At 65.4% G+C, this 102,120-nt stretch carries 95 protein-coding genes and 2 tRNA genes (1 of these 97 running past the window's edge); 38 read left to right on the top strand and 59 right to left on the bottom strand.

Annotated elements, in window-relative coordinates; translation table 11 throughout:
- The 3 genes from BM337_RS07520 to BM337_RS07510 form a co-directional block, all read right to left on the bottom strand.
- Positions 1-2,286: DUF7827 domain-containing protein (locus tag BM337_RS07520; RefSeq protein WP_143117654.1), on the bottom strand; the 2,286-nt coding region annotated here is incomplete at its 3' end.
- Between the two features lie 269 nt (positions 2,287-2,555).
- Positions 2,556-3,311 (bottom strand): VOC family protein, encoded by a 756-nt coding sequence (locus tag BM337_RS07515; RefSeq protein WP_089815450.1) that lies wholly within the window; start codon positions 3,309-3,311, stop codon positions 2,556-2,558.
- A gap of 146 nt (positions 3,312-3,457) precedes the next feature.
- The gene (locus BM337_RS07510; protein WP_089815448.1) at positions 3,458-4,567 is read right to left on the bottom strand and encodes an OBG GTPase family GTP-binding protein; all 1,110 of its coding nucleotides are present in this window, start codon (positions 4,565-4,567) and stop codon (positions 3,458-3,460) included.
- A 291-nt stretch (positions 4,568-4,858) separates the two neighbouring features.
- Between BM337_RS07510 and BM337_RS07505 the strand changes: the two genes are divergently transcribed.
- Complete coding sequence (locus BM337_RS07505) at positions 4,859-5,059, top strand: VNG_1110C family protein (protein WP_089815446.1); 201 nt, start codon at positions 4,859-4,861, stop codon at positions 5,057-5,059.
- A 102-nt stretch (positions 5,060-5,161) separates the two neighbouring features.
- Here BM337_RS07505 and mvaD read toward each other — a convergent pair whose 3' ends face one another.
- Positions 5,162-6,142 carry a phosphomevalonate decarboxylase MvaD gene (gene mvaD, locus BM337_RS07500; RefSeq protein WP_089815444.1) on the bottom strand — a complete coding sequence of 327 codons (981 nt, stop codon included), beginning with the start codon at positions 6,140-6,142 and terminating at the stop codon, positions 5,162-5,164.
- 160 nt (positions 6,143-6,302) lie between these two features.
- Here mvaD and BM337_RS07495 point away from each other — a divergent pair, with 160 nt between their 5' ends.
- Together BM337_RS07495 and BM337_RS07490 are read left to right on the top strand one after the other, a co-directional pair.
- Entirely contained in the window at positions 6,303-6,857 is a 555-nt protein-coding gene (locus BM337_RS07495) for a GrpB family protein (RefSeq protein WP_177227251.1), read from the top strand.
- A 97-nt stretch (positions 6,858-6,954) separates the two neighbouring features.
- Positions 6,955-7,386 (top strand): plastocyanin/azurin family copper-binding protein, encoded by a 432-nt coding sequence (locus BM337_RS07490; RefSeq protein ID WP_089815441.1) that lies wholly within the window; start codon positions 6,955-6,957, stop codon positions 7,384-7,386.
- A gap of 47 nt (positions 7,387-7,433) precedes the next feature.
- Here the strand turns inward: BM337_RS07490 and BM337_RS07485 are convergent, their stop codons facing one another.
- Positions 7,434-8,267 (bottom strand): QueT transporter family protein, encoded by an 834-nt coding sequence (locus BM337_RS07485; protein WP_245778619.1) that lies wholly within the window; start codon positions 8,265-8,267, stop codon positions 7,434-7,436.
- Between the two features lie 114 nt (positions 8,268-8,381).
- Entirely contained in the window at positions 8,382-9,596 is a 1,215-nt protein-coding gene (locus BM337_RS07480) for a low temperature requirement protein A (RefSeq protein ID WP_177227249.1), read from the bottom strand.
- Positions 9,597-9,785: 189 nt separating this feature from the next.
- On the opposite strand from BM337_RS07480, the gene BM337_RS21040 reads away from it, so the two are divergent.
- Complete coding sequence (locus BM337_RS21040; RefSeq protein WP_177227247.1) at positions 9,786-9,986, top strand: hypothetical protein; 201 nt, start codon at positions 9,786-9,788, stop codon at positions 9,984-9,986.
- An 81-nt stretch (positions 9,987-10,067) separates the two neighbouring features.
- Here the strand turns inward: BM337_RS21040 and BM337_RS07475 are convergent, their stop codons facing one another.
- From BM337_RS07475 to BM337_RS07455, 5 genes are all read right to left on the bottom strand, one after another.
- Positions 10,068-11,294: an MFS transporter gene (locus BM337_RS07475; RefSeq protein WP_089815619.1), complete on the bottom strand. Its 1,227-nt coding sequence runs from the start codon at positions 11,292-11,294 to the stop codon at positions 10,068-10,070.
- 186 nt (positions 11,295-11,480) lie between these two features.
- Entirely contained in the window at positions 11,481-12,143 is a 663-nt protein-coding gene (locus BM337_RS07470; protein ID WP_089815438.1) for a 30S ribosomal protein S3ae, read from the bottom strand.
- Complete coding sequence (locus BM337_RS07465) at positions 12,140-12,376, bottom strand: KEOPS complex subunit Pcc1 (RefSeq protein ID WP_089815436.1); 237 nt, start codon at positions 12,374-12,376, stop codon at positions 12,140-12,142. Before BM337_RS07465 ends, BM337_RS07470 begins: the two co-directional genes overlap by 4 nt.
- Complete coding sequence (locus tag BM337_RS07460) at positions 12,373-13,515, bottom strand: hypothetical protein (RefSeq protein WP_089815434.1); 1,143 nt, start codon at positions 13,513-13,515, stop codon at positions 12,373-12,375. Before BM337_RS07460 ends, BM337_RS07465 begins: the two co-directional genes overlap by 4 nt.
- Positions 13,516-13,980, bottom strand: coding sequence for a 30S ribosomal protein S15 (locus tag BM337_RS07455; RefSeq protein ID WP_089815431.1), 465 nt, complete (start codon positions 13,978-13,980; stop codon positions 13,516-13,518).
- Between the two features lie 412 nt (positions 13,981-14,392).
- Here BM337_RS07455 and BM337_RS07450 point away from each other — a divergent pair, with 412 nt between their 5' ends.
- Together BM337_RS07450 and BM337_RS07445 are read left to right on the top strand one after the other, a co-directional pair.
- The gene (locus tag BM337_RS07450; protein ID WP_143117652.1) at positions 14,393-16,171 is read left to right on the top strand and encodes a DUF7289 family protein; all 1,779 of its coding nucleotides are present in this window, start codon (positions 14,393-14,395) and stop codon (positions 16,169-16,171) included.
- A 239-nt stretch (positions 16,172-16,410) separates the two neighbouring features.
- A complete protein-coding gene (locus BM337_RS07445) occupies positions 16,411-18,204 on the top strand; it encodes a DUF7289 family protein (RefSeq protein ID WP_089815427.1) in 1,794 nt (597 codons plus the stop codon).
- A 35-nt stretch (positions 18,205-18,239) separates the two neighbouring features.
- Here BM337_RS07445 and BM337_RS21035 read toward each other — a convergent pair whose 3' ends face one another.
- From BM337_RS21035 to BM337_RS07420, 5 genes are read right to left on the bottom strand one after another with little or no spacing between them, the layout of a single operon-like run.
- Positions 18,240-18,998 carry a DUF7289 family protein gene (locus BM337_RS21035; RefSeq protein WP_089815425.1) on the bottom strand — a complete coding sequence of 253 codons (759 nt, stop codon included), beginning with the start codon at positions 18,996-18,998 and terminating at the stop codon, positions 18,240-18,242.
- The gene (locus BM337_RS07435; RefSeq protein ID WP_089815423.1) at positions 18,991-19,431 is read right to left on the bottom strand and encodes a DUF7266 family protein; all 441 of its coding nucleotides are present in this window, start codon (positions 19,429-19,431) and stop codon (positions 18,991-18,993) included. The genes BM337_RS21035 and BM337_RS07435 overlap by 8 nt, the downstream gene beginning before the upstream one ends.
- The gene (locus BM337_RS07430) at positions 19,428-20,444 is read right to left on the bottom strand and encodes a DUF7261 family protein (RefSeq protein WP_089815421.1); all 1,017 of its coding nucleotides are present in this window, start codon (positions 20,442-20,444) and stop codon (positions 19,428-19,430) included. Before BM337_RS07430 ends, BM337_RS07435 begins: the two co-directional genes overlap by 4 nt.
- On the bottom strand, positions 20,432-21,016 hold the full coding sequence (locus BM337_RS07425; RefSeq protein ID WP_089815419.1) for a DUF7288 family protein: 585 nt from the start codon (positions 21,014-21,016) through the stop codon (positions 20,432-20,434). The genes BM337_RS07430 and BM337_RS07425 overlap by 13 nt, the downstream gene beginning before the upstream one ends.
- Before the next feature lies 1 nt (position 21,017).
- Positions 21,018-21,599 (bottom strand): DUF7287 family protein, encoded by a 582-nt coding sequence (locus tag BM337_RS07420; protein ID WP_089815417.1) that lies wholly within the window; start codon positions 21,597-21,599, stop codon positions 21,018-21,020.
- Between the two features lie 178 nt (positions 21,600-21,777).
- Between BM337_RS07420 and BM337_RS07415 the strand changes: the two genes are divergently transcribed.
- Positions 21,778-21,849, top strand: a tRNA-Ala gene (locus BM337_RS07415).
- A gap of 334 nt (positions 21,850-22,183) precedes the next feature.
- Entirely contained in the window at positions 22,184-25,942 is a 3,759-nt protein-coding gene (locus BM337_RS07410; RefSeq protein ID WP_089815415.1) for a DUF7289 family protein, read from the top strand.
- Positions 25,943-26,395: 453 nt separating this feature from the next.
- On the opposite strand, the gene BM337_RS07405 is transcribed toward BM337_RS07410, so the two are convergent.
- The 9 genes from BM337_RS07405 to BM337_RS07365 form a co-directional block, all read right to left on the bottom strand.
- On the bottom strand, positions 26,396-27,175 hold the full coding sequence (locus BM337_RS07405) for a DUF7289 family protein (protein WP_089815413.1): 780 nt from the start codon (positions 27,173-27,175) through the stop codon (positions 26,396-26,398).
- 2 nt (positions 27,176-27,177) lie between these two features.
- Positions 27,178-27,627, bottom strand: coding sequence for a DUF7266 family protein (locus BM337_RS07400; protein ID WP_089815411.1), 450 nt, complete (start codon positions 27,625-27,627; stop codon positions 27,178-27,180).
- Positions 27,624-28,511, bottom strand: coding sequence for a DUF7261 family protein (locus BM337_RS07395; RefSeq protein ID WP_089815410.1), 888 nt, complete (start codon positions 28,509-28,511; stop codon positions 27,624-27,626). The genes BM337_RS07400 and BM337_RS07395 overlap by 4 nt, the downstream gene beginning before the upstream one ends.
- Entirely contained in the window at positions 28,505-29,083 is a 579-nt protein-coding gene (locus BM337_RS07390) for a DUF7288 family protein (protein ID WP_089815408.1), read from the bottom strand. Before BM337_RS07390 ends, BM337_RS07395 begins: the two co-directional genes overlap by 7 nt.
- 1 nt (position 29,084) lies before the next feature.
- Positions 29,085-29,615, bottom strand: coding sequence for a DUF7287 family protein (locus tag BM337_RS07385; protein ID WP_089815406.1), 531 nt, complete (start codon positions 29,613-29,615; stop codon positions 29,085-29,087).
- Positions 29,616-29,687: 72 nt separating this feature from the next.
- Positions 29,688-31,712, bottom strand: a complete 2,025-nt coding sequence (locus BM337_RS07380) for a type II secretion system F family protein (protein WP_089815404.1) — start codon at positions 31,710-31,712, stop codon at positions 29,688-29,690.
- Positions 31,709-34,240, bottom strand: a complete 2,532-nt coding sequence (locus BM337_RS07375) for a type II/IV secretion system ATPase subunit (RefSeq protein ID WP_089815403.1) — start codon at positions 34,238-34,240, stop codon at positions 31,709-31,711. Before BM337_RS07375 ends, BM337_RS07380 begins: the two co-directional genes overlap by 4 nt.
- Positions 34,241-34,308: 68 nt before the next feature.
- Positions 34,309-35,454, bottom strand: a complete 1,146-nt coding sequence (locus BM337_RS07370) for a pyridoxal phosphate-dependent aminotransferase (RefSeq protein ID WP_089815401.1) — start codon at positions 35,452-35,454, stop codon at positions 34,309-34,311.
- The gene (locus tag BM337_RS07365; RefSeq protein WP_089815398.1) at positions 35,451-35,945 is read right to left on the bottom strand and encodes an Lrp/AsnC family transcriptional regulator; all 495 of its coding nucleotides are present in this window, start codon (positions 35,943-35,945) and stop codon (positions 35,451-35,453) included. The genes BM337_RS07370 and BM337_RS07365 overlap by 4 nt, the downstream gene beginning before the upstream one ends.
- 121 nt (positions 35,946-36,066) lie before the next feature.
- Between BM337_RS07365 and BM337_RS07360 the strand changes: the two genes are divergently transcribed.
- From BM337_RS07360 to BM337_RS07345, 4 genes are all read left to right on the top strand, one after another.
- On the top strand, positions 36,067-36,426 hold the full coding sequence (locus BM337_RS07360; protein WP_245778618.1) for a hypothetical protein: 360 nt from the start codon (positions 36,067-36,069) through the stop codon (positions 36,424-36,426).
- Positions 36,427-36,501: 75 nt separating this feature from the next.
- Positions 36,502-38,097, top strand: coding sequence for an ATP-binding protein (locus tag BM337_RS07355; RefSeq protein ID WP_089815396.1), 1,596 nt, complete (start codon positions 36,502-36,504; stop codon positions 38,095-38,097).
- A 93-nt stretch (positions 38,098-38,190) separates the two neighbouring features.
- Positions 38,191-38,784 carry a thioredoxin family protein gene (locus BM337_RS07350; protein WP_089815394.1) on the top strand — a complete coding sequence of 198 codons (594 nt, stop codon included), beginning with the start codon at positions 38,191-38,193 and terminating at the stop codon, positions 38,782-38,784.
- A gap of 147 nt (positions 38,785-38,931) precedes the next feature.
- Positions 38,932-39,909: a mechanosensitive ion channel family protein gene (locus BM337_RS07345; protein WP_089815392.1), complete on the top strand. Its 978-nt coding sequence runs from the start codon at positions 38,932-38,934 to the stop codon at positions 39,907-39,909.
- 24 nt (positions 39,910-39,933) lie between these two features.
- Here BM337_RS07345 and BM337_RS07340 read toward each other — a convergent pair whose 3' ends face one another.
- On the bottom strand, positions 39,934-40,653 hold the full coding sequence (locus tag BM337_RS07340) for a helix-turn-helix domain-containing protein (RefSeq protein ID WP_089815390.1): 720 nt from the start codon (positions 40,651-40,653) through the stop codon (positions 39,934-39,936).
- A 235-nt stretch (positions 40,654-40,888) separates the two neighbouring features.
- Between BM337_RS07340 and BM337_RS07335 the strand changes: the two genes are divergently transcribed.
- The 11 genes from BM337_RS07335 to BM337_RS07285 all read left to right on the top strand — a co-directional run bounded on the left by BM337_RS07335 (position 40,889) and on the right by BM337_RS07285 (position 54,546).
- Positions 40,889-42,952, top strand: coding sequence for a right-handed parallel beta-helix repeat-containing protein (locus tag BM337_RS07335; protein ID WP_143117651.1), 2,064 nt, complete (start codon positions 40,889-40,891; stop codon positions 42,950-42,952).
- 71 nt (positions 42,953-43,023) lie between these two features.
- Positions 43,024-43,686: an O-methyltransferase gene (locus BM337_RS07330; protein WP_089815386.1), complete on the top strand. Its 663-nt coding sequence runs from the start codon at positions 43,024-43,026 to the stop codon at positions 43,684-43,686.
- Positions 43,687-43,788: 102 nt separating this feature from the next.
- Positions 43,789-44,391 (top strand): chemotaxis protein CheC, encoded by a 603-nt coding sequence (locus BM337_RS07325; RefSeq protein WP_089815384.1) that lies wholly within the window; start codon positions 43,789-43,791, stop codon positions 44,389-44,391.
- A 103-nt stretch (positions 44,392-44,494) separates the two neighbouring features.
- Complete coding sequence (locus BM337_RS07320; protein ID WP_089815382.1) at positions 44,495-45,649, top strand: acyl-CoA dehydrogenase family protein; 1,155 nt, start codon at positions 44,495-44,497, stop codon at positions 45,647-45,649.
- Positions 45,650-45,992: 343 nt separating this feature from the next.
- A complete protein-coding gene (locus tag BM337_RS07315; RefSeq protein WP_089815378.1) occupies positions 45,993-47,894 on the top strand; it encodes a 2-oxoacid:acceptor oxidoreductase subunit alpha in 1,902 nt (633 codons plus the stop codon).
- Positions 47,895-47,896: 2 nt separating this feature from the next.
- Entirely contained in the window at positions 47,897-48,835 is a 939-nt protein-coding gene (locus tag BM337_RS07310; RefSeq protein ID WP_089815376.1) for a 2-oxoacid:ferredoxin oxidoreductase subunit beta, read from the top strand.
- A gap of 53 nt (positions 48,836-48,888) precedes the next feature.
- A complete protein-coding gene (gene lrpA1, locus BM337_RS07305; protein WP_089815374.1) occupies positions 48,889-49,317 on the top strand; it encodes an HTH-type transcriptional regulator LrpA1 in 429 nt (142 codons plus the stop codon).
- A gap of 77 nt (positions 49,318-49,394) precedes the next feature.
- Positions 49,395-50,882 (top strand): DHH family phosphoesterase, encoded by a 1,488-nt coding sequence (locus BM337_RS07300; RefSeq protein ID WP_089815373.1) that lies wholly within the window; start codon positions 49,395-49,397, stop codon positions 50,880-50,882.
- 179 nt (positions 50,883-51,061) lie between these two features.
- Complete coding sequence (locus BM337_RS07295; RefSeq protein WP_089815371.1) at positions 51,062-51,928, top strand: CBS pair associated ParBc domain-containing protein; 867 nt, start codon at positions 51,062-51,064, stop codon at positions 51,926-51,928.
- 53 nt (positions 51,929-51,981) lie between these two features.
- Complete coding sequence (locus tag BM337_RS07290; RefSeq protein ID WP_089815368.1) at positions 51,982-53,685, top strand: acyl-CoA mutase large subunit family protein; 1,704 nt, start codon at positions 51,982-51,984, stop codon at positions 53,683-53,685.
- A gap of 60 nt (positions 53,686-53,745) precedes the next feature.
- Positions 53,746-54,546: a DUF7847 domain-containing protein gene (locus tag BM337_RS07285; protein WP_089815367.1), complete on the top strand. Its 801-nt coding sequence runs from the start codon at positions 53,746-53,748 to the stop codon at positions 54,544-54,546.
- A gap of 110 nt (positions 54,547-54,656) precedes the next feature.
- On the opposite strand, the gene BM337_RS07280 is transcribed toward BM337_RS07285, so the two are convergent.
- The 4 genes from BM337_RS07280 to BM337_RS07265 form a co-directional block, all read right to left on the bottom strand.
- The gene (locus BM337_RS07280) at positions 54,657-54,917 is read right to left on the bottom strand and encodes a DUF7520 family protein (protein ID WP_089815365.1); all 261 of its coding nucleotides are present in this window, start codon (positions 54,915-54,917) and stop codon (positions 54,657-54,659) included.
- Between the two features lie 470 nt (positions 54,918-55,387).
- A complete protein-coding gene (locus BM337_RS07275) occupies positions 55,388-57,154 on the bottom strand; it encodes a cbb3-type cytochrome c oxidase subunit I (RefSeq protein ID WP_089815363.1) in 1,767 nt (588 codons plus the stop codon).
- A 147-nt stretch (positions 57,155-57,301) separates the two neighbouring features.
- Positions 57,302-57,559: a DUF6684 family protein gene (locus BM337_RS07270; protein ID WP_089815361.1), complete on the bottom strand. Its 258-nt coding sequence runs from the start codon at positions 57,557-57,559 to the stop codon at positions 57,302-57,304.
- A 91-nt stretch (positions 57,560-57,650) separates the two neighbouring features.
- Positions 57,651-58,046 carry a DUF7541 family protein gene (locus tag BM337_RS07265; RefSeq protein ID WP_089815357.1) on the bottom strand — a complete coding sequence of 132 codons (396 nt, stop codon included), beginning with the start codon at positions 58,044-58,046 and terminating at the stop codon, positions 57,651-57,653.
- A gap of 256 nt (positions 58,047-58,302) precedes the next feature.
- Between BM337_RS07265 and BM337_RS07260 the strand changes: the two genes are divergently transcribed.
- The gene (locus tag BM337_RS07260) at positions 58,303-60,882 is read left to right on the top strand and encodes a DUF7527 domain-containing protein (RefSeq protein WP_089815356.1); all 2,580 of its coding nucleotides are present in this window, start codon (positions 58,303-58,305) and stop codon (positions 60,880-60,882) included.
- A 48-nt stretch (positions 60,883-60,930) separates the two neighbouring features.
- Here the strand turns inward: BM337_RS07260 and BM337_RS07255 are convergent, their stop codons facing one another.
- Complete coding sequence (locus BM337_RS07255) at positions 60,931-61,236, bottom strand: hypothetical protein (protein ID WP_089815353.1); 306 nt, start codon at positions 61,234-61,236, stop codon at positions 60,931-60,933.
- 174 nt (positions 61,237-61,410) lie between these two features.
- Here BM337_RS07255 and BM337_RS07250 point away from each other — a divergent pair, with 174 nt between their 5' ends.
- A complete protein-coding gene (locus BM337_RS07250) occupies positions 61,411-62,772 on the top strand; it encodes an adenylosuccinate synthase (RefSeq protein ID WP_089815351.1) in 1,362 nt (453 codons plus the stop codon).
- Between the two features lie 103 nt (positions 62,773-62,875).
- On the opposite strand, the gene BM337_RS07245 is transcribed toward BM337_RS07250, so the two are convergent.
- Entirely contained in the window at positions 62,876-64,141 is a 1,266-nt protein-coding gene (locus BM337_RS07245) for a sensor histidine kinase (protein WP_089815348.1), read from the bottom strand.
- Between the two features lie 312 nt (positions 64,142-64,453).
- Between BM337_RS07245 and BM337_RS07240 the strand changes: the two genes are divergently transcribed.
- A complete protein-coding gene (locus BM337_RS07240; RefSeq protein WP_089815345.1) occupies positions 64,454-64,648 on the top strand; it encodes a methytransferase partner Trm112 in 195 nt (64 codons plus the stop codon).
- A gap of 106 nt (positions 64,649-64,754) precedes the next feature.
- The gene (locus BM337_RS07235; protein WP_089815343.1) at positions 64,755-65,315 is read left to right on the top strand and encodes a DUF7524 family protein; all 561 of its coding nucleotides are present in this window, start codon (positions 64,755-64,757) and stop codon (positions 65,313-65,315) included.
- Positions 65,316-65,338: 23 nt separating this feature from the next.
- Here the strand turns inward: BM337_RS07235 and BM337_RS07230 are convergent, their stop codons facing one another.
- Positions 65,339-66,484 carry a DR2241 family protein gene (locus BM337_RS07230; protein ID WP_089815342.1) on the bottom strand — a complete coding sequence of 382 codons (1,146 nt, stop codon included), beginning with the start codon at positions 66,482-66,484 and terminating at the stop codon, positions 65,339-65,341.
- Between the two features lie 2 nt (positions 66,485-66,486).
- Positions 66,487-67,362 carry a CbiX/SirB N-terminal domain-containing protein gene (locus BM337_RS07225; RefSeq protein WP_089815340.1) on the bottom strand — a complete coding sequence of 292 codons (876 nt, stop codon included), beginning with the start codon at positions 67,360-67,362 and terminating at the stop codon, positions 66,487-66,489.
- A gap of 416 nt (positions 67,363-67,778) precedes the next feature.
- Here BM337_RS07225 and BM337_RS07220 point away from each other — a divergent pair, with 416 nt between their 5' ends.
- Entirely contained in the window at positions 67,779-68,261 is a 483-nt protein-coding gene (locus tag BM337_RS07220) for a DUF7523 family protein (protein ID WP_089815338.1), read from the top strand.
- 6 nt (positions 68,262-68,267) lie between these two features.
- Here the strand turns inward: BM337_RS07220 and BM337_RS07215 are convergent, their stop codons facing one another.
- Entirely contained in the window at positions 68,268-69,449 is a 1,182-nt protein-coding gene (locus BM337_RS07215) for an outer membrane protein assembly factor BamB family protein (RefSeq protein ID WP_177227241.1), read from the bottom strand.
- A 129-nt stretch (positions 69,450-69,578) separates the two neighbouring features.
- Between BM337_RS07215 and cysS the strand changes: the two genes are divergently transcribed.
- The 3 genes from cysS (at position 69,579) to corA (ending at position 72,926) form a co-directional block, all read left to right on the top strand.
- Complete coding sequence (gene cysS, locus BM337_RS07210; RefSeq protein ID WP_089815334.1) at positions 69,579-71,066, top strand: cysteine--tRNA ligase; 1,488 nt, start codon at positions 69,579-69,581, stop codon at positions 71,064-71,066.
- A gap of 111 nt (positions 71,067-71,177) precedes the next feature.
- The gene (locus BM337_RS07205; RefSeq protein WP_089815332.1) at positions 71,178-71,813 is read left to right on the top strand and encodes a DUF6517 family protein; all 636 of its coding nucleotides are present in this window, start codon (positions 71,178-71,180) and stop codon (positions 71,811-71,813) included.
- Positions 71,814-71,942: 129 nt separating this feature from the next.
- Positions 71,943-72,926 carry a magnesium/cobalt transporter CorA gene (corA, locus tag BM337_RS07200; RefSeq protein WP_089815615.1) on the top strand — a complete coding sequence of 328 codons (984 nt, stop codon included), beginning with the start codon at positions 71,943-71,945 and terminating at the stop codon, positions 72,924-72,926.
- 301 nt (positions 72,927-73,227) lie between these two features.
- On the opposite strand, the gene BM337_RS07195 is transcribed toward corA, so the two are convergent.
- From BM337_RS07195 to BM337_RS07175, 5 genes are all read right to left on the bottom strand, one after another.
- Positions 73,228-74,460, bottom strand: a complete 1,233-nt coding sequence (locus tag BM337_RS07195) for a tripartite tricarboxylate transporter permease (RefSeq protein ID WP_089815330.1) — start codon at positions 74,458-74,460, stop codon at positions 73,228-73,230.
- Positions 74,461-74,575: 115 nt separating this feature from the next.
- Positions 74,576-74,920, bottom strand: coding sequence for a 50S ribosomal protein P1 (gene rpl12p / locus BM337_RS07190; protein ID WP_089815328.1), 345 nt, complete (start codon positions 74,918-74,920; stop codon positions 74,576-74,578).
- Positions 74,921-74,938: 18 nt separating this feature from the next.
- Positions 74,939-75,994: a 50S ribosomal protein L10 gene (locus BM337_RS07185; protein WP_089815326.1), complete on the bottom strand. Its 1,056-nt coding sequence runs from the start codon at positions 75,992-75,994 to the stop codon at positions 74,939-74,941.
- A gap of 1 nt (position 75,995) precedes the next feature.
- Complete coding sequence (locus BM337_RS07180) at positions 75,996-76,634, bottom strand: 50S ribosomal protein L1 (RefSeq protein ID WP_089815323.1); 639 nt, start codon at positions 76,632-76,634, stop codon at positions 75,996-75,998.
- A gap of 206 nt (positions 76,635-76,840) precedes the next feature.
- Entirely contained in the window at positions 76,841-77,329 is a 489-nt protein-coding gene (locus BM337_RS07175; protein WP_089815321.1) for a 50S ribosomal protein L11, read from the bottom strand.
- A 140-nt stretch (positions 77,330-77,469) separates the two neighbouring features.
- Between BM337_RS07175 and BM337_RS07170 the strand changes: the two genes are divergently transcribed.
- On the top strand, positions 77,470-78,690 hold the full coding sequence (locus BM337_RS07170; protein ID WP_089815318.1) for an NAD(P)/FAD-dependent oxidoreductase: 1,221 nt from the start codon (positions 77,470-77,472) through the stop codon (positions 78,688-78,690).
- A gap of 24 nt (positions 78,691-78,714) precedes the next feature.
- Here the strand turns inward: BM337_RS07170 and BM337_RS07165 are convergent, their stop codons facing one another.
- Both BM337_RS07165 and BM337_RS07160 read right to left on the bottom strand, forming a co-directional pair.
- A complete protein-coding gene (locus tag BM337_RS07165) occupies positions 78,715-79,893 on the bottom strand; it encodes a chemotaxis protein CheW (protein ID WP_089815316.1) in 1,179 nt (392 codons plus the stop codon).
- Between the two features lie 10 nt (positions 79,894-79,903).
- A complete protein-coding gene (locus BM337_RS07160; protein ID WP_089815314.1) occupies positions 79,904-80,806 on the bottom strand; it encodes a ParA family protein in 903 nt (300 codons plus the stop codon).
- 174 nt (positions 80,807-80,980) lie between these two features.
- On the opposite strand from BM337_RS07160, the gene BM337_RS07155 reads away from it, so the two are divergent.
- Positions 80,981-81,463 (top strand): FlaD/FlaE family flagellar protein, encoded by a 483-nt coding sequence (locus tag BM337_RS07155; protein ID WP_089815312.1) that lies wholly within the window; start codon positions 80,981-80,983, stop codon positions 81,461-81,463.
- Positions 81,464-81,884: 421 nt separating this feature from the next.
- Complete coding sequence (locus tag BM337_RS07150) at positions 81,885-83,006, top strand: actin-like salactin (protein ID WP_089815310.1); 1,122 nt, start codon at positions 81,885-81,887, stop codon at positions 83,004-83,006.
- Here BM337_RS07150 and BM337_RS07145 read toward each other — a convergent pair.
- Complete coding sequence (locus BM337_RS07145; protein ID WP_089815308.1) at positions 83,003-83,182, bottom strand: hypothetical protein; 180 nt, start codon at positions 83,180-83,182, stop codon at positions 83,003-83,005. The genes BM337_RS07150 and BM337_RS07145 overlap by 4 nt on opposite strands.
- A gap of 198 nt (positions 83,183-83,380) precedes the next feature.
- Between BM337_RS07145 and BM337_RS07140 the strand changes: the two genes are divergently transcribed.
- Entirely contained in the window at positions 83,381-84,928 is a 1,548-nt protein-coding gene (locus BM337_RS07140; protein WP_089815305.1) for a coiled-coil domain-containing protein, read from the top strand.
- 16 nt (positions 84,929-84,944) lie between these two features.
- On the opposite strand, the gene BM337_RS07135 is transcribed toward BM337_RS07140, so the two are convergent.
- Positions 84,945-85,163 (bottom strand): DUF7996 family protein, encoded by a 219-nt coding sequence (locus tag BM337_RS07135; RefSeq protein WP_089815302.1) that lies wholly within the window; start codon positions 85,161-85,163, stop codon positions 84,945-84,947.
- Between the two features lie 694 nt (positions 85,164-85,857).
- Between BM337_RS07135 and BM337_RS07130 the strand changes: the two genes are divergently transcribed.
- Together BM337_RS07130 and BM337_RS07125 are read left to right on the top strand one after the other, a co-directional pair.
- Entirely contained in the window at positions 85,858-86,631 is a 774-nt protein-coding gene (locus BM337_RS07130) for a hypothetical protein (RefSeq protein WP_089815300.1), read from the top strand.
- Positions 86,632-86,760: 129 nt separating this feature from the next.
- Entirely contained in the window at positions 86,761-88,032 is a 1,272-nt protein-coding gene (locus BM337_RS07125) for an endonuclease/exonuclease/phosphatase family protein (protein WP_089815298.1), read from the top strand.
- Positions 88,033-88,865: 833 nt separating this feature from the next.
- Here the strand turns inward: BM337_RS07125 and BM337_RS07120 are convergent.
- Together BM337_RS07120 and BM337_RS07115 are read right to left on the bottom strand one after the other, a co-directional pair.
- Positions 88,866-88,940 (bottom strand) — tRNA-Val (locus BM337_RS07120).
- Positions 88,941-89,080: 140 nt separating this feature from the next.
- The gene (locus BM337_RS07115) at positions 89,081-89,344 is read right to left on the bottom strand and encodes a DUF7553 family protein (protein WP_089815296.1); all 264 of its coding nucleotides are present in this window, start codon (positions 89,342-89,344) and stop codon (positions 89,081-89,083) included.
- 264 nt (positions 89,345-89,608) lie between these two features.
- Between BM337_RS07115 and BM337_RS07110 the strand changes: the two genes are divergently transcribed.
- The gene (locus tag BM337_RS07110) at positions 89,609-90,556 is read left to right on the top strand and encodes an MBL fold metallo-hydrolase (RefSeq protein WP_089815294.1); all 948 of its coding nucleotides are present in this window, start codon (positions 89,609-89,611) and stop codon (positions 90,554-90,556) included.
- Here BM337_RS07110 and BM337_RS07105 read toward each other — a convergent pair.
- The 13 genes from BM337_RS07105 to purE form a co-directional block, all read right to left on the bottom strand.
- Positions 90,553-92,067 (bottom strand): NADH-quinone oxidoreductase subunit N, encoded by a 1,515-nt coding sequence (locus BM337_RS07105; RefSeq protein WP_245778617.1) that lies wholly within the window; start codon positions 92,065-92,067, stop codon positions 90,553-90,555. The genes BM337_RS07110 and BM337_RS07105 overlap by 4 nt on opposite strands.
- Positions 92,067-93,605, bottom strand: a complete 1,539-nt coding sequence (locus BM337_RS07100; protein ID WP_089815611.1) for a complex I subunit 4 family protein — start codon at positions 93,603-93,605, stop codon at positions 92,067-92,069. The genes BM337_RS07105 and BM337_RS07100 overlap by 1 nt, the downstream gene beginning before the upstream one ends.
- A gap of 3 nt (positions 93,606-93,608) precedes the next feature.
- Positions 93,609-95,651, bottom strand: a complete 2,043-nt coding sequence (gene nuoL, locus BM337_RS07095; RefSeq protein WP_089815292.1) for an NADH-quinone oxidoreductase subunit L — start codon at positions 95,649-95,651, stop codon at positions 93,609-93,611.
- 1 nt (position 95,652) lies between these two features.
- Entirely contained in the window at positions 95,653-95,955 is a 303-nt protein-coding gene (nuoK, locus tag BM337_RS07090; protein ID WP_089815290.1) for an NADH-quinone oxidoreductase subunit NuoK, read from the bottom strand.
- Positions 95,952-96,350: a proton-conducting membrane transporter gene (locus BM337_RS07085; RefSeq protein WP_089815288.1), complete on the bottom strand. Its 399-nt coding sequence runs from the start codon at positions 96,348-96,350 to the stop codon at positions 95,952-95,954. The genes nuoK and BM337_RS07085 overlap by 4 nt, the downstream gene beginning before the upstream one ends.
- The gene (locus BM337_RS07080) at positions 96,347-96,619 is read right to left on the bottom strand and encodes an NADH-quinone oxidoreductase subunit J (RefSeq protein ID WP_089815285.1); all 273 of its coding nucleotides are present in this window, start codon (positions 96,617-96,619) and stop codon (positions 96,347-96,349) included. Before BM337_RS07080 ends, BM337_RS07085 begins: the two co-directional genes overlap by 4 nt.
- Before the next feature lie 269 nt (positions 96,620-96,888).
- Positions 96,889-97,350, bottom strand: coding sequence for a NuoI/complex I 23 kDa subunit family protein (locus BM337_RS07075; protein WP_089815283.1), 462 nt, complete (start codon positions 97,348-97,350; stop codon positions 96,889-96,891).
- Between the two features lie 52 nt (positions 97,351-97,402).
- A complete protein-coding gene (locus BM337_RS07070; RefSeq protein ID WP_089815280.1) occupies positions 97,403-98,458 on the bottom strand; it encodes a complex I subunit 1/NuoH family protein in 1,056 nt (351 codons plus the stop codon).
- Positions 98,458-100,137 (bottom strand): NADH-quinone oxidoreductase subunit D, encoded by a 1,680-nt coding sequence (locus BM337_RS07065; RefSeq protein ID WP_089815277.1) that lies wholly within the window; start codon positions 100,135-100,137, stop codon positions 98,458-98,460. The genes BM337_RS07070 and BM337_RS07065 overlap by 1 nt, the downstream gene beginning before the upstream one ends.
- Positions 100,134-100,823, bottom strand: coding sequence for an NADH-quinone oxidoreductase subunit B (locus tag BM337_RS07060; protein WP_089815275.1), 690 nt, complete (start codon positions 100,821-100,823; stop codon positions 100,134-100,136). The genes BM337_RS07065 and BM337_RS07060 overlap by 4 nt, the downstream gene beginning before the upstream one ends.
- The gene (locus BM337_RS07055; RefSeq protein WP_089815273.1) at positions 100,820-101,233 is read right to left on the bottom strand and encodes an NADH-quinone oxidoreductase subunit A; all 414 of its coding nucleotides are present in this window, start codon (positions 101,231-101,233) and stop codon (positions 100,820-100,822) included. Before BM337_RS07055 ends, BM337_RS07060 begins: the two co-directional genes overlap by 4 nt.
- An 84-nt stretch (positions 101,234-101,317) precedes the next feature.
- A complete protein-coding gene (locus BM337_RS07050) occupies positions 101,318-101,710 on the bottom strand; it encodes a DUF7344 domain-containing protein (RefSeq protein ID WP_177227238.1) in 393 nt (130 codons plus the stop codon).
- A 126-nt stretch (positions 101,711-101,836) separates the two neighbouring features.
- Positions 101,837-102,120 carry the 3' portion of a 5-(carboxyamino)imidazole ribonucleotide mutase gene (gene purE / locus BM337_RS07045; RefSeq protein WP_089815270.1) on the bottom strand. 367 nt of this gene lie beyond the right edge of the window, so only the last 284 of its 651 coding nucleotides appear in the window; the start codon falls outside the window, past its right edge — the gene reads right to left on this strand; it ends in the stop codon at positions 101,837-101,839.

The following is a 102,120-nucleotide window of genomic DNA, read 5'->3' as shown; positions in this document are numbered from 1 at the left end:
CGGCTCTTCGGTGGCCGTCTCAGTCGTCTCAGTCGGCGTTGCCGTCTCAGTTTCCTCGGAGACCTGCGCAACGACCTGACCGTCCTCGTCGAAGTTCTCGCTCAGGTGGTCGAGCGTGATGGTCAGGTTCGTACCTTCGCTGAGGTCGCTGAAGTCAGCGTTCGCCTCGAACGTTCCGTCGGGCTGGACTTCCGCGTCTGGCCGCGTCAGGAACGGGCTCGTCGAGTCGTCGGACTCGATGCTGAGGGTCAGCTCGCTACCGGGCGCCCAGTTGGTCGTCCCGGAGACGGTCTGATTGTCAGCGGCTTCGACGAGAACGAGGTCGTCCTCGTTCAGGTCGAAGTTGGTCTCGCCAGCGACGACGTCGAAGTTCGAGGAGACCGTCTCGTCTTCGTCGTCATCGTGGAAGTTGAGTACGTTGTCGTCGTTGTCGCTGTCACCGGCATTCTTGTCGTAGACCGAGAACTCTGCCGTGTACTCAGTGTCCTGCTCGAAGTCGAAGGCATCGTCACCGTTAGCCTTGTTCTCCGTGTTGATGGCGACGTAGTACGTGTTGTTGTCTGCGTCAGCAACAACTCCGTACTCCTCGTCCATGTCCGCAGAGGTCCAGTCTATCGAGTTGGCGTTCGAGTTCGCACCGGGATTCGCCTCCTCGACCAGCAGGTTCGTTGCTCCTGCATCGGCGCTAAGGAAAGGAGTCTTGGTTTCGCCCAGGCTCTCGTAGTAGCCCTCGAGGCCAGAGGCCTCAATCTGGACGACTACGTAGTCCTGCTGTGCGATCTCGTCGGCCTGGGTGACGTTGCTACCCATGCCCGCGTTGATCGCGTCAGCGTCGCTCCACTTGTCGAAGGCCTCGGGAGCCGTCATGATCGTCACGTTGTCGGTCGAACGGTCCTGCAGCGAGAGCGCACCGACTTCGTCAGCGCCACTGCCGTCGTTGTGACCGGCGGTGACGTTCATGTCGTATTCCGTGGCGTCGAGAAGCTTGTCACCAGCGTCGAGATAGCTATCGTCACCTTCCGTAATACCGTCACCGTCCGTATCGTAGTCGGTGTGGGAGAACTCCCCGCCCTGCTCGATGGAGGAGGTCACAACAGTGTCGTCACCCTCGGCGTTGAGGGTCACATCACTGGAGCCCTGCGCACCGGCAGTGTAGGAGTTAAATTGAACAGTAACCTCACCGTCGTCGTCCTCGTCAGTCACGTGAGCGGTGATCCAGTAGTTCTGGTCGGCGCTACCGATGGTGATCGTACCCTTGTCGGTGTTAGACATCTCCAGGGTGATGTCGGCGACGTCACCGACCTGGTCCTGGGGAACGTCGTTCGCGAACACGACGTCACCATCTGCAGCGTCGCTCACGTTGATCGACGCGCTGGAGGATGCTTCCGTGTCCGTCACTTCGAAGTTGAAGGTGTACTCGCCGGTGTTGACACCGGAGAAGTTCGTCCGGTAATCACCGGAGTTGACGCTGTTGAGCGTCAGCGTATCACCGTCAACATTGTAGTCAGAGAAGTCACCGTTCCGGGTGATGCCATCGGAGGTCTCGTAATTAGTGAAGATATTTCGAAGTTCTTCACCGTCAAGACCATCCGCAGTGACGTTCACCGCGTGGGTACCTCGGTTGGTGTCGATGGTGAGTTCGACGTCCTCGTCCTCATCAGTGACGTCCGCATCTTCGAAGCTCGCATCGAAGGTCTGCGTCGTCACCGAAAAGGTGCCACTGGAGCCAGATCCAATCTGGCCGTTACTGACTGCGACACCAGATTCGGAATCGGTTGCACCGTCTGCCTTGATGGTATAGGTGCCATCGAGACCATCAGTGCTGAAGGTAGTGTAGCCCTCGTCGTTGATGACGAGAGTTTTCTCGAACTCGTCGGGGTCGTTAGAGTTGACCTTCCAGAGCTCGTACGTTGCATCAGCGGAACCGGAGATCAGTACCGTCTCTCCCCAGTACCGCTCACCATAATTCAGGTGATCGTCCGCATCTGAATCGGTGAAGTCGTTGTGATTCGCAGCGGCTGAGCCGGGCAGCGCGACGGTCATCGCGAAGACCGAGAAGACCATCAGCGCAGCCAGGAACAGGCTACGAAGTTTGTCGTTTGTCGTTGTCATAGGGTGTCGATTGTCCGATTGGGCGGCGTCAACAGCTTTCCTCCCAGCACGGACGCGGTCGCCCCGCGTCCGAACCGAACCTGAGTACTCGTTGTCGGCGCCATGGGTAGGGGTGCTTAAATGGTCTTGGCTAAGTGGTAATAAGCCTTGTCGATACTGTTGAGTATAGAACATATTTACGGAGAGGGCGGAAGTGCGATATTTCAACGCTTCCGGCCTAGACAATTACCATCAGGGAATCGGTGATCGTCGATGTGTTACAATTCGTAAACTAATTCTCGTTGACGTTATGGGCTGTGCTATGAAGGGTCAGTTCGCACGCGGCAGTCGGTGGACTGGCCCCCGACGCGGGTGCTCGACTAGTCCACCCGTGGCTCACTGGACGAACTTGGCGAGAACGGATGTAGTCAGAAGACGAGCCCCGTCGCGAACGACCGCTTGCGCTACTCCGCAGTGACGACTTCGATCTCGTGACCGTCGGCGTCCTTCGTGAAGGCGTAGTTCATGTCGCAGGACTCGGGGTCGCGGTAGTCCTCGGCGTCGCGTTCCATCAGCGTCTCCCAGGCCTCGGTCAGGTCGTCCGTCCGGACCGCGAGGTGGCCCCAGGCGTCGCCCATCTCGTAGGTCCGACCGTCGTAGTTGTAAGTGAGTTCGACGGTCATCGCCTCCTCGGCGGCGTCCTGCGGTGCGACGAAGTAGTTCGCGAAGGTGTCTGACTCCCAGCGCCCGGCGGGGGCATAATCGAGCTTCCGGGTGTACCAGCCCAGCGCGTCGTCGGCGTCCTCGACACGGATCATCGTGTGGTCGAGGCTCCAGCGGGCACCATAGTCCCGCTCGACGATCTCGATCTCGTGGCCGTCCGGGTCCTTCACGAAGGCGTACCCGGGGTTCTCCTCCGGCGGCCGGTAGTCCTCGACGCCCTCGTCCATCAGCTCGTGGTAGGCCTCGGTGACGTCCTCGACGCGGACGGCGATGTGGCCCCAGGCGTCGCCCATCTCGTAGGAACGCCCGTCGTGGTTGTAGGTGAGTTCGAGCAGCGCACCGTCGTCGTGGACGTCCTCGGGCCCGAGGAAGACGTTGGTGAAGGTGTCGGCCTCCCAGCGGCCTTTCTCCTCGTAGTCGAGGTGGGTCTGGTACCAGTCCAGCGATTCGTCGAGGTCTTCGACACGGATCATCGTGTGGTCGACGGTGAACGTCATACTCGGTGTGACGGCCTGAGCGCCGAAAAGCGTACCGACAGTGGCCGCTCGGGTGTCAGCGCAGCGAACTGGTTGAGTAGCGGCCCCCAGATATCGAGTCGATCTTTGCGTGCGTGCGCGGAGAGGACCTACCCGCTCGTCGTGTACTACTTGCTCGTCGTGATCCGGAGCACGTCCTCGTCAGCGAGTTCGTGTGACTGGCCGACCTGTTGCTCGTCGTGTTTGGCGCTCGGACCGGTGACGCGAGCGAAGCGGAACCGGTCCTCGAAGTCGCCGCCGAGCTTCTCGCAGGCGTCCTCGACGGTCTGGCCCGCCCGGAGGATGAGCGGTTCCTCGTAGTCGATTCCGCGGCCGGGCTTGTCCATGTAGATGCGGATGAGGCCCAGTTCCTCCCAGATGACGTCCTTGAGCGCGTCGAGGCCCTTCTCCTCCTCGGCGCTGATGAAGACGGCCTCCTCCGGGTCGACGTCGTGGTCGCGCAACTGCTCGTCGACGGTCTCCTTGTAGTCGGGTTCGATCAGGTCCGCCTTGTTGACGGCGACGACGGAGGGGAGGTACACGCGGTTGTCCATCACGCCGTCGATGAGGCGGTCGATGTCGACCTGCTCGCCGATGGTGACGTCGGCGTTGACGTGGCCGTGTTCGCGCAGGACACCCTTGATGGTCTCCTCGTCGAGGTCCAGGTCGACGCTGGAATTGACCGACAGGCCGTCCTTGGCCTTCCGGCGGATGGAGACCCGCGGCGGGTCCCGATCGACCCTGACTTTGTTCTTGTAGAGTTCTTCGCGCAGGCGCGCGTACTGTTCGATCTCGAAGACGGAGAGGACGAAGACGACGAGGTCGGCCGTCCGGACGACCGAGAGCACGGCCTGGCCGTCCCCGCGACCGCTCGCGGCGCCTTCGATGAGTCCAGGCACGTCGAGCATCTGGATGTTCGCGCCGCGGTACTGCAACATGCCGGGGTTGACGTCGAGCGTCGTGAACTCGTAGGCGCCGGTCTCGCTGTCGGCGTTCGTGAGGGCGTTGATGAGCGTCGACTTGCCGACGCTGGGAAACCCGACCAGGGCGACGGTGGCGTCGCCGTGCTTCTCGACGGAGTAGCCGGTGCCGCCGCCGGCGGAGGACTGGTTCTCGAGTTTCTCCTTCAGCTCCGCGAGCTTGGACTTCAGCCGACCGATGTGGGCCTCGGTCGACTTGTTGTAGGGCGTGCTGGCGATCTCCTCTTCGATCTCGCGGATCTCCTCTTCGAGCCCCATTACGTTAACGTCGGCCCGCCGTCCCGAATAAGGCTTTCCTCCCGTCCCGGCGACGGGGGTCCGGTCGGCGTGCCCCTGGTCGCGACCACCCGCCGCGTCACTGGCCGCGACCACCCGCCGCGTCACTGGCAGCATCGGTCCGCGAGACTCGGCGCCGTGGGCCGTCGCTACCGTGCGCAACCTGTATGTGGAAATCCAGCGGACGGCTTCGACACCCCTCCTGACGGGCGAATCTCTCAGTCACACGTGCATTTCGACACACTAATACGGGGCCCCACACCACAACCGACAATGGCAGACGTCGATCGGTTTCGCGACAGCACGCAGATTCTGCTGCCAGCGACTGCCCTCGACGGGATTCGGGACGAACTCGAAACCCGATTTACCCTCACCGTTCGCCAGGAAGGCCCACAGGTCCGCATCATCGGTTCGCCGGTCGAGATCAAGGAGGCTACGGACTTCCTGGCGATGAACGGCGTCACCCTCGCCTGAGAAGGGTTCTCGAATCCGCATCCTGTCGGTCAGTGTGCGAGAGTAGGTCGCGTCGGTAATAGCCGATCCACGTAGAGGCGCCGAGCGTTCACAGCGAACTGCTCAGAAGAGCGCGTCGGACTCGTCGAGGACCTGTGCGGGACCGCCGACCTCCCACTGGCGGGTGTCGACGCCGCAGTCGGCGACGACCTCCTCGACGCGGTCGACGTGGTCGGCGGTCGTGTTGACGTAGACGCTCGCGCCGGTGTCGACGGAGAAGTACACTGGGACGTCCTCCTCGTTCCGGAGCTCTCGGACGGCGTTGAATATCTCGATGGTTCTGGGCTGCCAGTACACCCAGCCGGCGGGCCCGGTCATCGTCGTCGCCGCCAGCGAGAGCGAGTCGTGCTCGGCGCGTTCGAAGGCGTCCTCGAAGTCGCCCTCGCGGAGTTCGCCGCGCATCGCCGCGATCTGTCCGTGGATGTGGGCCATCCGCCCCTCGAACATGTGGCTCTCGGCGGCCTCGGCGTGGGCGGAGTCGGTCTCCTTGTAACTCGGAACCATGCCGGCGACGATACGGACGTCCTCCTCCAGTTCGTCGGCCACGTCGATGCGCTCGGAGCGGCAGTCCTGGTCGTCCGCGCCGGTTCGCAGGTGTGAATACGCGCCAGTGACCGCGCGCGCGGCCGAAGCGGACCCGCGGCGGGCGATGGCGGACACCTCGGGTCGGGTCAGGTCCAGCCCTGCCGCCTCGCTCAGCGCCATCGCGGCAGCGGCGAATCCCGACGCCGAGGAACCGAAGCCGATGTTCGTGGGGAAGTCGTTTTCCGACTCGAAGCGGACCCGGTGGTCGAAGCCTGCCCGCTCGCGGACTTCGTCGACGACTTTCCGGATGCGGTCGGCGCCGTGCCCCGCCACCGGTTCCCCGTCGATGACGTACTCGTCCGCATCGAGCTCGGGATCGAACTCGACCGTCGTCAGGCTGTGACTCGGTGCCGTACAGACGCTGATCGAGTCGTGGTAGGGCAGGCGCAGCTCCTCGTCGCGCATCCCGTGGTACTTCACCAGCCCCTGGATCGGGTGTGCCTTCGCCGTCGCTTTCATACTGCTTTCTTCTGGGGGGTGTACTTTGCAGTTGCGTCTCTCAGCTGTCAGTGTTTCTTCGTTGAACGGAGGCCAGGAGCCGCGACCGGGCAAACCGTACGCCCTGTCGAGACAGTTCATCGACACGCCCATGGGAGACGGGGCCGATTCACCGGACGCGATGAGTGAGCCCGACATCGACTACAGCGAGCCCATCAGCGTCGTCGAGTACGATCCGGCGTGGCCAGACCGCTTCGAGCGCGAAGCGGCACGCCTCAGCGACGCCCTTGCTGAGCTCGACGTCCGCCGGATCGAACACGTCGGCAGCACGTCCGTTCCCGGCCTCGCAGCGAAGGACATCGTCGACGTCCTCGTGGTGGTCCCGGACGAGGACGTCGGGTGGGACTGCGTGGACCGACTCGAATCGGTCGGCTACGAGTTCTTCAGGGAGTGGGACGAGCCCGACGGACGGCTCGAACTCGGTCGGTGGCCCGAGGACGGCCAGCGGTTCAACCTCAACGTCCGGTTCGAGGACGGCGACGGATGGCGGCGAAATCTTCTGCTACGGGAGTACATGCGCGACCATCCGGAGGCCCGCGAGGACTACGAGGCGGTCAAACGCGACGCCGCCGCGCGACACGCCGACGAACCGGTCGAGTACACGAAGGCCAAATCGGACGTCGTCCAGGAGATTCTCGACGACGCACGAGCCGCCGGGTACGACGAGCGGATCTAGATCGGGGGTGAGGATCCGCTTCGTTCTCGAATGCCAGGACCGATCAGTCCGGGTTCGATCGCGGTTTTGAAGCCTGTCGGGTGCAGAGTCTCGGACAATGGACCGTCGCGCGTACCTCCGGGCCGTGGGTGGGCTCTCGACCGTCGGGCTGGCCGGCTGTTCCGGACTCGTCGCCGAACAGGGAACGGGCAATCAGTCCTACGACGTCGGGATGTCGTCGTCCGCGTTCCGACCAGCGCGTATCGAGATCGACCCCGGCGAGACCGTGGTCTGGCGCAACACCAGTTCCCACGCCCACACCGTCACCGCCTACGAAGAGAGTATTCCCGAGGATGCCACGTACTTCGCCTCCGGCGGCTTCGACAACCAGTCCGACGCCGAGACCGGCTGGATCGAGGGAACGAACGGCGCGCTCTACCAGGGCGACGAGTACGAGTGGACGTTCGAGGTCCCCGGGGAACACCACTACTTCTGCGTCCCTCACGAGCAGGCGGGGATGGCCGGGACCGTCACCGTCTCCGGGGACTGAGCGCGAGACGCCTGTTCCGCCCCGAGTCCGACAGGAGACTGGCGAAACTAGTCGTCTCGCCGCAGAATCGCCGAGAGGCGTTCGCCGGAGAGGAGACTCGCGACGAGAAGGAGGAGCGCTGCTACCGATCCGACGAACAGCTGGATCCGCGTTCTCGTCACGTCAGACGCCGTGACGTCGGCAGGACCCACACCGAATGGAACGCCCTGGAGGCCGAGACTTATCCCGATTCCGACGACGATCCAGGCGATCGAGACGGCGGCGATGCCGATGCCAGCGACCTGTTGGCGGCGCTCGCTCACCGACGGGAGGTCCCCCTCTCGCATCAAATCAGGATAGAGGAGCCCGTCGCGCTTGACGCGCGGATAGAGGAACCTGAGCAAGATCGGGCCGCCGATCGCTGCGACGAGGAAGTCGTTGACGAAGATGATCGTTCCGAGCACTGAGAACGGGAGCAACTGGAGCACCTCGAGTCCCCAGGCGATGATCGCGGCGGTCCCGGCCGCGGACACGAACGAGATTGCGAGGAACTCGAGCAACTGGCCCGCTGAGTCCATCGCGGGTTCCTCGTCGCACGAGAGCCGGCCGAGGTTCCCCCAGAGCTTGTACCCCGCGAAGCCGAAGAAGAAGTTCCCGACGAACCCGAAGACGCTGCCTCGGGTCAGCGTGCCGCCGAAGACGTCGCCGATGAGGTTGCCGAACGCCGACCCCCAGGCCGCCGCGGGGCCGAACAGGACGCTGAACACGACGGGGAGGACGTTCGCGAGCCGGACCTCGGTGAACCCCGGGACGAGGACAAGCCCTTTGAACGGGATGAGGACGGCGGTGTAGGTCGCGGTGACGACGACGGTCAGGATTATCATCCGCGAGTCCCGCCACATCAACGCGACTTCACGCACCGCGCTCTCCCCCCGCTGCTCGGTCGTGGTTCGACGCTCTCTGTCGATCGGCTCTCGGTGCTGGGGACGAGCGGTCGATCCGGACGCTGGTGTGGTTCATGGTTCTGATTCGGGCGTTCTCAGTCGATGGACGGTCTCGAAGACCGCGAGAGCGACTAACGTGATCGCGATGATCCACGTGACGAGAAGCGGAGCCACGAGCCGACCGACGCCCAGAATCACGACGACGACGGCGACGGCGACGGTGATTCGCGTCAGGAACAGCCGGTCGTGGAGCGGCGTCGGCATCGCACGATGGCAGATGGCGCTCCCGAGGAGGAACGCGGCGACGCCGCCTGCGAAGACGGTCCGGCCGATCGGCTCGAGCGCGTGCGCCGCGATGACGGCCTCGATCGCCGCTTCGAGACCGACTCCCGTGGCCCCGATACCGATGAAGATGAAGTAATGCCCGAAGACGTAGACGAGCATTCGTTCTCGCATGTGGAGCCAGTGGGTTCTGGTCTCTCCCAGCGCGCGATCGATAGTGCGCTCGTCGAAGTTGTCGAAGTAGAGCCACCATATCGCGACCACGAGCAAGAACCCGCCGATCGCAGTGACTCCGGACGGGACGAACCAGTCGATGCCGGTGGTCCCCGTGGCGACGGCCAGCATCGTCTCGCCCAGGACGAGGATGGTGAACAGCCCGAGCCGTTCGGGGAAGTGAGACACCTGCACGGGGACCGTCTCGAACACGAGATAGACGATTCCGATACCGGCAATCTCGAGCATAAACGCCGATATCCAGAGCCCGAACCGGCCGGGGACCGGCGAAAACAGCGACAGCCCCCAGACGAACGTCGAGAGCGAGCTGAACGTGACCCAGTAGGTGAAGAACTTGTCGGAACCGGGGACGACGTACCACCCCCGGAGCGCGAGCCCGATGTACAGGACCCGCAAGAGGAGGAACGAGGCTGCGAACGCGAACGAGCCGCCGTGGAGGGCCTGGGAGATGGTCTGGGACATGATGATAACCCCGAACATCACCAGTATCAGGGCCAGCTGGGAGAAGAGGTCGTCCGTGTCGAATATGTCGGCGTAGTAGCTGAATCCGACCCACGTCCACCACACGAGGACGAAGAGGCTCGCGTACTCCAGGATGGCGACGAGCGAGAGCCCCTCCCGGAGGAACGCGCCGAGCTCGGCGATGGCGACGATGTATACCAGGTCGAAGAACAGCTCCAGCCAGGTGGCGTGACGCGGGCGTTCGGTCTCCGCGTACACAGATATCGGTCGCCGAATGGCGTACAGTAGGTTCTCTTCGCGCGGACTCACGGACTTTTCGTCGTTCGACGGACGCGGTCGAGCCGATGCTGACACGTTCTCGCCGTGACGTGGAGCCCCATAGTGTCTCTCACGGAGACTATTCAAATAACTGTATGGTTTCGCACGGCCGTTCAACTCCCGACGCCGCCTTGCGGGAGCAGACCGTACCGCTATGAGTCTCCGCGCAAACGTTCGGACATGCCCAGGCTCGTCCAGGTCGCCACCTTCTTCGTCCTCTTCGGCGCCGGTTACGTCGCCCTCGCCCCGTTCCCGCACGACGGCGCAGTCCTGGGGTTCGTTCTGAGCTGGTCGATCGTCCTGGCCACGCTCACGCACGTAGTACCGTGGCTCTACTTCAAGCTGGACACCGAACCCGTGGCGCCATCGAAGGACTCGTGAGGAGGTCGTCGCGAGCGGTGCGCTTTCGACGAACGACGAACTGCGCGGACGCGGACCGACGCAGCGGCTGGGGTCACGGGGTCAGTCCGCCCCTCCCGTGCTCGACAGCACCCAGCCGATCACCCCCGCGATGAACCCGACGATGCCCGCGAACAGCAGGATCACGCGATACCCCCAGGTAACCGAAAGGGTGGCGAAGAGCACCGGTGCGAGCGTTCGGCCGAGGAACGTCGTGCTGTTGCGGAGGCTCAACGCCTCCCCCCGGACCTCGGGTGGGACGAACTCGGTCACCTCGTCGTCGATCGACGGGAGGACGACGCCCCATCCCGCACCGAACACGGTGCTGGCGAGTCCGATGGCGATCGGCGACCCGGCGAGCCACGTCCCCACCAGGCCCGCGCCCGCACCGGCGAACCCGAGCACGATGATCGCGTCGTCAGAGAAGTAGGTCGTGAGCCGGCCGGCCTGGGAGGCGGAGACTGCCGACGCCGCGAGTGCGGCCGTTACGACGAGACCGATCGCCGTCGGTGCGAGCCCGTAGGCTACTGCGAGCAGAAACGGGATGGCCGTAAACACTGTCCCGAAGAGGAGCAGTTCGATCGTGAACGCCGACCCGTAGAGGAGCGCTGCCTCGCGTGCACTGAGGGCGAAGACGGCCTCGCGGATCGATCCGAACAAACCGGTCGCGTGATCGTACGACGGCTCTTCCAGGCTGCGGTGCGCGTACAGGGCGATGGGCAGGCCGAGGAGGTACGCGACGAACGGGACGTTCCACGAGACCGTCGCGAGCATCCCGCCGAATATCGGGAAGACCGCCGCGCTCGCCGATAGCACGGCGGTGTTCGCACCCAGCACCGCGCTTCGCTGAGCGCCGTCGAAGGTGTCGCCGATGACCGTGACCGTCGTGACGAAGATACCGGCCGCGGCGGTTCCCTGGACGACCCGGAGAACGAGGACGCCCTCGTAGCTCGGGGCGATGGCGATGGACGCTCCCGAGAGGCTAAAGCCGACGAGGCAGGGGACGAGGACGCGACGTCGACCGATCCGGTCCTCGATCAGGCCGATGACCGGCGAGAGGACGATGCCAGTGACGAAGTACAGCGAGATAACCAGGCTCGTCTGCGAGTCGGTGAGCGCGAACCGGTCCTGGATAACGGGCAGGCCGGGGCTGATGAATGCGACGCCGAGCGGCGCCAGGAGGGTGCTCACGAGGACTACGCGGAGCGTCGGGGATCCCCACGGTATCGCGGTACCGGGCTGGACGACGTCTCGGAGGTGCCGACCCACGCGCACCGACGAGTCGACCATCGAGCCTCGACTCCGCTCGGAGACACCGTCGTTCACGACCGATCCGTCGCACGGGACAGGGAAGTATCTAGTCCGGCGTCGGGCCTCGCAGGTACCATCCCCTATCGAGTCCGCACGTACATTTCGGTACTGCGAACCCGCTCCGCTGTCGGTATTCGACGGCGCCAAAAAACCTCAAGAGAAGCGTTACTCGGCGGCTTCGTCTTCCTCGACGACGTCGCCGACGTCCTCCTCGTCGACGTCGACGGAGGTCTCCTCTTCGGCGGCGACTTCCTCGGGGTGGGCCTCGAGGGTCGTCTTCTGAATCTCGACCCGGCGGAGCGGGTAGATGTCCTTGGCCTCGCCGTAGATGGCCGAGGAGAGCCGCCCCTCGACGATGGAGTCGACGAGCTGCTCGAAGGTCCGGTCCTGGGCCGACTCGCGGACGAGGTCGATCATCGTCCGGCGGATGGCCTGCTCCTGGGACTCGTCGGCGCTCTTCGTGGTGAGCGCGACGGGCTGGATCTGGACGCGGTAGTCGTCCGTCGTCAGGACGGTAATGAACGCCTCGATCTTCGAGGAGCCCCGGCGGACGAGCGAGCGCAGGTAGTCCCGCGTCAGCTCGTGTTTGACGAACTCCGTGTAGGCGGAGTCGGAGGCGACCTCGTTGATCTTGAAGGTCAGCTTGATGTTGTTCTCGCTGGCGTCGTTGTTCAGGTCACCCAGCGTGGTCTCGATGGTGCGGCCGAGCACCTTGTCCGATTCGTCTGCCGTGGTCTGGCCGAGCTCCGCCCGGTCGAACTGCTCGGGGGCGAGCACGGTGTACCACCGCTTCTGTTGCTTGCGTCGGGATACGGATCGTTCGCTCATGTGTTGTTGGTAGTCGTGTGGTCGGATAACTGTGCCGCGACGGAGAGGTTGACGACGTAGTCGTCGACGGTCGACTGCAGGCCGCCGGTCGTCTCGCGCTCGATGGTCGTCACGAGCGCGTCGTCCTCGATAGTCGTGTGCATCTCGTCGGTGTTGTCCGGGCGCACAGCGCGCGCGAGTCGCTCCGCGGTGTCGCTATCGACGTGTGTCGTGCGGATCGTCGCGCGTTTCATAGTGCCTCCCGGAAGGTCTCGACGAACTCGTAGCGTTCGCCCGCGAACTGCGCGCGGGCCCTGTCCTCGGTACCGGTCGCGTCGCCGTCTGTCGCACTCGCTGCGGCGTCTATCGCGGCGAAGACGTCGGTGCCGTCCGTCGACCGGGCGGCCGCATCGTCCTCGCCGACGACGAGCGTCACCGGTTCCGGCGAGCGGAAGTCGGCGACGAGTCGCGCGACGGTGCCGACGGGCATCGAAGCCCCGCGGGCGACGAAGACGCCGTCGTACCGGCGCGTCGTCGCGTCGGTGACGGCGGTGTGTGCCCGCTCGGCGTGGCTGCGCCACGCGGCGAGTGCCTCCTCGCGGAGGCCGTCGTGGCCGAGCGCCAGCGCGACGGCGATGCCGGGCCGTTCCCGGGCAGCGGCGTCGAGCACGTCGGCGTAGCCCCCAACCGTCTCGAATGGGCCACCGACGTACGGGCGAAGCGCGCGTTCGACGCGTTCGCCCGCGCGGTCGGCGGCCGCTTCGGAGCCCGTGACGGCGAGTGCGACCAGCGACGCGACGCGCCGGTGGTCGTTCTCGTCGAGCGCTTCGGGCACCTCGCCATCTGCCGGCAGGTCGAGTTCGGCCAGGGCGTCGGCCGCCGCGTCCGCGTCGCCGGAGAATGGCGCGTCGACGAGCGTCGAGTGTGCGAGCCCGTCCGCCAGGTCCGGGACCGGGACGGCGACGCCCAGACGGCGTTCTATCCCAGCGGATTCGGCGGCCTCGACAACCGGCCCCGACACGTCGCCCGCGGCGATCGTGCCGGCGAGCGCGAGGGTCGGGTCAGGTGACTGGTCGAGTTCGCCGACCGCCTCGAAGGCGGTGACGCTGGACGGTTCGGGACCCGTGACGGAGACGTCGGCCGTCGCGTCTGCGTGGCCGACGGCGACGGTCAGGTCGGCGTCGGTCGCGCGAGTCGCGTCGCTGAACGGGCGCACCACGGTCGCCTGGAACGGCGTCCCGCGAGCGTCGAGCGCCCGGGCGAGCACGCCCGTCGCGGCCAGCGAATCACCGTCGGCGCGGGCGACGAGGCGGACGAATCCGGCCTCGCGGAGCGCGGCGGCGAGGTCGCTGGCGGCGGGGGCGGACGACTGGTCGCGACCGGTCGTGGACATCTAGTCGAGGAGTTCGACGGCGGTGTCGTAGCTGTAGGTGAAGTCCTGGTCGATCTCGTCGCCGCGATAGTAGTCGACCATGCGGCGGATCTTGGACTGCGTGTTCTGCAGCGCGCGCTTGTTCTGGTGGTCGCCAGGGTTCTCGTCCATGTGCTCACGGAGTCGAACGGCCCGCTCCATCAGGTTGCGCAGGTCCTCGGGGAACTCCGGGTCGGCGTCGTTCTCCTCAAGGATCTCGGTGATCTTCTTGCCCGTCGCGAGTTTGACGTCCGGCACCGGGGTGCCCTGGACGCCCTCGTCGCGCAGTTTCTGGCCGATGACGCTCGACGAGTGGCCGTCCTCGGCCAGCTCGACGACGCGCTCTTCGATGGCGTCTTCGTCTACGTCGCTCCACTCCGGCGGTTCGTCTGCCGCGGGCCTGTCCGAACCGGACGAGCCTCGGCGGCGTGTGTGCATTCGTGCCATTGTTCGTATTGGAACGGCACAGACCGCTATGACGCTCCTATAGAGCAGCGTCTGGCGTGATGTTGCGTGGTCCGAGCGAAGCGAGGGCCACGGAAAACGCGAACGGCGTGAGCCGTGAGCGCGAGTGGTTCGCTCCCTTCGTCCGGACGCACGAAACACGGCCGCAATCCCGGAGCCGCCCAAACGGGCGGCAAGTCAGATTTGCGGTCGTGCTGTTCCCGTCTCTACAACGACGAGCGCCCGACTAAACGGTTTCCATCTGTCCGTCCGAAACTGGTCACGCGCGCGAACTGTAGCGAGCCGCCGCCGGAGAAAATTTCGGCGTGGCCTTCTCAGAACGCGAAACCGGTCGCACGGATATAAGACGCCGGGGAACAGGGAATACACAGAGATGTGGAGGATTACGGACAGGGTGGGAGTATCGACTGGGGGAACGGGGGATTCTCGCGCCCAGACTGCGCCGCTCGCAGTCATTCTGGTCCTGGCGATGGTCATCGCGGGTTCGACGCTCGTCATCGCCGTCGGCGGGCAGGCGATTTCTGAGACACAGACCCGACTCGACGGAGAACGGGCAGAGAACACGATGACGCAATTCGACTCCCAGGCCGCGATGGTCGCCATCGGCAGTGCCAGCGTTCAGCAGGTGAGTCTGGAGTCGAGCGGGGCATCGAAGTACACGGTTCGGAACGGATCGGGCTGGATGAACGTCTCCTACACGAACGGTACCAGTGGCGACGTCACCACGGTGTACAACTCCTCGATGGGGGCGGTCACCCGCACGTCGGGAGACAGCACGCTGGCGTATCAGGGCGGTGGTGTCTGGCGGTCTGACGGCGAGGGGAGCGTGATGATCTCCCCGCCGGAGTTCCACTATCGCGACGCGACGCTCACGCTCCCGATGGTCCAGGTCAGGGGCGACTCGTCCCTAAACCGGCGGGCCACTGTCACGCACAACAGCACGACACAGCACTACCCCGACCGGGACAACAGCGACTTCAGAAACCCGCTCGACGACGGACGGGTCGAAGTCACGGTCCAGAGCGAGTACTACGAGGCGTGGGGGAAGTACTTCGAGACGAGAACTGACGGTGACGTCGAGTACGACCACTCGAACAGTCGGGTGACGCTGGAGCTGGTGACCCCGCCCGAGAGCACGACCGTCACCTCGGCACTCGCAGCAGGCGCCGGTGGAAATCTCAACGTCCAGGGAACCGGTGGTGGGCCAGGTTCGTGTGCGGACTGGAACTACCTCGACAGCTACAACTCCTCGAACACGCTCGACGACTACTGCAGCCAGACCCACGGTACTAACGGGAACGTCACCTACGCAGGCGATATCACGATGTCCGGGAGTGCGAACTTCGAAGGGAGTATCCGAGGAGGAGGATACGTCCACCTCACGGGGAGTTCCTACGTCACGGAAGACGTTTACTACTCCTCGGGATCCGAACCGAGCAACTCCCGCGTCGGTGGGTCGGTCGAACAGATAGACGGCGTCGAGTCGGCGAGTCCGATCAACACGCACGTCGGAGGGCGCGTGAACGACATCGAGAGCGACAACGACAACGGCGACGCCGGCGTTCCGATAGACGGGAGCGACCGACTGACCGGGAGTGATCCGACGCTCGAAAGCGGTACGTACTACCTCGAACGCGTCGACATGGGAAGCAGCTCGGTCGACTCACTCGAGATCGATACGACAGACGGAGACGTCACCGTCGCAGTGAACGATTACATTCACGTCAGCGACGGCGGATACGATATCACTGTTACCGGTGGCAACGACGTGCGGTTCTACGTCAACACCTCCGAGAAGAAGGGCGGACGCACCGGCCTCCACGTCGGAAAGAAGTCTTCGATCTCCACTCCGCACAACAACGCGACGCAGCTCTACGTCTACGGGAAAGACGATTTCAACGCGACGATTCAGGGGGCAGGCAGCTCTAGCAGGGCCCGATTCTCCGGCGTCATCTATGCACCGTCGGGCAGTGACGGCCCAGGCACAGTCACTGTCGGGCACGGCGACGTCTACGGCGGTATCGTCACCGGTACGGCGAACATCAACACGCAAGCGGGACTCCACTACGACGAGGCGCTCGCGGCCGAACAGGCGCTCCCGCCCGACGCAGACGTCGTCCGGGTCACTTACCTCCACATCTCCGTCAATAGCGTCAACGTCACGAGCGGCTGATTCTCCCTTCGCTGCTCCCTTCAGTACTTCCTGAAGCTGTACCTGAAGAGACACGTGGCCACAAGCGCTAATGAGTGTCCCACAAGGGCAGCTAGCATGCTATCCGAACAGGGGTCACCTCGCGCTGTGGTGAACCGGTCTCTCACCGCGGGAATCGAATTCGAGTCACAGCACGATTATACGGAGCGATAACCTGACGTGCTAGTTTATGGCCACTGGCAAACAACACGGAGAGAAGAATGAGTGAGCCGGAACTCCGTTCTACGCGCCGGCGAAAGGGGATCGGGGGATCGCGAGGGCAGACGGGGCCGCTCGCTGTCATACTCGTGTTCGCGCTCGTGATAACCGGGAGCACGCTGGTCGTCGTCACCGGCGGCCAGGCCATCACCGACACCCAGAACAGGCTCGACGTCGAGCGAGCATCGAACACGATGACCCAGCTCGACTCGCAGGCGGCGATGGTCGCCATCGGCGACTCGAAGACCCAGCAGATCCCCCTGGACTCGGAGTCGGTCGAGGGGTTCAGCGTCGAGAACGAGTCGGGCTGGATGAACGTCTCCTACCAGAACACGGCCACGCGCGCCGTGACGACCATCTACAACGAGTCGATGGGCGCTATCGTCTACCGGAGCGGGACCGAGACCATCGCCTACCAGGGCGGCGGCGTCTGGCGGGCCGACGGGGACCGGAGCGTGATGGTCTCCCCGCCGGAGTTCCACTACCGCGACGCGACGCTCACGCTCCCGATGGTCCAGGTGAGCGGCGACCGTTCACTCACGCGCCGTGCGACCATCACCCGCAACTCGACGACGCGGTACTATCCGAACGAGAGCATCGACTCGCGGTTCGTGAATCCGCTCGTGAGCGGGAAAGTCAACGTCACGGTCGGTGGGCCGTACTACCGCGCCTGGGGGTCGTACTTCGAACAGCGGACTGACGGCGAGGTCACCTACCAGCACGGTCAAAACCGCGTAACGGCGTCGCTAACCGTGCCGGTCGGTGACCGGCGAGTGAAGGAGGCGGTTCACGCCTCGTCGACGTCGGGGACGATCACGTTCAAGGGATCAACCGACCCAAGCATCGACGCGTACACGTCGGCGGACGGCGACGGATACGCCGGCGAAGGAAAGGACAACGGCTGGAACAACGCGACGCTCACGACGGCCGGCGACGTCGACGTCCAGGACAACGGTGTCCAGATCTACGGGAACATCTCGGCCGGCGGGGCGGTCGACATGAAGGACTGGTCCAACAACTTCCACGGACAGCGCGTCGAGTACGGGACGAGCATCAACCCCACGCCGCCGGCCGGGGTCGAGACCGAGCAAATCTCCGAGACCGCCGACACTTCGAAGATAGACGGACCGATCAACGAGCGCGTCGACCACATCAAGAAGAACCGAGACGGTGACAGCGACTTCTCGGGCGACACGATAACGAGCAGCGCGACCATCGGCGAGGAGTCGCCCGGCGGAACGATGTTCTACGTCGACCACATCGACCTCGGGTCGACCGAGACGCTGACCGTCGACGCGACTGACGGCAACGTCTCCATCGCCGTGCGCGACTACGTCCGACTGGACCAGGGGACTATCGAAGTGGTCGGCGACCACCCAGTGCGCTTCTACATCAAGGGCGAGAACTCGCTCTCGTCGTTCTCCCCGTCTGCGACCAGCAACTCGGTCGAGCCGAACTTGCTCGTCGAGGGCGGTACGGTCCACACCGGCGGTGACGAGAACGCCACGCAAGTGTGGTTCTACGGGAAGAGCGACTTCGGGGCCGCTTCGGTGCAGAACGGCGGAAACTCGAAGATCGTCGGCGTGATATACGCACCGGGGAGCGACAGTGAGATGATAATGCGGAAGAGCGAGGTGTACGGCGGTATCGTCACGAACGAGATCGAAATCCTGGACGACGGCGTCATCCACTACGACAAAGCGCTGGAGAACGCGCGCGCCGTCCCGGAGGCAGCGCGGACGACCAAAGTCACCTACCTCCACATCTCCGTCAATCGCGTCAACGTCACGAGCTGAGACTTACCTGGGACCCGCGTCGCCGGCGGTGTCTATCACCGGTCGATGGTGACGCCGATGTCGTAGACGACGACGTGGACGACGCGTGGGTTCGAGTGTTCGCACTCCAGGTACTCTTCGCCGTTGATCGTTTCTATCGGCGTCGCGCCACAGTCGAAGTCGGGGTCGTCGACGAAGTAGTCGCGCCACAGTTCGTTGCGAGGCGAAGAGATGTTGAAGTACAGCGAGTCGACGGAGCCGCGCGAGTCGGACACGACGACGTCGGTCCCACGGTTGTTGGCACGCAACAGGACGGTCGAGCCGCCGGTACTCTCCACGCTCGAAGACTGCGCCGCGACGACCGGGATCATGACGCGGTCGTTCTCGACGACGAAGGGCGGCTCCTGCAACACCAGAGCCCCCTGGCGCTCGACGCGGAACACGGCGCCGGCCTCGTAGACGAGTTCGCGTTCCCGGTCCCCGTCGTAGACGATCGGGCGGATGTCGCGTGTCACCGTCGTCGGGTTCCCAGCACTGTCTTTCACGGTGACGTTTATCGAGACGTTCTCGTCGGTGTACAGCTGTGACTCACCGAGGCTGACCTCCGTCGCGCGGCTGGGGGCGCCGCGCTCGTAGATGTCGGCCATGTTGTCGCCGAGGACGTCGAAGGCCCGCTCCGCGTTGTTCATCTGCTCGGCGTCGCGCGCCGACTCGAGCGAGCCCAGGCCGCTGACGCTAACGATAGCCACGGAGGCGACGACGAGGCCGAACACGAGCGCGAAGCTCAGCACCTCGCTGGCGGCCCGGTCAGTCATTCGTCACCTTCAGTTTGTCTGACGAGGTGTACGTGACGACGACGGTCCCGCCGCCAGCGTTGGACGCCGCCACGTGAGTGGTCGTCTGGACCCGTACCGAGACGGAGATCTCCGGATCGTTCGATCTCAGAACGAGTTCCGCCGGAGGCCCGGTCTCCAGCGACAGCCGATACCCCGTTCCGCTGATCCGTTCCGGGAGCGACTGGGAGAGGGTCACCTCCTGGTTGCCGTCACCGGCCGTCACGAGCCGGTCGGCGCGCTGGACGTCCGAGGCGATCTGTTGCCCGATGACCTCGAGTTCGGACCGGATGACCTCCTCCTGGCGGTCCTCGACGAAGCCGCCGCCCGCCGACAGGAGCCCGGTGACGAGTACCGCCATGATGCCGAGACTGAGCACGTAGTTCAGCGTCGACGAGACGGCGCGGTCAGTCATCGCGACTCACCCGGGGCGACCCGAACGTCCGTCTCGTAGTCGAGCTTCGGCGAATTGTAGACGTACCGGACGGTCACGTCGTAGACGGCGTCGTCCCAGTACGGTGAGTCCGAACCGACGCTGGCGTTGAGAGTGTTCGAACTCGCCATCGACTGGTTTCGCGTGACCAGCGAGTAGTTTCCGTGGGCCTTGTCGCCGTGCTCGAAGGTGACGTTGTATCGGTCGCCCACGCCGCTTGCAAATCGATAGTTCCCGAAGTCACCGTTCGTATTGGGACCCTGCCGGAGCGCCCCACAGGGTTCGCCGGCGAGCCGACCCTCCGTGACGTCGACGCGGACGAACGCCTCGTCCACCTCCTGCATACATCGTGCCTCGGGCTCGCTGTCGATATCGACTTCGACGTGGACGTCGTCCGACGCCCCGTCGCGCCACAGCGTCATCGTCCAGGTCGCGGAACCCTTCCACTCCTCGACGACGATCCGGAAGGCGCCGCTCTCATCGGGTTCGAGAGACAACTTCGTGACGTTCAGTTCGAACGCCCGCGTCGCGTTCCCCTCGTTCCCGGACCGGTCGACGTCGTCGACCACGTGCCAGTCGGAGTTCCCGTTTCTGTCCTGGAACGCCCGCCCGCCGCTTTCGTTTTGAACGACCCGCGATCCATACGTCGTCGACCCGGATTTCCGCGAGACGTTGACGATGGCTGTGTCGGCCGCGCTCTGTTTCGAATAGGCCGTGTTCACGTTACCAATTCCCCTGTCGACGCCCTGTTCGAGTGTGCTCTGGTCGGTCGTGTTGTACACGTTCGCCGACGCGATGCTCTGGCCGACGCCGCGTTCGACGTCGTGTCTGAGCGTCAGGGCGTCGCCGCTCCCACCCGTCTCGCCGCGACTCGCCAGGTTCTCCGTGAAGATGGCGGAGTTGACCACGAGCGCGAGCGCGACGAACGTCACGGCGAGGGCGAAGGCGGCGACGAGGATGAGCTGCCCGCGGCTCCGTGACCCTAGATCCGCCACGCGACCACCTCCACGCGGACGACGTTGTACACGCCCGTCCCCACGTCCTGGGCGTAGAACGACGACGACTCGTCGAGCGTCACGTTGGTCCGACGCAGGTCGTGGTCGTACAGCCTGTCGTCGTCGGCCAGCGTCACCGTGCGCGAGGCGCTCACCGCGTTGTCGCTCGGGACGCCCCGGTACACGACGCGGTTCTGGATGGTTTTCCCGGAGGGCGACTGGAAACTGACGTACAGGTTGTACGAGATTCCCTTCTGGTCGAACGACCGAGACAGCATACTCCCGAGCGTCGTGTTCGGCGGGTCCGAGGTGTAGTAGCCGATGGAACTCGTGTTGTGGAAGTCGCCGTCGCTCTCGTTCCAGTAGAGCACCGTTTCTTCGAGTCCATCCCGCTCGGCGGCGGCCGAGAGGACACCGGACGCGACCGACCGCTGCTGGTTCTCGATGTGCTGGCTCGACGTACTCGCCGATAGCGGCGTCACCGCCGTCATCTGCAGTGCGAAGATGACGCTCGCGAGCAACAGCAGTGCGGCGACGACGCCCTCCAGCGTGTGTGCTTGGCCTCTGTCCATCTTACCACATCTCCACGACGACCGTCACGTCCTCGCCCGCGAGGGACGCGACGCGCGTCGCCGTCACCGCATCCGCGTTGGTCGTCGGTGGCGTCTCCCCGGCAGCCAGCCTGACGTCACACGTCCCGTCGTCCGCTTCGACCAGCGCGTCACTCGAGCCGTCCCAGCAGAGCTGTTCGGACCCGACGTCCGCGGCGGACGTGTTCCCCTGGACTGTGACGTTCGCGTTCTGTCTGTCCTTGATCCCGACGAAATCGGCCAGGTCGTCCTTCGGCGGGCCGCACGCGGTGATGTCGGTGCCGTCCTCGGCGTGCTCGAAGAAGTCGACCGTACACGCCGTATCGAGGACACCGGGTCGCTGGGACGACCCGAGCTGGTCCTGGGTCAGCCCGTCTGCGACGCGATTGACCGTCACCGTCTCGTCCTGGGCACCGACGGTGAACGGCTCGACGATACCCGGGACGAACAGGAAGATGAACATGACCACCGCGAGGAAGATACTGACCCCGATGGCGAAATCGAGCGTCGTCTGTGCGCGGCTCTCTCCGCTGCTTCCCTTCGCATCGTCGTCCCCCCTAAACATTGGTAGTCCCATCAACGCCGAACGTCTCTAATCGCTCGACGGACCGTGTCTGCAGACAGGTTAGTCTCGACTCTCTTAGCCATTGTGGCCGATTCTACCCGAGGGATAACGGGAACGTGTGACACGCCGTCCGGCGCTTCGATGCCTTTATGAAAAGCGACCGGATACGAGTGAGTGCGGGCTCGTAGATCAGTGGTAGATCACTCCCTTGGCATGGGAGAGGCCCCGGGTTCAAATCCCGGCGAGTCCATCCCGTTCTGGCCGCTGTGCTCGTCGAACTCGATTCCCGCACTGGTCGATACTCGGACGACGCCATCGATTGATCTGACCAAATCGTCCATTCCATCGTGGGCTCGACGAACGATGTCACGTGATCACTGACGCGGGCGCGCTAACTGGATCTCGCGAACGACGGTCCAGGCGGCGATATTTTTACACGATCCCCCGATAACAACGTGTCCAACTCGACTTCATTGGCGCCAAAAACTGTCATTTCAACGACTCAGGGCCATTTTTGTCCATTACGAGCGGTGAAACGATCGATAGTTTTTCGTACCTTCATACTCCTTCAATTAACGATAATCATGGGGTGTGGGCCCGAGTCCGAACAGCGTGGCATATCTCACCTGGTTGGCGCAGTCCTGCTAATCGGTATGACGATGACGGCGGTCGTGCTGATCATCGTCGCCGGCACAGGGACGATAGGGGACGTCAACGAGGACAACAAGGCAGAGGTCGCTGGGCAGACGTTCGCCCAGACCGACGAAGCGTTCCAGGCGTTCGCGCGTCAGGATCGAAACCGCAGTCGAACGGTCGAACTTCCCGAGTCGATGAACGGGGACGTCGAGGTCCGGGACTCGTCGTGGCGGTTGCGACTGAACGACAATTCCGATTGTTACTCCGGAACGCGTCGAATGGGGGAGATGCGTTACGAGGGCGACGAACAGACCGTCGGCTACGAAGGTGGCGGCATCTGGAAGAAAGACGAATCCGGCGCGACGATGGATACACCGCCGGAACTAACGTACCAGGAAGGTTCTCTCAGCGTTCGGTTCCCGAACATCACTGGGGAGATGACGACGTCGAATCGGGTCTCGCTCTCCTCGAACGTCTCTCGACAGGACCTCCACAACCAGCGGCTCTCGAAGGCGCTGTATACCGACCTCAAGTACGACGAAACTGGCAGTTACTCGATCGTCTGCTCGCCGGCCGAACTCGATAGCGCAACGCTCTGGATAGAAGACAGCGAGTACGCCAGCGCATGGGCTCGGTACTTCGAATCGAACTACGAAGATGAGCTGGTAAGCGTCGAGACTTCGGATCCGATCGAACCTGGAGACACGGTCGAAGTCGAGTTCCAGCTCGGTGACGTCTCGAATCCGGACTACAACATCACCGACTACGACGTGTCGCGCGCGACTGGCACGTCCGAGATGATCGTCGAGGCAGAGATAACCAACGACGGCGGCCTCGACGGGAGTCAGGACGTCAAGTTCGACTATACTGGCCCAAAGACTGGTTCGGATAAGAAAAACAATGTCGAACTCGAATCCGGGGAATCGACGACGGTATCGTTCAGCGTCCCGAATGGGGACATCGAATCTACCCCGCCGAAATACAACCTGGAAGTTCAGACAGAGAACGACTCGAGGGACGTCGACATTGCGTTCGGGTCCCCAACTGGAACGCCTGATGCAGCGGTCGATGCCGATGTTCCGCAAAACGCAAGCACACGCGAGGACGCGACGGCGGACGTCACGGTCGATAACGCTGGAGGGATGACTGCCTACGAAGACGTCGAATTCGAGTACAAAGCCGTCAGTGACTCTGACTGGACCTCAGTGGGTACGAAGACGGTCACCGTCGATCCCGGTTCCGACGGGACGATCCAGTTTGACTTGTTTACGGATAGCCCCGGATTGTACGACTGGCGGGCAAAAGTAGACGGAGACACAGAATCCGGCCAGTACGCCGTCGGGTCCAATCCGTACTTCTCGATCAAGGAGACGGACGGTCCTGCAGTGGTTCACTCGTACAACGACTACGAACTGGACGTCACCATCGAGAACATCGGCGACCTCCAGGGGAGTATGGACGTGGACGTCGTCATCGAGCGTAACGTGAGTTCCGGCTGGTCACACGTCGACACAAAGCGGTTCCCGCGGACGATCGACGGGACTGCTTACTCGTCGAACGAAGACGACGTAACCTACCGGAATACGTTCACTCGACAGGGCGAATACCGGTACACGATCGAGACGCCCAACGAGACGACGTCCGAGACATTCCACGTCGGTTCCCCGGAGAAGCCGATGCTCGTAGTCGATTCAGTCGACATCGCTCCCAACCCGACCACGTTCGACCGATACTCCAGGTTCGACGTGACCGTCGAAAATGCCGGGCCAGAGACGGCTAACCAGCACGTTCGAGTCCGCAACGAAGACGGCGAGATTGTCGCTTCGGAGTTCGTATCTGTCGACCCAGGCGAGAGTGAGACCATCCGTCAGCAGGGCCACATCACCGATTCGCGGTTCGATATCGGACACAACTCCGTCACGGTAACGACGGCGAACGCTTCCGTCTCGAAGACGCTGATCGTCCAGGAACGCGATAACATCGGTGGGGGTGACGACGGTACTATCGTCGTGAACGAGAACGTCAGGGCCGAAATCCAGGTGCTTGGTGCCGAACTAGAAGGGGAGGACCCGTTCTACGATTACGGGAATCACATCATTCACGCCCCGACAGAGATGTGGATGGATATCGAGAACGACTCCTACAGCGACCGAGTAGATCTCTTCGAGGACGAGTATGAAGGGGATGTGAACCATCCTGCGGCCGAGAAGGCCATGATAGAGAATTCCAGCGCTTACACCGTCCAGCGAACGTTCGGTGCTGGGACTGAGATTTCCCTGTTCGCCAGGTCCTACTACTGTGGAGATAAGTCTGGAACGGGCGTGATATTCGAAGGCATCATGCCCGGCGGGGAGGACGCAGAGGGTCTCGAGTGTTCCAAGGACAGAGAACGAATCACCATCAGTGACGACTCGAACAGCCAGAACGTGGTCATCTTGAGTGACGGTGACGAGGTTCCCGCGTTTGGTGCCGCCGATCCATACCAGCGTGACCTCAACGACATGTTGGGCCACCGCATCGACGACGATGGCACGCTCTCTCTGGGTGCGGACGAGCGCGTATTCCTCTACGAACTGTCCGATCCGAACGCACGGCCTGAGGATGCAACGGGAACTGACGACCCCGACTACAACGACGCGGTGGCGCTGTTCCGCGTGGTCGACGTGCAGCGAACGGTCCAGACCCCCGCGGACTTCACGATAGAAGACGTCGACGCTCCGGAGAGCGTCTCACGCGGCGAAGACGCCCAGATATCCATCACTGTCAACAACACCGGCGGAACAGCGGGCGACACGAGCGTCATGTTCGACATGCAGGACCAGGACATGATCCAGGGGCAGACGAACGAACTGGAGCCCGGGGAGACCGACACTGTGACGCTCGACGTCCCGACGGACGTCGACCCCGATACGTACCAGTATACAGTTCTGCTCGGTTCCGCACCGCGCGAGTCTCATTACGGTGCCATCACCATCGGCGAGGAGGACGGACCGAACTTCCAGATCACGTCGATGTCCGCACCCAACGTGAACGAGACCCACGAATCACCGACCGTCGAACTCGAGGTAACGAACACCGGGAACACCGCCGGTTCGCAGGACGTTCGGATCCTCGAAGAGCCCTACAACTTCGGTGACGAGGTCGACTCCGTCCGAGTGGACCTCGCCTCACACGAAACGAAGACCGTCACCCTGGATCTACCCACACGGGGTAGCTCCGGCGAGGTGTACTTCAAGGCGGCAACGGACGATACGACCACACGCGAACAGCGGATCTACTACGGTGAATCCGACGTCTCCATCGAGTCACTGGCCATCGGAACTTCGACGTACGGTAGTGACGGCGACCTGATCGAACGCCGCAACGCGGACACGATGAGCTTCAAACTGGAGAACGGCGGCGACGTCGGTGGCGTCCGCGACGTCGAACTCGTCGTCGGGAACGACACTGATCAGCAGAAGTTCACCGAGGATTCCATCCAGATCGGTGATGGCCGTATCTACTCGTCGTATCCCAGGTGGCTCACCTTCCCCGTGGGCCTCGACACCGGGTACTACGACTACTCGCTCACCGTCGAAGACCACGCGGGAGTCGAAGATACGTGGGAAGGTGAACTGTTCATCAGTAACGAAGTAGACGCTGGGGACGGGAAGAACAGTAGTTCGCCCATCTCCGTCGACTCGAACGAAGTCGTCATCTCGGGCTGACCGGGTGATTGCGGGCGGTTTGATTTTCGTCGCTTGCCCAGGCGACACGCCGTAGAAGATTTCCGAAAGTCCTCGATACGTGGAGAGGACGCACGTGTAGCAGGTCTTGGCCAACGTTACCTGCACCGTATCAGATTCTACTTGTTCGCGAAGCCGGTTGATCAGAGTCACTTACAGGTAGTCGACTGACCCGTCAGCCTAGTCAGTTACTGAGTCGACGATCAACTCCGACTACGTTTTGAAGCGCGCGAGTAGCGCCATACCGTCCGTGCCGTCGATCTTATTCAGTGAGAAGTAACTAGCGTCGCGGTGCCAATCTCGGCACAGGATTGTCATGTCGAGCGCTCCGCTCTGCATGCACGCAAACGACACACCATGAAACAGGCTGGCTTCATTCTACGTGTGCGCGTAGTCGTCGGATGGTAGAAATACGGCGCACCGGACAGCGATCCGTCAGTTCACAGCAGATAGTTCGACCGACGTGTTGTGCACGTAGACGCGGTTGACGTCCTCACAGGTGTACTTGTTCGGGTCCGCAGCGTTGTCGTCCCACTCGTCCATCTCGCGGTCGAAGAGTTGCTGCCAGGCGTCAGGGTTGTGCGTCCGGCTAACGTCGATCGTAACGTCCGACGCGGACCCGTTCTCACCGTCAGTCAGCCTGGGATACGCCGACATGGACCCGTTCTCGCGCGCCCGCAACGCCAGCGAGTCGCTGGAGACGTTCACGTCGCCGCGCACCGACACCAGACCGACGTTGGCAGTATCCGCCCCGCAACGGAACGGCGGTTTACTGACGACTGTCTGCCCGCGGTCCTGGCTCCGGTAGACGGCGCCGCTCTCGTAGACGATTTCCGTATCACGGCCGGTCTGACGGACGAACGCGCCGACGTCGACGGTGAGCGTGCGCGGTTCTGGTGCCGGTGTCCCGGAGATAGTGATCTCGATCACGGAACTGTGGCGTTCGAGCTGGTCACCGTTCAACTGGAGCTGGTGGGAGCGCTGTGGGACGCCGTCGACTCTGATGTCCTCCATCGACGAGTCGAAGCCGGTCATCGCCACCTCGGCGGACTCGGCGCGCGCGCCGTCGCGGTAGTCCTCCAGTGACCCGAGTCCACCGATAGAGACGACGCCGACGGCGGTGATGATGATCGAGAACGTCAGGACGAACGCGACGAGGTCGGAGACGCCGCGTGAATCGCTGCTGGCCCAGTCTGGGAGCGGTATCCTTCGCATGGTCAGTTCTCCCTCAGGACGATGCAGTCTCTGTCCGTGTCGTAGGCGACCTCGACCTTGCCACCGTCGACAGTGCTCTCACAGACGTCGCTCTCGGCTGTGAAACGGACCGGAACCGAGTCGTGCCTGACCGACGCACTGCTATTGACGAAGACGATGGTCTCACTCGGCTCCGGATGGACGTCGATGCTGTAGTGGCTGCCACCGATCCGTTCAGGATGCTCGGCGGTGAACGACACCGGCGCGTTCGTCGTGTTGAACTGATCGATCCGCATCAGATCGCTGACGACGGCGGTACTGACGTCTTCGAGCCCGCGCTCGACGACGTACTGGCGCTGGTCGTCGACCATCTGACTGGCACCGATCATCAGCCCGGTAAGCATGATAGACGTGATGCCGATGGTTATGGCGTGGGAGACGGCCGTCGAGACGGCGCGGTTGTCGCGGATCATCGTGGTGCCTCCGGATCTTCGACCAAGATCGTTCGATTGTACGAGAGTTCGGCACTCCTGTATCGGACCGTCACACCGGGGCGGACGGGGTAGTCGTCGGCGGCCACACGTGGATTACCTTCGACCAGGGCTCGATAGGTTCCCTCGACGTCGTCGTCCCCTTCAAACTGGAACGAAGAGGGGGTGCCGATGTCCTCGCGGACGCCTGGGAACGAGCACTCACCGCTCTCGTTCGTCCCCTGGACGAGGTCCAGCTCTGGGGTCGAATCAGTATCACAGTGTATCACGGACCCGTCGGCCGTCGTCACGGTTACCCGTGCCGCCGGCGTCGGCGGATACTCGTACGCTTCGAGCTTCCAGGTTTCGCCGGTCGTGGCGTTCCTGGCGACGACGTCGAACGAGTTCGTCCGTCCCGGTGCAGAGAACGAGTCGATCCGAAGGACGAAGCTCCGGACGTATTCGACGTCGTCGACGACGAGGTGGGGCGTTCCCGGCGCGAACGGCTGACTCGTCGTCTGCTGAATTCGGTAACCTCGCTGCCCACGGGTGACCGAGTCGTTGTACGTGACGTTGACGGTTCCACTGGAATCGTCAAGCGTCATATTCCGCGTGTAGTTGTGATACGTGGTCACATTGCTTTCGACGTACGTGAACGCGTTTCCGGGATCCGGATTTTTCGCCAGAATCTGGCCCGTCAAGCGACCGATATCGCGCTCGACCATCTCCTCTGTCCGCTCGGCGTCGTCGAGTACCCGGTACTCGGTCTGCGTGCCCGTGGCGTCGGCGTACTGCATACCGTTGAGCATGACGACAGTCCCGAGAATGGTGAGGCCGATCAGAACGGCACCGATGAGTAGCAGTTGGCCGCGGTCCGTTCTCACCATACGATGAGTCGCACCTCCACGACGTTGTACAGCTGCGAGTCTTCGTTGACGTCCGGGACGTAGAAGTCGTCGAGGTCGGATATCCGCGGCCCTTCGTCCGAACAGTCGTCGTCGTACCGGGCCCGGTCGTCGTCGTAGAGGGCCAGCTGGTACGTCGCCGAACCGGCGTTTTGCTGCGGGATGGCGAGCGAATCGTCGTCAGTACTCGTGAGGACTGCACGCTCTCGTCCATCGGAACCAGTCCAGTAGCTGACGTAGAGGTTGTAGTTCACCCCCTGTCTGTCGAACGTGTGGTTCAACTGTCGCTCGAACGGAGCCGGATCCCCGCCGGGCGAATCCCCGTCGATGACCGGTTTGCTCGAGCTGTAACACCTGACCGCCTCACCGAGCGACCCGTTGGCGGCGGTTACGCTCAGGAAGTCGGCGGCCTGGGTACCGAGCTGGTCCGGTTCTCGGTCCGAATCGCCCGACCACGGCCCCGTGTCGACTGCCTGGAGGCCGTAGAATACCGCCAGGACGACGACGATGGCGGCGATGGTACCCTCTAGCGTGTACGCCTGGGCTCGGTCCATCTTACCACGCCCTCACTGTCAGCCAGCAGACTGTCTTGCACTTGTTCCCGGGGTCGGACAGGCGAACGATCCGGGTCGTACTCGCCGCACCGTTCTGGCCTCTGTATTCGGGCCCCCAGGCCAGGTGGTCCGAGTCCCGTCCTCGCTCGGCGGGGGCTCGTGTCCCGTCCTCAATCGCCGAACTGTTGACGATGGTGACGTTGACGGTCGGTGTCCGCCGTCGGTCGGTCCCAACGTCGATGCCACTGGCGGCTTTCAAATTACGCAGATCGGTGTCGGCCTCGAGTTCCTCGTAGATGCCCGTCCCATCCGATTCGTTGTACCGGAGAACGTTCCGCTCGGCGTCGACGCTATAGTGCTCCACCAGGTACGTCGCCACCTGCCCGGACGCGGTTTCGAGGTCACCGTCGATCGGATCCTCGTAGGCCTGGTAGACGCTACCCTGGACGAACGTGAACGTCGCGATGATCGTCACGAGCAGGATGCTCGCGCCGACGACGAAGTCCTGCGGCGTCTGGCCTCTGTTATTCATCGGATCCCACACCCCTGGTCGCTGCTGCGAATTTGCTGTCGTACATTGGTTCCCACACCCGTGTTCTGCCCGCTAGCCCACTGCCATCCACACCACCAGCGCGATAGTCGGAAGTATCACCGCGAATTTCACTCCCGATATCAGGTCGACGTCCCTGATATAGCCGGCGATGAACGACGACAGGAGCGCCTGCATCGTCACCGCGTGGAAGAACAGCATCGAGAGCTGTTGGGTGTCCACGCTGCCGCCGAAGCCGGCCCCGGAGCCACTGCCCGACCCGCCGAGCCCGGACATCACGTCGAGGAACTGCGTCTTGAGCAGCGCCATCACGCCCAGCAGCGTCAGGTAGGTCATCAGGATGATGACGACCTGCATCCGCGTCCGGGCGATGCGTTCGCGGTCGATGTCGTCCTGGTTCTCGGAGGCCTGCGCGGCCGTCGAGAGCACGTCCTGGATCTGGCTGGAGGCCTCCTGGGCCTCGCTGATCAGCTTGACCGTCCGGGCCAGCCGCGGGACGTGGTAGTTGTTGTTGAACTCACGGAGGGCGTCCTTGAGGCTGGTTCCGTAGTTGACCTTCGCGTGCATCACCTCGAACTCGTCGGAGAGTTTGCCGGCGGAGGTGTCTGCGACGACGCGGATGGACTCGAGTAGCGTCATCCCGGTGTCGTTGGCGCTGGCGAGTTTCCGCAGGTTCTCCGAGAGGTTGCCGACGATGGCCTTGCGTGCGCGCTGGTTCCACTCGTAGAAGATGGCCAGCGGCAAGAGGTTCAGGTAGAGCGGGACGTACACCCAGAAGAACGTCCCGCGGACGGGGTTCGCTATCATCCCGTCGAGCGACATCGGCGCCCAGTTGAAGACAACGGTGAAGATGAGCGCGACGATGGTCAGCGGCGTCGTCACCGCGAGCACCATCAGCGGGTGGTCGCGGAAGAAGATGTGCGGGGCCGTGATGATCTGCATCAGCTCGTAGGTCCCCTCCCGGTTCCGGATCCGGTCGAAGAGACTGTAGTCGCCGGTGTAGTTCTCGATGAGGCCGAGATCCAGGATGCCCATCCCCTCGTCGACGACGAACTCGTCGTCACCGTCGCTCGGGCGGAGGTAGCCGTCGCCGATAGTGTCCTGGGTCACCGTCGAGACGAGGACGAGGAAGCCGACCCCCACGAGGGGGATGAGCCCGTAGACGGTGCCGTACAGCAGCGTCTCCTGGGACTCGCCCATCATCGACATGATGACGAGGATGATGATGAGGAGGAGCGGGAACAGCGAGAGCGTCATGTACATCTCGCCGAAGAGCTCGAGAGTGTCGAGTTGCTTTTGCTGTTCCTGCTTGGCGGTTCGCATGTGCTTTTCTTTCTGGTCCTGGAGGAAGCTCGTCATGTCACCGCCGGAGTTGATGATCGAGAGCATGTCCGTCAGGAACTGGCTCAGCTCCCCGGAGGGCGTCTCCAGGGCCTGGTTGCGGATAGCCGTCCGGTAGTCCGTATCGAAGTACTCGGTCTCGAGGACGATGGACTGGAACTCCTTGGCGCACTCGCCGTAGGTGTCGTCGGCCTTGGCCATCGCCTGGAGGATTTCGAGCTGGTTGAGACCGCCCACGGAGAGGGCGTACATGAACGAGATTGCGTCGGAGAGGAGGACGTTGACTTCGCGTTTTCGCGCGGACGCACGGAAGTACGGAATCGAGACGAGCGAGCCGAAGCCGATGCCGAAGCCGATGGCGCCGAAGACGACGCCCGTGACCACGATGAGGAAGGGGATCTTGACGGCGTTGATGATCGCCACGACGCCCTCCGGGAGGCCGGTCAGCCCCAGGAACGTCGGTGCGTCGCCGGCGCCGGCGAACAGCATCGTGACGACGAGATACCCCACGAGCGTGCCGACGAGCCACAGCGCGACGCCCGAGAGCGTGCCGACGGCCATGGCGCGCGCGAGGAACATCTCGACGTTGTCGGCCATCCGTGCCTGGGCGAGTTTCTTCTCGACGCTCGCGACGAACTCGCCCTCCTCGTCGAAGGCCCACTGGTAGGCCGGGTAGAACGTGTCACCGAGCGCACCGCCACTCCCGAGTGTCTGCTGGTCCCGGGTGTCGACGCTCATTCGCTATCTGCCTCCTTCCCCGCCTTGGGGACGAACTGGCCGAAGTCGATGCCGTCCCCGTTCTCGGCCTCTCCGGCCTGGCCGCTCCCGTTCTCGGAGTTGACGCTCGTGAGCGCGGAGATGATGTCAGGCGTCTCCATCTCCTGGTACCGGTCGAACAGGGGCTGTGCGTTCTCGAGGACCTCCCCCGTCTCCTCCAGCATCTCGCCGCTGGCGTCCGGCCGGGGCACCATCTCCTCTTTGGCCTCGTCGATGTCGATCTCGACCGACTCCATCTCACGGAGGTCCTCGAGCGAGTGTTCCAGCTGGTCGTTCGCGATGAGGGTCAGGATGGTGTCGGGATCGTTGACGAACGCCTGTATGGTCGCCGCGACCTGCGCGTACGTGTTGAGCCCGTTCTCCATGAGGTAGGCGAGGACGACCTTTCGCTTGAACAGTTCCTCGTCGAGTTTCTCCTGGGTCCAGCCGCGGTCGAACTTGATCTCTTCGAGGGTGTTCGAGTTGCCCATCTGGATGTACTCGTCCGTCTCGGCGCGCCACTCGTAGACGTCCCGGACGTTGATCTCGTCGTTCTCGGCGGAGTACTCGTTGATCTCCGTGAGCGACTTGTTCCGGCGGACCTTCTTGCCGTCGACCCGGGTCTGGGTCTGGATAGAGACGAGATCCAGCGCCGTGAACAGCGTCTTGGAGACGTTGATCGGGTCGGTGGTGAACCGCTTGATGACCTCGCCGACCGAGTCGGCGTGGAAGGTGGTGTAGGTGGTGTGCCCCGTGGACATGACCTGGAAGAGGACGCGACCTTCCTCACCACGGATCTCACCCATGACGATGTAGTCGGGCCGCTGGCGCAGTGCGGCCTCCAGCAGGTCGAACTCGTCGACGTCCCCTTTGTCGTCCTCGCCGAAGGAGGGGCGCGTGACGGAGGCGACCCAGTTGCGCTGGGGAAGTTCGACTTCCCGCGTGTCCTCGATAGAGACGATCTTCGAGTTCGAGGGGATAAAGAGCGAGACGGCGTTCAGGCTCGTCGTCTTCCCGGACGCGGTACCGCCCGCGAAGATGAGCGACTTGTTGTTCTCGATGCAGAGCCAGAGGAACGCCATCTCGTCGAGCGAGAACGTGTTCCAGTTGATGAGGTCGATGGGCGTGAACGGGACGTCCTTGAACTGCCGGATGGTGTAGTTGGTCCCGTGGTCCGAGACTTCGCGCCCGAGCGTTAGCTGGGCACGCGAGCCGTCCGGCAGCGTCGCGTCGACCTGCGGCTGGCGCTTGGAGATGCCTTTGCCGGAGCGCTGGGCGAGTTTGACGACGAAGTCGTCGAGGCTCTCGCGGCCGTGTTCGACGTTGGAGATGATCTGCTCGTAGTCGGTGTGGTAGACGAACACGCGGCTGTCGTAGCCGTCACAGGAGATGTCCTCGACGTTGATGTCGTGTTTGACCGGGTCGATCTTCGCGTAGCCGATGAAGTCCCGCTTGAGCATGTACAGGAGCTTCTCGACCTGGTACTCGGTGAGGTCGTCCGGGTCGTCGGCGACGATAGCCGGTTCGGGCCGGGCCTCGATGCCCTCGAGTTCGCCGGCCCGTTCCTCGACCTCGCCGCCCTCGACGCCGAACAGCTCGCCGATCTGGTCGAGGAATCCGCCACCGCCGCCCTGGCTCGCCTCGACGCTCCCGTCGTAGAGGTCGTAGCGGCCCAGCAGCCGTTCGGCCTCGCGCTGGATGACGTCGGCCCGGTCCGCGTCAGACCCCTGGACGATGACGTCGTCTTCCGAGTACTTGATCGCGGTCTTGAGCTTCCGCGAGAGAAAGCCCTTGAGTTCGTCCTCGATCTCGTTGAGGTGGGGCTGAATCACGTAGTACTTCTTCTCGTTCTCCTTCTTCGAGTGGAAGATGACGACGCAGGCGTAGGGCTTGTTCACCCAGTAGCGTTCGATCTCCTGGAAGTGGCTCTTCTTCTTCAGGGGAACGGACTTCTCCAGGTCGTAGCGGTTGACGACCGTGGTGTGGCCTTCCTGGGTCGAGAAGAACTCGTCCTCGTCGAGTTCGGGGTTGACGTTGACCGTGTGCTCCTCGATCAGGTTGGACATCAGGTCCCCGACGTCGCCCGCGTGGGCGAGTCTATTTTCGGTCTCGTCGGGTTCGAAGCCGAGGTACTCCTCGGGTTCGAAGGGTACCTTTTCGCCGCCGCGGGTCCGCGGGACGGAGCCGTCGTCCTCGTAGTAGTACTCCCGCTTGAAGTGCTCCCAGGTGTAGACGTCTTTGGCGACCGGCGTCGCCTCCGGGTCGAGGTACTCCTCGAAGACCTCGTTCAGTCCCTTCGCCTTGCCCGCCGCGGTTTCGATGCGGTCGCGGATGCGCTGCGGTTCGAAACCGAGGTACTCGCTCCGGTCGAATCGTCCCCCCGTGTGGTGGTCACGCCGCAGGTCGTCCCACGTGTAGTCCCCGACGGTAACGTCCTCACGGTCGGTCTGCGAACCTCCCCCGCGGTTCGCGCCGTCGGACGCCTGTCCACCCGTATCATCAATAGCCATTATCATTCATCTACCTGTATGGGTGAAAAAGCTTTACGCCGTGATACCGGTCGAAAACCGGGTAGTTATCAACTGATGAACGTTTCGATGCGGGCCATCGCTTCCTTCAGTTCCCCGAGTCCTGTCGCGTAGGAGACGCGGAGGTGGCCGGCACCGCCTTCGCCGAAGGCCGTCCCGGGGACGACGGCCACTTTCTGCTCCTCCAGGAGGGCTTCGGCGAACTCGTTCGCGTCCTCGCCCGGACACTCCGGGAACGCGTAGAACGCACCCGCGGCGGGGAAACACTCCAGGCCCATCTCCTCGAACCGCGAGAGGACGAAGTTGCGCCGCCGGTCGTACTGGGCGCACATCTCCTCGACCTCGTCGCCGCAGGTCTCCAGGGCCTCGATGGCGGCGTACTGGGCCGTCGTCGGCGCCGACAGCATCGAGTACTGGTGGACGCGGTTCATCGCCGCGACGGCCTCGGGCGGTGCGAGCGCGTACCCCAGGCGCAGCCCGGTCATCGCGTAGGCCTTCGAGAAGCCGTTGAAGACGACGGTCCGCTCGCGCATTCCGGGCAGACTGGCGATGGAGGTGTGCTCGTGCTCGTAGCTCAGCTCCGAGTAGATCTCGTCGGCGAAGACGGTCAGGTCGTGCTCCCGGGCGAACGCGGCGACCGGTTCCAGTTCCGACTCGGTCATCGTCGCGCCCGTCGGGTTGTTGGGGTAGCAGTAGACGAGCGCGTCGGCGTCGGCGGCGCCCGACTCCCGGAGCACCTCGGCGGTGAGTTTGAACTCGTCTTCCGCGCGTGTCGTGACGTCCACGACGTCACAGCCGGCGAAGATGGCACCGGGGACGTAGGAGACGTACGCCGGCTGGACGACCGCGACCGTGTCGCCGGGGTTGAGCAGCGCCCTGAACGCGAGGTCCAGCGCCTCGCTCGCGCCAGCGGTGACGAGTATCTCCTCGTCGGCGTCGTAGTCGAGGTCGTAACGGTCGTCGACGTCCTCGGCGATCAGTTCGCGGAGCTCGCGCTTGCCGCGGTTTGCCGTGTAGGACGTCTTCCCCTGTTCCAGGGAGGCGATGGCGGCCTCGCGGGCGGCCCACGGCGCGGAGAAGTCCGGCTCCCCGACGCCCAGCGAGATGATGTCGTCCATCTCCTCGGCCAGTTCGAAGAAGCGCCGGATTCCCGACGGCGGCACCTGGTCGACGCGGTCGGCCGGCTCGATGGTCATGGGGAGATCGACAGCCGGTCGTCGTCGTGGCCGTCGCCGAACTCGATGCCCTGCTCCTTGTAGGACTCCATCACGTAGTGAGTGACCGTCTGGGTCACCTCCGGGATGGGCGCGACCTTGTCACTGATGAAGTGGGACACCTCGCTCATCGAGTCGCCCTCGACGACCATGTCGAAGTCGTAGTCGCCGCTGATCAGGCGCAGGGAGCGGACCTGCGGGAACTTCGCGATGCGGTCGGCGATGTCGGCGTAGCTGGTCTCCCGGTCCAGCGTGACGTTGAGTTCGACCGACGCCCGGACCGGCTGGTCGTCCTCGTCGACGGCGCCCCAGTCGAGCACCGCCTGGTAGCCCCGGACGATGCCCGCGGACTCTAGATCCGCGATGGCCGCCTCGACGTCGTCTTCGCTGCTATCGCTGAGGCGGGCGATGTCCTCGACACTGTACCGGGCGTTCTCACGGAGTAGCTCCAGAATCTCGCCGCGACTATCCATACCTACACGCTCGGGGGCGCGGACTAAAGGATTACTACATGTGTGTGGCGGTGTGCCACTCGAGCTATCGGCCCACGAGGGGACAGATGGGTTTAACTCGGTTCGGTCGTTCACCCAGTCCATGGACGGGTCGGACCCCCTCGATTCGATGGGCGCAGTCGGTGGGACGGACGGGCAGGCCGGCGACGACCAGGGGGCCACTGGCTGGGGCCTCGTCGCCACCTACGACGGCGCGGCGGCGCTCATCGCCGCGCTCCTCGATCTCGACGCCGACGCGGAGTACACCAAGACCGAACTGAGCGACGCCTCCGGCGTGGCGTACAAGACGCTCTACCTGGACGGTACGGTCGAGGCGCTCGTCGACGCCGGATTCCTGGAACGCGAACAGCGTGACGGAGAGGAGACGACGTTCCGCATCGCCACGGAATCGTCGGTGTTCGAAGCGGCGGCGGCGTTCGAAACCGCGGCGGCGGACGGCTGATCGGTCGACTGCGTCACCGACGCTCGGACCCCTCCGAGGGGAAGTTTCATCTGTGAGAATAGCAGACTATCCCCAATGCGTGGCGTTGCCAACCGAAGCGCTGGCACGATAATCGCCGGCGCCGGTCTATTGCTGACCGGCTTTCACCTGTCCAGCGCTACCGGGGTCGAAACGAGCGCACTGGCGGTGCTCGTCACGTTGCTTCCAGTGGTCTTCTCGCTCGTCATGACGGGCGTCGGCGTCCAGGTCGCCCGTGGCCGCCTCGTTCCGGACCGGTTCGCGGGCCGGATGCTGGCCTGGACCGGTGTCGGCGTCACCGTCCTGTTTGCGTTCGGCCTCTGGATGTTCGCCGTCACCCTCGTGCTGGAGGTCACGCAGTCGGACTCCATCGTCCCCATGGTCAACGTCGCGACGTTCGGCGCGCTCGTGGGGCTTCTCGTCGGACTCTACGACGTCCGCCGCCTGGAGCAACGGCAGTCCGTCGAACAGCTGAACCGGATCAACGACACGCTCCGCGTCGCCACCGAGGAACTGGTCAACCAGACGGACCGGAAGTCGCTCGAACAGGCCGTCTGCGACCGGTTGAGTGAGTCAGCGGCCTACGAGTCCGTCTGGGTCGGCCGGTACGACGATGCCGAGGGCGTCGTCCGTCCGGCGGCGTGGTCCGGGCTCGACGACGACTACTACGAGTCGATCGACGTCACCGTCGACGACAGTCCGACCGGCGGCGGTCCCGGGGGGCGCGCGATCAGGGAGCGCGAAATCCAGTGCGTGCAGAACGTCTTCGCGGACCCGTCGATGGAGCCGTGGTGGGACATCCTGGAGAGCCGTGGCGTCCAGTCGATGGCCGTCGTTCCGATCGGACACGAGGGGACTGTCTACGGCTTCATCAGCATCTACGCCGACCGGCACAACGTGTTCGAGGAACGCGAACAGGCGGTGCTCACCGACCTGGGCGAGACCATCGGTCACGCCATCGCCTCCATCCAGGCGAACGAACGCCTCGCCGAGCGCGAGCGCGAGCTGGCCCGACAGAACCAGCGCCTGGAAGAGTTCGCCGGCATCGTCAGCCACGACCTCCGGAACCCGCTGACCGTGGCAGTCGGCAACCTCCAGCTCGCCCGCGAGACAGGAGACGAGGAGTGCTTCTCGAAGACGGCGGACGCGCTCGAACGGATGGACGAACTCATCGCGGACCTGTTGACGCTGGCCCGGCAGGGCGAGGCCATCGACGAGTTCGAACCGGTTCCGCTTCGAGAAGTCGTCGAGGAGGCGTGGGCGACGACGGGCGCCGACGCCTCGACGCTCGCGTGCGACGACGACCTCGGGACGGTGTCCGCCGACCGGAGCCGATTGCGCCAGCTCCTGGAGAACGTGTTCCGCAATAGCGTGGAACACGCCGGCCCCGACGTGACCGTCACCGTCCGCCGGACCGACAAGGGGTTCGCCGTCGAGGACGACGGCCCCGGGATTCCTGCCGACCGGCGCGAGGCGATATTCGACGTGGGCTACTCGACGAACGAGGACGGGACCGGCTTCGGACTGAACATCGTCCGGAGCATCGCCGACGCCCACGGCTGGGACGTCGCCGTCGGCGAGAGCCCCGCCGGCGGTGCCCGATTCGACTTCTCGGACGTCGGGCGGGTCGAACCGGAGTCCGAACCAACGTGACGGTCCGCCCGAGCGTCGCGCCAGGTCCTGCACTGGCCCGACCATCGCACCTGTCCCTGAACTACTTAGTTTCCAGCACGATTAGACCCTCACATGGTCGAACTCGAATCTGAAGCAGACGTCCTCCATCGCGGCGACGAAGCACCGGAGTTCGAGCTCCGGGGGACCGACGGTGAGACGTACTCACTGGCAGACTTCGCCGACAGGTCGGCGGTCCTGCTCGTGTTCACGTGTAACCACTGCCCGTACGCGCAGGCGAAGTTCGACGAACTGAACGCGCTCGCCGACGAGTACGACGACCTGGCCGTCGTCGGCGTCAACGCCAACGACCCGGACGAGTACCCCGACGACTCCTTCGAGCGCATGCAGGACATTGTCGAGGACGGCACCGTCGACTACGACGCCTACCTCTTCGACGAGACGCAGGCCGTCGCGGCGGGCTACGGCGCCCGCTGTACGCCCGACCCCTTCCTGCTCGCTAACGACGGGAGCGGAACGTTCACTGTGGCGTACCACGGCCGCCTCGACGACGCCACCAACCCCGACGACGAACCGACCGAGCGGGAGATGAAAGCGCACGTCGAGACGGTGCTGGCCGGCGAGGAAGTCACCGCCGAGCAGCGGCCCTCCCGCGGCTGCTCCATAAAGTGGCGCGACGGCAACGAACCCGACTACTGGAACGCCTGATTCTGATTTGTTGGCTATCTGATCAGAACGCGATTCAGCGACGACGGTGTCTTGTTGCCAGTATAAACGGTCGCGTTCTCGACTCTGCGACATCCAGCCACGCCAGTCTCCAAAACGGTTTACCCCTGGGACGGAGAGTCGAAGGCAGTGAAACGACCGCTGGCGTTCGGGTCGGTGCTGCTGGCCGTCGGCTTCGGCCTCGCGTCGGCGTACGTGGGGGCCTCGTCGCTCGACGGCGAACTTTGGGGGATCCCGACGGGCGTCGAGATCGGCGGCGTCACGTTCGGGATGCTCGGGTCGAAGGTGCTCGGCGCCGTCGCCATCGTCTTCGCGGGCTACGGGCTCTACCTCCTCGCGAAGCGCGCGCTCGACGACCGGACGCCGAGCAAACGCCGCCAGCACGACGTGCGGAACGTGTTGCGGCTGGGGTTCGGGGTCGCGACCGTCGTGGCGTTACTCGGCGTCGCGACCGAGCAGTGGGTGGGCGTGCTGTTCTCGCTGGGGGTCGTGGGCTTTGCCGTCACCTTCGCCCTGCAACAGCCGCTGTTCTCGCTCATCGGCTGGCTCTACATCATGGTCAAGCGTCCCTACCAGGTCGGCGACCGCGTCGCCATCGAGGGGTCGAAGGGCGACGTCGCGGAGGTGGACTTCCTCGTCACGACACTGTGGGAGATTAACGGCGAACTCGTCTCCTCGAACCAGCCCTCGGGGCGGATCATCACGCTGCCCAACAGCGTCGTGCTCTCCTCGCACGTGAAGAACTACACGCGCGAGGAGTTCCCCTTCGTCTGGAACGAACTCTCCATCCAGGTCGCCTACGAGACGGACCTGGCGTACGCCCAGGACCTGCTGCGGGAGGAAGCCGACGACTACCTGGGCGACGAGATGGCGGCCCGCATCGCCCGATACCGGGAGCGCCTCTCCGAGACGCCGGTCGAACTGGAGGTTCAGGACCGCCCGTCGGTCAACGTGGTCCAGGAGGAGTCCTGGGTGGAGTTCCGGCTCCGGTACCTCGTCCACCCACGGCGCGGCCAGCGGGTGCGCAACGAGCTGTACCGGCGCATCCTGGTCGCGTTCAACGAGGCCCCCGAGCGGGTCAAGTTCCCCGTCAGCCGGAACCGGTAGCGGCGCCGCGTTTTCGACCCGCCCTCACAGCGCGTCGCGAACGAACTCGGTGACGATGGCGTCCTCGGCTTCGCGCAGGCGGTACTGGGCGGTCGAGCGGGCGACGTCGAGTTCGTCGGCCAGTTCCTCGACGGTCGTCTCCCGCGGGCGCTCGTAGTAGCCCGCGGCCACCGCCGCTTCGAGCATCTCGTGTTGTTCCGGCGAGAGCTTGTGGGCCGTCCGCGTCTCGGCGCTCCAGTTGCCCGACTGGGTGAGGTGAGCCAGTTCGAGCGTCAGTCCGTCCCGCAACTCCGCTTCGATGGCGTCGAACAGTTCGCCGACGGGTTGCTCGTCCGGGAAGAGGGCCTTCCAGCGGTACTCGTTGTCCGTTCTGTGTGACTGGAGTACGGCGCCATCGCCGACGTGGTCGACGACGAAGTGCGGGACCGAGTGGCACCTGTGGACCTCCTCGCGGAAGGTGTAGACGGTCCGCCCGCGGGGTTGCCGGTCGAGGACGTGGTACTCCCGCGTCGTGTTGCAGTCCGGTGCGTTCAGACACTCGTTACACCGCGTGTCGTCGAGGAACGTCTCGTCGAAACGCGCCATCGCCTCGCGAGAGCCGCTGGCGTGGTCCATCCGCCACATCGACGAGTCGTCGGTGTAGCACGCCGACGACCGGACCGACAGCGACGGGTGCTCGCGGAAGACGTCCATCAGCCTGTCGGCCCCCGCCTCGTAGGCGACGACGAACTCGAACTCCTGCATAGCCGTGTGTACGCCCTGCGGAGCTTGAAAGTTAGCATGTGCTAATTCGAGAGTGGCGTAACGGGCTAATCGGCCTCGGACGTTCCAGTCCGGGGGTCGGACCGGTCGGCGTTTCTTCAGTGGGCCACCCTCGCCCGTCGTAAGCACGCCTTACTGTGGTTTTGGCGCTAAATACTAAACACCGGTAGTCGGTATCGGTGTTGCCATGCGCTACGAAGGGATACGGACGAGGGGCGTGGCACTCGTACTGGCCGTGATTACCGTCGTCGCCGTCGGAGCGGGGGGTGGCCTGGCTGTCGCGGACCTCGGTGGACCGACCGTGGACGCCGGAGCACACGACGTCCAGAGTGAGAACGTCACTGAGGGGACGGACGGCGACGAATCGGCGAGTGACGCCGACGACGACACTGAACCGTCGACAGAGACTGAACCCGCAGAGACTGCGACGTCCGAACCGGACGACGCGGGCGCCTCGGGCGGCGGCGACGCGGCGGACGAAGCCACCGCGACGCCGTCAGAGACGCCGACCGCGACGGACACGCCGACGGAGGCGACCACCGAGACGGAGACGCCCGAGTCGACGAACCCGGCGACAGCTGACGACGCGACCGACGCGGAGACCGGGAACGCGTCCAGACAGGCCAACGAAACCGACGGCGTGAACGACACCGAGACGCCGAACGAGAGCGCGGCGGACGGTGAGCTGTCCGCCTGCACCGTCATCGACGAGCCCGGCCAGTACGAACTGACCGGTGACGTCTCCGGTTCGGGGACCTGCCTCGTCGTAGAGGCGAGCGGCGTCGTCCTCGACGGGAACGGACACACCGTCGCTGGGCCGGGAAGCGGCACCGGCGTCCAGGTCGCCGGCGGCGTCTCCGACGTGACCGTTCGCGACGTCGACGTCAGCGACTGGAGCGTGGCCGTCGCGCTCGGTGGCAGCGGGGCGAGCGGGCCGACGGCGAACCTGGTCGAGGTTCGAGCGACGGACAGCGACACCGGCGTCCGCCTGACCGAGGCCGACGGCTCTGCGATGCAGGCGGTGACGGCGAGTGACAACGGCGACGGCGTCGTGCTCGTCGACACGGCCGACGTGCAGGCGAGTGACGTCACCGTCGACGGGAACGACGGCACGGGCCTCTGGCTGGCCCGCGGCGTCTCCGAGAGCTCCTTCAGCATCGTCCAGGCCACCGACAACGGCGACCGGGGCATCCACGTCGCGACGGGCGCGGTGGACAACTTCGTCGGCGACGCGACGGTGACCGACAACGGCGGCCCGGGCGTCGAGTTCGCCGACAGTTCCGACAACGTGCTGGCCGACAGCCGCGTCGAGCGCAACGGCGGCCCGGGCGTGCTGAGCTACCCCGCCGGCGGTGACAGGCTGGAGAACGTCCAGATCGGCGACAACGGCGACGGCGCCTACCGCGACCAGGCGGAGCGAGCAGGTGCGGTCGCCGACGCCGTCACGCTCGGAGACGGCGCTTCGGTCCAGTTCGACCAGGGCGTGACCCGTCTCGCCTCGGTCGGGACTCCCGACTCGCTGCCCGAGGGGACCGAATCGGCCGGGCCGGGCGTCGATGTGGCGCTCCGGGACGGTGACGGCGCGACGGCGACCGTGACGGTGCCCGTCGACGCCGACGGCGAGGTCACGGCGTACCAGCGCGTCGACGGGACCTGGCAGGAAGTCGACGGCGTCACTGTGTCAGACGGCGAAGCGGAGATCTCCGTCTCCCAGAGCGGCACCGTCGTCCCGGTCGTCGAGAGTGCGGGCGACGAGTCCGCCGAGACGACGGCCGACGACGGCACGGAGAGCGCGCCCGGCGACGATACGGTGCGCGCCGACGCGTCGTCGAACGAGGAAGCCGCCGCGAGCGACGCGACGTCAGCAGGCGACGAGGCGACAGCGGGGGCGAACACAGGGTCCGAGAGCGACGAACCGGTGCCCGCGAGACGGTACGCGTTCGACGACGACCGGTTCGCCGACGTCGGCGCGTCCGCCGCGGCGCAGTCCGAGAACCGGACCCGGACGCTCGTCATCGGGCCGGCGGCGGTCGAAGAGCCCATCGAGTACACCTTCGCGGTCGACGGGAACGTCTCGAAGGTCACGACGGGCGGCGTCACCGCCGACGAGAACGACGCGATATCGCGGACCGACGGGACGGTCACGGTGACCGGAACGACGTCCGCGGGCGACGCCTACCACGTCGACGGTGACCTCAGGTCGATCCGCCAGACCGGTGGCTCGACGGGCTTCTTCGTCCGCTTCGATACCCCGATCGACGCGAACGAGACGCAGCCCTGAGCGTCGAGCGACGGGCGAGTGGGACTTCCCTGGCCCCTGTCGTTTTGTGACCGCCCGCTGTAGTGGACGCCATGAGTGACCCGCTGCCCGACGTGACGGAGGAGTTCGCCCGGACGCTGGCGCCAAGTGCCGACGAGGTCATCGAGGAGATGGACGCCCGCGCCGACCGAGAGGGGTTCCCGACGGTGGGGCCGGCGGTCGGCGGGTGGCTCCGTCTGCTCGCCCGCTCCGTCGACGCGGAGCGAGTCTTCGAGTTCGGGTCGGGTTACGGCTACTCGGCGTACTGGATGGCCCCGGCACTGCCCGAGGACGGCGAGATCGTCCTGACCGAAGTCGACGCGGACGAGCTCGACGACGCCCGCGAGAACCTGGAACGCGGCGGGTTCGCCGACCGGGCCCGCTTCGAACACGGCGACGCCGTCGAGACCGTCGAGCGCTACGACGGTCCCTTCGACGTGGTCCTGATCGACAACGAGAAGCACCGCTACGCGGAGGCGTTCGAAGCCGTCCGCGACAAGGTTCCGGTCGGTGGAATCGTCGCGGCGGACAACGCCATCGAAGCGGGCCCGCTCGACTTCGACGACGTCCGTGCGCTACTGGCCGGTGAGGACGTCGCCGCCAACGAGATGAGCCGTGGCATCGCCGACTACCTCCGGACCGTCGGCGAGGACCCCGAGTTCGAGACGGGCCTGTTGCCGCTGGGGGAGGGCGTCGCCGTCTCGATCCGGATCTGACCGGTCTCGCCCCGTCGTCGCTCCAATTCTCGCCTGCGAAAATGGGGGTGGATCGCTTATGTGGGTGGCCGGGAAACGACCCGCAACGTTCGTGTTACGCCCATGAGTCTGAAGATAGATATACGCAAGCTGGGGTTGTTCAACCAGATGGCCAAGGAGGGCGGGAACACCGTCGCGGACCACCTGAGCCAGATGACCGGGATGGAGACGGAGATGGAGATCACCAAGATCAACTTCATCGACGTCGCCGACATCAAGACCCACGTCGGGGACCAGAAACAGATCGGCATCAGCATCAGACTGCTCGAACCGCCCCACGGCCACATCCTCTTCCTGTTCAACGGCGCGAGTGCCAAGGAACTCGCACGGGGCATGGTGGGGGACATGGGCGAGACGGACCCGAACGGCAGCGGGTTCACCGACATGGAGCGCTCCGCCATCCAGGAGATCGGCAACATCATGACCTCCGCGTTCATCGACGGCTGGGCGAACGTTCTCCAGACGACCATCGACATCGGGCCGCCGAACTTCACCTTCGGCCCGGGCAGCGGCATGGTCGACGAACTCGTCGGGGGCCGAGAGACGGACATGTCGCTGATGTTCGACTCGCGCGTCCACGCGTTGAACTCCGACATCGACGTCACGGTGTACACCTTCCCGGAACTCGAAGAACTCGTGTCCCTTATGCAGCAGATCGACGTCTGACCGGTACAATTTCTACGACCCACGCTCACGACTGCCGAGTGAACTCGTTGCAGATTTGTAGTTGTTTCAATGTGTATTTGGCGCGGGGTACCGTCTACCGTGTATGGAACTGTTCGACGACGACATCGTCCCCGAAGCGGCACGTGAGGTCAAGCAGGACGCACGCGAATTCGCCGAGGAACACATCGCGCCGAACGCCGCCGACTACTACGCCTCCGGGGAGTACCCCCACGAGATACTGGAAGCCGGGATGGACGCGGGCCTCGTCGCCCAGGACATCGGCGAGGAGTGGGGCGGTCGCGGCTTCTCGTTGCACCAGGTGCTGGCCATCGCCGAGGAGTTCTACCGCGCCGACGCCGGCATCGCACTGACGCTCCAGCTGGCGAGCTTCGGGGCCGAAATCGTCGAGGAACACGGCGACGACCGGCAGAAAGAGGAGTTTCTCCGGCCCGTCGCGGAGAACGACCAGATCACCGGCCTCGCGGTGTCTGAGCCGGAGACCGGGAGCGACCTAGCGGGGATGGCCACGACCGCCGAGAAGGACGGGGACGAGTGGGTCCTCAACGGGGAGAAGTACTGGATCGGCAACGGCGTCGAGGCCGACTGGGTGACCCTCTACGCGAAGACCGGCGACGACGAGGACAACCGCTACGGCAACTACTCGCTGTTCATCGTTCCCACGGACGCCGAGGGGTACGAGGCCGAACACATCCCCGAGAAGATGGCCATGCGGGCGTCGAAGCAGGCCCACATCAGGCTGGAGGACTGTCGGATCCCCGAGGACCACCTGATCGGCGTGGAGGGGGCGGGGTTCTACATGCTCGCGGACTTTTTCAACCACGGGCGCGTCATCGTCGGCGGCCAGGGCGTCGGCCTCGCCGCGGCGGCCATCGAGGAGGCCTCCGAGTTCGTCCACGACCGCGAGGCGTTCGGGCGGACCGTCGACGAGTTCCAGGCCGTCCAGCACCACCTCGCCGACATGCGCCTGGAGTTCGAGTCCGCGCGCACGCTCGTCTGGCGCGCCGCCGACAAGGTCGCCGACAGCGACGACGCGGGCTACTGGGCGGCGCTGGCCAAGACCAAGGCGACCGAGACGGCCACCGAGTGCGCCGAGACGGGCATGCAGCTCCACGGCGGCCGGTCTGTCCTCACCGACCGACGCATCTCCCGGGTCTTCCGTGACTCCCGCATCCCGGTCATCTACGAGGGCGCCAACGACGTCCAGCGGAACCTCATCTACCGGCAGGCACCGCGGTGAGGCCGCGAGCGAGCGGCGTTCGCGCGCGACAGTAGTCGCTACCCGCGGGGGAACCCACACGATAGATCAACAGGATCCTGACACGTATTCCGAGCGGGTCGACGGTTTCGACAGAATCTAGAGAGGTCGGTTCGAGAGACCAGATCCGTGCGGCTGGGTAGCACCCGAGTGAACGGGTGGCACGTTCGACGTGCTAGCTGACCACTCGCGGAGTCAAAATCGTTCAGTTGAACCCCATCTTGCTATCGATAACGATTAATGAACTGCGTTATAGTGGAAAATCTTTAGTCACGGCCCTCCTAAGCCCGATACACGGCACCCGATCTGGGGCCGATGATTTACCATGACAGGCCAGGAACTAATCTGGCGAATCGCGGGCGGTTCCGGTGACGGGATCGACTCGACGAGTCAGAACTTTGCAAAGGCCCTGATGCGCTCGGGACTGCACGTTTTCACCCATCGACACTATCCCTCGCGCATCCGGGGCGGCCACACCTACGTAGAGGTACGCGCGAGCCAGGAAGACGTCCGGTCTCGCGGCGACGGCTACAATTTCCTTCTTGCCCTCGGAGACTCCTTCGCACGGAATCCACAGGAAGAAGCGTACTACGGGAACGAAGAGCTCAAACCCCTCTCGGAGAACCTCGACGACCTCCGCGAGGGCGGCGTGATCGTCTACGACGAGGGACTCCTCGACGAGGACGATATCGCGGCGACGGAGCTGGAGGCGCGTGCCGAGGAGAACGACTGGCACGTGTATCCGCTCGATCTCCGCTCTATCGCCCGGGAACACGGCCGCGAGGTCATGCGCAACACCGCCGGGGTCGCGGCGACCGCCGCGCTGCTCGACATGGATCTCTCCTACTTCGAGGAGCTCATCGAGCAGAACATGTCCGGCGACATCATGGAGGCGAACCTCGACGTGCTCGACCAGGCCTACGAGCAGGTCCAGGAGATGGAGCACGAACACGACCTGCGCATCCCCGAATCCGAACCCCACGAGGAGGACCAGGTGCTCCTCTCGGGGTCGAACGCCATCACCTACGGCGCGCTGGACGAGGGCTGTCGGTTCATCGCCGGCTACCCCATGACGCCGTGGACCGACGTGTTCACGCTCATGTCCCAGCACCTGCCCAAGTTCGGCGGCATCTCCGAACAGGTCGAGGACGAGATCGCCGCGGCGGCGCTCGCGCTGGGTGCGTCCCACACCGGCGTCAAGGCGATGTCCGGCTCCTCGGGCGGCGGCTTCGCGCTGATGTCGGAACCACTCGGCCTCGCCGAGATGACGGAGACGCCGATAGTACTCCTCGAAGCGATGCGTGCCGGCCCCTCGACGGGGATGCCGACGAAGCCCGAACAGGCCGACCTCGAGCACGTCCTCTACACGAGCCAGGGCGACTCGGCCCGCGTCGTCTTCGCGCCCGGGAACATCCGGGAGTGTTACGACCAGACGCGCCAGGCGTTCCGCATCGCCTACGAGTACCAGATCCCGAGCATCGTCGTCTACGACCAGAAGCTCCAGGGCGAACTCCGCAACGTCGACGAGAGCTTCTTCGACCGCCAGCCCAACGCGGACCCGGGCTCGGTGCTCACCGAAGAGGAGATCGCGGAGGCGGCCCACCACTCCTCTGGCAAGTTCCAGCGCTTCCTCCACGAACCGGAGGACGGCTCGAACGTCAGTCCACGGTCGGTTCCCGGCCAGGAGGGCGGGCGCTACCTCGCGACCGGCAACGAGCACAACCCGTCGGGTCACATCAGCGAAGACCCCGACAACCGCATCGCGCAGATGAACCGTCGGCTCGACAAGCTCGACGACATCCGCGCCGACCTCGACGAGAACAGCTCACACCAGACTTACTACGGACCCGAGGACGCCGACCACGGCATCCTCATCTGGGGTAGCCACCAGGACACCGCCTTCGAGGCGGTCGACCGGCTCAACGACGCCGGCCACTCGGTCAAGGCCCTCGGCGTCTCCGACATGATGCCGTATCCGGTCGAAGAGGTCAGCGAGTGGCTCGAATCAGTCGACGAGGCGCTCGTCGTCGAGATGAACGCCTCCGGTCAGTTCCGCGGGCTGACCCAGAAAGAGATCGGCCGGTTCGGTCCGAAGCTCTCCAGCCTGCTGAAGTACAACGGCAACCCGTTCGAACCGGCAGAGATCGTCGAGGGCTTCGAGACCAGCATCGACGGCGAGGAACTGGCCGCGACGAACATGAAGTACGTCCCCGCGGCAGGTGACTAACAATGAGTGCATTCTCAGCAATCGGCAACGAACGAGAGACCGAACGAGACGAGTTCACGCCCGGCATCGAACCGCAGGCGACGTGGTGTCCCGGCTGTGGCGACTTCGGCGTCCTGAAGGCGCTGAAACAGGCCATGCCCGAGGTCGGGAAGAACCCCGACGAAGTGGCGCTGTTCACCGGCATCGGCTGTTCGGGCAAGCTCAACAGCTACTTCAACAGCTACGGCTTCCACACCATCCACGGCCGTGAGCTCCCGGTCGCCCGCGCAGCGAAGCTGGCCAACCCCGAGCTGACCGTCATCGCGGCAGGCGGAGACGGCGACAACTACGGCATCGGTGGCAACCACTTCATGCACACGGCCCGGGAGAACCACGACATGGTCTCCATCGTCTTCAACAACGAGATCTTCGGGCTGACGAAGGGCCAGACGTCCCCGACGTCGCCGAAGGGTCACAAGTCCAAGACCCAGCCCTCGGGCAGCGCCAAGTCGCCGATCCGGCCGCTGTCGCTGTCCCTGACCTCCGGCGCGACGTACGTCGCCCGGACGGCAGCGGTCAACCCGAACCAGGCCAAGGAGATCATCGCGGAGGCCATCGAGCACGACGGCTTCGCGCACATCGACTTCCTGACCCAGTGTCCGACCTGGAACAAGGACGCCAAGCAGTACGTCCCCTACACCGACGTCCAGCAGTCCGACGAGTACGACTTCGACGTCTCGAACCGCGAGGAAGCGGCGGAGATGATGTTCGAGACCGAGTCCAAGCTCTACGAGGGCGAGGTGCTGACCGGACGCTACTACGTCGAGGACGAACGGCCGTCCTACGGCGAGGAGAAGCAGGCCCTCGGCGAGGCGCCCGAAGAGCCGCTGGCCGAACGCTACTTCGACGAGGACTACCAGTGGGAGCGCGCGGCCGACGAACTCCTCGAACACCACAAATAACCGTCGTTTGCGAATCCGGAACATATTTTCATACGCGGGAAAAAGAACTGGCTATGAGCGCGGAGTCTACGGAGCGTCGCATTCTGTCTGTTCTCGAGGAGGACGCGCAGGCGTCCTACGCGGAGATAGCGAACCGGGCCGACGTCTCGAAGCCCACGGTTCGAAAGTACATCCAGAAACTCGAAGAGGAAGGCGTCATCGTCGGCTACTCCGCCGACGTCGACCCGAAGAAGCTCGCGAGCCAGACGATCGCGCTCGTCGGCATCGACGTCGCGAGCGACTGTTACGTCGAGTCGACCCGCGAACTCGCCGAGCTGGACGAGGTGGAGTCGCTGTACACCTCCAGCGGCGACCACATGCTGATGGCCGAGGTGCGCGCGGCCGACGGCGGCGCCGTCGGTGACGTCATCGAGGAGTCCATCCTCGGCGTCGAAGGGGTCACCGCGGCCCATCCCTCCTTCCTCCAGGAGCGACTGAAGTGACCGCCAGATCCGACTCGTCCGACCTCTCCCGGACGTCGATGCGTGCCTTTTAGACGCTCGAAGGCCGAACACTCTCCATGACTTCTCGCCTGGTGCTGGGGACCGGTCCCCTCGGCAGGAGGCTGCTCTCCGCGCTCGAAGACCAGCGTGGGGACCTGCTCGTCGTGACGGACGACGAGCACCGGGTGGACACGCTCCGGTCGGGCGGGATTCGAGTCGTTCCGGGTGACCCGAGCGACCGGGAGACCCTCCGCGACCTCGGCGCCGACCCCGACTCGGTTCTTATCACCGCCGAGGACGGCGAGACCAACCTGCGGGCCGCCAGGGCGGTCGACACGGTGTTCCCGGAGTCGATGGTCCTGGCATACGCCGGGCGGAACCCGACACCGGAGACCAGTGCGGCGCTCGCGACCGTCGCAGACCAGGTCGTCGACCCCGGCAACGTCGTCGCCGAGGAGCTGTCCCACTCCATCGGTGACGGCGGGCTGCAGGTGCGCCAGCTCCAGCGGGTGTTGCGCGACGTCGACGGCCGGCTGGCGGTCGTGACCCACGACAACCCGGACCCCGACGCCATCGCCAGCGCCGTCACGCTCGCACGCATCGCCGAGGCGGTGGGCTGTGAGACGGACGTCTGCTACTACGGCGAGATATCCCACCAGGAGAACCGGGCGTTCGTGAACCTGCTGGAGTTCGACCTCCACAATCTCGACGACGAATCGGACCTGTCTGAGTACGACGGCTTCGCCCTGGTCGACCACTCCCGGCCCGGCGTCAACGACCAGCTCCCCCATGAGACGGAGATCGACGTCGTCATCGACCACCACCCGCCCCGGGCGCCCATCGAGGCGCGGTTCGTCGACCTGCGGAGCGACGTCGGCGCGACGAGCACGCTCCTGGTCGACTACGTCCGCCGCCTCGGTGGTGACGTCGACCAGACCGTCGCGACCGGGCTCCTGTTCGGCATCCGCGTCGACACGAAGGAGTTCCGCCGGGAGGTCTCGCCGGACGACTTCGAGGCCGCCGCGTTTCTCCTCCCACACGCCGACATGGAGGCACTCCAGCGCATCGAACAACCCAGCATCACCGCCGAGACGCTCCAGACTGTCGGCCGTGCGATCCAGAACCGCCGGGAGGAAGGCTCGGTCCTGCTGAGTTGCGTCGGCGAACTCTCTGACCGGGACGCGCTCGCCCAGGCCGCCGACAGGCTGCTCACGCTGGAAGACGTCAACGCGACGCTCGTCTACGGCGTCCAGGACGGCACCATCTACGTCTCGGCACGCGCCCGCGGGACGGACATCGACCTGGGCGAGACGCTCCGGGACGCCTTCGGCCAGATCGGGAGCGCCGGCGGCCACGCCGACATGGCCGGCGCGCAGATCACACTGGGGGTCCTCGACACTATCGAAGACCGCGACGAGTCGCTCCACGAAGTCGTCCGTGCCGTCGTCGACGACCGCTTCCTCGAGACGCTCCAGGGCAACTCCGACCGCCTGCTGACGTCCGTGTACGGTCCCGAGACGTTCGAGAGTGACCGGGAGTCCCTCGAGGAGGTCACCGAAGAGTGAGACGGACGGGTGTAACTATTTCCGGGAGACGGCCCACGTCAGGCGGTCGCTGAGTGTGAAACGGTCCAGCGTTCGAGACGTATCGGGAACGAATTACACCCGTCCGTGTGAGTCGCGGCCCCGGTCCGGCCCGACGCCGAACGGGGTCTTTTTCCTCCGGCGGCGTCTGATCCTCGCTAATGGCCGAGGAGGGCAAGCCGCGCGTCCGCGAGTACATGACCCAGGAGGTGTCGACGGTGTCGCTCGACGACACGGTCGCCGACGTCGCCCGTCGCATCGACGAGAGCGACGACCACAGCGGGTTCCCCGTCACCGACGGCCGCCGCGTCGAGGGATTCGTCAGCGCCCGCGACCTGCTGCTGGCCGACGACCACGAGCCCATGTTCCGGGTGATGAGCGACGAAATCCTCGTCGCCCACCCGGAGATGGCAGTCCAGGACGCCGCGCGCGTCATCCTCCGCTCCGGCATCCAGAAGCTGCCAGTCGTCGACGACGCCGGCCACCTCGTCGGCATCATCTCCAACGCCGACGTCATCCGCTCGCAGATCGAGCGCGCGACCCCGAGCAAGGTGGACAAACTCACCCGGACGCTGGAGAGCATCCACGACGTGACCGCGCGCGAGGAGCGCCGCGAGGTCGACCTGGCCGACCTGACGCCGACCCAGGACACTGTCTACGCGGACGAACTGGAGGGACGGATCTACGAACTCCGGCGGGGCCTGGCCGAACCGCTCGTCGTCATCGACAACGGCGGCGGTCGCTCGCCCTCCCAGTCCACTGTCGAGGACTTCGGAGGGAGCGCCGGTGACGAGCAACAGCCGACGCTCCTCCTGGCCGACGGCCACCACCGGGTGAAAGCCGCCGAACGTATCGGCGTCGACACGATGGACGCCTACGTCATCGTCCTCGACCAGCCGGTCGACCTGGGGATGGCCCGCACCGCCGAGAAGTCCGACCTGAGCTCTATCGAGGACATCGAAGTAGTCGACTACGGGGCCCACCCGCTGGTCGAGACGACCAAGCGACTGCAGGAAGACCCGGAGTAAGGAGCGGTCGGTCCCCGGGAGCCTTATTGTCGTTAGCTACCAACTAGCAGGGTATGTTCGACGAGGAGGACCTCGCCGCGATTCGCGAGGCCCGCGAGGACTGGACGGACGACACGCTCGGGCCGGTCCTGGAGAACTACGGCGAACGGCGACGGCGATTCGCCACGGTGTCGAACCTCGAGGTCGACCGCCTGTACACGCCGCTGGACGTCGCCGACCTCGACTACGTCGAGGATCTGGGGTTTCCCGGCGAGGAACCCTACACCCGGGGCGTCTACCCGACGATGTACCGCGGGCGGCCGTGGACGATGCGCCAGTTCGCGGGCTTCGGGACGGCCAGCGAGACCAACGAGCGCTTCCACTACCTCGTCGACGAGGGCCAGACCGGCCTCTCGACGGCGTTCGACATGCCGACGCTGATGGGTATCGACTCCGACGACGCGATGGCCGAGGGCGAAGTCGGTCGGGAGGGCGTCGCCGTCGACACCTTGCGCGACATGGAAATTCTGTTCGACGGCATCGACCTGGCCGACGTCTCGACGAGTTTCACCATCAACCCGAGCGCGCCCCTCATATTCGCGATGTACGTCGCGCTGGCCGACGAGCGAGGGGTCCCGCGCGAGGAGTTGCGGGGTACCCTCCAGAACGACATGTTCAAGGAGTTCATCGCGCAGAAGGAGTGGGTCGTACCTCCAGAACCCTCCCTGAAGCTGGTCACGGACGTCGTCGAGTTCGCCAGCGAGGAGACGCCGAAATTCAAGCCCGTCTCGGTGTCCGGCTACCACATCCGGGAAGCCGGGTCGACCGCCGTGCAGGAACTGGCGTTCACGCTCGCGGACGGGTTCGCCTACGTCGAGGACTGCCTCCACCGCGGCATGGACGTCGACGACTTCGCCCCGCAGCTCTCCTTCTTCTTCAACGCCCACAACTCCATCTTCGAGGAAGTGGCCAAGTTCCGCGCCGCCCGCCGCATCTACGCTCGCGTGATGGACGAGTGGTACGGCGCCGCCCACCCCGACAGCAAGAAGCTCAAGTTCCACACGCAGACCGCCGGCCAGTCGCTCACCGCCCAGCAGCCGCTCAACAACGTCGTCCGGGTGACCATCCAGGCGCTGGCCGGCGTCATGGGCGGCACGCAGAGCCTCCACACCAACAGCTTCGACGAGGCCCTCGCGCTGCCCAGCGAGGAGTCGGTCCGCGTCGCGCTCCGGACCCAGCAGATCATCGCCAAGGAGTCCGGCGCCGCCGACATCGTCGACCCGCTCGGTGGTTCCTACGCCGTCGAGGCCCTCACCGACGAGATGGAGGAAGAGGCGATGGCGTACATCCACCACGTCAGAGACGACCTGGGCGATGGAGCGATGCGCGACGGCGTCCTCGCCGGCATCGAGCGGGGCTACTTCCAGCGGGAGATCCAGGACGCCGCCTACGAGTACCAGGAACGCGTCGAGGACGGCGAGGAGACCGTCGTCGGTGTCAACGCCTACACCGTCGAGGAGGAGACCGAACCCGAGATTCTCCAGGTCGACGAGACCGTCCAGGAGCGCCAGCAGGAGCGACTCGCCGACGTGAAGGCGTCGCGGGACGACGACGCCGTCGACGCGGCGCTGTCCGAGGTCCGTCGAGCGACCGAGAACGGCGAGAACGTCGTTCCTGCTCTCATTGAAGCAGTGAAAGTCGGGACGACGATGGGCGAGGTGATGGCCGTCTTCGAGGACCACTACGGCACGTACCGGGAGACCGCCGGCGTCTCGTAGGCTGCTTTATTCCGACATCGTCTCAGTAAGCTTATCACCCGCGGGCCAGGTGAACCCCCTATGGGTGTAATTGGTTCCCTCTCGACAGGCGTCGGTTCGCTCAAACGAAATCCAGTCATCTGGATCCTGGTCTTCGCGTACTCGCTCGCGGGCGCCGGACTGAGCGCTCTCCAGGTGATCGATCCGTGGCTCGTCCTCGCCGGCTCCGCAGTGTTCCTGTTCGCCGTCCCGTTCTACCTCGGCGGGATCATCGGAACCCTCGAGGAAGGTCTCCACGGCCGCGCTACCGTCGGCCGGTTCTTCTCGGCCGGCACGTCGAACTACCTGTCCATCTTCGGCGGCACCATCGTCCTTGGTATCGTCACGTTCGTCCTCTACTTCGTCGTCGGGTTCGTCGGATTGATCCTCTCTATCTTCGTCCTCGGCTTCGGCAGCATGGCCGACGTGACCTCCGCCGCCGTCGCCGTCCTCCTCGTCGGCGTGTTGCTCTCGCTACTGGTCGTCCTCCTGCCGTGGTTCTTCCTCCAGTTCTTCCCCGCCGCCGTCGTCGTCGACGACCTCGGGCTGGTCGACTCCTTCAAACGCAGCGGGAGCCTCGTCAAGAACAACTTCCTCTCCGTCGTCGGCTTCGACCTGCTGGCGTTCCTGATCAGTCTCGTCAGCTACATCCCGACTGTGTACATGTTAGCCCTCTCGGCTGACGATCCCAGGAGTCTGGAAAACGCTGGCCAGACGGCGCTCCACGCGCTTTCGACCACCGAACTGGGGATCTATCTGGCGATGACGGTCGTTCTCGGGACGATAGTGTACGCCGTCTCGCACGCGTTCTACGTCGCCTACTACGACCAGCTTCCGCGGTAACGGTCGACGGCGACCACCGTTTCCAGCCAGGCACGGTCCAGCGCCGGAACGCTCTCCGGACGCACCGCTGCTCGCGGCGTCAGTGACGGAGGACCTGGTAGCGACCCGCGTTACGCGTCCGCGTACCTGTTCGAGACGTAGACGACGAGTGCCAGGAGAATTCCGAGGCCCACGCCGACGGTCACGATACCGTACAGCGCGACGCCCAGCGGGGTGGGCGGCAGTGCGACGACCCCGAACAGTTCGGGCTCCAGATCCGCCGGGCTGATCGTCCCGAGCACGAACCCCATCACGCCGGCGATGGCGACGATGATAACGTACAGCTGTCCGACGACGCGGTCCCCGGGCCGCGTTCGGTTCGAGTTACTCACGAACCGAGCTTCGACCGCGAGACGATTAGCCTTTTTCACTCGACGTCGAAGGGCGAGCCATGACAGAGAAGGACCTGCTGTTTCTCGTGCTGGCCGGCATCGCCGCGATGATGTTCATCACCGGTATCGTGCTCATCGCCGGCGGTCTGTAGCCACCGCTCGAAGAGCCGTTCCCGTCGGCCCGCTTGACTGTCGTCGACGAGCTCGACTGAACAGAAGGCGACGTGCTCGTCGGGGTTCTCGGACCAGTCCCAGGATTCGGTGACTGACAGTATCGCAGAATTCGCAACCGCGATTGACCGCAGGTCTACTGTTGCTCGGAGTCCTCTGACGAGGACTCCTCTTTGAATTTTCTCCGAAAATTCAACCGACGATAGAGCGTCGCTCTATCGAGGCTCGGAATCGTCGTCCGACGATTCTCCTCTTTGGAACTCGCTCGCGCGAGTTCCAACTGCCAGTAGACCTGCGGTCTACTGTTGCTCGGAATCGTCTTCCGACGATTCCTCGCCCCCGTCCGTGATCGCTCGCTCCGTCTTCAGCTTGCGTTCGAACCAGGCGAAGTCACGGCCCTTCATGTTGTCCGCTTCGAGGTTCCACGGGTCGCCGGTCTCGACGACCGGCCCTTCGAGCCACGACTGGACGAGGTTCCAGACGAGGATGACGCTCCCGGCTAGCAGGAGCAACGCGCCGAGCGAGGCGATCTGGTGCCAGGTGGTCACCTGAGCGAGCGGCGCGATGGCGCCGTCGAACTCGTAGCTCGCGTAGCGGCGCGGCATGCCGAGGTAGCCAAGCACCAGCATCGCGAAGAAGGTCAGGTTGGTCCCGACCATCGAGAGCCAGAAGTGCCACTTCGCGAGCGTGCGCTGGTACATCTTCCCGGTGAAGATGGGGAACCAGTAGTAGAGGCCGGCGAAGGCAGCGAAGCCGATTGCGCCCATCACGATGTAGTGGAAGTGGCCGACGACGTAGTAGGTGTCGTGGAGCACCATGTCGATCGGAATCGACGCGAGGAAGACACCGGTGACGCCACCGATGATGAAGTTCGAGATGAACCCGATGCAAAACAGCATCGGCGCGGTCATGCGGAGCCGGCCGTTCCACATCGTCGTGATCCAGTTGAACGTCTTCACGGCGCTCGGTATCGCGATAGCCAGGGAGACTGCCATGAACGACGCGCGCAGGCGTGGGTCGATGCCAGTCGTGAACATGTGGTGGGCCCAGACGCCGAAGCTCAGGACGCCGATAGCCAGCGTCGAGTAGACGACGAACTTGAACCCGAACAGCTTGCGCGCCGAGAACTTCGGCAGCACGTAGCTGATGATCCCCATCGGCGGGAGTACGAGGATGTACACCTCGGGGTGGCCGAAGAACCAGAACAGGTGCTGCCAGAGGACCGGGCCGCCGCCGTCGACGGTGAAGAACGTCGTGCCGAGGTTCCGGTCGAGCAGCAACATGATGAGCGCGCTCCCGAGCAGCGGGAACGCGAAGAGGATGAGGCCGGACTGCGTGAGCATGGTCCAGCTGAAGATGTCCAGCGTCGCCCAGTTGACGTCCTCACCGCGCTCGGTGAAGATGGTCGCGATGAAGTTGATCGCCCCCATGGTCGCCGAGACGCCCGAGAGGTGAAGCCCGAGCAACATCAGGTCGATGCCGAACATCTCCTGTTCGATAGAGAGCGGCGTGTACATCGTCCAGGCCGTCTGGGCCGGGTCGATCGTCGGGACGAAGAAGCCCGCCCAGATGAGCAACGCCGCGGGGGGCAACAGCCAGAACGCGATGGCGTTGATCCGCGGGAACGCCATGTCGTCCGCGCCGATGAGCAGCGGGATGAAGTAGTTCGCGAACGCCGCGATGATGGGCGTCCCGAAGAGGAACAGCATCGTGATCCCGTGGCTCGTCATGATGGAGTTGTAGAACGCGTTCTCCACGATCGCCCCGGAGGGAACGACGAGCTGGACCCGGATGAGGAAGGCCATGATCCCGCCGACCGCGAACGAGATGATCGCGAAGGTCCCGTACAGGATTCCGATGTCCTTGTGGTCGACCGTCGTGAGCCAGCGGACCAGTCCGCCTGGCTTCTCCTCGTGCCCGTGCGTGGCCTCGTCGCCGTAGCCTACGCCGCCCCCGCCCGCCAGGGGAGTGTAGGAGCGCCAGTCCTCCAGACGAGTGAGGACGGCGACGATGGCGACGAGGAGCACTGCCATGAAAACCGTCAGCGCCAGCTGCTCTCCTGCCATAGCTCAAACTGAGGTTTGATGCATTATGAAAGGGTCGATCCACGGCCGGTCTTTCCCGCACGTGTCTGTCGATTTTGGCGGATACGCGGGGCTCCTCCTCTCGAAAGGGCGGTGTGAAAAACGGGAGTGTACCGACGGGTCGGCGGTCTACTCCGACGCGGCGTCGGCCGCTTCCTGGTGTTTGCCTTCGTCGCGCTCGACCACTTTGCCCGCGTAGTACGTCAGCACCGCGAGGGCCACCAGCGGCACCAGGAGCAGCGAGTACTGCACCGTCGTCAGCACCGGATCGACGCCGAACGAGGGGACGACGCCGAAACCGACGATGAAGAAGACGATGATCGCCATCGGAATCACGTTGACCGTCAGGTCGAGCAGCGTCTCCCGTTCGAATCCCAGTAGTGACATGGAGGATAGTTCACCAACCCGGACTAATAGAGTATTGATTTCCGTCGACGACGGGAGGTGGCAACTTGCCAGGTACGCACGCGTGTGACCGTCAGTGCTTCGTCTGCTCGACCACGGCGGCCACGGCGCCGGCGACGGCCATCGTCAGACCCGCCGCGACGACAGAGAGGCTCCGGGAGAGGATCCCGTTCCGGCCGAAGTTCTCGAGCGTTATCTGGTCGACCGGCACCTGCCAGCCAATCAGGACGACGCCTGCCACGGCGAGGACGGCACCCAGCGCGATCAGCGCCGACCACGGTCGCTCCGTGTATCCCGACTCCGTCAGGATGCCGGCGACGCTCCCCCCGAACAGCAACAGGCCGAAGACGGCGACGGGAAACACGCCGACGAACACCCCAATCTCGGAGAGTGCAAGCCCGAGCGCGACGAACAGCGGCCACGGACTCGCCCGCCGGTACTGGTCACTCAACCCCGATTGCTCGTTCATGGATGCGCTTGCGCGCGGGGGCCAAAAGGTGCATCGAAGCACGTCCGTCGACGGACACCGCTCGTATCGAGCACTGTCGACGCGTCGTCTCCCAGGGGAGCTGGCAGTTCGTGGCCAGCCGGACCGCGTTCAGGCGGCCTGGCCCGCCGAGTTGTTCTCCGAACGACATTACACGTCCCGAGAACGGGACGTATTGGCGTGACGAGCCACGGAGACGGCGCAAACTATTTGTCCCGGTTGGGGCTTTGCATTGATCATGAGTCCGCGCACGGTCGAACGGGTCGACGACTGGGAGACTGTTCCGTTCGGTGGTGGATACAGTGGCCTGCGCGACCTCGCTTCAGCGGAGTTCTCCGGCGTCGTGACGGCCGGACACACGCGACTGTTCATGATCAGGGGGACAGTCGTCGGCATCCTCGAGGGGTCGATAGACGATTTCGAGGAGGCGAGTGGGAACGCCCGCGAGGCGCCCCACCCCGCGTTGCCACTGCTCGCCGTGATGCAGGAGCGCTCCGACGAGGTCCGCGCCAAGTACTACACCGAAGATACGCCGATCGCCGACGTCGACCGGACCCTGTCGGACGGTTCCTTCACCGGGTTCGTCGAACTGGCGGAGAACGTCCTCTCTGGCGACTACTACCAGGTATACCACCAGGGACGCTCGATGAGCGTCGCCTACGTGGGCGCCAGCGAACGCCTGATAACAGACGACGAGGCGTTCGAACAGGCCGACGACGAGGTCGGCATCTACGAGGTCCGGCCAGTGGACATCGAGCCCATCGACATTCCGGAGTCCGGGGACGACGCAGACGACTCGGCGTCGGTCGACCCGATACCCGGCGCTGACGCGTCGACCGACGCGGGCATCGACGAGCCCGCACAGGATCCAACCGGCGACGAACCAGCAGCGCTCGACCCGGACCCCGCGGCGGTTCCCTCGACGGACGAGGAAGATGCCTCCGTGGACACAGGCAGCGAGACGGATACTGCGTCCCGGGACGTCGAGGACACCAGCGACACCACCGCCGTCGAGGACGACCCAGTGGACCGGGCGACGGCCCCCGCTGAATCGACGGGGCCGGTCACCGAGGCCGAACCGGACGAACCGGCAGACGCCACGGCGACCGGTTCCACAGACGAGTCCACACCCGCCGACGACGAGGCCCCGCCCCGGTCGACGAAGCAGGACGAGACCGGCCGGGACGCGGGAACGAACGAGTCGACAGTCGAGACACGCGACCCAACGGCGGAGACGGACGACCCGACCGCAGAGACAGACGACCCGACGCCCGAGCGAAACGACACCGCTGCCCGAAGCGAACCCGGTACGACCGACGAGCCCCATCCGGGCGCCACGTCCGCGTCGTCGACGGACCAGTCGTCGGGCCAGCAGTCCCCCGGGCCCGGCAGCGACTCGGGACAGACCGATCCGGCGCCGGGTGGACGGTCACAGCCGACCGACCCGGCTCCAGGGACACCGAACGACGGACAGCGACTCGGCGGCTCGCCCGCGGGCGGGTCGGCGAGCGACCTGGAGGTCCGGTCCATTCCGTCACTCGACCCATCCCTGACCAGCGCGGCGAGTAGATCCACGCCGTCGGACACGTCCGTGGGCCGAAACGGTGGCAGTGCGCAGTCTACCCAGACGCAGCGGCCCCAGGGCGGACAGCGACCCCACCAGCGCGAGGAACCCTCGTCGCGAACCGCCGACCAGTCGGTGAACGGATCGGCGAACAGAACAGAACCGAACGCTCGACGTGAACCGAACGAGGCGGCGGCCACACCGGAGAACGGGCAACAGGGCTCTGCGCCTGCGGAGTCCCGGTCCACCGGCCCAGACCAGGACCAGTCCGCCCACCCCGCAGCGGACGGTGACGACGCGGGTGAACTCGCGAGCGAACTCGAGGCACGCGAACAGGAGGTAGACGACCTCCGGACGGATCTGGAGCGCGTCGAGGCCGAGCGGGACGAACTCGAGACGAAATTCGCCGACCTGGAGACCGAACGCGACCGCCTCCAGTCCGAACTCGAGGAGGCGCGCGCCGAGATAGAGCGCCTCACCGAGCGTCTGGAGGACTTCGCCGAGGACGGCGCCACTGGGGCTGGAACCCAGGTCAGTGCGAGCGAGGCCATCGACAACACCAACCTGTTCGTGCGGTACAACTCCAAGGGCGACGCGACGCTGGAGACCGCCCACTCGGGCAACGCCGACCGGTCGGCCGTCGCGGAGAACATGCGTCTGGAGTACCACACGCAGTTCGACGCCGACGACGCCGCGGTCGGCAACGAGCCCTTCGACGACTTCCTGACTGGGACGATCCAGTACCGGTTCGTCGACTGGATCATCGGGAGCCTGCTGTACGAGGTCCGCGACACCGGCCACGCCGACGGGATGGCCGACCTCTACAACGCGCTCCCGAAGATCGACCGCGCGGAACTCAACGGCCAGGTGAGCGTCAACTACACCGAGGACGGCGAGGAACACCGCTCACAGGAGCGCTTCGACATCGTCGTGCGCGACCGCATGGGCAACCCGCTCCTCCTCGCGAACATCAACAACTCGCGGGACCCCGCGACGGACGCGATGATGACGGACCTGGTCAAGCGCGCCTCGCGGGTCGGTGAGTCGAGCGACTCGCTCGCTGGCGCGTTCCTCGTCACGGAGAGCTTCTTCGAACCCGCAGCCCTCGAAACCGCCGAGGAGGCCACCTCGAGCGGTCTGTTCAGCCGCGACAAGCGCAAGAGCTTCGTCAACCTCTCGCGCAAGGGCGGTTACCACCTCTGCCTGGTGGAGGCGCGAAACCAGGAGTTCCACCTCGCCGTCCCAGAGCTGTAACTCCACCTCGCCGTCTCCGAACACTGACGCCGCAAACGAAAAGCTGCGTTACCCTTCGATCTCTGCAGCGTCTTCGATCTTCATGCCTTCGAGCTTGTCGATGATCTCGTCGACCTTGTCGTCCAGGTCCTCGACGAACTCGGAGGTCTGTTCGGTCGTGATGGCGCCCTGGCTGGATGGCTCGATGAGGTTCTCCTCCTCGAGCACGCGCAGCGAGTAGCGAACCTTGTGGTGCGGGTAGCCCGTCTCGTTGGACATTTTGACGATCCCGATCGGTTCGTTCTCGATGACCATCCGCAGAACCTGCAGATGTCGCTCCAGCATGTCTACTTCCTTCTCAAGCCTGTCTATCATGGCAATTGTTAACTTGTGTTTGCAGGATTTAAAAGTTGCTGTCCGACCGGGTCCTTCGCTGGTCTAATTTTCGAGTAAGGTGTGTATAAAGCTATCGTGGTCCTGAGGCGGGCGACCGTAACGGGGCGTTTCGGACCGTAATCTGTTTACCACGGCCCCCGAAAGTCCCGACTGATGACCGTAACCATCGTCGGCTCGCAGCTCGGCGACGAGGGGAAGGGCGGCATCGTCGACCTGTACGGCGACGACGCGGACGTCGTCGCTCGCTACCAGGGCGGCGACAACGCCGGCCACACCGTCGTCGACGACGGCGAGGAGTACAAACTCTCGCTCGTTCCGAGCGGAGCCGTACGCGGCAAGGTCGGCGTTCTCGGTAACGGATGCGTCGTCAACCCGCGAACGCTGTTCGACGAGATAGACGCCCTCCGCGAGCGCGGACTCGAACCCGACGTACGGGTCGCCGAGCGCGCACACACGATCCTTCCGTTCCACCGCGTCCTCGACGGCATCGAGGAGGACGTCAAGAGCGAGACGGACCAGGAAGTCGGCACCACCGGCCGCGGCATCGGGCCGACCTACGAGGACAAGGCGGGACGTCGCGGCGTCCGTATCGGCGACCTGACCGACCCCGACGTCCTCCGGGACCGTCTCGAGTACGTCGTCCCGCAAAAGCGGGCGCTGGCCGAAGAAGTGTACGGCGTGGACGTGGACGAGGCGTTCGACGTCGACGCGCTGTTCGAGGAGTACAGCGAGTTCGGCGCGCGCATGGAGCGCGAGGGGATGCTCGTCGACGCAGGCGACTTCCTCGCCCGACAGATCGACGACGGCCAGAACGTCATGTTCGAGGGTGCCCAGGGCACCATCATCGACATCGACCACGGCAACTACCCGTACGTCACCTCGTCCAACCCGACCGCGGGCGGGGCCTGCACGGGCACCGGCCTCGGTCCGACCGTCGTCGGCGACGGCGACGTCATCGGCATCGTGAAGGCCTACCTCACCCGCGTCGGGAGCGGCCCGCTCCCCACCGAACTCGGCGGGGTCGTCGGCGACACGCCCGGCTACGACGAGTCCACGGAGGGCCGCAACGAGGAACTGGCCGAGCACATCCGCGAGGAGGGCGACGAGTACGGCACCGTCACCGGCCGCCCGCGGCGGGTCGGCTGGCTGGACATGCCGATGCTCCGCCACGCTGCCCGCGTCAGCGGATTCACCGGCCTCGCCGTGAACCACGTCGACACCCTCGCCGGCCTCGACGAACTGAAGGTCGGCCACACGTACACCCTCGACGGCGAAGAGCGAGAGACGATGCCCGCGACGACCGAACAGTGGGCCGCCTGCGAACCGAACTTCCGTTCGTTCGACGGCTGGGCAGCGGCCGACTGGGCCGCCGTCGCCGAGGAGGGATACGAGGCGCTCCCAGAGAACGCGCGGACCTACCTCGAATACATCGAGGACGAGGTCGGCGCACCGATATACGCGATCGGTCTGGGCCCGGGCCGGTCGGAGACCATCGTTCGCGAACGACCGTTCTGAGGTTCGTGGGCGGGTCACCGCCCCATCGAGTTGCCAGATTCTCGCCGCCACCGACCGGTATCAGTCGTCAGTTCGACCCGACGAAAGGGGACGCTCCGTCCGGTTACCGCCGGTCGACACCGGCGAACTCGAATCTGGCGCCGTGGTCTGCGGACTCGGTCAGTTCGACCGTCCAGCCGTGGCCTCGCGCTATATCGCGGACGATGTTCAATCCCAGGCCGGTTCCGTCCGACGTCGACGTCGTTCCGGGTTCGAAGACGTCGTCGCGCTCGTCCTCGGGAATCCCCGGGCCGTCGTCGGCGACGAAAAAGCCCTTCGCGTGGTCGAGTTCGCCCACCGTGACTGTGACGTCGTCACCCGCGTGCTCGCGGGCGTTCCGGAAGAGGTTCTCGAACAACTGCATGAGTCGGTCTTCGTCCGCGAGCACGGTGGCGTCGACGTCCAGAGCCAGGTCCATCTGACCCGTATCGACGGTTTCCCAGCAGGCCTGGACGATTTCACGGAGGTCCAGCGGGACGGGGTCGTCGATGGTGCGGCCCTCCCGGGCGAGGTCGAGCAGGTCGTTGACGAGGTCGTCGATTCGGTCGAGGGCGTTGGCGACTTTCTGGAGTCGCTCCTCTTCCTCGGGTGCGTCCACGAGTTCGAGGTGCCCGGACGCGACGTTCAGCGGATTGCGCAGGTCGTGACTCACGACGCTCGCGAACCGTTCGAGTCTGTCGTTCTTGTTCGAAAGCTCTGCGACGGTCCGCTGGAGTTCCTGTTCCAGTTCTTTGAGTTCGGTCCCGTCGGTGAGCATGACGTGCGCGCGCTGCTCGACGTTCCCGTAGCTGTAAGGAGAGAGGCGAAGTCGGTAGTACCGCCGCCCGTCGGCAGTCGACAGGGAGAAATTGACCACGACGGTACGCCCGTTTTCGACAGCTGAGATCAGGTCGGCGTCGTCGGTATCGACGGCCACGACCGACCTGAACGCCGGTCTCTCGTCGTCTTCGACGACGGGAAACCAGTCCCGGAAGGCGTCGTTGGCGGCGACGATGACGAGCGTGCCATTCTCGACGGTGAGGTCGGCGATCGCCGCCGGGACGTTCCTGAAGAGCGAGCGCCAGCGGTGCCGCTCGCGCTCGCTGGTGGCCCGAGCGGCTTCACCCTGCGCGATACGCACGCCGGCGAGAGCTCCACCGACCGTGCCCCAGAGCGCGAGCTGGAAGACCCCGACAGCGAGTTCGACGCGGTCGTTTACCGGCTGAAACCCGAGCACCAGGGCCCCGACCACGCCCGCTCCCAGGAACCCGCCGACCGTCCACCTCGCCAGGATGGGATACTGCTGGCGACCGACGTCGTCGAGGCTTCGGGTCGTGGCGTACAGAAGCACACCGACGGTTGCGAGAGAGAGGACCGTAGCTGCCAGTGCAGCCGAGATCCCCACTCCCGCGATCGACGTCACTTCGTGTACATTCTGCAACGGTAAACCTCGTATCACAGTCGGTGTTTCCGTGAGTACCGCTGAGAACGGGTCCCTGGCCAGTTCCACATCGGTACTAACTGGGGTGGAATTGTAAGGATACCGCCTCCAGTATCACATCCGAGAGTACGGGACGCTCGCGCGGGTATCAGTTGCCGGGCCGAGAAGACGACCCTCTCGACACCCGGCATTCTTTTTACGGGTCAGTCCGGATACCGTGGTATGAAAGAGGACCTGATGGACATCATCTGCTGTCCCCTCGACAAGCAGGAACTCGAACTGACCGTCGACGAGCGTGACGGGGACGACGTCATCGACGGCACGCTCACCTGCACCGAGTGTGGCGAACGGTATCCGATCGAGGAGGGCATCCCGAACCTCCTGCCGCCGGATATGCGCGACGACATCCCCGCCTGAGAACGCCGGACGGATCGCTACTGAATCGTCACCCGCTTATAGTATCGCTCACCGGTTTTCGGGCAGTATCAACCTTTTTCTACCGTCCCGCCGGAGAGACAGTATCGTGCCAGACACGCTGCCCGTCCACCTCAACCGCGAGTCCCTCCACTCGCTGGACGTGCCGACCGGAATCGAGACCGACGGGTCGTTCGACGTCCTGCTGGTCAACCACGGCGAGGCGGTCCACGTCCACCTCCACCTCGACGATCCGCTCTCACGCCTGGCGACCCTCGACGCGAACAACCACTACGTCCAGGCCGAGTCGGAACGCCCCGTTCGGGTCACCGTCGACCGCGGCGCGACGGGCCACGGCAAGCTCAAGGTCGTCACGAGCTACGGCGCCGAGACGCGCTACGTCGACGTCGACCTCGTGGAGCCTGCTGAATCCGAGCAGCCGGTTCAGGTCGACGAGTCGCTCTCGAAGCCCCAGCCGAAGGAACCCGAGTCGAGCAGCGGTCCCTCCCTGGCCGACCGCATCGGCTCACCGGTGTTCCTGCTGGCCGGGGTCGCGCTGTTGCTCGCCGCCGCGGTGGTCGCCGTCGTCCAGTCACCGATCGTCCAGTTCGGCTCGGCCGTCGTCTTCTTCGCGGTACTCGTCGGTCTCTTCCTGGCGTACGCGGAGTGACTACGCGCCCGTCTCGACGCTGACTACTCGCCCGTCTCCACGCCGCCCAGGTTGCCGTCCTCGTCGAACAGCTTCGCGCGGAGGAACCGGGCCCGGTAGCGGTTGGCGCCGTCGGAGACGTCCGCGTCCCTTATTTCGTCGGCCCTGCCGTCGGCGACGGCGTCGATGATCGTCTCGATCTGTTCTTTCTCGCTGGGCGTCAGCTCGAACTCGTAGGTCCGTGACTCCTCGGATTCGAGCTTCGTCCACTCGCGCGCGGCAGCGACGACGAGCGAGCAGGGTTCGCGACACGGGAACTCACCCTCGCCGCCGGGCGCGTCGAGTTCCGTCTCCTCGTCGTACTGCCACTCCCGGCGTTTGAGACACTGGGAGTCGTCACAGCAGGCTTCGGCGACCCACTCGACGTGTTCGTGGCCCTCACCGCGGTCCCAGGTCTGGACGAGCCCGTACATGCCGGTCTGGCGCTCCATCGTCTCGCGCCAGTGGGAGACGTCGAGGTCGCCCTCCTGGCTCGCGTGTCGCTCCGCTCCCGCTCGCCCGGCCGGGGCGTCACTCCGTTCAGCCCCTCGCTCCCGATGCCAGTTGGTGACCGTCGCCGGGTAGAAGAAGTCGACCGCCTCGACGAGGGCGGCGCCGGAGAGGTCCGTGAACTGCCAGCCGGTCTGGAGCGTCGGCGCGGTCTTGAGCGGCCGGAACTGGCCGTCGTCGTCGTACTTGGTCAGCGTCCGCGCGTCGAGCGGGTCGTCGTGGGAGTCGAGGGTCGTGTCGGGCTCGTCGGCGTCGTCCACGTGGCGGAGTCCGTACCGGCGTTCGCCGTCCGCGTCGATGGTGACCGTTATCCTGAGCTGCCCCCAGTTCCGGGCGAACTTGCCGTCGGCCATCGCGGCGTACCGGCGCTCGACGCCGAGATCCTCGGCGTGCTCGACCCACCGGAGAAACGCCCAGCGGTCCGCTTTCTGCGGGGCGACGGCGTGCCAGTAGTACCAGTTCGTGACGTAGTTGGCGTGGGCCGACAGTGCCGCCCCGAGTTCGTCGTTCGCGACCGAGCGGGGCTTCCCGTCACCGATCAGGAGGTGGTACTCCGCGCCGGCCGGCGAGATCCGGAGTCCGTCGAAGTCGATGCCGTCGATGGCCGCGTCCTCGGCGGCCGCGACCTGGTCGTCCCGCATCGTCAGTCCCCCGAGGCCGGCGATCCGCCGGCCGTCGACCGCACTTCGTCTATCGCGGCCTCGACGTCCGCGCCCGCGTCGGCCGCCCGTTCCAGTACCACGTCGGCCATCAGCGGCTCCGTCCCGACCGCGCCGGAGTACCAGATGCGGTGGCCGTCGACTTCGGCCGGCGTCTCCCAGCCCGTCCGGTAGTCGTCGGTCAGCCCCATGTCCTCGGGGATGTCCTCCTGGGTGTGGAAGCCGTCGGCGACGAACAGCGGGACGACGACGATATCGTCGCTCTCGAAGAAGTCGGTGACGTCGTCGACCTCCGGGTCCTCGTCCATGAACAGCGCCTGGACCTCGTCGAAGCGGCCGGACTCCCGGATGCGGTCGGCGTGGTACTCGATAGCCTTCGCGCTGTTCTCGTTGCGCTCGGTGCCGTGACCCACGACGGCCAGGCCAAACCCATCGCCCACGTCGGGGTCGCCCGTCACCGACTCCGCCCGCTGGACGATGACGTCGCTCATCGAGTCGTGCGTCCCGACCGGGCCGCAGTAGTGGACGGTCTGACCGGTGTCGCTCGCGGTCAGCGTCGTGTGGGTCGCGCTCGTCCCGTCGGAGTCCCAGTCCTCGGGGTCCCAGCCGTCGAGGCGGAGCTCCCGCGGGATGACCTGCTCGGTAAAGTAGCCCTCCGAGATGAACAGCGGGACGACGTACACCTCGTCGGCGTCGACGGTCCTGAGCACCTCCCGGAAGGAGGGCTCTTCCTTCCAGAAGGACTCGCGAACCTCGTCGAACGCGCCCACCGCCCGGATGGTGTCCGCGTGGTCGAACGTGGGCTGTGAGGACCCGGCGTTGAGGTGCGACCCGTGGGCCGCGATGACCAGCGCTTGCATGTTGGGTTGTCCTTGCGTGAGCCGAGACTTAGGGGCTTCGCTGGACTAGTTGGGTACGAGAGTGTGTACCCGCCTGTGATGGCAACAACGGAACGAACAACCAGACAGCCCCGCCCGGCTTGATTGTCCAGGCCGGGTGGGACTGAAAGGGGTGACCGCGTGGCCGAACCCCGGCGACGTAAGGACTGCAGCGACCGGAGGGAGCGAAGTCTTTCGAAAGAGCTCCGCTCTTTCGTGATGACGAGAGACGCGGAGCGTCTCTCGAACCACCCGCAGCGAGCCGCGGGAGGTCACGCGGTCGGGGCTTTCTCGATGTTCGCGGTTTCAATTTGCGTTGTTCTCTCGCTGCAATGCCAATCGGTCACCCATACTCCAAACCCGCGCCACTTTTGGGGATACACCACTCGAAGAGGGACATGCGATCGAAATCTCTCGCCCAGCGGACCCGCGACGCGGTCCGCGACGAACCGTTCCTCTTCGACGCGCTCCGGGCGGGCGTGCTCAACTACAGTGCGGCGGCCCGGTACCTCCCGGTCGAGGGCGAACGCGACGCCATCGCGACCGCGCTGCGGCGCTTCGGCGACGAACTCGACGAGTTCGAACCGGCGGGCGGCGACGTCCGGGTGTCGATGAAGAGCGGAATCGGCCCCGCGGCCGGCGCGGAGCCCCTACTCGCCGTCGGCGAGGTCGGCTTCGCCGCGGAGGGCGGCGGGTCCACAGCCATCGTCGGCTCGGGGTCGGTCGACGCGGGCGTCCTGCGGCGCGTCCTGGGACGCCTGGAGACTGCCGGTATCGAGGTGGAAGCGGCAGGCGTCACGGAAGACGCCATCGTGGTCGTCGTCGAACGACGAGTCGGGGCTGACGCTATCAGGGCGGTCGAGGCGGCCGTCGACGCCTGAATTGCGTCACGCCGACTCCAGCGCGTAGGCCATCGAAGATGTCTCGTTGCCGCCCTCGGTCAGGACGAACACCGCACCGTCTGCGACTGCGATCCCTTTTGCCGGCCGGCCTTCGACCTCGTGGGACCACCGCTTCGCACTGGTGCGGAGTGGCCCGACGCCGGTGCCCCCGTCGAACCGGTATGCTGTCACCGCGGTGTCGCTGGCGGCGTAGACCGTTTCGCCCGCTGCCGCCGGACCGCAGTCCGTCGTCTCACCGGCGGTCCACCGTTCGTCACCGCCGCTCGATTTCCGGGCCTGGAGCCGGTGTCCGGCCGTGAATATCGTATCGCCAGTGAGGACGAACGAGCCCCTGGTGTAACTGTCAGCCCGCCACTCGATTTTCCCGTAGTCGTCGAGCCGATACGTGGGGCCGCCGAAAAAGCTCACGTACGGCCCACCCCAGGTTGTCGTCCCCAGTGCGGTACACATCCCGTGGAAGTTCCGCCGCCAGTACCCCTTCCCGTCGTCGCGGGAGAGTGCGTACAGTTCGCCACCTTGCGTCGCGACGAGCAGTTCTGGAATTCCGAGCACGAGACCCATCACCTCTCCGAACACCTCGCGGCGCCACCGACGCTCGCCGGTTTCCGGGTCGAGCCCGTAGACGGTGTCGTGGGCGCCGGCGAACAGCATCGGATACCCATCACGGGGTTCGATCAGCAGCGTCTGGACGCCGTGGTCGGGTTCGGAGAAGGTCCACCGACGCTCGCCCGTCTCCAGATCCAGTGCGTATATCCCCGTCTCGCCGATAACGGCGACGTAGACGGTGCCGTCGTGCACGAGGACGTCGCGGGGCCACAGCACCGGGTCGTCGTCATCGCCGCGCTCGCGCCACTGCTCGTCACCGGTGGCTGCCGAGACGGCCACCACGCCGTCGGCCGTCGGGAGGAGCGCGGTGCCATCGGCGACGACCGGTCGCGCCGACGGGCTGGATATCTCCACGCTCCAGCGCTCGCTGACGCCGTCGGTGGGACCGACCGACTGCGGGTTGTAGCAGGTTCCGTATCGGTCGAAGGTCGGCTGGGGCCACCAGCTGGTATCGGGGTCGTCCTGGCCGGCGTAGTACGGCGTCGCGCCGTCGAGGCACCCCGCCGTCGCGGTGATCGTGACTGCTCCCACGCCGGAGAGGAAGGCTCGTCTGGAGGGCATCGACTGTGCAAACCTGCAGTCACGACATAATCCTGACGACTCTCCGTCCCCGCTGGAACGGACCGACACGACACACTCGTTCGCCGCCATTCGACGGTTTGAAGCGCCCCGACCGACTTTTCGTTCACAATGACGCTGCGCGTGACGAACACGCTGACGGGTGAGAAAGAGGCCTTCGAACCACGGGATCCCGATTCGGTGCTGTTCTACTACTGCGGCCTGACGACCTCCGACCCCTCTCACCTGGGCCACGCGCGCGGCTGGGTCCACGTCGACGTGATGTGCCGCTGGCTCCGCTGGCTGGGCTACGACGTCCGTCACGTGGAGAACTTCACCGACGTCAACGAGAAGATCGTCGCCCGCGTCGGCGAAGTCGGTGACAGCGAGGCCGACGTGGCCCGCCACTACGTCCAGTCGGTCATCGACGACATGCGGGCGCTGAACCTCGACCGCGCCGAGGTGTACCCGCGGGTCTCCGAGCACGTCCCCCAGATCGTCGACCTCGTCGAGACGCTCGTCGAGAATGGGTACGCCTACGAATCGAACGGCTCGGTGTACTTCGACGTCACCAGCTTCGAAGACTACGGCAAGCTCTCGAACCAGCAGGTCGACGAAATCGAAGCACAGGGCGACCCCGACGAGCAATCGGAGAAACGTAACCCCGCGGACTTCGCGCTCTGGAAGGACGACGGCGTCGACCCCGCGGCCATCGAAAACCACCGCCACGAGGGCGCCGCACCGGCCGAGGAGGCCTGCGAGACCGCCCAGACCTGGAACTCACCGTGGGGCGAGGGCCGACCGGGCTGGCACATCGAGTGCTCGGCGATGAGCATGACGCACCTCGACGAGTCCATCGACGTCCACGCCGGCGGCCAGGACCTGGTCTTCCCCCACCACGAGAACGAGATCGCCCAGAGCGAGGCCGCCTCGGGCGAGCAGTTCGCGAAGTACTGGCTCCACGTCCGCCTGCTGGAGACGAAAGGCGAGAAGATGTCCTCCTCGCTGGGGAACTTCTTCACCACCCAGGCCGCCGTCGAGGAGTACGGCGCCGACGTCGTGCGGACGTTCCTGCTCTCGACGGCGTACCACAACCGCGCCGTCTACAGCGAGGAGACCATCGCCGAGGCAACCGAGCGCTGGGAGACGCTGGAGCGGGGGTACGAGCGAGCCGTCGACGCGTGCGACGACGTGGACGCCTACGCCACCACGCGGGACGAGTCGTTGCGAGCGGCGGTCGCCTCGGCGCGCGGCGAGTTCGAGCGAGCGATGAACGACGACTTCAACACCCGCAAGGCACTCGCGGCGCTGACCGAACTGGTCGGCGCGGTCAACGTCCACGTCGACGGCGCCGACACCTTCGACTACCAGGGCCTCCGGGAGACAATCGAGACGCTGGAGGAGTTCGGCGGCGACGTGCTGGGCCTCTCCTTCGGCGACGAGTCGGCTGGCGGCGACGTCTCCGTCGCCGAGGACCTGGTCGAACTCGTGCTCGACCTCCGGGAACGCGAGCGGGAGGCCGGGAACTACGAACGGGCCGACGAACTCCGCGACGAGGTCGAGGCCCTCGGCGTGGAGGTACAGGACACCGACGACGGCCCGACGTACCGGATCGAGTGACGCCACGCGACGGCCTCCGCAGTTCGTCTGTTTCGGTCGACACGTCGCCGCTCCGTCAGGATCTGTCCCCAGTGACGACCTTTATCGGTGAGTAACGCCTAGCAACCGGGTATGAACCGCCGAAAGACGCTGGGAATCGCGCTGCTGGCACTGCTCGTCGCGACGGCCGGCTGCGTCGACCTGGTACTGGGCAACACGCCGACGTTCGAATCCGCCGAGGCGAACGTCTCCGAGACGGCCCTCGACGGGTCGGGCTACGAGCTGTCCAACTCGGACACGCAGGTCATCTCCAGAAACGTCTCCGTCGCCGGGCAGGAACGGACCGTCCGCGTTATCAACCACGTCACGCAGTACAACCGGACGCTCTCGCTGGGTCCGTTCGGCGACCGGGAACTCGGCCGCGTCATCGTGTTCACGACGCCGCAAATCGAGATGGCTGGTCAGGCGCTGAATCCGGCCACGGACTGGTCTGAACGCCGCGTCGTGACCGAAGTCGCCCAGCAGTACGCCGGAATCGACGACGTCTCGCGGGACAGCAATCGGACGGTCCCCATCCTCGGGGCCGAGCGAGAGGTTGTGAAGTTCTCGGGAACGACGACCGTCGGCGGGGACGACGTCGGCGTCTACGTCCACGTGACCAAGTTCACCCACGAGGGCGACGTCGTCGTCGGAATCGCCGTCCACCCCCAGCAACTGCCCGACGAGGAAGACAGACAGGACGTCCTGCTCAGCGGCATCCAGCACTGAGCGGGACCGGCCGGTGCTGGGTGACGATCGGATCCCCGACGCGCCAACGCTTTTTGGCGACCGGAGACATTGGAGAGCCATGCCAATCACACGCGCTGGCGTGAGAGCGACGAGAACCACCGGTTCCCCATGATCACCGCTATCGTCTACGGCGACGGCGAGACGACCGAGTACGACGACCTCGCCTCGGCCAGGGCCGCCGCTGGCACGACCTGGATCCACGCGACCGAGGTCACCGACGCGGAACTCGATGCCATCGCTGACGAGTTCGACATCCACGGCCTGGCTATCGATGACCTCGGGAACGACGTCCGGGCGAAGACCGAGGAGTTCCCCGACCACACGTTCGTGCTGCTCAAGACCGCGACGCTGGCCCGCGGCGAGACGACGTTCCGGGAGGAGGTCGCCACCTCGCCGGTCGGGATCTTTCTCGGTGACGACTGGATCGTCTCCGTCACCACCGGCGCAGCACCCGTCGTCGAGCGCGTCAGGAGGGCCGTCGCCTCCGGCGACGAGCGCCTGCTCCACCGCGGCGCCGACTTCACCGCCTACCGAATCATCGACGTCGTCGTCGACGACTACTTCGACCTGCTGGACCGCATCGAGGACGAGATCGAGGCCATCGAGGAGGACGTCCTGGAGACCCCCGACAGGGCGACCCTCGAACGGATCAACAGCGTCCGACGCGAACTGCTCTCCTTCCGCAAGCAGGTGTGGCCCGCCCGCGAGGCCGTCGGCGTCCTCGCCCGCGGCGACCCCGACGAGGTCGACCCGGACACGGAGAAGTACTTCCGCGACGTCTACGACCACCTCGTCCAGATCGCCGACCTCACCGAGACCTACCGCGACCTGGTCAGCGGAGCGCGCGACATCTACCTCAACGCCCTCTCCCAGTCGACGAACGAAGTGATGAAGACCCTGACCGTCGTCGCGACCATCTTCATCCCGCTGACCTTCGTCGCCGGCGTCTACGGCATGAACTTCGATCCGGCCGCCAGCCCGTACAACATGCCCGAACTCGGCTGGGGCTACGGCTACCCGGCCGTCCTCGTCGTGATGGCCCTCATCGCCGTGGCGATGGCCGCTCACTTCCGGCGGCGTGGCTATATCTGAGATAGTTTCGGTGAGTGGTGGAACTACCGTGTTGATCGGTCAGTACCGACGGAACTACTGACGACGTTACCAACAACAAAGGAAAGCCCCGGCCTGCTGAACTCCCGCGGCTCGCTGCGTTCCTCGGCCTTCGGCCTGCGGTACTTACTTCGCCGGGGTTCGTTCAGCAGGCCGCCCCTTTCAGTCCCGCCCGTTTCTCCCGATTAGTCAGCCGACCCGGGCGGGAGGGAGCTTTCGGGCTGTTGTTTGTGGCTCCAGTAGCCGTCTCAACCCAAACTGATCAATCAAGTAGTTCTACTCCTCACGAGAGCGCCAGCGGACCCAGTAGCACGCCCATGCAGTTGGCTCGCTTGGCACCGAACCTTGCGGGGATGGACCCGACCACCGTCGCGACACCGAACGCCCCAATTCCAACGAAGCCGGCGAAGAGGAAGGAGAGTGCCACCAGCAGTGAGAGAATCCCGATAGCGAGGCGGTTCTGGTTCGCCCGGCGGGCCCAGTCGAGGTACCGGTCGCCCAGCACGGGAACGAGAACTGCCGCGACAACCGCGGCGAAACCGACGCTCGCGAGCAGGACCGGCAGGTCGATCGGGATGCCTGCGCTTTCGACGGCGACCAGCACGCCAGTTCGCGGGCTGCCAAGCGCGACCAGTGCGAAGAGGGCGAAGATGGCCGTCGCCGTGTTGACGCCGCTGGTCGTGACGACGAACGCCCGCGGGCCCGACCCGGAGAGGACGCCGAGCGCCGCCGCGGAGGCGATGGCCGCCGAGACGCCGGGGATGTACCCCACGATAGCGCCGGCGCCGGTCCCCAGGAGCGCGAGGGCGCCGACGTCACGGCGGGAGAACGCCAGCGTCGCGTCGTCCTGCGGCGGAACGCCGCCGCCACCGAGACTCTCGATCAGGACCGGGGCGCCGAACAGGCCCGCGAACAGCGGCGCGAGCATCCCGCCGACCGGGAGCGGTGCCTGCGGCGTGAGGTCGAGCGTGACGAAACCGAGCGCCGCACTGGCGACGAGCGTCAGCGTCGCACCGACCTTGCCGCTGGGCGTGCGTTCGGTGACGACCAGCAACACGGCCACGCCGGCGAGCAAGAGTGACAGGTGCGCCCGGATGGTCGGGTAGGCCCGCTGCATCGCGAGCGTGACCGGTATCGCGAGCGGGACCGCGAAGACGACGGCGAGCCCGCTTCCGAGCGCGGAGAGCCGGATCGCCTCGCGCCCGCGACCTGCGATGACCAGTCGGTGGCCCGGCAGCGCGCTGGCAGCCATCGCCGGGTCGGGCACGCCCAGCGCCAGCGCGGGGACCACGTCGAGGAACGTGTGCGTGGTGCCTGCAGCGAGCATCGTCGCGCCGACGAGGGTCGGCGGGCCCGGAACCGACGACGCGACGGCCGCGAGGCCGAGCGCGAACGTGTTGGCGTGGAGACCGGGCGTCAACCCGCTCGCCGTGCCGAGGGCGACGCCGGCCAGGATTGCGACGAGCACTGCGGCGGATCCCTCAGGGGAGACGACGAACCGGACCGGGAAGAGCATCTGGGCGCTCTGGTCCCGTCCTCAGTCATAAAGCTGCGGCCCCGTGGCAGTCACGTCAACAGCGCTGCCGCTCCCGAACCCGTCTCACGCAAAAGAAACGGCTCGTCGAACCGCTCTAACCGAAGAGTTCGCCGAGACCTTCGCCGCCTTCGCCGTCGTCCTCGTCCTCGTCGTCGCCTTCGTCGGCTGCCTCTTCCTCTTCGGCCGCTTCCTCCTCGTCCGCACCGCCGTCGTCGGAACCGCCCTCGGCGGGCGCTGCGGCGCCACCGGCCGCGACGGGCGCGGCGGCGGCCTCCTCGACGGCCTCGGAGATGTCGACGTCCTCGAGCGCGGCGACGAGGGCCTTGACGCGGGACTCCTCGACGTCGACGCCCGCTGCGTCGAGCACGTTGGTGAGGTTCTCTTCGTTGATCTCTTCGCCCGATTCGTTCAGGATGAGTGCTGCGTAAACGTATTCCATTGTTGTGTAGTGGGTGTGTTAGAACATCGCTCCGAGCGCGTCGCCAGCGTCCTCGTCGTCATCGTCGTCCTCGGCCGCTTCGGCCTCGTCGGATTCTGAGTCGGAGTCGTCGGCGTCGCTCTCGTCGGATGCGTCTGCTTCGTCGCTCGATTCGTCCTGCGCGGTCGCGGCCGGTGCCTCGACACCGCGGAGTTCCTCTGGCAGGGCCTCCTCGTCGTCGATCTGCGAGGCGATAGCGCGAACCTGCGCGTCGGCCTTGGTCACGAGGTCGGGCATGACGTCCGGGTCCTCGACGGCGGCGTTGATGGCGAGTGCCTTCGCGTCGCCGCTGGCCTGCTGCAGGAGCACGCTGGCGTTCTGCGCGGTGGGGTACTCGGCGTTGACCGAGAGGTTCCACGCGGCCGAGGCCGCTGCCTTGACGTCGGCCTCGTACTCCTCGACGTCGAGTTCGAGTTCCTCGGGTTCGAACAGCACGCCGTCGGCGAAGACGGCACGCAGGTCGAGGCCCACTTCCTTGGGCTCGATTCCGAGTTCGCTCAGGACGTTCGCGAGGTCGGCCGAGACCTCTTCGCCGGTCTCGAGGACCGTCGAGTCCTCCATGACCTTGATCGAACCCTCGTCGATACGCGCGTTGGCACCGACGTTCTGGAGTTCGCCGACGAACGGACCGGGGTCGACGCCGGTGTCACCCTCGGGGATGACGATGTCGTTCGGCGTGACCTCGCCCGCGTTGATCGGTGCGGGGGTCTTCGAGGCCTCGAGTTCCTTGAACAGCCCGAATGGGTTGTCGTTGGTCCCGATGAGACCGACCTGGCCGGAGACGTACTCCGCGAGCGCGCTCAGGTCCGCGTCGGCCTCGTCGAGCGCGCGCTTCAGGAGCGTGTTGCGCGAGACACGGAGTTCGGCGGAGCCGTGAATCTCGCGGCGCATGTCCTGGAGCTGGCGGCTCGGGATGCCGGCGATGTTGACGACGCCGACGCTCTCGTAGGAGTTCAGGATGTCGACGATGGCGTCGACCTCCTCCTGTTTCCACTGCGGAATCGTCTCGGTCTTGCGTTCTGCCTCGGCGCTCATATCAGGCCACCTCCACGGACGGACCCATCGTGGTCTTGATGTACACCGAGTCGATGTTCATCGGGCCCTTCTCGAGGTCGGCGTGAAGGCGCCGGATGATCACGTCGATGTTGTCGGCGATCTCCTCGGCCGACATGTCCTCGGCACCGACGCGGGTGTGGAACGTGCGGCGTTCCCCGCTCCGCATCTGGACGGTGTTTTTCATCCGCTCGACCATCTCGACGACGTCGTCGTCCGGACCGATGGGGTCCGGCATCTTCCCGCGCGGTCCGAGGACCGTCCCGAGATACCGACCGATGTTCTGCATCATCGCCTCTTCCGCGAGGAAGAAGTCGGTGTCGTCGGCCAGGTCCTTGGCCGCGTCGTCGTCGTCGCCGAGTTCGGCGAGTTCGTCGCCGGAGAGCACCTGGTCCGCGACGTCCTCTGCGCGCAGGGCGGTCTCGCCCTCCGCGAAGACGACGATGCTGGTCTCCTGCCCAGTGCCGGCAGGCAACACGACGCTCTCGTCGACGCGATTCGACGGTTCGTTGAGGTCTAGGTCGCGCAGGTTGATGGCGAGGTCCACTGTCTCGGTAAAGTTCCGAGGCGGGGCCTCCTCTAGTGCGCGAGAAACTGCGTTCTCTATGTTCTCGTCTGCCATTGTTCACCTCCGTAGTACGCCCGAAGGCTGCTACGGGTCAGTGAAACAGGGGTACTGTCGTCGGACGGAGTCGCCCGAAGCGACGGTACGGCCGCTGTCTCGTGCGGAACGAAGCCGATGCGACACTTAAAACCGTCGAACCGGAGGCGAGAGCAGCTGCTCGAACCAGTCGAGTCGACGGTCGAAAGAGAAGTTCGACCGAGCAGTTACGCAGCCGCTTCGCTCGCGAGGATATCGTCGTACTCGCCGGCGTCGACCTTCTGCTTGAACTCGCGGGCGTCGACGCCCTCGATGGTGACGCCGAGGGTGACGCAGGTGCCGACGACTTCCTTCGCCGCGTTCTTCGTGTCGTAGGCCAGCAGGTCGGGCTTTTTCTGTTCGGCGATCTGTTTGACCTGTTCGACGGAGAGGTCCGCGACGAAGTCCTCCTGGGGCTCGCCGGAGCCGGTGTCGAAGCCGGCCTCGTCCTTGATCAGCTCGGCCGTCGGCGGGACGCCGACTTCGATGCTGAAGGAGCCGTCGTCGTCGTAGTCGACGGTGACGGGCACTTCGGTGCCGTCGAACGCTTCGGTCTGGTCGTTGATCTCCTGGACGACCGCCTGAACGTCGACGGGCGTCGGTCCGAGCTCGGGGCCGAGCGGCGGGCCAGGGTTGGCCTCTCCGCCCGGAACGAGCACTTCGATAGTTCCAGCCATGTCTCACAGAACCGTCGCGCCGGTTTTAAGGATTGCTTTTCCCGGACGGCGCGTGCGAGCGACCCCCACGTCATCGTCGCTCGTTCGACGCCGGCCTGTTCACCCAGTGACCTTTTCCCTGCTGCAGCCGACCTTCCTGCATGCGCGTCGCCGTCCTCGGTGCCGGTTACGCCGGCCTGACCCTCGCCCGGAAGCTCCAGAATGCCCTGCCAGACGAGGCGACGCTGGTCGTCGTCGACGAGTCCGACTCCCACCTCGTCCAGCACGAACTCCACCGGGCCGTCCGCCGGCCCGCGCTGGCCGAGGAGATAACGATACCGCTCGAGGACGTGCTCGACTGCGAGATCCGGCAGGCCAGGGTCACAGACGTCAACCCGGCAGAGGGAACGGCGATGCTCGACAGCCAAGACGGCGAGGACGACGACGGCCACGGCGAAGAGCGGCTGGACTACGACGTCGGCGCCGTCTGTCTCGGCGCCGAGACCGACGACCACGGCCTGCCGGGGGTCGCCGACCACGGGACTCCACTCAAATCCCTCGCGCACGCACGTGAAATACGAGCGGAGTACCTGGACGTGCTCGACGCCGACGGGAGAGTTATCGTCGGCGGCGCCGGCCTGTCGGGCGTCCAGCTGGCGGGCGAACTCGCGGCGATGGCCGACGATCGGGGCGCCGACTCCGAGATACTCCTCCTCGAACGGCTCGACGCCGTGGCCCCGTCCTTTCCCGGGAACTTCCAGCGGGCCGTCCGCGACGAACTCGAACGGGCGGGCGTCGACGTCCGGACGGGCACAGCAGTCGAGTCGGCCGACGCCGACGCGGTCACGCTCGCCACCGGCGACGAGCTCGCCTACGACCAGTTCGTCTGGACCGGCGGCATCCGCGGCCCCGACGCGATGGACGCAGAACGCCCGGTAGTCCGCAGCGACCTGCGACTCGCCGGCGACACGTTCGTGGTCGGTGACGCCGGCCGGGTCGTCGACGTCGACGGGGAGGCAGTCCCGGCCAGCGCACAGACGGCCGTCCGCCAGGCCCGCGTCGCGGCCCGGAATATTACCGTCCTGGTCGACCACCGGCTCGGTGGCGGCGGCGGGTTCGCGCCCGAACTCGACCGCTACGAATTCGACTCCCCCGGCTGGCTCGTCAGCGTCGGCGACGGCGCCGTCGCACAGGTCGGCTCGCGCGTCCTGACCGGCCGGGCCGCACTGGCGCTCAAAACGTCGGTCGGTGCGGGCTACCTCGGCAGCGTCGGGGCCGTGGAGAACGCCGTCGACCTGGTCCGCGAGGAGCTGAACCTGACGGTCGAGGCGGACGAATCGGAGAGCGAGTCGGCAGAAGGGAACGGAAACGGAGACGCCTGAGACCCAGAACCAGAGTCAGTCGACTCAGTCGTCGCTGTGTTCGCCCGTCGCGAGTTCGATGGCGACCTCCGGGTCCGTCCAGATGACGAACTCGTCCTCGTCGTCGCGGTCGATGACGCCCTCGATGTAGTCGGCGTCGACCGGCGCGGCGCTGACCTCCGATTTCACGATGGGGGCGACCTGGCGGACCTCGTCGACGACCCAGCCGATGGCCCCCTGGTCCTCGAACTCGTCGGGCGCGAAGACGACCAGCAGCGACTCCGACCCCTCCTGGTCGATGTCGAGCAGTAGCTTCGGGTCCAGAATGGTCGTGATCTGGCCTCTGAGGTCGACGACCCCCTCCACGTACTCCGGCGTGTTGGGCACGCGCGTGATCGTCTCGCGCTTGACGATCTCCTCGACGTGGGCGATGTCGAGGCAGTAGTGCTCGTCACCGAGTGTGAACTCGAGCACGCGGACGCTGTCCTCGGCCACCGCCGCGTTCGCAGCGTCGGCGCCACGCCGGGTCGCCGGCGTCGCGGGTCCGCCGTCCTCGGGGTCCAGCACCTCGTCGGCGATGGCGGACTGGATCGAGGCCTCGTCGGGCAGTTCGACGCCGGTCGGCCCCTGCTGAACCTGGGCGGCCACCGCACCGTCAGCGGCGTCCGCTTCGACCGACGACTCCTGGGCGGCCGCGCCACCTCCGGCAGCCGGTGCGTCGACAGGCTCACTACCGGTGATCTGTGCGGCGGCCTGCGCTGCGCGCTGGGCGGCCGCGGCGGCGGCGTCCTCGTCGGCGCTCCCGTTCCCGCCCGGGTCGTCGTCGCTGTCCGGAGCGTCGGCGTCGGCGGATGTGTCGGTGTCAGCGGGTGCATCGGCGTCGGCGGGTGCATCGGCGTCGGCGGGTGCATCGGCGTCGGCGGGTGCATCGGCGTCGGCGGGTGCATCGGCGTCGGCGAGTGCGTCGGCGTCGGCGGGTGCGTCGACGTCGGCGGGTGCGTCGGCGCTACCGGCGCTACTCCCGGTGTCGTTAGTGGCGACGCGCTGGTCGACGGACCCGTCTGCGTCGTCGGGGGTCCCACCCTGGTCGCCGGAGGGACTGGCATCGTCGGCGCCGTCGCCGTCGGCGTCCGTCGCGTCGTCGTCACGATTCGCTCGCTGGCCCTCGCGCATCTGGCGGATGCGTGCGGCCCGGTCCATCCGTTCGTCCGTCTCGTCGGTCATTGTATCACTGTCATGCTGGAACGTTCTCGTAGCCGAATCGGTCGTCGAGCGACGCCGCGATCTCCAGGAAGACGTCCGCCATGTCCACCGACGCGTCGTACGCGAAGATGGACTGGCCGGCCGAGAACGCCCGCTGGAGTGCGACGCGTTTGCGGACCTGCCACACCGGGAAGTCCGTGAACACCTCCTCGAGCCACTCGATCATGGTCAGGTCCTCGTTGGTCTTCTCGACTCGGTTGGCGACGACGCCGAGGGTGTCGACCGTGATGTCGGCCTGCCCTTCGAGGGCGGCCATCTGGTCGATGAGTAACTCGATGGCCCGCTCGGAGGTGGCCTCGGTCAGCGCCGGCACGACGATGTGCTGGGTGGCGAAGATGCCCGCGTCCGTCAGTTTGCCGTAGAACGGCGGCGAGTCGACGACGACGTAGTCGTAGTCGTCCTCGACGTGCGCGATGGTCTTCGCGAACAGGTCCAGGGCGTGGGGGCCCTCGACGGCGTCCGGCGTGACGTTGATGGCCAGCGAGGCCAGGGCGTCGGGGTCGAGCCCCGTCTGCCCCCCCTTGGCTCGCGCGATGAGGTCGGCGATGGTCAGTTCGTGTTCGGCCTGGAGCATGTCGATGTTGCTCGGCAGGACGTCCATCTCCGGGTGCTCGACGATCAGGTCCGAGACAACCGACCGGCGGTCGGCCCGGGTCAGCGCGTCGAAGAGGGTCGGCGGCGCCGCGTCGTAGGCCTCGGTCAATCCCAGCCCCTCCGTCGCGTTGCCCTGCGGGTCCAGATCGACGAAGAGGACGTCTCGGCCGCGCTCGTTGAGCGCCCCGGCGACGTTGATAGCCACCGTCGTCTTGCCGGTCCCACCCTTGGCGTTGGTCACGCACAGGCGCGCAGGGCCGGCCGCAGTTTGCCTACTCATCGTCGAATTACAAGTCCCTGGTCCGTGTCGGATTATAAAGATACGCCCCCGATTATCAGCGACGTAATTCCCACTCCAGTTCAGTCGGCTATCGGCAACGGCCAAATTCCCGGTCAGCCGGCCGTCAGACGGTGTGCAAGATTTAACACGGAGTAGTGATACACGTACAGTATCATGACGATCAACCCGCGGGACTACGACCTCGACGAGCTGCGGAAGATGGCCAGACAGCAGCGTCCGAACGGCCTCGGCGAGGGCGAGGAAGCCGACCCGGCTGACCTCGACGTCGCCTTCGAGGGCGAGGAGGACGTCGCGGCGGGGAGTTCCTTCCGCGCCGGGCTGTACCGCGAACTCCTCCCGTTCCTCGACGACGAGGCCGACAAGCCCTACCTCCGGAGCCTCCCGCAGAAGTACGCCGCCGAGTTCGTCGTCTTCGAGTGGCTCGAGTTCCTGCTGATGCACTCGGGCTACCAGGGCGCCAGCGACGCGCTGGACTACTACGAGTCGACCGACTGGATCACCGAGGAGGTCCAGTCCGACCTGGCCGAGTACCTGCGTGGGATCGACGAAGCAGGCTCCAACGACGGCAACGACCTGGGCGTCGACGACCACATGCTCAGCCTGGTGTACATCGCGAAGCTGAACGCCATGGTGTAGATCTCGGCTTCGCCGATTCTCCCGATAGTTTCTCTCTCTCTCCTCTCTTGTCGCTTCGGCCTTCGATCAGTCGACGGCCACTCGCTTCGCTGCTCACGGCTTCGCCGTTCGCTCGGTCGGCGGTGCTCACTGCGTTCGCACCGCCCTGTCGGGACCGTCCGTCTCACGGTTCACTCCGTTCACCGTTCGATCAGTCGACGGCCTCTCACTTCGTTCGAGGCCGTCCGTCTCACGGCTCGTTTCACTCGCCGTTCGATCATTCGACGGCCCCTCGCTTCGCTCGGCGCCGTCCGTCTCACGGCTCGTTTCCCTCGCCGTTCGATCATTCGACGGTCCCTCCCTCCGGTCGGGACCGTCCGTCTCTCAGTTCTGATAGCTGCCGAGTAATGTATACAAACCCCCTCGCGAAATACGTCTTCGTATGAGCGAGGACGCCGACGAAGGCGCAGACGTCGACGGTGTGGACACGGACGGCGGCACGGTAACTGCCGGCGGCGGCACCCAGAGTACCGAACCTCAGTCAGCCGTGCCAGTTGGCGTGAAACTCGGGAGCACGCGCACGGTTATCTCCCGGCCCGACCGCGAGGCCGGCGACGAGATCATTCGGACACTGACCTGTCTGGCGACGTACGAGGACGCACTCACCGGCGAGGAGAAAGTCCTCTACGGCGAGGAAGCCGCGACGGAGTACCCCGACCGCGTGCAGTTCATGCTCCGTTCGGGTCTGCCGGAGGACGCCGATCGGGCGGACCTCACCCAGACGTTCTTCGAGGCACTCATCGCCGAGAACGAGCTGCCCCAGAACAGCGCCGTCGTGTACGCCATCCCGACCATCGACAACCCGCGCGGGCTGGACAACCTCCGCTACGTCATCGAGGACAGCTCCATCGGCAACGGCCTCGTCGAGAGCTACCCCGAGTCGCTGTGTGGCGCCATCCCCGCCTTCGGCGACGACCTGGAGGCCATCGACGAGATATTCGTGGCCATCAACCTCGGGTCGACGAACCTCGAAGCCTCGGCCTACCGCCGCGGCGAACAGCTCTCCCCCTTCACGACGGGCGCCGTCACCGGCAACGAGGTCGACCGCGTCATCGCCAACTACGTCGAGGAGGAGACCCAGGGCCGGGTCAACATCGACACCCAGACCGCCCGGGAGTACAAGGAGGCCCACGCCGACTTCGTCGACTTCGAGCCGTTCACAGACGTCATCCAGCAGCCCGGCGGCGGCTCCCACGAGTTCACCATCGAGCGCTCGGTGATGGACGCGGTCGACGAGTACCTCGACGACGTCGTCGAGGAGGTGGCCAACACCTTCCTCCCCGAACTCGCCAACGACTACATGAAGGTCTACCAGCTCGCGCTGGACCGACCCATCGTCCTCACGGGCGGGATGGCCTGCATCCCGGGCATCCTCGAGGAGTTCGAGCGACGGCTCAGCGAGGAGCTCCAGCGCGACGTCGAGGCCATCGCGGCCGACGAACCGGACATGGCGGCGACTATCGGCGCCCAGCGCATCGCGACGCGACTCGTCGAGAACAGCTAGCGGTCGACGCCGGCCCAGGTGCCGAGCCACCGGACGATCCGAGCCCGATTTTCCGACGTCGCGTCACTGGTCATCGAGAGAGCCTCGAACGTCGCGTCGTCTATCCGGACGGTCCGTGCCCCGCCGTCCCGTCTCGGCTGCGCCTCCGCGTGACAGTCCGTCGTCGCTCGTGCCATGAGTGTCGATGCTGACTGGCGCTCGTCCCGTAAAGGTGAGTCAGACGACCGTCTGCCAGACGTCCGCGCGTCCGCCCTGACAGGTAGCGCCCCGCCGTCTCGCCGGAGATTCGTTCTCCCCGACCGCCGTTAATTTTGCACGAGTTATCAGATCCTGAGACGAGGGAATGATAGTAATCCGGATACAACACCGCTACAATGGGTCAAGTTATCGAAGTAGATAACCAAAGAGGGGAGACACACCCCCTCCTCACGGAGACGGGAACGGGGGGACTGTTCTCCGCGGGATATCTCCGCGACCGTCCGGCTGGGGCGTACCTGGAAGACGACGAGACTCCCGTCTTCCTGCTCACGAACGGGAAGCGTGGCGTCGAGATCGACCGCGAAGACGGGACCGAACAGCTCACCGCCGGGTCGGGGTACCGAACGATCGTCGTCCTCACCGACCGTCGACTAGTGATCCTGGTCGGCGACAGCGACGCCGTGTCGGTGGACGGGGACCAGTGTCTCACCGTGCGTCTCGTCGACGTCGACGGCGTCGCCGCCGAAACCGGTCGCCGCGAGGGCCGACTCTCCGTCACCCGGACCAGCGGCGGCACGCTCACGCTCCACGCCGGCGCCGACGGGCTGGATGCAGCAGCGGCGTACCTCACGGCGGCGTCCCAGGCCTGGATACACGTCGAGAACACGCTCGACGACGTCCAGCGATCACTCGTCGCGGCCACCGGTCACTGCGACGCCGGCGAGTACGACGCGGCGCTCGAGGCCGCACAGGAGGCTTACCACGGGCTGAACGAACCGCGCCGCGCGGCGAACCGGTTCGACGGCGAGTGGACGGCGAGCGCGATGGTCGCCCGCGTCGACCAGGTCCAGCGTCGGTGCGCGAGCATGCTGGCCGAAGCGCGACTGGGCCGCGCCCGCCGGTTCAGCGACGACGCCGAGGCCCACTGGCGCGACGACGAGTTCGAGGCAGCCCACGACGCGTTCGACGACGCGCGCGAGGAACTCGAGACAGTGCTCACCTACGACTCCGCGGCCGTCTCGGACAGGGACGCGGTTCACGAGGAACGCGACCGGGTCGAGCGCGTCACGGCGGAACTGGCGGCGGCCCCGCTCCGACGCGCCGTCGAAGCGGACCGGGACGCCACCGACGCCGACGACCCGGCCGACGCCGCCGACCACTGGGACGACGCGCTCGAGGCTTACTGCACCGTCCTGGAACTCGACTGGGGCGCCGACGAACGGCGTTTCGAAGGCGATCCGGACCAGCTTCGCGAGCGGCTCGGAGAAGTCGTCGAGCGCCTCGTCTCCGCCCGACGGACTGCCGCGTCGAAGGCGAAGCGGGCCGGCGACTGGTACGTCGGGGCCGAACAGTACGAGGTGGCCATCGAAGAGTTCGAGGCGGCCCGCGACCAGTACGACCTGGCACTCGCCGTCGCGCGGGAACGGTACGCCGGTGCGACGGACCACCTGACGGTGGAACGCGAGGCCATCGAGTCCCGGGTGGAACGAACCACCGCACTGCGCGACGGGGAGGAGGTCGGCCCCGTCACGACGCCGGACGAGGACGCCGACACCGAGGGGGTGTTCGACGTCGAGGCCACCATCTGCGATGGCGAAGCCGATACGACTGTTTCGGTGGACGGTGAAGACGCGCCAGACAGTGAAGGGCAAACGGACGAGACGAGCGAGGTGGCAGCGATCGATTCGTCACAGAACGGCAGCGTCGAACGGCCTGACCGCTGAGGAACCGGCCGAACGGTTACTCCTCCTCGGTCTCGACGCTCTCGGGAGCCCTGATATTCAGGGGCCGAATGTACGCGTACCAGATGAACAGCGCCCCCGACCCGTAGCCGACCGCCCAGACGACACTTCCGAGAGTGCCGTAGCCGGCCTGTGAGAGGACGGCGTTGGCAACCCCCGGGATCACGATAATCGCGACCAGCGTGAGACCGAACGCGATCTTGTCGCGACGCCCCATCAGGCGATCACCCGGCGCTGGCGGACGGCGAGCGACCGGCCGCGCGAGGGATTCGGCTGAGCATGACCGGGCAGGTGGACGCTGTCGCACGCTGCGTTCATAGTCGCTGGTCGGCCGCGAGCGCCTAAAGAAATGACGAACCCGCCGTCGGACCGAAGTCGTCGCGGACAGATCTGTCGAGCGGTGCGACGGTCGTCCGCCCCACTCCGCGGGTTCGGCCGCCATCGTTCCGCCGATCAGGGCGCGCGTTCACCGACGACTTCGTGGGGAACACGAGAACGGGAACCCGCAACGAGCCCGCCAGTTTTCCGCCCGGATACGCTGGTCGACCGATCCGCTAACGATCGGCTTTCAGTAGCGGTGCGACGGCGAGACACACGCGAATCGCTCGACCTGGTAGCCAACAGACCGTTTTCAGGGAGAAGTTCGTCACGGCGTGTGAGTACGTGATGATCGCTTTCCGTCGTCCCGGTCACACGTTGTCTCGGGTGAACGGGGAAGCGCGTGCCGTCGAACACATACGATTCGGAAGATGATACTGCAAAATCCACCGACTGCAGTGCAATTCAAACGGATCGTATACTGACTATATCCACCGATAAGTCAGATAATCGGTCCCGGTCACGCGTTAATCGATCCCCGTGTGACCGCTACGGCGAGTATAACTAATCACCAGACACGAGTGCAATCCTCCATGGGTTCGACAGACAGCAGACGAGGTAGCGACTACGAACAGCGAACCAAGACGGTTCTCGGCCAGCTTGCGACGCTCGCGGTGGTCGTCGTCTCCATCGTCGGGATGACGGCCGGCGTCGCCGCGGCCGACGTCCAGCACCAGGTCCAGCAACAGGAGACCAACGGCACGTACGCGGTCGTACAGGGAGAGGACTGCACGGAGATATCGCCGCTCTACGGCAACGAGTCGGTGAAGTCGTTCTACGACTACCGGTCGCCGATCCCGGAGAACCCCTCCACGAACCAGACCGGGCGTTCCTACAGCTCCAAGGGGACGATCGCGCTCCAGCAACCCGACACGAGTAGCTTCTTCCTGTACGAAGATAGCGACGGCAACCTGAGCCTCGTCTTCCTCCACGGGTCGACCGGCAACGCCTCCGACGGCGGTGCCGCGACCTTCACCATCGCCGGCCTGCCTGAAGACGGCAACTGGACCGTGAAAGACGACTCCTACGATGGCAAACACAACTACGACTCGTGGCGCGAGGCCGACGGGGTCCACCGCGTCGACTGGACCTGGGGCGAGAGCAAGACCGACGGCGGCGCGTACACCGGCCTCGGCGAGGAGTTCACCGTCACCATCGACCCGGCGTTCAACACTGACGCCGAACTGTACGGCCAGCAGTACAACGGGACGATCCGATACTGGACCGCCATCTCGAACGGGCAGGCCACCTACGACCGCACGTCCCTGACCGCAGAGCAGGTCACCATCACCAGCGAGGGCTGTTGAGTACCGACCGAGAAATTTCGGTGACGCACCGCCCCGACCGAACGACGTCGAAGCGATCAACGCTCGACGACGTTCTGGTACGCACGTTACATTTACTTTTTTCAGGGATGACGACAGAGTCATCAACAGATGAGACCGCCCGACACCGGCCCCGTAGCGCCCTCGCGCCGCGCCCTCCTCGGTGGCGTCGCTGGACTCGCCGTGAGCCAGACCCTCCCCAGCACCGCCCTCGCCGCGCCGTCGTCGGTGCCGCTGTCAGTACTGACGCGAAATCTCTATCTGGGCGTCGACCTCTCGAAACTCTTCGATGCGACCTCGATGAACGAAGTCCGCCGCATCGCCGGCGAGATGCTCGACGAGATTCGAGCACATCCCTACGAGGCCCGCGTCGACGCCATCGCCGCGGAGATAGAGACCAGCCAGCCCGACGTCGTCGGCGTCCAGGAGGCCGCCCACCTGCGGGTCCAGACCGAGAGCGACTTCTCAGAGAGCCCCATACCCAACGCCTCGACGACCGTCGTCGACCTGCTCGACCTGCTCGCGTCCGCCCTCGACGACCGCGGCCTGTCCTACGACGTGGCCGCCGAGACCGTCACGACGGACATCGAAGTCCCTGCCGACGACGACGGCGGAACGACCGACGTCCGCCTGACCGACCGAACCGCCCTGCTCGTCCGGAGCGACCTCGAGACGACCGATACCCGTTCCGAAACCTTCGACAGTGCGCACCGGTATCGGGTCCAGGGTGCCACCGTCGCCATCCAGCGCGGCTTCTGCCAGGTCGACCTCTCACTGGACGGCGCCGACGTCGCCGTCGCAAGCGCCCACCTCGAATCTGCGGACGACGACACCCGCCTGGACCAGGCCGAGGAACTCCGCGACGAACTGCCGGCGGACCGGCCGGTCGTGCTCGCCGGCGACCTCAATAGCGGCCCCGGCGGCCCGACCGCCGCCTACGACCTGCTGACCGAGTCCTTCGCGGACCCCGCGTCCGACAGCGAGTCCGACGACGCCGACCCGACCTGCTGTCAGGCCAGCGACCTGCGCAACGAGACGTCGGCCCTCTCGCGGCGCGTCGACCACGTCCTCTCTCGCGGCGACGTCGACCCCACCGGCGTCCAGCTGGTCGGCGCGGACCCCGACTCCCGCGTCACCGCGGCCGTCGACGGCGAGACGGTCGAACTCTGGCCCGCCGACCACGCCGGCGTCGTCGCGTCGTTCGCCGTCCCGACGCCGACGCCTACGCCCACCGCCACCCCGACGGAGACGGCGACCGAAACGGCGACTGAGACCGAGCGACAGGAAACGGGCGGCTCGGCGAACCTCCCGCTCTACGGAACCGCCGCTGGCGTCGGCAGCGCGGCCCTCGCCGCCCTCGTCTGGTACCGAAAGCGAACGTAAGTTACGCCGGTCCTGTTTCCGTCGAAACCTCTTCACGCTGAATCTCAGTCATCAATACCCGCTCTGCAGGTTTGTGTACTGAGTGGGTGGTTCTTCTGAGTTGGTGCTGAAAGAAACGACACCGCCAACACCCAGAAAGCCCTCGGCGTGCTCCGGTCCCGCGGACCGACTGCGCGCGCTCGTCCCTCGCGTGCTTATCGGTCCGGGGTTCCCGGACCCCGCCTCGCCCTTTCAGTCCACCGTCAGAGCAAGCTCTGACGAGCCCTCGTTCGCTTCGCTCACGAGGACTCCGAGGCCTGCACAGCACCGCAGCCCTGCCCTCCCCCTGGTCGCGGCATGAACGCCGCTCCCGGCCGGGCGGTTGCGGAGCGGTCAGGACGCGTGATTCGGCGCGGACGCGCCGAATCCGGGGAGGTTTGGCGGAGCCATCCGCGAGCGCCTCTGTGGCGCGAGCGATGTTGTCCTGGTGGACTGAAAGGGCGAGACGGGGTCGACGACGTCCGAACCCGCAAGCACGCGAGGAACGAGCGCGCGCAGTGGGTTCGCACGAGTCGAGCGCGCCGAGGGCTTTCGACGTGTTTGACGTCGTGCTAACAGCGACAACCCCGGTACCCACCAAACGCTACGTAGCTCACCTGTACTGACCACTCGTACGTGCCCGTTCAACCCCCTACCGAGAAACACGACCGAAATTTCGTCTGAACGATGCGCTCCCGACGTCCTTTACAGAATGGGTTGGGGCGGATTTGAACCGAATGAAGACTCACTCCGTTCGTCTTCCAGGGTTCAACTCCGCTTGCACCATTCGCTCCTCACGTCCGTTCGTCGCAGAATGGGTTGGGGCGGATTTGAACCGCCGACTTCCTCCGTGTGAAGGAGGTATCATAACCGGACTAGATCACCAACCCGGGCGTTTTCCAGTATCCGAGGCCCGGACTTAAGAATTGTCTTCCGACGGACGACTGAGAACTCCTCCCGGGGTGGGTCGTCCGCTCGACTCGGGGGCTATGCCTGACAACCTGTCCAGCCGAAATTCGCCGTCGTCGCGTCAGGCAGACTGCTTGCCGCGGTACTCGTCGAGTTTCTCCCGGGCGTCGCCGATGGCTTCGCGGGCCTCACCCTCGGCTTTGGCCTGGACCTCGCGAAGGTCCGCCTTGATATCGTCGAGGCGGCTCGGGTCCGGTTCTTCCTCGCGGCCGGTGAGTTCGTCGAACCGCTCGCGGACCGGCTCGAGTTCGGTCTTGACGCCCTTCGTTGCTGTTTCGCCCGCGCGCTTCAGGTAGTACCGTGCGTCTTCGAAGTGTCGGTTCATATCTGTCCTTTGCCTTCCGACGGATATAACCTTTGTGCCCAGATGGGACGTTTTCGAGGTGATCGATGGACGAACGGGACGTGCAAGTGGTTCGAACCGCCGCCACACAGACCTTTTCGAGGTGATTGAGATCGTGGTCCTGCAGTCGAGTGGTCGACGTAAGTCGCGTCCACCGTCTGTCTCCCCCGGTCCGAACGCTCTGGCCCACCACCATCGTTCCCAGACGAGACGAACCGTTAACCCACTCCCCTCACAAGCACGGCCATGTTCAGTCGTCTCTCGATTCCCACGCCGTTCCAGGTGGGACCGGTCAACGCCTACCTCGCCGGACGGACGCTCGTCGACCCCGGGCCGGACAGCGAGGAGGCGTGGGCGAAACTGCTGGCGGCGCTGGAAGAACGGGATCTCTCGGCCGACGACGTCGAACAGGTCCTCATCACGCACCCCCATCCGGACCACTTCGGCGTCGCACACCGGCTCCGTGAACGAGGCGCCCGCGTGCTCGCCAGTCCCGAGGCGAGGTCCATCGTCGAGGACTTTCCCGCACGCCTCGAGCACGAACAGGCCTACTTCGTCGACTTCTTCGAACAGTGCGGAATGGCACGCGAGACGGCCGAGACCGTGACGAACCTTCCCGAGGCGTTCCTGGCCTACGCCACGAGCGTCGACGTCGACCGCGAACTCGGTCCGGGCGACGACGTCACCGTCGACGACGTCCAACTCACGGCTGACGCGGTCACCGGCCACGCCCCGGGCGAGCTCCTCTTCGCCTTCGAAGCGGGCGACGAGCGCCACGCGCTCGTCGGCGACAACGTGCTGGCCGACATCACGCCGAACCCGTTTCTCCAGCCACCGCCCGAATCCGGTGGCCCACGGCCCCGCGTCCTCCCCGGCTACAACGAGTCACTCCGGGCACTCCGCGCCGACTCCTACGACCGATTTCTGACCGGCCACCGCGAGCCCATCGACGACCCCGCCGGCCGCATCGACGCCATCCTGACCGAACACGACGAGCGAACGGACGACGTCGCGGCCGCCGTCGACGGCCCGACGACGCCCGTCGAGGTGATGGGCGACCTGTTCGGTGACCTCCCGGCGACCGAGCAGTTCTCCGGCATGAGCGAAGCTGTCGGGCACCTGGACGTGCTCGAAGAACGCGAAATCGTTACGAAACGAGAACGGGGCGGACTGGTCGTCTACGAACCGGTCTAGACCAGCGACGCGGCGCTCTCGGCGAAGCCGATGACGACGTCGAAGCCGGGGAGCAACAGGACCGTGACCACGCCCGCCGCGACGACGGCGGTGTACAGCCCGACCGGGTAGTCGTCGAGTTCGAGCCCGTCGGCCGGGTCCTCGATCCACATCGCCTTGACGACCCGGGAGTAGTAGAACAGGCTGAGCGCGCTGTTGATGATGAGCGCGGCGCCGAGCAGGTACGTCCCGGAGCTGACCGTCGCCATCAGCAGGGCGAACTTCGAGAAGAAGCCGCCGCCGATGGGGAGACCTGCCAGACTGAACAGGAAGACGGTCATGGCCGCACAGGCCAGCGGCGCCTGCGTCCCGAGACCGTTGTAGTCCTCGAACGTCCGGCCGACGCCCCAGTACTCGACCAGCGCGACGAACAGGAACGCGCCCGTGTTCATGAAGCCGTAGACGAACAGGTGAGCCATCCCGGCGCCGAGCACCTGGCTCTGGTCGACGCCGCCGGTCAGCGCCGCGAGGCCGATGAGGACGTACCCCGCGTGGCCGATCGAGGAGTACGCCAGCATCCGCTTGACCTTCTCCTGGGTGGCCGCCGCGAAGTTCCCGACGAACATCGTGACGATGGCCAGGACCTGGAAGACCAGCACCCAGTCGATGGCCGCGCCGGCGACGTCGACGGGGAAGGCGGTGAGGAAGACGCGGAACGCCAGCACGAAGCCGGCGGCCTTCGAGGCCGAGGAGAGGAACGCCGAGATGGGCGCGGGCGCACCCTCGTAGGCCTCCGGCGCCCAGAAGTGGAACGGCGAACTCGCCGTCTTGTACGCGACGCCGCCGACGATCATCAGGATGCCGATGCCGAGCACGCCGGTCTGGACGCCCTCGCCGATGGCCGTCGCGACGGCGTCGAACTGGAGCGCGCCGGTCGCGGCGTACACCAGCGAGATGCCGTAGGCGAAGACCGCCGACGACAGCGCGCCGACGAGGAAGTACTTCAGTCCCGCCTCGACGCTCCCCTTGTTGGACTTGAGGAAAGCGACGAGGGCGAACGACGGCAGCGAGGCCAGTTCCAGGCTGACGAAGGCGACGGCGAGACTGTTCGCGCTCGCGAGGAGGCTCATCCCGGTCGCCGCCAGCAGGACGAGCGTGTAGTACTCGGCCTTGTAGCGGTGGTCCCGGAGGTAGTCGCTGCTGGCGACGACGACCAGCGTCACCACGCTCGCGACGATGAACGTGAAGAACAGCGACATCTGGTCGACGACGAGCTGGTCGCCGAACATCGAGACGAGGCCCTGGCCGCCCTGGTCGGTGGGCAGGCCCCTGCCGGCGAAGAGGAAGACCATCGTCGTGACGGCAGACGCGAACGAGCCGAGACCGGCGACGCCGGCGAGTAGCGTGCTGTCGCTCTCTTCGGGGCTAATGCTGTCGACGACCAGGAGGGCGAGCGCGGAGAGGGCGAGCAACAGCGTCGGCGCGAGCGCCGTCCACGACGACTGCGTCATCTGGAGTGCGAGTTGTGTCATTAGATACCACCTCCGACGTCGAGGATCGGATTAACCGCGTGCTGGATCATCCGGTAGGACAGGTCCGGCGCGACGCCGAGCGTGATGACCAGCAACAGCAGGACCACCAGGGGCGCGACGTCGTGGAACGGTGCCCCGGCGACCTCGTAGTCGGTTTCGAGCCGGTACGGACCGAACACCGAGCGCTGCATCGCCCACAGCAGGTAGCCCGCCACGACGACGATGCCGAACATCGCCACCGCGGTGAACACCGGCGCGTAGGGAAGCACGGTCGACCGGAAGGATCCCATGAAGACGAGCACTTCGGCCGCGAAGCCGGACATGAGCGGGAGGCCCATGTAGCCGAACGCGGCGCTGACGAAGATGCCCACCGTCCAGGGCATCCGGTCGGCCAGCCCGGACATGTCGCCGACCATGCGCGTGTGCGTCTCGTTGTAGATGACACCGACGGCCATGAACATCAGCCCGGAGATGAGGCCGTGGGAGATCATCTGGAACGTCGCGCCGCCGACGCCGTGTGGCGTGAACGCGACGAGACCGAGGATGACGTAGCCCATCGACGAGATGGACGAGTAGGCGACGATGCGTTTCAGGTCGCGCTGTGCGAGTGCGAGCATCGCGCCGTAGATGACCGACAGGACGCCGATGGCGGCGATGGGGACGGCGAGGGTCTGTGCGACGTCCCCCAGCATCGTGAAGTTGAACCGGAGCAGCGCGTAGGTCCCCATCTTCAGGAGGACGCCGGCCAGCATCACCGAGACAGGCGTCGGCGCCTCGACGTGAGCGTCGGGGAGCCACGTGTGGACGGGGAAGACGGGCACCTTCACCGCGAACCCGAAGAACATCAGCACGAAGGCGACGGTCGCCAGCGGGAAGCCAAAGAGGCTACCGAGTTCGGCACCGCCGCGCAGCGCCTGCGCGATGGCCGGGAGGCCGAGCGTCGAGATCTCGTCGCCCAGCCCGAAGACCAGGCTGAAGAAGCCGACGAACATGACCAGCGACGCCACGTTCGTGTAGACGAAGAACTTGATCGCGGCGTACTTCCGGCGCGGGCCGCCCCACACGCCGATGAGGAAGTACATCGGGATGAGGACGCCCTCCCAGAAGACGAACCAGAGGAAGAAATCGAGCGCCGCGAAGACGCCGATGAGGCTCGCCTCCATCAGGAGCATCAGCCCGTAGAACTGGTTCTGCCGTTCCGATATCGGCGTCCAGGAACTCACGAGCGCGAGCGTCGTCAGCACCGTCGTGAGCGTCAGCAGCGGCATGCTCACGCCGTCGAGGCCGACGTAGTACTGGAGCTCGAACCCGGCGAGCTCGATCCAGGGAATTTGCTGGACGAAGGCGGCCTCGCCCGGCGTCAGCAGTGCGTTACCCGCCTCCTGGAAGTGCTGGTAGTACTGCCAGTACATCCAGACGCTCAGCAGCGCCGGGATGGAACTGATCGCGGTCGCCAGCCGGCCCGCGTAGCGGTCGTCGGCCAGGAACGTGACGAGCGCGCCGAGCAGCGTGATTCCGAGGAGTGCGGCGATCATCACCATCTAGAACCACCCCCCGATGAGTCCGAAGGCGACGAGCAACACGACCAGCGCAGTCGTGATGAGCGTCGCGTAGTTGCTGACGACGCCGGACTGCAGGCGACGCATCCGGTCGCCGCCGAACAGGCTGACGCTGCTGACGCCGTTGACGACGCCGTCGACGACGCCCTGGTCGAACTTGTCGGCCGCGCGAGCCAGCGGGTAGGTGACGCCAGTCGCCAGCCACACCTGGTACTCGTCCTGGTAGTAGTTGTGCATGAGAAGGGTCTTGAGAGAGCCGAGCTTGTCGGTGTGTTCGGTCGGTTCGTCCACGTTGTACAGCGACCACGCGGTCCCGACGCCCGCGAGCGCCAGCCCGAGCGAGACGGCCGCGGAGGCGAGCGTCGTGCCGAGTTCGCCCAGCGGGTAGTGCGCCGTGACGCCGGCCACGTCGTGGAGCAGCGTGCCGTACGTCTCGCTGGTGGTCATTTCGATTCCACCGTGGGCGAGCCAGTCGTGGAGGAAGGAGAGGTGAAGCCCGGTCAGCTTCTCGAGGGGAACCATGTTGAGGAAGCCGATAGTGGCCGCGAGCACGCCCAGCACCGCCAGCGGGAACTTCACGTTCCAGCCGACGCCGTGGGGCTTGCGAGCCGTCTCAGTACGCGGCTTCCCGTGGAAGGTGAGGAACACCATCCGGAAGGTGTAGAAGCCGGTGAAGAACACCGACAGGAGGCCCATCGCGTAGGCAGCCAGCAGCACCGTGCCGAGGCCGCCCTCGGAGCCCAGTCCGTGGATGAGCGCCTCGAACAGCACCTCGTCCTTGGACCAGAAGCCGGCGAAGGGGACGATGCCGGCAAGCGCGAGCGAGCCCGAGAGGAACGTCCAGTAGGTCACGGGCATCTTGTCCTTCAGACCGCCCATGTCCCACATGTTCTCGTTGTGGTGCATCGCGATGATGACCGATCCGGCGCCCAGGAACAGGAGCGCCTTGAACATCGCGTGCGTGGTCAGGTGGAAGACGGCGGCGACGTAGCCACCCGCACCCAGCGCGAGCATCATGTACCCGTACTGGGAGATGGTGGAGTACGCCAGCACCTGCTTGAGTTCCTGCTTGACGACGCCCATCGTCGCCGCGAACAGCGCCGTGAAGCCACCGACGAGCGCGATGATGGCCAGCGCCGTGGGTGAGAGGGCGTAGAACCCGTACATGCGCGCGACGAGGTAGACGCCGGCGGCGACCATCGTCGCCGCGTGGATGAGCGCCGAGACGGGCGTCGGGCCCTCCATCGCGTCGGGGAGCCACGTGTGCAGCGGGAACTGCGCCGACTTGCCCATCACGCCGCCGAGGACGAGCAGGCCGAGCACCGTGAACCAGGTCTGCGGGTCCATGCCGAAGAACGTCGTCACCTCGGCCTCGCCGTTGAGCGCTTGCTCGGCGATGGCCGGGAACGACTCCGCGCCCGCGAAGGCGCCCGTGCCGAACGTGGCGAAGATGCCGACGACACCGACGAGGAAGAAGTAGTCACCGAAGCGGGTGACCAGGAACGCCTTCTTCGCGGCGCTCGGCGGGGCCGCCTCGCGGAACCAGAACCCGATGAGGAGGAACGAACACAGCCCCACCAGTTCGAAGAACATGAAGGCCATGAGGATGTTGCTCGCGTAGACGAACGAGAGCATCGAGAACGTGAACAGGCCAAGGCCGGCGTAGTACCGGGGCAGGCCCGTCTCGCCCTCGTCGTTCATGTAGCCCAGCGAGAAGACGTGGACGAGGAAGGCGATCAGCGAGACGATCAGCAACATCAGAGCCGTCAGCGGGTCGATGAGAATTCCGAGCGTGAGCTCGAAGGTGTCGATCCCCTCGACGAAGGTGTATAGCGTCTGGTTGTACGTCGCCCCGCCAGCGACGGTCAGCGCCACCCACGCCGACAGCAGTAGCGACCCGGCTGTGGCCGCGATGCCAGCGAGCGCGCCGCCCTTGGGCATCCGGTCGCCGAGGAACAGTGCAACGAGGAACGATACGAACGGGAGCGCCGCGATCGCGGGCGCGTATGTGAATGCTCCTGCCATCTTACCACCTCATCGTCGTCGCGTCGGTGACGTTCACGTCGGAGAAGTTGCGGTACAGGACCAGGATGATGCCGATGCCGATAGCCACCTCGGCGGCCGCCAGCCCCATCGTGAACAGGCTGAACACCTGCCCGGTCAGGTTACCGTACTGGGCCGAGAAGGCGACCAGGTTGATGTTCGCCGCGTTGAGCATCAGCTCGACGGACATCAGGAAGATGAGCGCGTTCTCGCGAGTCAGGATGCCGAACAGGCCGATACAGAAGACGGCCGCGGAGAGGACGAGATAGTACTCGGCCGGCATCATCGGTTCTCACCCCCGGAGACGCCGCCGTCGGTCGCGGTCGCGGGCGACTCTTCGGCCCCGGCAACGTCCGTGCCGACGGTGACGTTCTCGCCGGCCTCCTCGCGCCGTGCCAGCATGAGTGAGCCGTCGAGCGCCGCGTCGAGTGCGACGGCGATGACGATGAACGAGACGAGGAATCCCTCGCTGGGGACGGCCGCTCCCTCCCCGACGATGGCGCTCGCCTCGACGCCGATGAGTGCGGCACCCAGGCTCTTCATGATGGCCGCGTCCGCGCCGAAGCCGGCCGCTTCGGGAAACGACGACCCAAGGAAGACGGTGGCGAACACGACGAACAGCGCGACGGCCGCCAGCCCCGGCACGAGGTGCCGTCCCGTCCGCAGGCGCGGGCGCGTCATGGCGTCACCTCGACGGCGCCCTGGTCGGGGCGCGTGAGCATGACGGCGAAGCTGATGAGGATCAGGACTCCCCCGACGTACACCAGGATCTGCATCGCCGCGACGAACGGCGCATTTACCATCACGAAGTGGACTGCGACGCTCAGCAGCGCCACGCCCAGCAAGAGCGCCGAGTGCCAGACGTCCCTGACGAGCACGACGCCTAAGCTGCTCGCGATGGTGACTGCCGCGAACAGCACGAACGTCATTGTCTCCAGCAGTGGTGCCATTGTTGTTTGTGTCTCCTTTCGGCGCGCTTTTGAAGATTCCTCTTTCGTCTCGGCAGAGCACCGCCTCTGGCCACCATACTAACAATTAACGGGAGAATATCACAACCCACCTTTTTCTTCGTCGGGTTTCCTCGCTCACTCCGTTCGCTGCGGGAACCGGTTGGCGGCTTCGCCGCCAACTCGTGCGGTCGCGGGCCGTCGGCCCGCGACCCGCTCCTCGAAAAATCTGGACCAAAAACCGACCGCTCACTCCGTTCGCGGTCGAACGGTTACTGATAGTCGACTTCGCCTTCCCCTTCACCGATCCAGACACCGCGGTCCGGTTCGCGCGACGCGAGCGGGTCGATGTCCTTGTACCAGGGAACGTTCTTCAGCTGTTCCTTGTTGTACGCGAAGTCGTCCTTCGTGTCCGCGGTGAACTCGAAGTTCTGCGTCAGGATGATGGCGTCGACGGGACAGACCTCCTCGCACAGTCGGCAGTAGATGCACTGGCCGACGTGGAGGTTGTACTGCTCGCCGTTGCGCTGTTCGTCCGTCACGATCTGGATCGTGTTGTTCGGACAGACGTTCTCGCACTGGCGACACCAGATACACCGCTCCTGGCTGAACTTGTGGACCCCGCGGAACCGCGGGCTCACTTCGGGCGCGACGTCAGGGTACTCCACCGTGAACGTCTCCCCGTCCAGTGCGTGCTTCATCGTCGTGGCCATCGATTTGAGGACGCCGATCATTGTAGGTCACCTCGGATTGCCGCAGTCGAGAGCACCGACGGGAGTCGGTAACTCATGCGATCACCCCGACGATGATCGCCGTGAGGACGAGATTGGCGAAGGAGAGCACGAGCATCCCCTTCCAGCCGATCTCGATGAGCTGGTCGATGCGCACCCGGGGGACCGCCGAGCGGGCCCACTGGGTGAACAGGTACACCGCCATTATCTTGATCAGGAACCAGACGATGCCCGGGAGCACCGGGCCCGCCGGACCGCCGAGGAAGATGGTGGCGATGATAGCCCCGCCGAGGAAGATGTGGATGAACTCGGAGAGGTACGCCAGCACGAAGTACACCGAGGAGTACTCGGTCTGCCAGCCGGCGACGATCTCGGTCGGCGCCTCGGGGATGTCGAAGGGGTTCCGGCCGACCTCCGCGAGGTTCGCGACCATGAACAGGACGAACGCGAACGGGTTCACGAACGCGTACCACTGCGGGATCGCGACCGGACCGAGCGCGATCAGCGTGTCGGCCTGTTCGGCGACGATCGTGCTCATCCGGAGCGAGCCCGCGAAGATGACGACCGACATCCCGGTCAGGATGAGCGGAATCTCGTAGGCGAGGTTCTGCGCGACCGCGCGCAGACCGCCGAGGAACGAGTACTTGTTGTTCGACGAGTAGCCGGCCATCACGAGGCCGAGCGAGGCGACGGAGGCCATCGCGAACACGTACGCGAGGCCGACCTCGGGGTCGGCGATCTGGATGCCGTTGCCCATCGGGATGACGGCGAACCCGGCGAGCGCCGAGAACACCATGATGAGCGGCCCCAGGTCCCACGCGGGCCGGTCGACGCCCTCGGGGATGATGAGCTCCTTCGAGAGGAGCCGGAGCGCGTCGGCCGGGATGATGAGCAGCCCCATCGGACCGTGCCGGTTGACGGCGATGCGGTCGGTAAAGGCCGCCGTGATCTTTCGCTTGCCCCAGATACCGGAGACGGCGACCAGGGTGAGCAAGCCCGAGGCGACCGCGAACGACGCGATAAGCGCCATCACGAAGATGACGAGCGGGTTCGACGGGTCGAGCCCGAGCAGCTCGGCCAGCGCCGACGGCAGCGGCGTCTCGGACTGCATTACCGGTCCACCTCCCCGAGGACGATGTCGAGGCTACCCAGCGAGGCGATCATGTCCGGGATGTACTCGCCCTCGGACATCTCCGCCAGCGACTGGAGGTTGCTGAAACAGGGGCTCCGGATCTTGAACCGCGCCGGCTTGTCGGTGCCGTCCGAGCGGATGTAGATGCCGAGTTCGCCCTTCGCGCCCTCGACCGCACGGTAGATCTCCCGATCCGGGTCGGGCTTGAGCGTCCGCGGGACGTTGGCCTGGATGGTGCGGTCGTCTTCGGGCCACTCTTCGAGCAGGTCGACGCACTGTTCGATGATGCGAGCCGACTCCTCGAGTTCGCGCAGGCGCACGAGCACCCGCGAGAAGTTGTCGCAACCGTCCTCCGTGACGACGTCCCAGTCGAGTTCGTCGTAGTAGCCGTAGGGGTCGTCGCGACGGAGGTCGTAGTCGACGCCCGAACCGCGAGCGACCGGTCCGGTCGCGCCGTAGTCCTTGACCATCTCGGGCGTGAGGATCCCCGTGTCGACACAGCGCATCTGGAAGATCTCGTTGCCCGTCACGAGGTCGTGGTACTCCGCGAGTTTCTCCGGGAGGTCCTCCAGGAAGTCCCGGATCTTCTCGAAGTACTCCTCGCGGGGTTCGGGCAGGTCCCAGGCGACCCCGCCGAGGCGGAGGTAGTTGAACATCAGCCGCTGGCCGGTCAGGTCCTCCAGGAGATCCTGGACAATCTCGCGGTCGCGGATACCGTACTGGAAGACGGCGGTGAAGTCGCCGAAGACGTCCAGCGCGAACGTCGCCAGCGCGAGGGAGTGACTCGCGATGCGACACATCTCGGCGGACATCGTCCGGATGACCTGTGCGTACTCCGGCACCTCGATGTCGGCCAGGTCCTCGGCCGCGCGCGCGTATGCCCACTCGTTGAGGATGCCGGCCGAGATGTAGTCCCAGCGGTCGGGATACGGCATTATCTGGTGGCGGTAGGTGCCCTGCTGACACATCTGCTCCTCGCAGCGGTGGAGGTAGCCGATGTCGGGATCGATGTCGACGATCTGCTCACCGTCGAGCACCGTCTTGACGTGCAGGACGCCGTGGGTCGCCGGGTGGTGCGGACCGATATTGATGAACATCGTGTCCGGGTCGTCCGGGCTCTGTTTGTCGTCCTGCAACGGGTTCGCGTGCTCGCGCAGCGAGACGATCTGTGGCTGGTCCTGGTTGAAGTCACCGGACAGCGGGTGGCCCTGCCAGGTCTCGGGCAGGAGGATGCGTCGCAGGTCCGGGTGGTCGTCGTACTCGATGCCGACCAGGTCGTAGGCCTCGCGCTCGTGCCAGTTCGCGGTCTCGTACACTTCGGAGCCGGTCTGGTGGCGCGGGTCCTCCTTCGGCGTCGGGACGACGACGGAGACCTCCTGGGTCGGGTCCCGGTACTTCTTCAGGTGGTAGATAGACTCGTACCGGTCGTCGTAGTCCTGCGCGGTGACGCAGGAACAGTGGTCGAAGCCGGCGTCCTCCTTGAGCGTGCGGAGGACCGACTGGACGTCGTCCGGCCGGATGACGAACCCGTCGGCGTTGACGTGCTCCTCCCGGTCGATGACCGAATCCCCGAGCAGGTCGGCGAGCGCGTCGTAGTCGACGCCGTCCTCGGTGACGCCGACGTCGTCGACGACCGGCGTCCTTTTTTCGAGACTCACGGCGAGTCCCCCCAGTTGTAACGCATGACGAGGTCCTCCTCGTCAATCTGGTCGGCGAGCTTCTGGACGAGTTCGTCCTGCTCGAGGTCACCGAACTGCTCCAGTTCGTAGGGCTTGACGGTGACGGGCGAGGACTCGCCCTCGGCGATGCGCTCCTGGAGCTTGGCGACGCCGTAGATGAGCGCCTCGGGACGGGGCGGGCAGCCGGGGACGTGGATGTCACACGGGATGACCTCTTCGGCGCCCTTGACGACGTTGTACCCCTCCTGGAACGGACCGCCGGAGACCGTACACGAGCCCATCGAGACGACGAACTTGGGCTCGGGCATCTGGTCGTAGACGCGCTTCATCCGCGGGGCGAACTTCGAGACGATGGTCCCCGGGACGATGATCACGTCCGCCTGGCGCGGCGAGGCACGCGGGACGCCGGCGCCGAAGCGGTCGAGGTCGTGCTTGATGGCGTACGTGTGGATCATCTCGATGCTGCAGCAGGCGATCCCGAACTGCAACATGAACATCGAGGAGCCCCGCACCCAGTTCATGAACTTGTCGAACTTGGTGAGGATGAACGGCGTCGAGCCGAACGCTTCCCGCAGTTTCGAGTTGAAGCGGTCGTCGGCGCCCGAACCCATTCGGGCCTCCTGCGTAGACTGTGCGTCCGCCAGCTTCGTTTGGTCACTACTCATGGTTTGTGGTCGAGTTGCCGACTGGCACGCGGGCTCCGCACCCACTTCACTGCTCCATTGCGCCACGCCCACGCGAGACCGACGACGAGTATCCCGACGAAGACGAGCATGGGATACAGAGCCTCGGCGAGTCCCACGTTCGCGACGACGTCGCGGTAGACGACCGTCCACGGGAATATCAGGACGGTCTCGATGTCGAAGACGACGAACAGCAGCGCGACCATGTAGTACTGGATGTTGAACTGAATCTTGGTGCTGCTGCCGGTCGGGACCTCACCGCTCTCGTAGGTGGCGCTCTTTCCTTGTTCCGGGACGCTCGGCCGCAGGAGGTAGGACGCGGCCATCATCCCCACTGGGATGAGAACCCCTACGAGCGCGAGCGCGCCGATCGCGATCCATGGATTACTCATTCCGAAATCTCCTAACGTTCTGGGGTTGGGAACACTTGCATATAAGGGTTGATTGTTGCGCTCGCCGACCGTCGCGCCGGTTTTTCAGGATTTCCGATCTGTCTGAACGGCGGTCGCGTCGAACCGGTCGAGGTCCGGCCGATCCTGCGTCAGCGTCACGAGGTCGCGCTCCTGGTCGTACCGGACGAAGCCAGCGTTCTCCAGACTGGGAACGTGGCTGTGATACAACGTAACGTAGACGTGCTTGACTACCTCCGCGGAGATGTCGGTGATGGGCGCTCCGCGTTCGGCGACCGCGACTTCGTCCGCCAGGTCGGCGAGCGCCATCGGTTCGTCGTGCGCCGCCAGGCAACGAAAGGCCTCTCGCCGGCGGCGATTCGACAGGACGTCGAACGTCGCGTCGAGCGCCGTCGCATGCGAGCGTTCGAACGAATCGGACGAAGCCGGTCCGGTCGCGTCGGCCGAGTGTTCAGACATCGTGCGATCGGCTAATCAAACGGACGTGAGACAGATAAGCCCATCCCAACGCGGATAGACCCCGTCAGGAGGACAGAGCGCGCTTCACTCGCGCGATCCGGGGTTCCAGACGGGAGGGGACCAGCGTCACTCCCAGTACTCGTCCTTGAATCCCGGTGTCCCCAGCTCGTGGAGGTCTCGCGAGACGTCGCCGACTGCCTCCTGCAGGTCGTCGTGGTAGGCCTGCAGTCGTTCACGCAGTTCGGGGTACTGACGCGCGAGAATCTGGCCCGCCGTCAGCGCCGCGTTGAACGACTTGCCCGCGTCGACGGCGGTTATCGGCGCGCCCTGGGGCATGCCGATGACGCTGTCGACGGACTTCTCCTGGACCGGGACGCCGATGACCGGCAGCGGGTAGGCGATGCTCGCGG

The organism is Halomicrobium zhouii (genome assembly GCF_900114435.1).
In the GTDB taxonomy this organism is placed as follows: domain Archaea; phylum Halobacteriota; class Halobacteria; order Halobacteriales; family Haloarculaceae; genus Halomicrobium; species Halomicrobium zhouii.
The sequence above is the reverse complement of the archived record's forward strand: the minus strand, read 5'-3'. Positions and strand labels throughout refer to the sequence as shown.

Coding starts and splice junctions, on each gene's coding strand:
- BM337_RS07515 (WP_089815450.1), bottom strand. CDS start 3,311: ATGACGTTCACCGTCGACCACACGATGATCCGTGTCGAAGACCTCGAC.
- BM337_RS07510 (WP_089815448.1), bottom strand. CDS start 4,567: ATGGGGCTCGAAGAGGAGATCCGCGAGATCGAAGAGGAGATCGCCAGC.
- BM337_RS07505 (WP_089815446.1), top strand. CDS start 4,859: ATGGCAGACGTCGATCGGTTTCGCGACAGCACGCAGATTCTGCTGCCA.
- mvaD (WP_089815444.1), bottom strand. CDS start 6,142: ATGAAAGCGACGGCGAAGGCACACCCGATCCAGGGGCTGGTGAAGTAC.
- BM337_RS07495 (WP_177227251.1), top strand. CDS start 6,303: ATGAGTGAGCCCGACATCGACTACAGCGAGCCCATCAGCGTCGTCGAG.
- BM337_RS07490 (WP_089815441.1), top strand. CDS start 6,955: ATGGACCGTCGCGCGTACCTCCGGGCCGTGGGTGGGCTCTCGACCGTC.
- BM337_RS07485 (WP_245778619.1), bottom strand. CDS start 8,267: ATGTGGCGGGACTCGCGGATGATAATCCTGACCGTCGTCGTCACCGCG.
- BM337_RS21040 (WP_177227247.1), top strand. CDS start 9,786: ATGCCCAGGCTCGTCCAGGTCGCCACCTTCTTCGTCCTCTTCGGCGCC.
- BM337_RS07475 (WP_089815619.1), bottom strand. CDS start 11,294: ATGGTCGACTCGTCGGTGCGCGTGGGTCGGCACCTCCGAGACGTCGTC.
- BM337_RS07470 (WP_089815438.1), bottom strand. CDS start 12,143: ATGAGCGAACGATCCGTATCCCGACGCAAGCAACAGAAGCGGTGGTAC.
- BM337_RS07465 (WP_089815436.1), bottom strand. CDS start 12,376: ATGAAACGCGCGACGATCCGCACGACACACGTCGATAGCGACACCGCG.
- BM337_RS07460 (WP_089815434.1), bottom strand. CDS start 13,515: ATGTCCACGACCGGTCGCGACCAGTCGTCCGCCCCCGCCGCCAGCGAC.
- BM337_RS07455 (WP_089815431.1), bottom strand. CDS start 13,980: ATGGCACGAATGCACACACGCCGCCGAGGCTCGTCCGGTTCGGACAGG.
- BM337_RS07445 (WP_089815427.1), top strand. CDS start 16,411: ATGAGTGAGCCGGAACTCCGTTCTACGCGCCGGCGAAAGGGGATCGGG.
- BM337_RS21035 (WP_089815425.1), bottom strand. CDS start 18,998: ATGACTGACCGGGCCGCCAGCGAGGTGCTGAGCTTCGCGCTCGTGTTC.
- BM337_RS07435 (WP_089815423.1), bottom strand. CDS start 19,431: ATGACTGACCGCGCCGTCTCGTCGACGCTGAACTACGTGCTCAGTCTC.
- BM337_RS07425 (WP_089815419.1), bottom strand. CDS start 21,016: ATGGACAGAGGCCAAGCACACACGCTGGAGGGCGTCGTCGCCGCACTG.
- BM337_RS07420 (WP_089815417.1), bottom strand. CDS start 21,599: ATGTTTAGGGGGGACGACGATGCGAAGGGAAGCAGCGGAGAGAGCCGC.
- BM337_RS07410 (WP_089815415.1), top strand. CDS start 22,184: ATGGGGTGTGGGCCCGAGTCCGAACAGCGTGGCATATCTCACCTGGTT.
- BM337_RS07405 (WP_089815413.1), bottom strand. CDS start 27,175: ATGCGAAGGATACCGCTCCCAGACTGGGCCAGCAGCGATTCACGCGGC.
- BM337_RS07400 (WP_089815411.1), bottom strand. CDS start 27,627: ATGATCCGCGACAACCGCGCCGTCTCGACGGCCGTCTCCCACGCCATA.
- BM337_RS07395 (WP_089815410.1), bottom strand. CDS start 28,511: ATGGTGAGAACGGACCGCGGCCAACTGCTACTCATCGGTGCCGTTCTG.
- BM337_RS07390 (WP_089815408.1), bottom strand. CDS start 29,083: ATGGACCGAGCCCAGGCGTACACGCTAGAGGGTACCATCGCCGCCATC.
- BM337_RS07385 (WP_089815406.1), bottom strand. CDS start 29,615: ATGAATAACAGAGGCCAGACGCCGCAGGACTTCGTCGTCGGCGCGAGC.
- BM337_RS07380 (WP_089815404.1), bottom strand. CDS start 31,712: ATGAGCGTCGACACCCGGGACCAGCAGACACTCGGGAGTGGCGGTGCG.
- BM337_RS07375 (WP_089815403.1), bottom strand. CDS start 34,240: ATGGCTATTGATGATACGGGTGGACAGGCGTCCGACGGCGCGAACCGC.
- BM337_RS07370 (WP_089815401.1), bottom strand. CDS start 35,454: ATGACCATCGAGCCGGCCGACCGCGTCGACCAGGTGCCGCCGTCGGGA.
- BM337_RS07365 (WP_089815398.1), bottom strand. CDS start 35,945: ATGGATAGTCGCGGCGAGATTCTGGAGCTACTCCGTGAGAACGCCCGG.
- BM337_RS07360 (WP_245778618.1), top strand. CDS start 36,067: ATGGACGGGTCGGACCCCCTCGATTCGATGGGCGCAGTCGGTGGGACG.
- BM337_RS07355 (WP_089815396.1), top strand. CDS start 36,502: ATGCGTGGCGTTGCCAACCGAAGCGCTGGCACGATAATCGCCGGCGCC.
- BM337_RS07350 (WP_089815394.1), top strand. CDS start 38,191: ATGGTCGAACTCGAATCTGAAGCAGACGTCCTCCATCGCGGCGACGAA.
- BM337_RS07340 (WP_089815390.1), bottom strand. CDS start 40,653: ATGCAGGAGTTCGAGTTCGTCGTCGCCTACGAGGCGGGGGCCGACAGG.
- BM337_RS07330 (WP_089815386.1), top strand. CDS start 43,024: ATGAGTGACCCGCTGCCCGACGTGACGGAGGAGTTCGCCCGGACGCTG.
- BM337_RS07325 (WP_089815384.1), top strand. CDS start 43,789: ATGAGTCTGAAGATAGATATACGCAAGCTGGGGTTGTTCAACCAGATG.
- BM337_RS07320 (WP_089815382.1), top strand. CDS start 44,495: ATGGAACTGTTCGACGACGACATCGTCCCCGAAGCGGCACGTGAGGTC.
- BM337_RS07315 (WP_089815378.1), top strand. CDS start 45,993: ATGACAGGCCAGGAACTAATCTGGCGAATCGCGGGCGGTTCCGGTGAC.
- BM337_RS07310 (WP_089815376.1), top strand. CDS start 47,897: ATGAGTGCATTCTCAGCAATCGGCAACGAACGAGAGACCGAACGAGAC.
- lrpA1 (WP_089815374.1), top strand. CDS start 48,889: ATGAGCGCGGAGTCTACGGAGCGTCGCATTCTGTCTGTTCTCGAGGAG.
- BM337_RS07300 (WP_089815373.1), top strand. CDS start 49,395: ATGACTTCTCGCCTGGTGCTGGGGACCGGTCCCCTCGGCAGGAGGCTG.
- BM337_RS07295 (WP_089815371.1), top strand. CDS start 51,062: ATGGCCGAGGAGGGCAAGCCGCGCGTCCGCGAGTACATGACCCAGGAG.
- BM337_RS07290 (WP_089815368.1), top strand. CDS start 51,982: ATGTTCGACGAGGAGGACCTCGCCGCGATTCGCGAGGCCCGCGAGGAC.
- BM337_RS07285 (WP_089815367.1), top strand. CDS start 53,746: ATGGGTGTAATTGGTTCCCTCTCGACAGGCGTCGGTTCGCTCAAACGA.
- BM337_RS07275 (WP_089815363.1), bottom strand. CDS start 57,154: ATGGCAGGAGAGCAGCTGGCGCTGACGGTTTTCATGGCAGTGCTCCTC.
- BM337_RS07270 (WP_089815361.1), bottom strand. CDS start 57,559: ATGTCACTACTGGGATTCGAACGGGAGACGCTGCTCGACCTGACGGTC.
- BM337_RS07265 (WP_089815357.1), bottom strand. CDS start 58,046: ATGAACGAGCAATCGGGGTTGAGTGACCAGTACCGGCGGGCGAGTCCG.
- BM337_RS07260 (WP_089815356.1), top strand. CDS start 58,303: ATGAGTCCGCGCACGGTCGAACGGGTCGACGACTGGGAGACTGTTCCG.
- BM337_RS07255 (WP_089815353.1), bottom strand. CDS start 61,236: ATGATAGACAGGCTTGAGAAGGAAGTAGACATGCTGGAGCGACATCTG.
- BM337_RS07250 (WP_089815351.1), top strand. CDS start 61,411: ATGACCGTAACCATCGTCGGCTCGCAGCTCGGCGACGAGGGGAAGGGC.
- BM337_RS07240 (WP_089815345.1), top strand. CDS start 64,454: ATGAAAGAGGACCTGATGGACATCATCTGCTGTCCCCTCGACAAGCAG.
- BM337_RS07230 (WP_089815342.1), bottom strand. CDS start 66,484: ATGCGGGACGACCAGGTCGCGGCCGCCGAGGACGCGGCCATCGACGGC.
- BM337_RS07225 (WP_089815340.1), bottom strand. CDS start 67,362: ATGCAAGCGCTGGTCATCGCGGCCCACGGGTCGCACCTCAACGCCGGG.
- BM337_RS07220 (WP_089815338.1), top strand. CDS start 67,779: ATGCGATCGAAATCTCTCGCCCAGCGGACCCGCGACGCGGTCCGCGAC.
- BM337_RS07215 (WP_177227241.1), bottom strand. CDS start 69,449: ATGCCCTCCAGACGAGCCTTCCTCTCCGGCGTGGGAGCAGTCACGATC.
- cysS (WP_089815334.1), top strand. CDS start 69,579: ATGACGCTGCGCGTGACGAACACGCTGACGGGTGAGAAAGAGGCCTTC.
- BM337_RS07205 (WP_089815332.1), top strand. CDS start 71,178: ATGAACCGCCGAAAGACGCTGGGAATCGCGCTGCTGGCACTGCTCGTC.
- corA (WP_089815615.1), top strand. CDS start 71,943: ATGATCACCGCTATCGTCTACGGCGACGGCGAGACGACCGAGTACGAC.
- BM337_RS07195 (WP_089815330.1), bottom strand. CDS start 74,460: ATGCTCTTCCCGGTCCGGTTCGTCGTCTCCCCTGAGGGATCCGCCGCA.
- rpl12p (WP_089815328.1), bottom strand. CDS start 74,920: ATGGAATACGTTTACGCAGCACTCATCCTGAACGAATCGGGCGAAGAG.
- BM337_RS07185 (WP_089815326.1), bottom strand. CDS start 75,994: ATGAGCGCCGAGGCAGAACGCAAGACCGAGACGATTCCGCAGTGGAAA.
- BM337_RS07180 (WP_089815323.1), bottom strand. CDS start 76,634: ATGGCAGACGAGAACATAGAGAACGCAGTTTCTCGCGCACTAGAGGAG.
- BM337_RS07175 (WP_089815321.1), bottom strand. CDS start 77,329: ATGGCTGGAACTATCGAAGTGCTCGTTCCGGGCGGAGAGGCCAACCCT.
- BM337_RS07170 (WP_089815318.1), top strand. CDS start 77,470: ATGCGCGTCGCCGTCCTCGGTGCCGGTTACGCCGGCCTGACCCTCGCC.
- BM337_RS07165 (WP_089815316.1), bottom strand. CDS start 79,893: ATGACCGACGAGACGGACGAACGGATGGACCGGGCCGCACGCATCCGC.
- BM337_RS07160 (WP_089815314.1), bottom strand. CDS start 80,806: ATGAGTAGGCAAACTGCGGCCGGCCCTGCGCGCCTGTGCGTGACCAAC.
- BM337_RS07155 (WP_089815312.1), top strand. CDS start 80,981: ATGACGATCAACCCGCGGGACTACGACCTCGACGAGCTGCGGAAGATG.
- BM337_RS07150 (WP_089815310.1), top strand. CDS start 81,885: ATGAGCGAGGACGCCGACGAAGGCGCAGACGTCGACGGTGTGGACACG.
- BM337_RS07145 (WP_089815308.1), bottom strand. CDS start 83,182: ATGGCACGAGCGACGACGGACTGTCACGCGGAGGCGCAGCCGAGACGG.
- BM337_RS07140 (WP_089815305.1), top strand. CDS start 83,381: ATGGGTCAAGTTATCGAAGTAGATAACCAAAGAGGGGAGACACACCCC.
- BM337_RS07135 (WP_089815302.1), bottom strand. CDS start 85,163: ATGGGGCGTCGCGACAAGATCGCGTTCGGTCTCACGCTGGTCGCGATT.
- BM337_RS07130 (WP_089815300.1), top strand. CDS start 85,858: ATGGGTTCGACAGACAGCAGACGAGGTAGCGACTACGAACAGCGAACC.
- BM337_RS07125 (WP_089815298.1), top strand. CDS start 86,761: ATGAGACCGCCCGACACCGGCCCCGTAGCGCCCTCGCGCCGCGCCCTC.
- BM337_RS07115 (WP_089815296.1), bottom strand. CDS start 89,344: ATGAACCGACACTTCGAAGACGCACGGTACTACCTGAAGCGCGCGGGC.
- BM337_RS07110 (WP_089815294.1), top strand. CDS start 89,609: ATGTTCAGTCGTCTCTCGATTCCCACGCCGTTCCAGGTGGGACCGGTC.
- BM337_RS07105 (WP_245778617.1), bottom strand. CDS start 92,067: ATGACACAACTCGCACTCCAGATGACGCAGTCGTCGTGGACGGCGCTC.
- nuoL (WP_089815292.1), bottom strand. CDS start 95,651: ATGGCAGGAGCATTCACATACGCGCCCGCGATCGCGGCGCTCCCGTTC.
- nuoK (WP_089815290.1), bottom strand. CDS start 95,955: ATGATGCCGGCCGAGTACTATCTCGTCCTCTCCGCGGCCGTCTTCTGT.
- BM337_RS07085 (WP_089815288.1), bottom strand. CDS start 96,350: ATGACGCGCCCGCGCCTGCGGACGGGACGGCACCTCGTGCCGGGGCTG.
- BM337_RS07080 (WP_089815285.1), bottom strand. CDS start 96,619: ATGGCACCACTGCTGGAGACAATGACGTTCGTGCTGTTCGCGGCAGTC.
- BM337_RS07075 (WP_089815283.1), bottom strand. CDS start 97,350: ATGATCGGCGTCCTCAAATCGATGGCCACGACGATGAAGCACGCACTG.
- BM337_RS07070 (WP_089815280.1), bottom strand. CDS start 98,458: ATGCAGTCCGAGACGCCGCTGCCGTCGGCGCTGGCCGAGCTGCTCGGG.
- BM337_RS07060 (WP_089815275.1), bottom strand. CDS start 100,823: ATGAGTAGTGACCAAACGAAGCTGGCGGACGCACAGTCTACGCAGGAG.
- BM337_RS07055 (WP_089815273.1), bottom strand. CDS start 101,233: ATGAGTAATCCATGGATCGCGATCGGCGCGCTCGCGCTCGTAGGGGTT.
- BM337_RS07050 (WP_177227238.1), bottom strand. CDS start 101,710: ATGTCTGAACACTCGGCCGACGCGACCGGACCGGCTTCGTCCGATTCG.